The sequence below is a fragment of the Streptomyces sp. NPDC051664 genome (genome assembly GCF_044453545.1).
Classification (GTDB): domain Bacteria; phylum Actinomycetota; class Actinomycetes; order Streptomycetales; family Streptomycetaceae; genus Streptomyces.
Genome location: NZ_JBITCU010000025.1, coordinates 1 through 108,040, shown reverse-complemented (window position 1 = coordinate 108,040; position 108,040 = coordinate 1). Strand labels below are relative to the sequence as shown.

General features: G+C 70.2%; 100 protein-coding genes, 1 tRNA gene and 2 pseudogenes. 43 read left to right on the top strand and 60 right to left on the bottom strand.

Annotated features, from left to right (window positions below):
• Positions 1–89: 89 nt before the first annotated feature.
• The 8 genes from ACIA8E_RS31950 to ACIA8E_RS31915 all read left to right on the top strand — a co-directional run bounded on the left by ACIA8E_RS31950 (position 90) and on the right by ACIA8E_RS31915 (position 12,076).
• A complete protein-coding gene (locus ACIA8E_RS31950) occupies positions 90–1,073 on the top strand; it encodes an N-acetylglucosamine kinase (RefSeq protein WP_399303283.1) in 984 nt (327 codons plus the stop codon).
• A gap of 325 nt (positions 1,074–1,398) precedes the next feature.
• Entirely contained in the window at positions 1,399–2,793 is a 1,395-nt protein-coding gene (locus ACIA8E_RS31945; RefSeq protein WP_399303282.1) for a hypothetical protein, read from the top strand.
• An 11-nt stretch (positions 2,794–2,804) separates the two neighbouring features.
• Positions 2,805–3,836 (top strand): glutamate ABC transporter substrate-binding protein, encoded by a 1,032-nt coding sequence (locus tag ACIA8E_RS31940; protein ID WP_399303280.1) that lies wholly within the window; start codon positions 2,805–2,807, stop codon positions 3,834–3,836.
• 50 nt (positions 3,837–3,886) lie between these two features.
• Positions 3,887–5,212 carry a hypothetical protein gene (locus ACIA8E_RS31935; protein WP_399303278.1) on the top strand — a complete coding sequence of 442 codons (1,326 nt, stop codon included), beginning with the start codon at positions 3,887–3,889 and terminating at the stop codon, positions 5,210–5,212.
• Positions 5,213–5,279: 67 nt separating this feature from the next.
• Positions 5,280–8,030 carry a tetratricopeptide repeat protein gene (locus ACIA8E_RS31930; RefSeq protein WP_399303276.1) on the top strand — a complete coding sequence of 917 codons (2,751 nt, stop codon included), beginning with the start codon at positions 5,280–5,282 and terminating at the stop codon, positions 8,028–8,030.
• Positions 8,027–9,421, top strand: a complete 1,395-nt coding sequence (locus ACIA8E_RS31925) for a PP2C family serine/threonine-protein phosphatase (RefSeq protein WP_399303274.1) — start codon at positions 8,027–8,029, stop codon at positions 9,419–9,421. Before ACIA8E_RS31930 ends, ACIA8E_RS31925 begins: the two co-directional genes overlap by 4 nt.
• 82 nt (positions 9,422–9,503) lie before the next feature.
• The gene (locus ACIA8E_RS31920) at positions 9,504–10,865 is read left to right on the top strand and encodes a VWA domain-containing protein (RefSeq protein WP_399303272.1); all 1,362 of its coding nucleotides are present in this window, start codon (positions 9,504–9,506) and stop codon (positions 10,863–10,865) included.
• 98 nt (positions 10,866–10,963) lie between these two features.
• Entirely contained in the window at positions 10,964–12,076 is a 1,113-nt protein-coding gene (locus tag ACIA8E_RS31915; protein ID WP_399303270.1) for an FHA domain-containing protein, read from the top strand.
• Positions 12,077–12,085: 9 nt separating this feature from the next.
• Here ACIA8E_RS31915 and ACIA8E_RS31910 read toward each other — a convergent pair whose 3' ends face one another.
• A complete protein-coding gene (locus ACIA8E_RS31910) occupies positions 12,086–13,081 on the bottom strand; it encodes a methyltransferase domain-containing protein (RefSeq protein ID WP_399303269.1) in 996 nt (331 codons plus the stop codon).
• 111 nt (positions 13,082–13,192) lie between these two features.
• Between ACIA8E_RS31910 and ACIA8E_RS31905 the strand changes: the two genes are divergently transcribed.
• The 4 genes from ACIA8E_RS31905 (at position 13,193) to ACIA8E_RS31890 (ending at position 20,921) form a co-directional block, all read left to right on the top strand.
• Positions 13,193–13,597 (top strand): globin, encoded by a 405-nt coding sequence (locus tag ACIA8E_RS31905; RefSeq protein WP_399303267.1) that lies wholly within the window; start codon positions 13,193–13,195, stop codon positions 13,595–13,597.
• A 211-nt stretch (positions 13,598–13,808) separates the two neighbouring features.
• Positions 13,809–17,129: an FtsX-like permease family protein gene (locus tag ACIA8E_RS31900; RefSeq protein WP_399303265.1), complete on the top strand. Its 3,321-nt coding sequence runs from the start codon at positions 13,809–13,811 to the stop codon at positions 17,127–17,129.
• Between the two features lies 1 nt (position 17,130).
• A complete protein-coding gene (locus ACIA8E_RS31895; RefSeq protein ID WP_399303263.1) occupies positions 17,131–19,956 on the top strand; it encodes an FtsX-like permease family protein in 2,826 nt (941 codons plus the stop codon).
• Positions 19,953–20,921: an ABC transporter ATP-binding protein gene (locus tag ACIA8E_RS31890; protein WP_399303261.1), complete on the top strand. Its 969-nt coding sequence runs from the start codon at positions 19,953–19,955 to the stop codon at positions 20,919–20,921. Before ACIA8E_RS31895 ends, ACIA8E_RS31890 begins: the two co-directional genes overlap by 4 nt.
• A 37-nt stretch (positions 20,922–20,958) precedes the next feature.
• On the opposite strand, the gene ACIA8E_RS31885 is transcribed toward ACIA8E_RS31890, so the two are convergent.
• From ACIA8E_RS31885 to ettA, 3 genes are read right to left on the bottom strand one after another with little or no spacing between them, the layout of a single operon-like run.
• Positions 20,959–21,654: a hypothetical protein gene (locus ACIA8E_RS31885; RefSeq protein ID WP_399303259.1), complete on the bottom strand. Its 696-nt coding sequence runs from the start codon at positions 21,652–21,654 to the stop codon at positions 20,959–20,961.
• Complete coding sequence (locus tag ACIA8E_RS31880) at positions 21,651–22,073, bottom strand: acyl-CoA thioesterase (RefSeq protein WP_399303257.1); 423 nt, start codon at positions 22,071–22,073, stop codon at positions 21,651–21,653. The genes ACIA8E_RS31885 and ACIA8E_RS31880 overlap by 4 nt, the downstream gene beginning before the upstream one ends.
• A gap of 5 nt (positions 22,074–22,078) precedes the next feature.
• Positions 22,079–23,743 carry an energy-dependent translational throttle protein EttA gene (gene ettA / locus ACIA8E_RS31875; RefSeq protein ID WP_399303255.1) on the bottom strand — a complete coding sequence of 555 codons (1,665 nt, stop codon included), beginning with the start codon at positions 23,741–23,743 and terminating at the stop codon, positions 22,079–22,081.
• Between the two features lie 295 nt (positions 23,744–24,038).
• Here ettA and ACIA8E_RS31870 point away from each other — a divergent pair, with 295 nt between their 5' ends.
• Both ACIA8E_RS31870 and ACIA8E_RS31865 read left to right on the top strand, forming a co-directional pair.
• Complete coding sequence (locus tag ACIA8E_RS31870) at positions 24,039–24,710, top strand: RNA polymerase sigma factor (protein WP_399303289.1); 672 nt, start codon at positions 24,039–24,041, stop codon at positions 24,708–24,710.
• Entirely contained in the window at positions 24,707–25,810 is a 1,104-nt protein-coding gene (locus ACIA8E_RS31865) for a CU044_5270 family protein (protein WP_399303253.1), read from the top strand. The genes ACIA8E_RS31870 and ACIA8E_RS31865 overlap by 4 nt, the downstream gene beginning before the upstream one ends.
• Before the next feature lie 191 nt (positions 25,811–26,001).
• On the opposite strand, the gene ACIA8E_RS31860 is transcribed toward ACIA8E_RS31865, so the two are convergent.
• From ACIA8E_RS31860 to ACIA8E_RS31845, 4 genes are all read right to left on the bottom strand, one after another.
• Positions 26,002–27,456 (bottom strand): LAETG motif-containing sortase-dependent surface protein, encoded by a 1,455-nt coding sequence (locus ACIA8E_RS31860; RefSeq protein WP_399303251.1) that lies wholly within the window; start codon positions 27,454–27,456, stop codon positions 26,002–26,004.
• 191 nt (positions 27,457–27,647) lie between these two features.
• Positions 27,648–28,229: a single-stranded DNA-binding protein gene (locus ACIA8E_RS31855; protein ID WP_399303249.1), complete on the bottom strand. Its 582-nt coding sequence runs from the start codon at positions 28,227–28,229 to the stop codon at positions 27,648–27,650.
• Between the two features lie 93 nt (positions 28,230–28,322).
• On the bottom strand, positions 28,323–30,344 hold the full coding sequence (locus tag ACIA8E_RS31850; protein WP_399303247.1) for a GTPase: 2,022 nt from the start codon (positions 30,342–30,344) through the stop codon (positions 28,323–28,325).
• A complete protein-coding gene (locus ACIA8E_RS31845) occupies positions 30,341–31,993 on the bottom strand; it encodes a dynamin family protein (RefSeq protein WP_399303245.1) in 1,653 nt (550 codons plus the stop codon). Before ACIA8E_RS31845 ends, ACIA8E_RS31850 begins: the two co-directional genes overlap by 4 nt.
• Positions 31,994–32,311: 318 nt before the next feature.
• Here ACIA8E_RS31845 and ACIA8E_RS31840 point away from each other — a divergent pair.
• Positions 32,312–32,384: transfer RNA gene (locus ACIA8E_RS31840), tRNA-Arg, on the top strand.
• A gap of 198 nt (positions 32,385–32,582) precedes the next feature.
• Here the strand turns inward: ACIA8E_RS31840 and ACIA8E_RS31835 are convergent.
• From ACIA8E_RS31835 to ACIA8E_RS31775, 13 genes are all read right to left on the bottom strand, one after another.
• Positions 32,583–33,974 carry a tyrosine-type recombinase/integrase gene (locus ACIA8E_RS31835; protein WP_399303243.1) on the bottom strand — a complete coding sequence of 464 codons (1,392 nt, stop codon included), beginning with the start codon at positions 33,972–33,974 and terminating at the stop codon, positions 32,583–32,585.
• Entirely contained in the window at positions 33,974–34,171 is a 198-nt protein-coding gene (locus ACIA8E_RS31830) for a helix-turn-helix domain-containing protein (protein WP_352262272.1), read from the bottom strand. Before ACIA8E_RS31830 ends, ACIA8E_RS31835 begins: the two co-directional genes overlap by 1 nt.
• A gap of 1 nt (position 34,172) precedes the next feature.
• Positions 34,173–35,549 carry a replication initiator protein RepSA gene (gene repSA, locus ACIA8E_RS31825; protein WP_399303241.1) on the bottom strand — a complete coding sequence of 459 codons (1,377 nt, stop codon included), beginning with the start codon at positions 35,547–35,549 and terminating at the stop codon, positions 34,173–34,175.
• Positions 35,546–35,740 carry a hypothetical protein gene (locus ACIA8E_RS31820; protein WP_399303239.1) on the bottom strand — a complete coding sequence of 65 codons (195 nt, stop codon included), beginning with the start codon at positions 35,738–35,740 and terminating at the stop codon, positions 35,546–35,548. Before ACIA8E_RS31820 ends, repSA begins: the two co-directional genes overlap by 4 nt.
• Positions 35,741–35,840: 100 nt before the next feature.
• Complete coding sequence (locus tag ACIA8E_RS31815; RefSeq protein ID WP_399303237.1) at positions 35,841–36,395, bottom strand: GGDEF domain-containing protein; 555 nt, start codon at positions 36,393–36,395, stop codon at positions 35,841–35,843.
• An 88-nt stretch (positions 36,396–36,483) separates the two neighbouring features.
• The gene (locus ACIA8E_RS31810; RefSeq protein WP_399303235.1) at positions 36,484–36,810 is read right to left on the bottom strand and encodes a SpdD-like protein; all 327 of its coding nucleotides are present in this window, start codon (positions 36,808–36,810) and stop codon (positions 36,484–36,486) included.
• Positions 36,811–36,833: 23 nt separating this feature from the next.
• Positions 36,834–36,989: a hypothetical protein gene (locus ACIA8E_RS31805; protein WP_326630590.1), complete on the bottom strand. Its 156-nt coding sequence runs from the start codon at positions 36,987–36,989 to the stop codon at positions 36,834–36,836.
• A gap of 12 nt (positions 36,990–37,001) precedes the next feature.
• The gene (locus ACIA8E_RS31800) at positions 37,002–37,193 is read right to left on the bottom strand and encodes a mobile element transfer protein (protein ID WP_030876212.1); all 192 of its coding nucleotides are present in this window, start codon (positions 37,191–37,193) and stop codon (positions 37,002–37,004) included.
• Between the two features lie 21 nt (positions 37,194–37,214).
• Positions 37,215–37,889 (bottom strand): DUF2637 domain-containing protein, encoded by a 675-nt coding sequence (locus ACIA8E_RS31795; protein WP_399303232.1) that lies wholly within the window; start codon positions 37,887–37,889, stop codon positions 37,215–37,217.
• A 5-nt stretch (positions 37,890–37,894) separates the two neighbouring features.
• Entirely contained in the window at positions 37,895–38,377 is a 483-nt protein-coding gene (locus ACIA8E_RS31790) for a hypothetical protein (protein WP_399303230.1), read from the bottom strand.
• 82 nt (positions 38,378–38,459) lie between these two features.
• Positions 38,460–39,815 (bottom strand): FtsK/SpoIIIE domain-containing protein, encoded by a 1,356-nt coding sequence (locus ACIA8E_RS31785; protein WP_399303228.1) that lies wholly within the window; start codon positions 39,813–39,815, stop codon positions 38,460–38,462.
• A 2-nt stretch (positions 39,816–39,817) separates the two neighbouring features.
• On the bottom strand, positions 39,818–40,171 hold the full coding sequence (locus ACIA8E_RS31780) for a hypothetical protein (protein ID WP_399303226.1): 354 nt from the start codon (positions 40,169–40,171) through the stop codon (positions 39,818–39,820).
• A 139-nt stretch (positions 40,172–40,310) separates the two neighbouring features.
• A complete protein-coding gene (locus tag ACIA8E_RS31775; protein ID WP_326630600.1) occupies positions 40,311–41,090 on the bottom strand; it encodes a GntR family transcriptional regulator in 780 nt (259 codons plus the stop codon).
• Positions 41,091–41,108: 18 nt separating this feature from the next.
• Between ACIA8E_RS31775 and ACIA8E_RS31770 the strand changes: the two genes are divergently transcribed.
• Positions 41,109–41,579 (top strand): NUDIX hydrolase, encoded by a 471-nt coding sequence (locus ACIA8E_RS31770; RefSeq protein ID WP_399303224.1) that lies wholly within the window; start codon positions 41,109–41,111, stop codon positions 41,577–41,579.
• Entirely contained in the window at positions 41,576–41,959 is a 384-nt protein-coding gene (locus ACIA8E_RS31765) for a hypothetical protein (protein ID WP_385646796.1), read from the top strand. Before ACIA8E_RS31770 ends, ACIA8E_RS31765 begins: the two co-directional genes overlap by 4 nt.
• A 445-nt stretch (positions 41,960–42,404) precedes the next feature.
• Here ACIA8E_RS31765 and ACIA8E_RS31760 read toward each other — a convergent pair whose 3' ends face one another.
• Complete coding sequence (locus tag ACIA8E_RS31760; RefSeq protein WP_385643917.1) at positions 42,405–42,671, bottom strand: hypothetical protein; 267 nt, start codon at positions 42,669–42,671, stop codon at positions 42,405–42,407.
• A gap of 1,165 nt (positions 42,672–43,836) precedes the next feature.
• Between ACIA8E_RS31760 and ACIA8E_RS31755 the strand changes: the two genes are divergently transcribed.
• The 3 genes from ACIA8E_RS31755 (at position 43,837) to ACIA8E_RS31745 (ending at position 46,247) form a co-directional block, all read left to right on the top strand.
• A complete protein-coding gene (locus ACIA8E_RS31755; protein WP_326626137.1) occupies positions 43,837–44,382 on the top strand; it encodes a SigE family RNA polymerase sigma factor in 546 nt (181 codons plus the stop codon).
• Positions 44,379–45,734 (top strand): PQQ-binding-like beta-propeller repeat protein, encoded by a 1,356-nt coding sequence (locus ACIA8E_RS31750; RefSeq protein ID WP_326815246.1) that lies wholly within the window; start codon positions 44,379–44,381, stop codon positions 45,732–45,734. Before ACIA8E_RS31755 ends, ACIA8E_RS31750 begins: the two co-directional genes overlap by 4 nt.
• Before the next feature lie 174 nt (positions 45,735–45,908).
• On the top strand, positions 45,909–46,247 hold the full coding sequence (locus ACIA8E_RS31745; RefSeq protein WP_399303221.1) for a hypothetical protein: 339 nt from the start codon (positions 45,909–45,911) through the stop codon (positions 46,245–46,247).
• Between the two features lie 11 nt (positions 46,248–46,258).
• Here the strand turns inward: ACIA8E_RS31745 and ACIA8E_RS31740 are convergent, their stop codons facing one another.
• On the bottom strand, positions 46,259–46,807 hold the full coding sequence (locus tag ACIA8E_RS31740; protein WP_399303219.1) for a flavoprotein: 549 nt from the start codon (positions 46,805–46,807) through the stop codon (positions 46,259–46,261).
• 447 nt (positions 46,808–47,254) lie between these two features.
• Here ACIA8E_RS31740 and ACIA8E_RS31735 point away from each other — a divergent pair, with 447 nt between their 5' ends.
• The 3 genes from ACIA8E_RS31735 (at position 47,255) to ACIA8E_RS31725 (ending at position 49,988) form a co-directional block, all read left to right on the top strand.
• Positions 47,255–47,545 carry a hypothetical protein gene (locus ACIA8E_RS31735; protein WP_399303217.1) on the top strand — a complete coding sequence of 97 codons (291 nt, stop codon included), beginning with the start codon at positions 47,255–47,257 and terminating at the stop codon, positions 47,543–47,545.
• A gap of 586 nt (positions 47,546–48,131) precedes the next feature.
• A complete protein-coding gene (locus tag ACIA8E_RS31730; protein ID WP_399303215.1) occupies positions 48,132–48,407 on the top strand; it encodes a hypothetical protein in 276 nt (91 codons plus the stop codon).
• Between the two features lie 627 nt (positions 48,408–49,034).
• A complete protein-coding gene (locus ACIA8E_RS31725) occupies positions 49,035–49,988 on the top strand; it encodes a DUF5996 family protein (RefSeq protein ID WP_399303213.1) in 954 nt (317 codons plus the stop codon).
• Positions 49,989–50,425: 437 nt separating this feature from the next.
• On the opposite strand, the gene ACIA8E_RS31720 is transcribed toward ACIA8E_RS31725, so the two are convergent.
• The 6 genes from ACIA8E_RS31720 to ACIA8E_RS31695 all read right to left on the bottom strand — a co-directional run bounded on the left by ACIA8E_RS31720 (position 50,426) and on the right by ACIA8E_RS31695 (position 57,044).
• On the bottom strand, positions 50,426–50,866 hold the full coding sequence (locus tag ACIA8E_RS31720) for a PPOX class F420-dependent oxidoreductase (RefSeq protein ID WP_399303287.1): 441 nt from the start codon (positions 50,864–50,866) through the stop codon (positions 50,426–50,428).
• A gap of 172 nt (positions 50,867–51,038) precedes the next feature.
• The gene (locus ACIA8E_RS31715; protein WP_399303211.1) at positions 51,039–51,767 is read right to left on the bottom strand and encodes a 2OG-Fe dioxygenase family protein; all 729 of its coding nucleotides are present in this window, start codon (positions 51,765–51,767) and stop codon (positions 51,039–51,041) included.
• 119 nt (positions 51,768–51,886) lie between these two features.
• A complete protein-coding gene (locus tag ACIA8E_RS31710) occupies positions 51,887–53,173 on the bottom strand; it encodes an acetyl-CoA carboxylase biotin carboxylase subunit family protein (protein WP_399303209.1) in 1,287 nt (428 codons plus the stop codon).
• Between the two features lie 4 nt (positions 53,174–53,177).
• The gene (locus tag ACIA8E_RS31705) at positions 53,178–54,434 is read right to left on the bottom strand and encodes an ATP-grasp domain-containing protein (RefSeq protein WP_399303207.1); all 1,257 of its coding nucleotides are present in this window, start codon (positions 54,432–54,434) and stop codon (positions 53,178–53,180) included.
• Between the two features lie 48 nt (positions 54,435–54,482).
• Positions 54,483–55,679: an MFS transporter gene (locus tag ACIA8E_RS31700; RefSeq protein WP_399303205.1), complete on the bottom strand. Its 1,197-nt coding sequence runs from the start codon at positions 55,677–55,679 to the stop codon at positions 54,483–54,485.
• Between the two features lie 75 nt (positions 55,680–55,754).
• The gene (locus ACIA8E_RS31695) at positions 55,755–57,044 is read right to left on the bottom strand and encodes an acetyl-CoA carboxylase biotin carboxylase subunit family protein (RefSeq protein WP_399303203.1); all 1,290 of its coding nucleotides are present in this window, start codon (positions 57,042–57,044) and stop codon (positions 55,755–55,757) included.
• A gap of 142 nt (positions 57,045–57,186) precedes the next feature.
• Between ACIA8E_RS31695 and ACIA8E_RS31690 the strand changes: the two genes are divergently transcribed.
• Positions 57,187–58,239 (top strand): helix-turn-helix domain-containing protein, encoded by a 1,053-nt coding sequence (locus ACIA8E_RS31690; protein WP_399303201.1) that lies wholly within the window; start codon positions 57,187–57,189, stop codon positions 58,237–58,239.
• Positions 58,240–58,493: 254 nt separating this feature from the next.
• Positions 58,494–59,543: a LuxR family transcriptional regulator gene (locus ACIA8E_RS31685; protein ID WP_399303200.1), complete on the top strand. Its 1,050-nt coding sequence runs from the start codon at positions 58,494–58,496 to the stop codon at positions 59,541–59,543.
• 79 nt (positions 59,544–59,622) lie between these two features.
• Here ACIA8E_RS31685 and ACIA8E_RS31680 read toward each other — a convergent pair whose 3' ends face one another.
• The 9 genes from ACIA8E_RS31680 to ACIA8E_RS31640 all read right to left on the bottom strand — a co-directional run bounded on the left by ACIA8E_RS31680 (position 59,623) and on the right by ACIA8E_RS31640 (position 66,787).
• A complete protein-coding gene (locus tag ACIA8E_RS31680) occupies positions 59,623–61,137 on the bottom strand; it encodes a uracil-xanthine permease family protein (protein ID WP_399303198.1) in 1,515 nt (504 codons plus the stop codon).
• A 115-nt stretch (positions 61,138–61,252) separates the two neighbouring features.
• A complete protein-coding gene (locus tag ACIA8E_RS31675; RefSeq protein WP_399303196.1) occupies positions 61,253–62,488 on the bottom strand; it encodes an ATP-grasp domain-containing protein in 1,236 nt (411 codons plus the stop codon).
• Positions 62,489–62,547: 59 nt separating this feature from the next.
• A complete protein-coding gene (locus tag ACIA8E_RS31670; RefSeq protein ID WP_399303194.1) occupies positions 62,548–63,597 on the bottom strand; it encodes an isopenicillin N synthase family dioxygenase in 1,050 nt (349 codons plus the stop codon).
• A gap of 17 nt (positions 63,598–63,614) precedes the next feature.
• Positions 63,615–64,175 carry a TIGR00730 family Rossman fold protein gene (locus tag ACIA8E_RS31665; protein WP_267005113.1) on the bottom strand — a complete coding sequence of 187 codons (561 nt, stop codon included), beginning with the start codon at positions 64,173–64,175 and terminating at the stop codon, positions 63,615–63,617.
• 30 nt (positions 64,176–64,205) lie between these two features.
• Positions 64,206–64,970 (bottom strand): FAD-dependent thymidylate synthase, encoded by a 765-nt coding sequence (gene thyX, locus ACIA8E_RS31660; RefSeq protein WP_051878126.1) that lies wholly within the window; start codon positions 64,968–64,970, stop codon positions 64,206–64,208.
• A 64-nt stretch (positions 64,971–65,034) separates the two neighbouring features.
• Positions 65,035–65,232 (bottom strand): hypothetical protein, encoded by a 198-nt coding sequence (locus ACIA8E_RS31655; protein WP_399303192.1) that lies wholly within the window; start codon positions 65,230–65,232, stop codon positions 65,035–65,037.
• Positions 65,233–65,456: 224 nt separating this feature from the next.
• A complete protein-coding gene (locus tag ACIA8E_RS31650) occupies positions 65,457–65,801 on the bottom strand; it encodes a hypothetical protein (RefSeq protein ID WP_399303190.1) in 345 nt (114 codons plus the stop codon).
• Positions 65,802–65,813: 12 nt separating this feature from the next.
• Positions 65,814–65,942, bottom strand: coding sequence for a hypothetical protein (locus ACIA8E_RS31645; RefSeq protein ID WP_399303189.1), 129 nt, complete (start codon positions 65,940–65,942; stop codon positions 65,814–65,816).
• 416 nt (positions 65,943–66,358) lie between these two features.
• A complete protein-coding gene (locus ACIA8E_RS31640) occupies positions 66,359–66,787 on the bottom strand; it encodes an SDR family oxidoreductase (protein WP_399303187.1) in 429 nt (142 codons plus the stop codon).
• A 408-nt stretch (positions 66,788–67,195) separates the two neighbouring features.
• On the opposite strand from ACIA8E_RS31640, the gene ACIA8E_RS31635 reads away from it, so the two are divergent.
• From ACIA8E_RS31635 to ACIA8E_RS31625, 3 genes and pseudogenes are all read left to right on the top strand, one after another.
• Entirely contained in the window at positions 67,196–67,822 is a 627-nt protein-coding gene (locus tag ACIA8E_RS31635; protein WP_399303185.1) for a hypothetical protein, read from the top strand.
• Positions 67,819–68,201, top strand: a pseudogene (gene panD, locus ACIA8E_RS31630) (aspartate 1-decarboxylase). Before ACIA8E_RS31635 ends, panD begins: the two are co-directional and overlap by 4 nt.
• A 154-nt stretch (positions 68,202–68,355) precedes the next feature.
• A complete protein-coding gene (locus ACIA8E_RS31625; RefSeq protein ID WP_399303183.1) occupies positions 68,356–68,751 on the top strand; it encodes a molybdopterin-binding protein in 396 nt (131 codons plus the stop codon).
• Between the two features lie 228 nt (positions 68,752–68,979).
• Here the strand turns inward: ACIA8E_RS31625 and ACIA8E_RS31620 are convergent, their stop codons facing one another.
• Entirely contained in the window at positions 68,980–69,444 is a 465-nt protein-coding gene (locus ACIA8E_RS31620) for a molybdopterin-dependent oxidoreductase (RefSeq protein WP_399303181.1), read from the bottom strand.
• A gap of 152 nt (positions 69,445–69,596) precedes the next feature.
• On the opposite strand from ACIA8E_RS31620, the gene ACIA8E_RS31615 reads away from it, so the two are divergent.
• The 5 genes from ACIA8E_RS31615 (at position 69,597) to ACIA8E_RS31595 (ending at position 72,865) form a co-directional block, all read left to right on the top strand.
• Entirely contained in the window at positions 69,597–69,752 is a 156-nt protein-coding gene (locus tag ACIA8E_RS31615) for a hypothetical protein (protein WP_399303179.1), read from the top strand.
• Positions 69,752–70,582: a molybdate ABC transporter substrate-binding protein gene (modA, locus tag ACIA8E_RS31610; protein WP_399303177.1), complete on the top strand. Its 831-nt coding sequence runs from the start codon at positions 69,752–69,754 to the stop codon at positions 70,580–70,582. Before ACIA8E_RS31615 ends, modA begins: the two co-directional genes overlap by 1 nt.
• Positions 70,579–71,436: a molybdate ABC transporter permease subunit gene (gene modB, locus ACIA8E_RS31605; protein WP_399303175.1), complete on the top strand. Its 858-nt coding sequence runs from the start codon at positions 70,579–70,581 to the stop codon at positions 71,434–71,436. The genes modA and modB overlap by 4 nt, the downstream gene beginning before the upstream one ends.
• A complete protein-coding gene (locus tag ACIA8E_RS31600) occupies positions 71,433–72,524 on the top strand; it encodes an ABC transporter ATP-binding protein (protein WP_399303173.1) in 1,092 nt (363 codons plus the stop codon). The genes modB and ACIA8E_RS31600 overlap by 4 nt, the downstream gene beginning before the upstream one ends.
• Positions 72,525–72,691: 167 nt before the next feature.
• The gene (locus ACIA8E_RS31595) at positions 72,692–72,865 is read left to right on the top strand and encodes a hypothetical protein (RefSeq protein ID WP_399303171.1); all 174 of its coding nucleotides are present in this window, start codon (positions 72,692–72,694) and stop codon (positions 72,863–72,865) included.
• A gap of 134 nt (positions 72,866–72,999) precedes the next feature.
• Here ACIA8E_RS31595 and ACIA8E_RS31590 read toward each other — a convergent pair whose 3' ends face one another.
• From ACIA8E_RS31590 to iolC, 16 genes and pseudogenes are all read right to left on the bottom strand, one after another.
• Positions 73,000–76,032, bottom strand: coding sequence for a SpoIIE family protein phosphatase (locus ACIA8E_RS31590; protein WP_399303169.1), 3,033 nt, complete (start codon positions 76,030–76,032; stop codon positions 73,000–73,002).
• Between the two features lie 289 nt (positions 76,033–76,321).
• Positions 76,322–76,624 (bottom strand): annotated as a pseudogene (locus tag ACIA8E_RS31585) (histidine kinase); the annotation flags it as partial.
• Positions 76,625–76,889: 265 nt separating this feature from the next.
• Complete coding sequence (locus ACIA8E_RS31580; RefSeq protein WP_399303167.1) at positions 76,890–77,348, bottom strand: DUF1772 domain-containing protein; 459 nt, start codon at positions 77,346–77,348, stop codon at positions 76,890–76,892.
• A gap of 124 nt (positions 77,349–77,472) precedes the next feature.
• Positions 77,473–79,086, bottom strand: coding sequence for a von Willebrand factor type A domain-containing protein (locus ACIA8E_RS31575; RefSeq protein ID WP_399303165.1), 1,614 nt, complete (start codon positions 79,084–79,086; stop codon positions 77,473–77,475).
• 139 nt (positions 79,087–79,225) lie between these two features.
• Complete coding sequence (locus tag ACIA8E_RS31570) at positions 79,226–80,101, bottom strand: ABC transporter permease (protein WP_399303163.1); 876 nt, start codon at positions 80,099–80,101, stop codon at positions 79,226–79,228.
• Complete coding sequence (locus tag ACIA8E_RS31565; protein WP_399303161.1) at positions 80,098–82,872, bottom strand: alpha/beta fold hydrolase; 2,775 nt, start codon at positions 82,870–82,872, stop codon at positions 80,098–80,100. The genes ACIA8E_RS31570 and ACIA8E_RS31565 overlap by 4 nt, the downstream gene beginning before the upstream one ends.
• Positions 82,873–82,995: 123 nt before the next feature.
• Complete coding sequence (locus ACIA8E_RS31560) at positions 82,996–83,814, bottom strand: maleylpyruvate isomerase family mycothiol-dependent enzyme (protein ID WP_399303159.1); 819 nt, start codon at positions 83,812–83,814, stop codon at positions 82,996–82,998.
• Between the two features lie 130 nt (positions 83,815–83,944).
• Positions 83,945–84,076: a hypothetical protein gene (locus tag ACIA8E_RS31555; protein ID WP_399303157.1), complete on the bottom strand. Its 132-nt coding sequence runs from the start codon at positions 84,074–84,076 to the stop codon at positions 83,945–83,947.
• Between the two features lie 95 nt (positions 84,077–84,171).
• Entirely contained in the window at positions 84,172–84,624 is a 453-nt protein-coding gene (locus ACIA8E_RS31550; RefSeq protein WP_327125011.1) for an SRPBCC domain-containing protein, read from the bottom strand.
• A gap of 157 nt (positions 84,625–84,781) precedes the next feature.
• Positions 84,782–87,217: a SpoIIE family protein phosphatase gene (locus ACIA8E_RS31545; RefSeq protein WP_399303155.1), complete on the bottom strand. Its 2,436-nt coding sequence runs from the start codon at positions 87,215–87,217 to the stop codon at positions 84,782–84,784.
• Positions 87,218–87,314: 97 nt separating this feature from the next.
• A complete protein-coding gene (locus ACIA8E_RS31540) occupies positions 87,315–87,926 on the bottom strand; it encodes a DUF4291 domain-containing protein (RefSeq protein ID WP_399303153.1) in 612 nt (203 codons plus the stop codon).
• Between the two features lie 183 nt (positions 87,927–88,109).
• Positions 88,110–89,609 carry a CoA-acylating methylmalonate-semialdehyde dehydrogenase gene (mmsA, locus tag ACIA8E_RS31535; RefSeq protein WP_399303151.1) on the bottom strand — a complete coding sequence of 500 codons (1,500 nt, stop codon included), beginning with the start codon at positions 89,607–89,609 and terminating at the stop codon, positions 88,110–88,112.
• 20 nt (positions 89,610–89,629) lie between these two features.
• Complete coding sequence (iolD, locus tag ACIA8E_RS31530) at positions 89,630–91,540, bottom strand: 3D-(3,5/4)-trihydroxycyclohexane-1,2-dione acylhydrolase (decyclizing) (protein ID WP_399303149.1); 1,911 nt, start codon at positions 91,538–91,540, stop codon at positions 89,630–89,632.
• Positions 91,537–92,481, bottom strand: coding sequence for a 5-deoxy-glucuronate isomerase (iolB, locus tag ACIA8E_RS31525; RefSeq protein ID WP_399303147.1), 945 nt, complete (start codon positions 92,479–92,481; stop codon positions 91,537–91,539). The genes iolD and iolB overlap by 4 nt, the downstream gene beginning before the upstream one ends.
• 31 nt (positions 92,482–92,512) lie before the next feature.
• The gene (locus ACIA8E_RS31520) at positions 92,513–93,400 is read right to left on the bottom strand and encodes a deoxyribose-phosphate aldolase (RefSeq protein ID WP_399303145.1); all 888 of its coding nucleotides are present in this window, start codon (positions 93,398–93,400) and stop codon (positions 92,513–92,515) included.
• A complete protein-coding gene (iolC, locus tag ACIA8E_RS31515) occupies positions 93,397–94,446 on the bottom strand; it encodes a 5-dehydro-2-deoxygluconokinase (RefSeq protein ID WP_399303143.1) in 1,050 nt (349 codons plus the stop codon). Before iolC ends, ACIA8E_RS31520 begins: the two co-directional genes overlap by 4 nt.
• 134 nt (positions 94,447–94,580) lie before the next feature.
• Here iolC and ACIA8E_RS31510 point away from each other — a divergent pair, with 134 nt between their 5' ends.
• The 3 genes from ACIA8E_RS31510 (at position 94,581) to ACIA8E_RS31500 (ending at position 96,419) form a co-directional block, all read left to right on the top strand.
• On the top strand, positions 94,581–95,531 hold the full coding sequence (locus ACIA8E_RS31510) for a sugar phosphate isomerase/epimerase family protein (RefSeq protein ID WP_399303141.1): 951 nt from the start codon (positions 94,581–94,583) through the stop codon (positions 95,529–95,531).
• Positions 95,532–95,616: 85 nt separating this feature from the next.
• Entirely contained in the window at positions 95,617–96,000 is a 384-nt protein-coding gene (locus ACIA8E_RS31505; RefSeq protein ID WP_329163689.1) for a peptidoglycan-binding protein, read from the top strand.
• A 221-nt stretch (positions 96,001–96,221) separates the two neighbouring features.
• A complete protein-coding gene (locus ACIA8E_RS31500) occupies positions 96,222–96,419 on the top strand; it encodes an AlpA family transcriptional regulator (RefSeq protein WP_030935124.1) in 198 nt (65 codons plus the stop codon).
• Positions 96,420–96,530: 111 nt separating this feature from the next.
• Here the strand turns inward: ACIA8E_RS31500 and ACIA8E_RS31495 are convergent, their stop codons facing one another.
• Positions 96,531–97,577, bottom strand: coding sequence for a zinc-dependent alcohol dehydrogenase family protein (locus ACIA8E_RS31495; protein ID WP_399303139.1), 1,047 nt, complete (start codon positions 97,575–97,577; stop codon positions 96,531–96,533).
• Positions 97,578–97,883: 306 nt separating this feature from the next.
• Between ACIA8E_RS31495 and ACIA8E_RS31490 the strand changes: the two genes are divergently transcribed.
• Together ACIA8E_RS31490 and ACIA8E_RS31485 are read left to right on the top strand one after the other, a co-directional pair.
• Complete coding sequence (locus ACIA8E_RS31490; protein ID WP_399303137.1) at positions 97,884–98,192, top strand: heavy-metal-associated domain-containing protein; 309 nt, start codon at positions 97,884–97,886, stop codon at positions 98,190–98,192.
• 144 nt (positions 98,193–98,336) lie between these two features.
• Positions 98,337–100,748, top strand: coding sequence for a heavy metal translocating P-type ATPase (locus ACIA8E_RS31485; RefSeq protein ID WP_399303135.1), 2,412 nt, complete (start codon positions 98,337–98,339; stop codon positions 100,746–100,748).
• Positions 100,749–101,260: 512 nt separating this feature from the next.
• Here ACIA8E_RS31485 and ACIA8E_RS31480 read toward each other — a convergent pair.
• The 4 genes from ACIA8E_RS31480 to ACIA8E_RS31465 form a co-directional block, all read right to left on the bottom strand.
• On the bottom strand, positions 101,261–102,550 hold the full coding sequence (locus ACIA8E_RS31480) for a citrate synthase (protein ID WP_399303133.1): 1,290 nt from the start codon (positions 102,548–102,550) through the stop codon (positions 101,261–101,263).
• Positions 102,551–102,679: 129 nt separating this feature from the next.
• Positions 102,680–104,980, bottom strand: a complete 2,301-nt coding sequence (locus ACIA8E_RS31475) for an ATP-dependent RecD-like DNA helicase (RefSeq protein ID WP_399303131.1) — start codon at positions 104,978–104,980, stop codon at positions 102,680–102,682.
• Positions 104,981–105,022: 42 nt separating this feature from the next.
• Entirely contained in the window at positions 105,023–105,325 is a 303-nt protein-coding gene (locus tag ACIA8E_RS31470) for a hypothetical protein (RefSeq protein ID WP_399303129.1), read from the bottom strand.
• Positions 105,322–105,648: a hypothetical protein gene (locus tag ACIA8E_RS31465; RefSeq protein ID WP_399303127.1), complete on the bottom strand. Its 327-nt coding sequence runs from the start codon at positions 105,646–105,648 to the stop codon at positions 105,322–105,324. The genes ACIA8E_RS31470 and ACIA8E_RS31465 overlap by 4 nt, the downstream gene beginning before the upstream one ends.
• 141 nt (positions 105,649–105,789) lie before the next feature.
• On the opposite strand from ACIA8E_RS31465, the gene ACIA8E_RS31460 reads away from it, so the two are divergent.
• From ACIA8E_RS31460 to ACIA8E_RS31440, 5 genes are all read left to right on the top strand, one after another.
• Positions 105,790–106,608, top strand: coding sequence for a Scr1 family TA system antitoxin-like transcriptional regulator (locus ACIA8E_RS31460; protein ID WP_399303285.1), 819 nt, complete (start codon positions 105,790–105,792; stop codon positions 106,606–106,608).
• Entirely contained in the window at positions 106,595–106,819 is a 225-nt protein-coding gene (locus ACIA8E_RS31455; RefSeq protein ID WP_399303125.1) for a DUF397 domain-containing protein, read from the top strand. The genes ACIA8E_RS31460 and ACIA8E_RS31455 overlap by 14 nt, the downstream gene beginning before the upstream one ends.
• Before the next feature lie 311 nt (positions 106,820–107,130).
• Positions 107,131–107,463, top strand: coding sequence for a hypothetical protein (locus ACIA8E_RS31450; protein ID WP_399303123.1), 333 nt, complete (start codon positions 107,131–107,133; stop codon positions 107,461–107,463).
• Between the two features lie 59 nt (positions 107,464–107,522).
• On the top strand, positions 107,523–107,834 hold the full coding sequence (locus ACIA8E_RS31445; RefSeq protein WP_399303121.1) for a pore-forming ESAT-6 family protein: 312 nt from the start codon (positions 107,523–107,525) through the stop codon (positions 107,832–107,834).
• A gap of 104 nt (positions 107,835–107,938) precedes the next feature.
• Positions 107,939–108,040: DUF6507 family protein (locus ACIA8E_RS31440; RefSeq protein WP_356675197.1), on the top strand; the 102-nt coding region annotated here is incomplete at its 3' end.

Here is a 108,040-nt window from a genome sequence, read left to right as displayed (position 1 = left end):
GCACTGCTCGCCCACCCGCTGATCGGCCAGTTCGAGTACGCCGAGGCGCTCACCGACAAGCTGATCGCGCACAACCGGGAGCACCTCGCGTGGGCGTGAACGCTGCGGTCCTGGCCATCGATGCGGGGAACAGCAAGACCGATGTGGCACTGATCGGACCGGACGGAACGGTGCTGAGCACAGCCCGCGGGGGCGGCTTCCAGCCGCAGGCCGCCTCCGTCGCGGCGGCAGTGGACGTCCTCGGTGCGACGCTCGACAAGGCGCTGGCGAAAGCGCGTGAGACCGCCGGCCCGGTCGACTCCGTCGGCCATGTGTCGGCCTGTCTCGCCAATGCCGATCTCCCGGTCGAGGAACGGGAGCTGGCCGAGGCACTGCGGGCCCGCGGCTGGGGCGGCACGGTCGAGGTCCGCAATGACACCTTCGCGATCCTGCGCGCGGGCGTCGACGAGCCCCGGGGCGTGGCCGTCGTCTGCGGCGCGGGGATCAACTGTGTCGGCATGGTGCCGGACGGGCGCACCGCCCGCTTCCCCGCGATCGGCCGGATCTCCGGTGACTGGGGCGGCGGTTCGGGACTCGCCGAGGAGGCCATGTGGTTCGCCTCGCGGGCCGACGACGGGCGCGGGGAGCCGACGGAGCTGGCCCGCACGCTCCCCGCCCACTTCGGCCTCGACTCGATGTACGCGCTCATCGAGGCGGTGCATCTGGGGCACATCGAGTTCGAGCGCCGGCACGAGCTGACGCCGGTGCTGTTCGCCACCGGTGCGGCCGGGGACCCGGTGGCACGTGCTCTGGTGCACCGGCTCGCGGAGGAGGTCGTCGCGATGGCGTCGGTCGCGCTGACCCGCCTCGGGCTGCTGGACGAGGAGGCACCGGTGGTGCTGGGCGGCAGCGTGCTGGCGGCCCGTCACCCGCAGCTGGACGACGCGATCGCCGAACTCCTCGCGGTACGTGCCCCGAAGGCGGTGATCCGGGTGGTGACGGAGCCGCCGGTGCTGGGCGCCGGACTGCTGGGCCTGGACCGGACGGGGGCGGCGCCGGAGGTGCACAACAGGCTCCGTGCGCAGTACGCCTGACGCATCGGGAACATCGGGAGGGCCGGGAACGCGGACGGGCGTCCTGTGGCCATTGTGCTGCGGGACGCCCCTTGCGTACGGGAACCGATCAGTTGTCCCGAACGTGTTCATGGATGGGGAGATCGGTCCGCTTCGGGGGCTGCTCCGCCGATCGTCTTGATCGACGGCGCCGTCCTTGATCGAATGCGTGTGCATCCGTGGCCCGGTGCAGGATCCAGGTGTTCCTGGTGTGGATGTCAGTCCCTGCGGCCATACTTCTGGCCGGGCACCAGTCCCCCGATCGGCCGGGGGGCGGGCCACCGTCAGCGACCGAGGGGGAGGTCACGTGACATACCCGCCGAATGTGCGCACGGCGCCGGAGCACGCGTCGGCCCAGCCGCCCGCGCCCGTACCTGCGTCGGTACCCGCGCCGCGTCGCAGCGCCCGGTCCGAGTCGACGGCGCGGCTGCGCGCCGCGGCGACGACCGAACCGGGCAGGCTCCAGATCATCGGGGCCGCGCTGGCGGTTCTCGTCATCGCGTTCGGGGCCGTGACGGCGTTCGAGATCTCCGGCCGGGCGGCCGCCACCGACGACGTGGTGAGCCGCAGCCAGCCGCTGAGCGCCGAGGCGGCGAACATCTACCGTTCGCTGGCCGATGCGGACACGGCGGCGGCAAGCGGATTCCTCGCGGGGGCGCAGGAGCCGCGCGATGTGCACGAGCGGTACGAGAAGGACATCAAGGACGCGTCCAGGCTGCTGGTGAAGGCGGCGTCCACCACGGACGCGTCGTCGCCGTCGGGCCAGGAGATAACCAAGCTCAACGAGGAACTCCCCCGGTACACCGGTCTGATCGAGCGGGCCCGCGCCAACAACCGGCAGGGGCTGCCCCTGGGCGGCGCCTATCTCCGGTACGCGAACCAGAAGATGTCCACCGAGCTGCTGCCGGCCGCCGAGCGGCTGTACACGGCGGAGACCGGCCGGCTCGACCAGGACTACGACTCCGCGAGAGCGTGGCCGTTCCTCTCGCTGGGTCTCGGTGTCGTGGCGCTGGGTGCGCTGTTCTGGGCGCAGCGACGCAACTACCGCAGGACGAACCGGGTCTTCAACCACGGACTGCTCGCCGCGACCGCCGCGTCGACGGTGCTGCTGCTGTGGCTGGGCGTGGGGCACACGGTCGCGCGGTCCGAACTGCAGGACGCCAATGTGCACGGGCAGCAGTCCCTCGATGTGCTCAATCACGCGCGGATCAACTCGCTGAAGGCGCGCGCCAATGAGAACCTCACCCTCGTCGCCCGCGGCGCCGTGCTGACCGCGGACGGCAAGAACGACAAGTACCAGACCGACTACACCACGGGCATGAAGGCCCTCCGCGAGGAGCTGGGGACGGCCAGGAAGCTCGCCGACGACTCCCAGGGGAGCGGGCCGGTGGCGGATGCCATCAGCGGTGTCTCCGAGTGGCAGGGCCGCCACCGGACCGCCCGCACGACCGACGACAACGGCGACTACGAGGGCGCCCTGAAGCAGATCATCGGGCCCAGGAACTCCACGGGGGAGTCATTCAACCGGGTGGACGAGGCGCTGGAGAAGGCACTCGCCCATGAGCAGGGCGAGTTCACCCGGGCCGCCGAGGACGGGCGCGGGGCGCTGGGCGGGCTGCCGATCGGGGCGGCCGCTCTCGCCGTACTGGCCGCGGTCGCCGCGATCGTCGGGGTCAACCGCAGACTGTCGGAGTACCGGTGAGAGGGGGAACGATGACCAGGACCAGTTCCACCCGGGGCAGGCTGCGCGGCTGGGGCGGGGTGACGGGGATGGCCGTGGCCTGTGCGGTGACGGCGTCGCTCACCCTGCTGCCGCTCTCGCACGGCGGCTCCGGGCCGTTCGGCGTCGGTGTCTCCGGGCCCGGTACGGCCACGGCGGTGCCGGCCAGCGCCGACGACTGCACGGACCCGGAGGCGAGCCTGCAGCCGTCGAGCGCCGACGGGCCGGGCATCGAGAAGATCAAGGAGCGTGGGAAGCTGATCGCCGGCGTCGACCAGAACAGCTTCCGCTGGGGATACCGCAACCCGGAGACCGGGAAGCTCGAGGGGTTCGACATCGATCTGGTGCGGGCCATCGCACAGAACATCCTGGGCGACCCGGACAAGGTGATCTTCCGGGCCATCCCCACCAACCAGCGCATCGCCGCCCTGGAGAACGACAAGGTCGACGTCGTCGTCCGGACGATGACCATCAACTGCAGCCGGCTGGACCAGGTCTCGTTCTCCACGGCCTACTTCCAGGCCGGTCAGCAGGTCCTCGCGCCGAAGGACTCGCCGATCACGGGGTACGACAAGTCCCTGGCAGGCAAGCGGGTCTGCACCGCCGAGGGTTCCACCGCGTACGAGGCACTGGAGAAGCAGTCGTTCGGCGCCAACTTCAAGGACCGGCACGACGGCACCGAGGCGGACGAGGACCAGCTCACCGTCCCAAACCAGTTGGACTGCCTGGTCCGGCTGCAGTTGGGCGAGGTCGACGCGGTGGTCACCGACAACGCGCTGGCGGCGGGCCAGGCCGCCCAGGACCCGGCCGTCGTCCTCAAGGGCGAAAAGCCCTTCACCACCGAGTACTACGGCGTGGCCACGAAGCACGGCGCGAACGACCTGGTGGCGCGGGTCAATCAGGTGCTGGTCGACTACCGCAAGGGAGGCGAGGACAGCCCCTGGATGGTGTCGTACCGGAAGTGGCTGGCGAGCGGACTGCCCGGGATATCGGCGCCGCCTGCGCCCAAGTACCGGAGCAACTAGTCCTTGATCCTGCCGGGCCCGGCCCGGCAGGGAGAGCAGAGAGGTGATCGATGGGCGTCGCGGGCCCCTTCCCCGGCTATGCGGGGAAGCCCCCCGGCCCGGTCCTGGACCGGGACGAGGCGGACCGTGCGCTGGCCCGGCTCGGTGCGGAGCACGAGGCGATCGAGACCTCCCTCCTCGCCCTGCAGGACCATGCCGGCCGCCGGCTTCTGGAGGGCGCCGATCTGACCGGTGTCACCAAGGAGCGCTGGGCCACCACCGAGCAGTCGATCACGCTGCTGTGGGGCTGTTTCGACGCCTACGCCGCGGCGATCGAGGAGGCCCGTGAGATCCGGGCCAGGCGGCGCTCCCCCAACCATGACGACCTGCTGGCGCTGACCGAACTGCTGCGCGGCCAGAGCGTCACGATGGCGTCCACCGCCACCCGGGCCGATCCGTCGATCACCGGCCCGGCCAAGCTCTCCGAGCGGTTCTCGCTGGAGGAGTTGGTCGCCCGGATGAACGATCTGTACGCGCGCTCGCTGGACATGGTCGTCGCCTCCGACTCCGTCTGGTCCGCGCTGCCCGCCCGGATAGATCTGCTCGCTGCCGAGCTGCGCCGTACGCGTTCGCTGGCGCACTCCGTCGGCGTGCGGCCCGGGGAGCACCCGGCGGGCGACGACCTGGAGTCGATCACCCATGAGCTGACCACGCTGCGGGTGCAGGTGATCTCCGATCCGCTGGCGTTCTGGCTGCCGGGACCCGGCAGCGCAGCGCCCGGCGGCGGCCGTCCGGACACGGCGCGCTACGACCGGGCGGCCCGCGCCCTGGACGACGTGCGTCGGGAGATCGAGGCGGTCCTTGCGGTCCGGCAGGACGCCGAGCAGCGCCTCGTCCAGCTGCGCGACGTGCTCTCCCGCGCGGACCGCACGCTGGCCGAGGCCCGGTCGGCGCGCGGCGAGGTGCTGGCGAAGATCGCCGCCTCCGAGGTGCCCGCGGTCAGTGGGCCGCCGACGGCCCTCCAGGAGCGGCTGGCCGCCGCTTCGGAGTACCGCAGGCACGCCCAGTGGCACCGGCTCTCACCGCTGCTGGAGTCCCTGGAGCGGGAGGCCGAGGACGAACTGCTGCGCGCCCGTGAGTCGTTGACCGCGGTCACCGCGCCGCTGGCGGTCCGGGCGGAGCTGCGCGGCCGGCTGGACGCGTACAAGGCGAAGGTCGCCCGGCACGGCCTGGCGGAGGACCCGATGCTGATCGAGCGCTACGACGCGGCGCGCCGCATGCTGTGGAGCGCGCCGTGCGATCTGCGGGTCGCCGCGCAGGCGGTGCTGCGCTACCAGGAGGCGGTGGCGGAGCTGCTGAACCCGCGCCGGCCGTTCGCACCGGAGGACCGGCGATGAGCAGGCGTACGAGTACGGGCAGGGCGGACGGGCCGCTGCTGCGGCGGGGCGAACAGGGGGACAGACCATGAGTACGCAGTGCCAGCGCCCCGCGTGCGAGGGCAATTACGAGGACATGGGCGGCGGTGAGCTGTACTGCGGCACCTGCGGTCTGGCTCCGGTCGTCTCGCCGACGGGGATGGTGAGCTCGCCGCCCACCGGCATCGCGGCCGGCGGTGCGAGCGGCAAGGGCAGCAACAGCAGTTCGGCGCGGAGCGGTTCGCGGGCGTCGTCCCGGGCCTCCTCGCGCTCCTCGGCCCGCTCGTCGACCTCGCGGCGTTCGGTGTCGGGGCGGCTGTCGCGCTCCCTGTCGGGCAGCGCCACGTCCCGCTCGGTGTCGGTGCGCTCCTCCGGTGCGTCGACGGGGGCGTCCGGGCGCAACCGGCTGGGAGCGGGTCTGGTGCAGGTGCCGGACGTGCCGCGCCCCGACCCACGCTCAGCCGTGATGGAGAACCCGGAGGTGCCGGAGCGGAAACGGTTCTGTTCGCGCTCCGACTGCGGGGCCCCGGTGGGCCGGTCCCGTGGTGAACAGCCGGGCAGGACCGAGGGGTTCTGCACCAAGTGCGGGCACCCGTACTCCTTCGTACCGAAGCTGCACGGCGGCGACATCGTGCACGGCCAGTACGAGGTGGCGGGCTGTCTGGCGCACGGCGGGCTCGGCTGGGTCTATCTCGCGGTGGACCGTGCGGTCTCGGACCGCTGGGTGGTCCTCAAGGGCCTGCTGGACACCGGTGACCAGGACGCCATGGCGGCCGCGATCTCGGAACGCCGCTTCCTCGCCGAGATCGAGCACTCCAACATCGTCCGGATCTACAACTTCGTCGAGCATCTCGACCAGCGCACCGGCTCGCTCGACGGCTACATCGTGATGGAGTACGTCGGCGGCAAAGCGCTCAAGGAGATCGCGAACGAGCGCCGTACCCCGTCCGGGAAGCGGGATCCGCTGCCGGTCGAGCAGGCCTGCGCGTACGGCATCGAGGCGCTGGAGGCGCTCGGCCATCTGCACAGCCGCAATCTGCTGTACTGCGACTTCAAGGTCGACAACGCGATCCAGACCGAGGACCAGCTCAAGCTGATCGACATGGGCGCCGTGCGCAGGATGGACGACGAGGAGTCGGCCATCTACGGCACGGTGGGCTATCAGGCGCCGGAGGTCGCGGAGGTCGGCCCGTCGGTCGCCTCCGATCTGTACACGGTCGCGCGGACGCTCGCGGTGCTCACCTTCGACTTCCAGGGGTACACGAACGTCTTCGTGGACTCGCTGCCGGACCCGGGCAACATCGAGGTGTTCCGGACGTACGAGTCGTTCTACCGGCTGCTGGTGCGGGCCACGGATCCGGATCCGGCGAGACGGTTCGCCTCGGCGTCGGAGATGGCGGATCAGCTGACGGGGGTGTTGCGGGAGGTCGTGGCGCTTCAGACGGGGCGGCCGCGACCGGCGCTCTCGACGCTGTTCGGCACGGAACTGCGGGTCACGGACACCCAGTTGTTCGCCGAGCTGACGGACGATGTGTCGCGGCTCGGGGTACGGACGGAGCCGGCCGGACGACGCAGGGGAAAGGACCGGAGTCCGGTTGCGGCGTTCGGCGGAGTTCCGGTCTCGCCGGCAGCGGTCGGGCATGTGCCCCCCGGTGCGCCGCCGTTCGTTCCCGGGCAGTCGGCTCCGGGGGCCGCACCCCTGTCGGTGTCCGCCACGCACGTACAGGGCGGCAACGGCGCCCCCGCCCCGTACGCACAGACGCAGGCGGCCATTCCGGCGCCCCGGGTCGCGCCCGCACCGGTCGTCCCCGGCCCGCTGCCGGGGGCCTCCGCTCCGGGCGTGCCCCGGCTGGCCGGGCTCGACGCGCGGGCCACCTCGCTCGCGCTGCCCGTACCGCGGGTGGACGCGAACGACCCCAATGCGGGCTTCCTCGCCGGACTGATGGCGTCCGCACCCGCCGAACTGATTGCCGCATTGCAGGCCGTACCCGCCGCCTCGCTGGAGACCAGACTTCGGGAGCTGCGCGCCCGCCTGGAGATGAACGAACTGGGCGCCGCCGGACAGACCCTGACCGGTCTGGAGGCGCAGTACCCGGACGACTGGCGGGTCGTCTGGTACCGCGGGATCGCCTCGCTGGTGACGGGTGACGACGAGACCGCCGCGCTGTCGTTCGACGCGATCTACGACGCGTTCCCCGGTGAGCCCGCTCCCAAGCTGGCGCTGGGCATCTGTGCGGAGGTCCTCGGCCAGCTGGACAACGCCGCCGAGTACTACCGCCTGGTGTGGACGACCGACCCGAGCTTCGTCAGCGCCGCGTTCGGCCTGGCCCGGGTGCAGATGGCGGCCGGGGACCGGGCCGGGGCCGTACGGACGCTGGAGTCCGTGCCCGAGGCGTCGATCCACTACACGGCCGCCCGGGTCGCCACCGTACGGGCCAGGCTGCGTGAACGCGCCCCGCACGAGCCGCTGATCGCCGATCTGACGGCCGCCGCCGACCAGGTGTCCGGGCTGCAGGGTTTCGGACTGGACGCGGTGCGCCGTGAGCAGCTGTCGACCGAGGTGCTGGGGGCGGCGCTGGACTGGGTACTCTCCGGAAGCCCCACGGACCGGCCGGACTCCCCGCAGTCCCGAGCTCCTGCCGGACCGAGGATGCTGCTCGGCAGCGAGGTGGACGAACGCGGGCTGCGTTTCGGTCTTGAGCGTTCGTACCGGATGCTCGCCCGGCTTGCGCAGCGTGGCGACGAGAGGATCGAACTGGTGGAGCGGGCCAACCGCTTCCGCCCCCGGACGTGGGTGTGAAGATGTCGCAGATGCACCAGGAGACCGCCTTGTCGAGGTGTCCCAACTGCGAGGAGCCGCTGGAATCGGGCGACCTGTTCTGCGGTGCGTGCGGGTACGACCTGTCGGTCGCACCTGCGCCGCCGGAGGACCACCCGACGATCGCGATGGCCGCGCCCGTGGAGGGCGGTGCGCCGGGGGACACGGCCGCTTCCGGGCCGGGCGCGCCCACCGCGGCGGCTTCGGGTTCGGTCGAGTGGTCGGACGCCCCCGTGGCCGGCCGGTCCGAGCCGCCCGCGCCGGGGGTCCGCTTCGATCGTCCGAACGCCTCGGGCCCGGGGCTGGGCTCCGACTCGGGCTCCGGCTCCGGCTCCGGCTCCGGCTCAGGTGACTTCGAGCTGGCGGCGCCCGTCGCTCCCGACCCCCGTACCTCCGCGGGCGCCGCCATCCCGGAGGCGGCCCTCACCCCGCCGGACGGCACCAAGCTGTGCGTCGCCTGCCGCGCCGGTCATGTCGACCCCGACGGCTACTGCGAGAACTGCGGTCACGCCCAGCCCCGCGAGCGCGACCACATGGAGCAGGAGCTCGGTTCGGTGGCCGCCGTCAGCGACAGGGGGCTGCGCCATCACCGCAACGAGGACTCGTTCGCCGTGTCGACCACCGCCCTGCCGGACGGCTCACCGGCGGTCGTCGCGATCGTCTGCGACGGCGTCTCCTCCGCGAGCCGCCCCGACGAGGCCTCCGCCGCCGCCGCGATCGCGGCCAACGAGTCACTGCTGGAGTCGCTACCGCGCGGCACCCACCCGCAGCAGGCGATGCACGAGGCGATCGTCGCCGCCGCCGAGTCGGTCAACTCGCTGGCCCACGACGACGACCGGGCCCAGGAGCACGATCCGCACCACCACCGGAACGCCCCGGCCTGCACCCTGGTCGGCGCGGTCATGGCGGGCGGCCTGCTGGTCGTCGGCTGGGTCGGCGACAGCCGCGTCTACTGGGTGCCGGACGACCGCACCACCCCGCCCGCCCGGCTCACCGAGGACGACTCCTGGGCCGCGCAGATGGTGGCGACGGGACTGATGAACGAGGCCGAGGCGTACGCGGACGAGCGCGCCCACGCCATCACCGGCTGGCTCGGTGCCGATGCGTACGAACTGGAGCCGCACACCGCTTCGTTCAAACCGGACCGGCCGGGTCTGGTGGTGGTGTGCACGGACGGGCTGTGGAACTACGCGGAGTCGGCCGCCGAAATGGCCGCCGTCGTCCCCCCGGACGCGCACGAACGACCGCTGCACGGCGCCCAGGTGCTGGTGGGTCACGCGCTCGACGGTGGGGGCCACGACAACGTAACAGTGGCTCTGCTGCCGTTCGCCGTACCTCCGCAAGGGGCAGGATCGGCCTACAGCACCGCTTGAGTCCCGTTGAGTCCGGTTCCGTCCGTCCGCGCACCCACTGCGACCTTTGCCAGCTCTGCCACCTTCGCCAGGAGCCGATCAGATGGCCAACTTCTCCAAGTCCCACGCGCCGCAGTTCTCCGTCGAGGTGTACCAGAACGAATATCTGCCGGAGGGCGGCCGCGAGGTCAACGCGATCGTCACGGTCACGTCGACCGGCGGCGGCACCACCGGTGGTGTCCCACTGACCGGTGCGACCGCCTCGCCCGCCCATGTACCGGGGCGGGGGCCGAACGCCGCCGTGGTGATCATGGTGGACTGTTCCGGTTCGATGGACTATCCGCCGACGAAGATGCGCAACGCCCGCGACGCGACGGCCGCGGCCATCGACACCCTGCGCGACGGCACGTCGTTCGCCGTGGTCGGCGGTACGCACGTCGCCAAGGAGGTCTACCCGGGCAACGGCCGCCTCGCCACCGCCGACTCACAGACCAGGGCCCAGGCGAAGGAGGCGCTTCGCCGGCTCAGTGCGGGCGGCGGTACGGCGATCGGCACCTGGCTGCGGCTGACCGACCGGCTGCTCGGCGCCGCCGATGTGGACATCCGGCACGGGATCCTTCTCACCGACGGCCGCAACGAGCACGAGTCGCCCCAGGACCTGGCGGACGCGCTCGAGGCGTGCGCGGGCCGTTTCACCTGTGACGCCCGCGGCGTCGGTACCGACTGGGAGGTGAAAGAAGTCACAGCCATAGCCTCCGCGCTGCTCGGCACCGTGGACATCGTCGCCGATCCGGCAGGGCTCGCCGCGGACTTCACGCAGATGATGGAGAACGCGATGGGCAAGGAGGTCGCGGACGTGGCGCTGCGGCTCTGGACGCCCGTCGGAGTCGAGATCAAGTTCGTGAAGCAGGTCGCCCCGACGGTCGCCGAGCTGACCGACCGCCGCACCGAGGCGGGCCCGCGCGCCGGGGACTACCCGACCGGGTCCTGGGGCGACGAGTCCCGCGACTACCACGTGTGTGTACAGGTGCCGGAGGCCGGTATCGGGCAGGAAATGCTCGCGGCCCGCGTCTCGTTGATCCTCCCCGACCCGTCGGGGACGGCGGCCCCGCAGACGCTTTCGCAGGGGTTGGTGCGGGCGGTGTGGACCGACGACATGGTGGCGTCCACCTCGATCAATCCGCAGGTCGCGCACTACACGGGCCAGGCGGAACTGGCACAGGTCATCCAACAGGGGCTCGATGCGCGCAAGTCGGGAGATTTCGACGGCGCAACGGCGAAATTGGGCCGCGCGGTGCAGCTGGCATCGGCCTCCGGGAACGCTGACACTGCGAAACTGCTTTCGAAGGTGGTGGACGTCGTGGATGCGGCGACAGGTACTGTGCGACTGAAGGCGAAGGTGGCGGAGGCCGACGAGATGACCCTCGAAACGCGCTCCACCAAGACCGTCCGCGTGAAGAAATGACCCGATGGCCGACCGGCAGCCGGCCGGCTCGGCGACCTGGCGAAGCAACAGAGACGACGGCCCCCGGGGGCCGGACGAGGAGAGGGGGAAGCGCCGACATGCCGACCTGCCCGAACGGACACCAGTCGGGTTCCGACGACTGGTGCGAGGTCTGCGGCCATCGCATGGCCGGCGCGGGCGCGCCTGCGGGTGCAGTCCCACCGCCGCCTCCCCCGCCGCCCGCACCCGGTTACGGCTACCCGCAGGGTCCCGGCCCCGATGCGACGCAGCAGGCGGAGCTCTGCCCGCAGTGCCGCACCCCGCGAGAGGCGATGGCGCCGTTCTGCGAGGAGTGCCGGTGGAACTACCTCACGAACACGGCGACGTCGTACACCCCGCTGGCCCCGCAGCACGGGGGCCCCGGTGCCGGCGGACCGGTGCCCGGTCTGAACCTGCCGCCCGGCTTCCAGGCGCAGCAGGGTCCGCCGCCCCCGCCGCAGCAGCGGCAGCGCGACCCGTTCGAATACCAGAGCTCGCGGCCCTCGCAGGTGAACCGTCCGGCCGAGCCGCTGTCCGGTCCCGGCAGCCACCCGGGTCCTCCTGGACCGGGTCCGCAGCAGCCGCCGAACCCGTTCCAGCGGCAGGGCCCGCCGCCTCCGCCGTCCTTCCAGCAGCAGACCGCGCCGCCGCAGCCACAGGTCCAGCAGCCGGGCGGTGACGACTGGATGCTGCCGCCGCCCTCACAGCCCCAGGCACCGCAGGCTCCGCAGCCCCCGAGACAGCAGCAGCCGCCGCCCTTCCAGAGCCAGGTCCCGAACCAGGCGCCCGCGAACTGGACGGCGGTCATCGCCCCGGACCGTGAGTACTTCCTGGCGATGATGCAGCGCAGCGGCCCCGAGGCGACCGGGCTCAACCTGCCCGCGTACTCCCCGGAGCAGCGCCTTCCGCTCACCGGCAACCAGGTCACCATCGGCCGTCGCCGGCACAGCACCGGCGAGTCCCCCGATGTCGATCTGTCCGTGCCGCCGGAGGACCCGGGGGTCTCGCACCAGCACGCGGTGCTGGTGCAGCAGCCCGACGGCAGCTGGGCCGTGGTCGACCAGAACTCCACGAACGGCACCACGCTGAACGGCGCCGAGGACCCGATCCAGCCCTACGTCCCCGTTCCGCTCCAGGACGGCGACCAGGTGCACCTCGGGGCGTGGACGACGATCACCATCCGGCGCGGCTGACCGGAACGCTCAGGCCGTGAGGTCGGCGGGCAGTGGCCAGGCGTACGGCCCCTCCGGGTCGTCCAGCCAGGCCCACTGCCGCCCGTCCCGGACCGTGACGCCGAACCTCGCCCGCTCGGGGCGTCCCTCCCGCTGCCAGAGGGAGAGGGCCTCGCGCGGGTCGAGAGTGGATCCGGTCAGCGTCAGCATGAACAGGAACAACTCGTCCTCGGCCACCCGCCTCGGCACTCCTGCGGTGTGCGGGTGGCGCACCGGCGGCGGCACCGCCCCGCGCAGCGGCACGAAATACGCGGGCGTGGACAGGAACCGCCCCTCGGCACACCTCCCGTGCGCCGTCTCCCGCACCCCCAGCATGATCAGACCGGTGGCGAGCGGCGCCAGGATCCGCGCCCCGGGCCTGCACTGCGCCAGCCATGCCTGCGGTACGGACGGCAGGGTGCAGGTCGCGATGATCCGGTCGTACGGGCCCCGCTCGGGGCAGCCCCGCGCCCCGTCCCCGGTGATCACCGCCGGGTGATGGCCGGCCGCCGCGAGATGTCTGCGGGCCGACTCCGTGATCTCCGGGTCGAGGTCGATGGTGGTCACCGCGTCGTCGCCGAGGCGGTGGGCGAGCAGCGCGGCGTTGTAGCCGGTGCCCGCACCGATCTCCAGGACGGTCATGCCGTCCGCCATCTCCAGTTCCTCCAGCATCCGGGCCATCAGCGACGGCTGACTGCTCGACGAGACGAGCTCGCCGTCCCGGATCCGGGTGGCCAGCGCCTCGTCCGCGTACGCCCCGTGCAGCCACCGTTCCCGCCGGGCCGGGTCGGGGTCCTCGCACCAGAGCCGCTGGGGCCCACCGGTCCCGGTCACGAAGTAGTACGGCACGAACAGGTGGCGCGGCACCTCCTCGAACGCGGCACGCCAGGCGGGGTCCTTCGACGCACCACGCGCGACCATTTCCCGCACCATCGCCGACCGGGCCTCGGCGCCGGCCTCCGAGAACTGATCCAGGTATGGGCCCATGCCTCCACTCTCCCGCTCGCGCGCCCCGGAAGCGACGAGGCGCACAGTGGCCGTCCTGGCCCGGGTCCTAGGACCCAGGTCCTCGGCCGGTGCGTCTGCGACCATGGACGGGTGACAGAGAATCCGCACGACACGCTTCAGGAGCAGACCTTCTACGAGCAGGTCGGCGGCGAGGAGACCTTCCGGCGCCTGGTCCACCGCTTCTACCAGGGGGTTGCCGAGGACCCGCTGCTGCGGCCGATGTATCCGGAGGAGGATCTGGGGCCGGCCGAGGAGCGGTTCACGCTGTTCCTGATCCAGTACTGGGGTGGCCCCCGGACGTACGGCGAGCAGCGCGGGCACCCCCGGCTGCGGATGCGGCACGTCCCGTTCCGGGTGGACCGGGCCGCGCACGATGCCTGGCTGGGCCGGATGCGGGTGGCTCTCGACGAGCTCGAACTGTCCCCGGAGCATGAGCGGCAGCTGTGGGACTACCTCACGTACGCCGCTGCCTCGATGGTGAACACCGAGGGCTGACGGTTCAGCCCCGTTCTCCCTTTTCTCCCCCTCTCACCCTTTTCTCCCCCTCCCGCACCGATGCACTGTGCGGAATGCGGTGCTCCACCGCCGCATAACGGTCACGATCCCATCAAGGTGCACGTGCAAGCGGTTTCCAGAGGTGGGTGCACTCTGAAAGCATCCTGGGAGCGTCGGGGGGCGTGCGGGGTGACAGTGTCGAGGGGGCCAGGTGACGGGGTTCGTCTTTCTGCGGGTGAGGGCGCATCGGCTCCTTCTCGCCGCAGCCGTCCTGGCCGTCCTGCTCACCACATCGGTGCTGGCGGCACTCACCGCCTTCTCCGGCTCCATCGGCGACGCGGCCCTGCGCCACACGCTCACCCACCGCTCCGCCGCGTCCGCCTCGCTCGTCATCTCCGCGCAGGTGGAGCGGGAGCAGCGGGAAGCGGCCGACGCGACCGCGCGCAAGGCCGCCCGTGAGACGTTCGACGGCCTGGCGGTGACCGTACGGACGCTGAAGGCCTCGGGGCCGTACGCCCTGCCGCGCAGCCTGCAGGCTCCGGCGGCCCGGCGCGGCGATCCGGATCTCACCCGGTTCGCCTCGCTCGACCGCAGCCGCGTCCGTCTCACCGCCGGCCGCATGCCCGGCGACGGGAGCGGGAAGAGCGGCGCCCCCGTCGAGGTGGCCCTGCCCTCCGTCGCCGCCGATGTCCTGAAGCTGAAGCCCGGCGCGCGACTCACACTCACCGACCGGCTGGCCGACGGCACCAGGCTGCCGGTCCTGATCACCGGCCTCTACGAGGCGGCCGACCAGGCCGACCCGTACTGGCAGTTGGACGAGCTCGGCGGGCGCGGCATCCGCAAGGTCGTCTTCACCACATACGGTCCGCTGCTCACCGATCCCGCCGTGCTCGACTCCGGGCGGATCAGCTCGGGCGAGATGTCGTGGCTGGCCGTCGCCGACTTCCGCACCGTCACCACGGACCGCATCCACGCGCTGCATACCTCGTCGACCAGGGGCCCGAAGGCGCTCCTCGCCTCCCCGGAGTTCAAGGACGGGGCCCTCGCGCAGACCTCGCTGCCCACCGTCCTGGACCAGATCGACCGGGCGCTGCTGGTGTCCCGCTCGACTCTGATGATCGTCGCCGTGCAGCTGGTGCTGCTCGCCGGTTACGCGCTGCTGCTCGTGGCCCGGTTGCTGAGCAGTGAGCGCGGCGGGGAGACGGAACTGCTGCGGGCCCGCGGCGGTTCGCGCGGCCGGATCACCTCGCTCGCCGCGATCGAGGCACTGCTGCTGGCGCTGCCCGCCGCCGTCATAGCCCCGCTGCTGGCCGGGCCGCTGACCCGGCTGCTGGCGGACCGCAGTGAGCTGACCCGGCTCGGGCTGCGGCTCGACGCGGGCGCGACCGGGACCGTGTGGCTGGTGGCCGCCGCCGTCGCGCTGGCCTGTGCCGTGGCCGTCGTCGCGCCCGCGCTGGCCGCCAGCGCGGGGGTGCGCAGCCGCACCCGGGCCGCCGCGCTGCCCGGGCCGGTGCGCGCGGGCGCCGACATCGGACTGCTACTGATCGCGGCGGTGGCGTACTGGCAGCTCGACCGGCAGACCGGCAGCTCCGGCAGCGGTGCGCTCAGCGGTGACCGGGAGGGCGATCTCGGCGTCGATCCGCTGCTCGTCGCCGCACCCGCGCTGCTGCTGCTCGCGGGCACCGTGCTGACGCTGCGGCTGCTGCCGCCCGCGGCCAGGCTGGCGGAACGTCGTGCGGCGGGCGGTCGGGGGCTGTCCATCGCGCTGGCCGGCTGGCAGTTCAGCCGCCGTCCGCTGCGCGGCGCCGGACCGGTGCTGCTGTTGGTCCTGGCTGCCGCGATGGGGATGCTGGCGATCGGGCAGAGCGCGTCCTGGGATCGTTCGCAGGGCGACCAGGCCGACTTCAGGACCGGCACGTCGGTGCGCATGGTCGGCGGAATCAACGGCGATCCGGCGAAAGCCGGGGCGTACGCACAGCTGCCGGGGGTGCGGGAGGCGGCGCCCGCGTTCCGTACGAAGGTGGATCTGTCCGGCGACCGCACGGCGGACGTGGTCGCTCTGGACACCGCGCACGCCGACGAGCGGATGCTGATGCGCGACGATCTCGCCGGCGAACCGGTGGACCGGCTGCTCAGCGCGCTCCAACCGCCGAAGACCGCGCGGACCGGGCTGCTGCTGCCGAAGGGCAGCAGGGAGATCCGGTTCGACCTGCGGATCACCGTGCCCTCCGCACCGCACCGGGCGTCGCCGTCCGGCATGGCCCCGCTGGTCACCGTGGAGCTGGAGGACCGTTACGGCCTGCCGTACCAGGTGCTCGTCGGACCCGTACCGGCCGACGGCCGGGCACATCCCCTGTCGCTCGCGGTGGCGGCCGCCGGTGAGCTGGCCGTGACCGGGTTCGAGCTGGACAGCAGGCAGCCCGTCGAGCATGCCGAGACGCACCTGGTCACCGTGAGCCGGCTGCGGACCGTGACCGCGGACGGCACCGAGCAGCCGGTCCCCGTCCCGGCCGGGTTCGACTGGCAGGGCGCCCTGACCACCAGTCTGCTCAACGAGACGCAGCCGGGCGCCCCCGTCCACACGGCCGCCTCCGACCGGGACCCGCTGACGCTCCGGTACGACACCGGGTCCGTTCCGGTCGAGGCCACGGGCTACGGGGTGCCGGCCCTCAACCTGCGGGCCGCTGCGCCCCACGCCGAGGCCCCGCCGCTCCGCGGGGTCGCCACCGACGCCTATCTGAAGGCGTCCGGGGCGAAGCCGGGGCAGGACGTCGATGTCACGCTGGCCGGCGAAACGGTCCGGGTGAAGATCGTGCGGACGGCCCGTCAGCTGCCCACCACCGGGCCGGGCGTCGCCACCGCCGCTGCCGCCGAGACGTCCCGGCTCCGGGACGGCGGCGCGCTGCTGCTCGACCTCAGGGCTCTCGGCCAGGTCTTCGCAGACCGCCCGGACGCGGTCCTCACCGCCACCGAATGGTGGCTGAGCACCGACCCCGGCCAGGCCGGTAAGGTCGCCGCCGCACTCCGTGCGCAGCCCGACACCGACCCGGCGCAGGTCCTCGTCCGCGACGAGGTGGCCCGGGATCTGCTGGGCGACCCGCTGGGCGCCGGGCCGCAGTCCGCGCTGCTCGCGGTGGCGGTCGTCGCCGCCGCGCTGGCAGCGGTCGGATTCGCGGTGAGCGCTGTCGGATCGCAGCGCGAAAGGTCCGCCGAACTCGCCGTGCTGCGGGCGCTGGGGGCGCCGCGCCGCGGGCCGGCCCGGATGATCGCCGCCGAGCAGGGCGTCCTGATCGCCATCGCGCTGCTGGTCGGGTTCGCGCTCGGGGCCGTACTGACCAGGGCCGTCGTGCCACTCATCGTGCTGACCGGGCAGGCCGCCCAGCCGGTGCCGCCCGTACTGGTGCAGTTGCCGGCCGGGCAGGTCGCCGCACTGCTGGCGGGCGTCGCCGCGCTGCCGCTGCTGATCGTGGCGGCGATCGCCCTGCGCCGCGCCGACCCGGTGACTTCGCTGCGCCACCAGGGGGACAACTGACATGAGCCCACGTTCCGACAGCGGTCGTTCCGCAGCCGTCGCCCGGGCCGCGGCCTGTGCCCCGTGGGTCCGCACCCGGCTGCGTACCGCGCCCGCGGCCGCCTGCGCGCTCGGGTTGCTGGTGCTGGTCACAGCATTCCTCGCCGCCGCGTTCCCACGGGCCGTCGACACGTACGAGAGCAAAGGGCTGCGCCACGACCTGGTCGTCGAGGACCCCAGGCGCAGCGTCCTGGAGCTGACCGCTCCGCCGCCCGCCCTGGGTGTCGAGGCGGAGCGTGCGGCCGCGGTGCGCGAGGCGGCCCTCGGCGCGGTCCACCGCAAGGTGCTGGCCGGACTGCCCGAACCGGTGCGCGCCGACGCCTTCCAGTCCTCGTACGGCATCCGCACGACGGAGCCGATCGCCGCCGGGGAGAAATGGCTGCCCCGGCCCTATGGCCTCGATCCCAAGCTGACGTACGCCGCCCCCTCGGCCCTGCCGGCCCACGCCACGCTGCGCGACGGCGCCTGGCCCACCGTCCACGGCGAGGTCACCACCACGGCCACGGAGGTCGAGGCCGCGGTCACCGAAGAGACCGCGAAGGCCCTGGGACTCAAGGTGGGTTCGACGATCGCGGTACCGACCCGGGGCGAGGAGCCGCTGACCGTACGGATCACCGGCATAGTCGCCCCCAAGCTTCCCGGTGCCGCCTACTGGTCGTTCGAGCGCCTGCTGCGTACCCCGGCACTGGTCCCGACGAACACCAAGGGTCCTCCCCTCTACTACTGGATAGCGGCCTTGTTGCTGCCGCCGGACGCGGCGCCCGCGCTGCTCTCCACGACCGGTGCGCCCGAGCCGTACTGGCGGATCGCACCGGACGCCTCCCGGCTCACCGCGCTCGAGGTGGACCGGCTCCGGTCCCGGGTGGCTTCTCTGGAGAGCGGCCCGGAGCTGCTGAAGCTCCGTGCGCTGGCCGGTCCGGCGGCGACACTGACGACCGATCTGGACGTGGTCCTCAACCGGTACGACGCGTTGCGTTCGGCGATCAGCCCGGTCGTCACGGTCGCCGCCGTCGGGATCGGCGCCGTCGCCGCCGTCGTACTGCTGATGACGGGCGGCCTGCTCGCCGCCCGCCGCCACAGCGAACTGGCCCTGCTGCGCTCACGCGGCGGCTCGTTGCGCGGTATCGGCGGGCGGCTGCTCGCGGAGACCGCGGTGACGGCGCTGCCCGCGGCGGCACTTGGACTGCTGCTCGCCGTTGCCGCCGTCGGCCCGGCCCGGCTGTGGCCCGCGGTCGTCGGGGCCGCCGCCGTCGCCGTACTGGTCTGTGTCGCCCTGCCGCTGGGTACGACGCTCCTTCACCGCCGGCCGCAGCTGCACGGCGCCCGCGACGACATGATGACCGCCCGCCCGTCGCGGCGGCGCACGGTTGCCGAACTCACCGTGCTGGTGCTGGCCGTCGGCGCGGTCGCCGCGCTGCGCCGCCGCGGTACGGCTGCGGGCGGCGGTACGGACTTCCTGATCAGCGCCGCGCCGGTGCTGGTCGGACTGATCGCGGCGCTGGTCCTCGCCCGCCTGTACCCGCTGCCGCTGCGGCTCGCCTCCCGTACCGTCGCACGGCTGCGCGGCGCGGTCGGCTTCCTCGCCCTGGCCCGTGCCGGGCGCGCGTCGGTGAGCGGCGCACCGGCCCTGTTGGCGCTGCTGGTCGCGCTGACGACGGCGGCGTTCGGCGGCTCGGTGCTGGCGGGCGTCGCGGACGCCCGGGACGATGCGGCGGTGCGGGCCACCGGTGCGGACGCCCGGATCAGCGGCGAGGGCGATGCGATGCCGCTGCCGGACCGGCTGGTCCGGGACGTACGGAAGGCGGGCGGTGTACGGGACGTGGCGCCGGTCCAGATCGAGTACGGCGTTCCGCTCCCGTCCAACGAGGCCGGCATCGAGGACGCGAAGGGCACCACGCTGATCGGTGTCGATCCGGGGACGTACGCGAAACTGGCGCGCGCCACCGGTTTCGGACCGTTCCCCGCAGACCGGCTGAAGGCCACCGGAGCGGCGCCCAGAAAGGGCACGCTGCCGTCGAAGGACCGGGTGCTGCCCGTCCTCGCCGCACCGGCCGTGGCCGAGCGGCTCGGCGAACGGCCGCGCGACATCAACTCGCAGGCCGGGGACTTCAAGGTGCGCGTCGTCGGAACGGTGACGCGCACACCGGCCGTCGACAGCGCCGGCTTCCTGATCGTCGACGCCGCGTCCCTCACCCACCGGCAGACCACCACCCTGCTGGTCACCGGCGGCTCCCCGGACGCGAAGGCGCTGCGCGCCGCCGCGCACCGGGCGGGCTCGACGTTCTCCGTACAGCTGCGGTCCGAGGAACGCGCGGCGTTCGTCGACACCCCCATGCAGTCGGGCGCCGAGCGGATCTACGCGGCGGCGATCGCAGCCGGCGCGGGCTACGCACTGCTCGCCGTACTGCTGTCGCTGCTGCAGACCGCACCGGAACGCACGGCGCTGCTGGCCCGGCTGCGGACCATGGGCCTCACCCTCCGGCAGGGACGACGGCTCCTCGGCCTCGAGGCGATGCCGCAGGCGCTGCTGGCCGCCGTCGGCGGACTGCTCGTCGGCTGGTCGACGATCGCCCTGCTGGCACCCGGCGTCGACCTGGTACAGCTGGCGCTGTCCAGCGGGCCCGGCTCCGACGCACTCGACACCGCTCCGCTGCGGGCCGACCCGTGGTCCCTGGCGCTGCCGGCACTCGGCGTGGTCGCCCTCGCCGCCACCGTGGCAGCCGTACAGGCCTGGTGGGCCGGGCGCCGTGGATCGATCACCGAACTCAGGGCAGGAGACACCCGATGACGTCGTCGACGACCGAGACCACTCTGGCGGAGCTCGAACAGCGGGCCGCCGCACGCCGTGACCGGCCCTCGTACGGGCACGACGCGCTGATCGCCTGTGATCGGCTGGTGCGCATCTTCAGCGCGGACGGGGTGGAGGTCCAAGCCCTCCAGGGCCTCGATCTGCTGGTCACCGAGGGCGAGTTGATGGCGCTCGTCGGGGCGTCCGGCAGTGGCAAGTCGACCCTGATGAACATTCTGGCGGGCCTCGACGTACCGACGGCCGGGTCGGCGAAGGTCGCGGGCTGCGATCTGCTGTCGATGGGCCCGAAGGAACGGCTCCGTTACCGCCGGGACGTCGTCGGGTTCGTCTGGCAGCAGACCGCCCGCAACCTGCTCCCCTACCTCACCGCCGTCCAGAACGTCACGCTGCCCATGCAGCTGCGCGGCCGCGGCCGCGGCCGGAGCCGCGAACGCGCCGCGCGCGCCGAGTCCCTGCTGCAGATGCTGGATGTCGCGGACTGCCGCGACCGGCGGCCCCCGCAGATGTCCGGCGGCCAGCAGCAGCGGGTCGCGATCGCGGTCGCGCTCGCCAACAATCCCTCGGTGCTGCTCGCCGACGAACCGACCGGCGAACTGGACTCGGCGACGGGCGAGCAGGTTTTCGCCGCGTTCCGCCGGGCCAACGAGGAGCTGGGCACGACGATCGTGATCGTCACCCACGACCAGGCGGTGGCGGGTGAGGTCCGCCGTACGGTGGCCATCCGCGACGGCCGTACGTCGTCCGAGGTGCTGCGCCGTACGGAGGTGGACGCGGCGACGGGCCAGGAGTCCCAGGTGGCCCGCGAGTACGCGATGCTCGACCGCGCGGGGCGGCTGCAACTGCCCGCCGAGTACACGGAGACGCTCGGGATGGAGCACCGCGTGATGCTGGAACTGGAGCAGGACCACATCGGGGTGTGGCCGGACGACCAGCAGCGCGGATAACGGGCGCCTCTCCCGCGGGTCCGCTCCGGACGCGGCGTCAGCGGACGCCGACCGACACCCCGAGATCGCCGAGGCCGCCGCCCGCACCGCGCAGCGCGATCGAGCCGAACGGGGTGCGCAGCCGCAGCCAGGGGCCCGACGCGAGCAGGGCGACCGGGAAGTCCGGGGCCGGGCGGAGGAAGCCGAGGGACTGGGCGGCGTGGACGGCTCGCAGCGGGAGTTCCGTGTCCCCGACCGTGCGCGACCAGATCTCGCGGCCGATCAGGTCCCGTTCCGCCCTGGTGCGGCGGTCCGCGGGCAGCGCCTCGTCGCGGGCACGGAACTCCGCCACCGCGGCGCTCAGCTCGACGCGCAGGGAGACGGGGCCGGGCAGTCCCGGCTGCTCGTGCCAGCCGCCGCGCGGCGGGAGGACCCCGGTCCACGGCGGCCCGGTGACGGGCGCGGGCAGGCCCGCACCGTGTGCCTCGCGGGTGCCGCCGTCGATGTCGAGTGATTCGAGGAGTTCACCGGCGGACACGGTGATGTCGAAGTCGTGCGTGCCGCGCAGCCGCGCCGTCCGGATGGCGAGGACCTCGAACGACGGCGGCCTGCCGAACACGGCCAGCGCGCCGCCGCCCGCCTGCAGCCGGACGGCGGCTGCCCGGTCGTAGTGGAGCAGCCGGCCGAGGAAGGCGGCAAGATCTGCCGCCTCCCTCGTGTCCGCGAACTCCAGCAACTGCACGGGAACCGTCATGCGGCGGCGGGCTCCTCGGCCAGGTACTCCTGGAGGAAGTGCTTCTCCTCCGCGGAGATCCGCCGCGGCCGCTCCTCGGCCAGGTTGTACGGGACGACGACGGTCGAGGCCCGCACGTACACCTGGTCCGGGTCCTTGATCTCGTAGCAGATCGTCAGCGACGCGGCACCTATCTTCGTGACCCACGACTCGACGGTCACCGGCGCGTGCCGGTGGACCAGCGGGCGCACGTAGTCGATCTCGTGCCGGGCCACGACGGACCCGCCCGCGAAGGACGGCGAGCCGTCCCCCGGCGCCAGCCGGAACATGAAGTCGATGCGCGCCTCCTCCAGGTAGCGGAGGAAGACCACGTTGTTGACGTGGCCGAAGGCATCCATGTCCGACCAGCGCAGCGGGCAGTTGTAGATATGACGAGCCAAGACGATCAGCCTCGCGTGAGCTTCTTGTACGTGGCGCGGTGCGGACGGGCCGCGTCCGCACCGAGACGCTCGACCTTGTTCTTCTCGTACGACTCGAAGTTGCCCTCGAACCAGTACCACTTGGACTCGCCCTCGTACGCCAGGATGTGCGTGGCGACGCGGTCCAGGAACCAGCGGTCGTGGGAGATGACCACTGCGGCGCCCGGGAACTCCAGGAGCGCGTTCTCCAACGAGGACAGGGTCTCGACGTCGAGGTCGTTGGTGGGCTCGTCGAGGAGCAGCAGGTTGCCGCCCTCCTTGAGCGTCAGCGCCAGGTTGAGGCGGTTGCGCTCACCACCGGAGAGGACACCGGCCGGCTTCTGCTGGTCCGGACCCTTGAAGCCGAACGCGGAGACGTACGCCCGCGACGGCATCTCGACGTGGCCGACGTTGATGTAGTCGAGCTCGTCCGACACGACCGCCCAGAGGGTCTTCTTGGGGTCGATGTTGGCGCGGCTCTGGTCGACATAGGAGATCTTGACGGTCTCGCCGACCTTGATGGCGCCGCTGTCCGGCGTCTCCAGGCCCTGGATCATCTTGAACAGCGTGGTCTTGCCCGCACCGTTCGGACCGATGACGCCGACGATGCCGTTGCGCGGCAGCGTGAACGACAGGTCGTCGATGAGGACCTTGTCGCCGAAGGCCTTCGAGAGGTTGTTGACCTCGACGACGATGGAACCGAGCCGCGGGCCCGGCGGAATCTGGATCTCCTCGAAGTCCAGCTTCCGCATCTTGTCCGCCTCGGCCGCCATCTCCTCGTACCGGGCGAGACGTGCCTTGGACTTGGTCTGCCGGCCCTTGGCGTTGGAGCGGACCCACTCCAGCTCTTCCTTGAGCCGCTTGGCGCGCTTCTCGTCCTTGCGGCCCTCGACCTTGAGGCGGGAGGCCTTCTTGTCGAGGTACGTGGAGTAGTTGCCCTCGTACGGAATGGCCCGGCCGCGGTCCAGCTCGAGGATCCACTCGGCGACGTTGTTGAGGAAGTACCGGTCGTGCGTGACGGCGACGACGGCGCCCGCGTACTTCGAGAGGTGCTGCTCCAGCCAGTTCACCGACTCGGCGTCGAGGTGGTTGGTGGGCTCGTCGAGGAGCAGCAGGTCCGGGGCCTCGATCAGCAGCTTGCAGAGCGCGACACGGCGCTTCTCGCCACCGGAGAGGTTGACGACGGGCCAGTCGCCGGGCGGGCAGCCCAGCGCGTCCATGGCCTGCTCCAACTGCGCGTCCAGGTCCCAGGCGTTGGCGTGGTCCAGGTCCTCCTGGAGCTTGCCCATCTCGTCCATGAGCGCGTCCGAGTAGTCGGTCGCCATGAGCTCGGCGACCTCGTTGAAGCGCGTGAGCTTGCCCATGATCTCGGCGGCGCCGGCCTGGACGTTCTCCAGCACGGTCTTCGACTCGTCGAGCAGCGGCTCCTGCATGAGGATGCCGACGCTGAACCCGGGCGACAGGAACGCGTCACCGTTGGACGGCTGCTCCAGCCCGGCCATGATCTTCAGCACCGTGGACTTACCGGCGCCGTTGGGGCCCACCACACCGATCTTGGCGCCGGGCAGGAAGCTCAGCGTGACGTCGTCAAGGATCACCTTGTCGCCGTGCGCCTTGCGCGTCTTGCGCATCGTGTAGATGTACTCAGCCAAGAGAAACCGTCCGGCAATCGATGTGTGGGCAGATACACCCCATCTTGCCTGACGTCCACCCCAGGACGGAAACTGGAACCTCGGAGCCCCTTGATCAGGGCGACACGGACGATCGAACCCGGAGGATCGGTCACTGCAGGTCGTCGTCGGTCCACGCTGTCCCCCGCCCCTGTGACGCGGGCCACGGGAACCCGGTGCGGGTCGCGGAGAGGTAACAGGCGTGGAGCACATCGAACAGCCGGCGCGACCGGCGCAACCACCGGGCGACTCGGGCGACCGGGCCGCGCCGGATGGCCTGAGGGCACCTGCTGACCCCGGCGCACGGGAACGGATCCGCGCGGGCGACCGGGAGGCCTTCGCGGACCTCTACGACCGGTACGCCAGGACCGTCTACCAGCACGCCTGCCGCCTCACCGGCGACCTCTCGGCCGCCGAGGACGTCATGTCGGAGACCTTCCTCGTCGCCTGGCGCACCCGCGAGCAGGTCGATCCGGAGGGCGGTCCGCTGGGCCCCTGGCTCCTCGGCATCGCCACCAACAGGGCGCGCAACCACCGGCGCGGGGTCGGCCGCCGCCTCGCGTTCCTGGCCCGGCAGCCGAAGCCGAAGGAGACCGAGGACTTCGCCGAGGCCTCCGCCGAACGCCTGGACCACCAGCGCGAACTGGCGGCCGTACGCGAGGTGCTCGACCGGCTCCGGCAGCCAGAGCGCGAGGTGCTCGCGCTCTGCGTGTGGGCCGGGCTGGACTACGCCCAGGCGGCGGCCGCGCTGGACGTCCCGGTCGGCACCGTACGCTCCCGGCTCTCCCGCGCCCGGGCCCGGCTGCGCTCGCTGGCGGGCGAACGGCTCGCGGAGGATCGGCTTTCGGAGGGGCGGCGGGAAACCGGGCGGGAACCCGGCGGGGGTCGCGGAGAGGTAGGAGGCAGGGCGGCATTCGTCGCCCTGCCCAACGAGGGGGGATCGCGATGACCGCGACGACGGGTACCGACGACGGCCGGGACGAGCGCGCCGAGCTGGCGCGGCTGCTGCCGCCCGCCACCGGATTCGACCTTCCGCCGGGCCGCCACGAGCACCACAGGGAACGCCTGATGAACCTGATCGACGATGACGCCAACCGCTCCGAGAGCCGAGCCCAGGACCGGGGTCGGGGCCGGGAGCGCGCGGCCCGTGCCGACCGCCCCGCCCGCCCGCGCCTCCTGCGCCCGTCCTTCCTGGCCCCGGTCACGGCGCTGGCCCTGGCCGGTGCGCTGATCGTGGGCTACACCGCGCAGGGCGGCGGCGACCCGGCGGCCGGACCGGGGGCGGCACAGGCGGACGACAGCGCCTCGGCGCGCGCCGGGAACGCCCAGCCGGTCGCCCTGGTGCTGCACCGGATCTCGGACGCGGCGGCGAAGAGCGACGCCGGACCGGTCGGCGACGACCAGTTCGTCTATGTGCGCAGCCAGGTCCAGGACAGCGACCTCACCAGCGGGAAGCTGGTGACGGAACCGCTGAAGGAACGGGAGATCTGGTACGCCCAGAAGCCCGGCCCACTCAAGAAGCTCGGCTACATCCGCGAGGACGGGGACACCCTCCCCATCAACGCCGAGTTGGGGGACACCGACGGCACCCGCGAGGGCCTGAACCGGCCCACCTACCGCTGGCTGGCCGCCCTGCCCACCGACCCGCAGAAGCTGCTCGAACACCTCACCGCCCTCACCCCGAAACACGAGGGCCAGGAGCACGCCCAGGCGGTGTTCGAGCAGATCGGGTACCTGATCGGAGAGACCGTGCTGCCGCCCGAGACCGCCGCCGCGCTGTACAAGGCCGCGGCGCTGATCCCCGGGGTGACCGAGGCCCCGAACGCGGTGGACGCGCTGGGCCGCCACGGGGTGGGCATCGCCCGTGAGGACACCCGGTACGCCACCCGCTCGGAATGGGTCTTCAACCCGAAGGGGCTCTCCTTCCTGGGCTCGCGCACCTTCCTGACGAAGGACACGGAGATCGGCGAGAAGGGCGCCCTGCTCGGCGCCGACGCCGTACTGAAGCGGTCCGTGGTGGACAAGGGCGGAGTCCAGCCGCAGGACTAGCCAGGGTGCGTTCCAAGTGGGTCCTGGCCATTAACGAGTGGCTGTGACCAGCACTTTCAAAACGCACCCTTCTGCTGCCCGCGTTGCTTCCTCGAGGGGCATTCGGTGACGCGACAGCCCCGGTACGCGTGGGCGTACCGGGGCTGTCAGCAGCACATCGTGACAATGTGCTGCTCGGTGTCACGTTCCGCTTATCCCTCGGTCGACTGCCCCGCGGACTGCGTCTTCCGCTTACGGAGGAGGAAGACCGCGCCGCCGCCGATGACGACGAGTGCGATGGCGATGCCCGCGATGATCGGCGTGGCGTTGGAGCTGCCGGTCTCGGCGAGGTCGCCACCGGTCCCGGCCGAGCTGCCGCCGGCCGTGGCCGGGGCGGGCTGGTCGGCGGTCTGGGTGTCGAGGCCGCCGGTACCGCTGCCGGTGGTCTTGCAGTCCAGGACGCCCTTGAACGTCTTGGTGAACCCGCCGGGACCGGTGATCGTGAAGTCGTACGCCTGGTCCTCGGCGACCGGGACGGTCACCGTCTCCGACTGTCCGGCCTCGACGGTGTGCTCGGCACCGGCCAGCTCGAAGGTGAACGCCTCGTCGCCCTCGTTGCTCGCGGTGACGTCCACGCCGCCCTTGGCGCAGTTCTTCTTCGCCGTGATCGCGGGGATTGCGCCCTTCTTGGCCCAGGTCGCGGTGGCGGTCGCGGAGACCGTGGACTCGCTGGAGCCGGCCAGGATCTGGGTCTGGCTCTTGGTCACCCCGGCGAAGGCCCGGCCGACCGGCACCGAGGTGGTGGCCTGCACGGTCAGCGAGGCGGTGCCGTCGGCGGCACCCGCCGGGACGTCGAAGTAGAGCTCGGCGCCGTTGACGGCGGCCGTGACGGGCTTGCCGCTCTTGTCGGTGACCTTGACGCCGCTGGCGGAGTCGGCGGGCGGAGTCACCGAGACCTGGCCTGCGTCGGTGTGGACGGTGACCGGCCCGAGCCGCTCACCGGACAGGCCGGAGACCGCCGCCGGGTCCAGGGCGAGGGACGCCTTGGGCTCGGCGACGTCCTCGGCGTGCTCTCCCAGCCAGTCGGCGAGCTTCTCGGCCTGCTGGTCGGAGGCGTCGACATCGGCGTTGTCCGAGTAGCGCCAGATGGCGACCTGGGTGCCCGCCGCCGCGGTCTGCTCGGTCAGCGGCCCGGTGCCGGCCTGTTCGGCGAGCGCCGCGAGGTCGTCGATCTGCGGGTAGGAGTGCTGCAGGATCCAGCGGATCCTGCCCGCGTTCTTGTTGGCGCCGAGCGACGTCTGGTTCCAGGGGGTCTCCAGGTACTTCGCCTGGTCCTGGGTGGGGTTGTGAATGTCGATGCAGTACGTCTTGAGCTTGCCGCCGCCGTCGACGGTCATCTCGAAGAGCCCGGCGGCCAGCTCCTGCTCCTTGCCGTCCGTGTGGAGCACGGCCCGGTCATAGGTCTTCAACCCGTCCAGGACGGCGGTCGCGCCGCCCTGGTGCTGGGGCGCCTCGTCGGCGGCCGCGCTGCCTGCACCGACGAGAGCGGCGGCTATGACGAGCCCGGATGCCACCGCCGATGCGGCCAACCGGGATATGCCCGGTCTCCGTGGGGGATTCGTCCCCGCAGTGGATGCTGAAGCGGTCGCTGAAGAAGCAGAAAACACGGATGTCCCCTCCGGGCGGGATCCTCGCGCTTGGTGCGCGTGTGGGGTTTCTCCCGCCAGCCGACTCAAGTGCCCTGTGAGTACTGGGAGATCCTAAGGAAGCGGCGATGCGTATTCCCCCGTCATACCGTCACACAACCATTCCGACTCGGAATCGTTATCGCCGATAACTACCGTGCACACAGGCCCGGTCACAGCGCAGACGCCAGCTCCGGGATCTGTTCCTGACGTACCGTCGGTCCACGCCGCGCGCCCCGCTCGCCCTGCACCCTCCGCTCCCCCTGCGCCCGCTTCGCGGACCGCGCAACGGGCTCCCCCCGCTCGACCGGCCCCCCGAACCCGTCGGTCTCCCCCTCTCCCCCTTCCCCCGCCGGACCGCCCCGCCTTCCCGGTCCGGCCGTCAGCGTCGGATCACCCCGCACCACCCGCCGGAACGCCGCCGTCCCCCGTGTCAGATCGTGTCCGACCGCCAGCGCCTCGATGTCCACGAACGTCCGGCGCTGCCCGTCCCGTTCCTCCTCGCGCACCTTCAACCGACCGTGCACGACCAGTGGTTCTCCCACAGCGACCGAACCCGCGAGATTCGAGGCCAGCGTGCGCCACGCCCACACGGTGTAGAAGCTGGTGTGCCCGTCCGTCCAGAACTGCTTCTCCCGGTCCCAGCGGCGGGCCGTCACAGCGAAGCGGAATCGCGCCATTCCGCCGGTCGCGGTCTCCCGGAACTCCACCCCGGTCGCCGCGTTGCCCACCAGTGTCACCACGGTCTCGTTCATGCCTCCGCCTCCCCTTCGTCACCCGTGACCGCTGCCGCGCGGTCACTGATCTCATGCTGAAGGGGAGGCGGGGATCCTGCTGGAGGCTGTGGACTACCGGCCGTTTGTGGAAAACTCCGTCACCGCCACGAACCGCTCCCGAACCTCGCGGTACCGCACCAGTTCGGCCGCCACCGGATCGAGTACCCGCGCCCGGCCGCAGGCCGCCGCCGCCTCGCGCAGCCGCCGCTCGGCCTCCTGCCCGTACCGACGTGCGGGCCCACGCGCGGCGGCCGCACACGACCACTCGACCAGCGGCCCGCCGACGATGCCGGCCATCATCACCGATGCGGCGGTGAGCAGCCCCGGTTCGACCACGCCGGCGATCTGGCCGATCAGCCAAAGACCACCGAAGATCTGCAGCAGCGTCATGGAGACCTGTGCCAGTACGGCGGCGGGCCACCACGCGGGCCGCGGCGGCCTGCCGGCCACCCGCCCGCTGTGTGCCCCACCGGATCCACCGGCCATCGCGGCAGCGACCGCAGCCCCGCCGTCGGCGTCGACGGGCGCCGCGCCGGGCCCCGCATCCTCGCCCGCACGCTCACCCTCCCCCACGTCCCTGCCCTGGCCCTCCGCCGCCGTGCCGCTCTTCTGCGCCAGTTCGTCCAGCGCCTCCGGCAACCCCTCCGCCCCGTTCATCGCGGCCTCGCGGACCGCCTGCGCCCAGGGGCCGGGCAGCCCGTCGGCGGCGGCGTCCGCCACCGTGCGGACCGCCTGCTCGACGCGTTGCCGGGCGGTCAGCTGCTCCTCCGGCGGCGCGGGCAGCGCTGCTGCCCAGTCCATGGTTCCCGGCTGCCTGGTGGACTCGTACCAGCGCCACAGCCGCAGCCAGGGCGTCCCGCAGGCCCGCCCCGCGTTCCTGCGCCACTCACGCTCGGCGGCCTGACCTGCCGCGGCCGCGCCGACGGCCTCGGCCAGCCGGTCGGCGAACTCCTCACGGGCACGCTCCCCGAGCCCCGGCCGCCCCTCGGCGACGTACGCCGGCCGCAGTCTGGCGGCGACGGCGTCCACATCGGCGGAGAGCCGGTGCGCCGCGGCCGTGCGCTCCTGGACGAACCGGCCGAGCAGCTCACGCAGTTCGCCCACCCCGTCGCCGGTGAGAGCCGACAGGGACAACACGGTGGCGCCCGGTTCGCCGTGCTCGCCGAGCGCCATGCCGTCCTCGTCGAGCAGCCGGCGCAGGTCGTCGAGAACCTGGTCGGCGGCGTCGCCGGGCAGCCGGTCCACCTGGTTGAGAACGACGAACGTGACCTCCGCGTGCCCGGCCAGCGGCCGCAGATAGCGCTCGTGCAGAGCCGCGTCCGCGTACTTCTCCGGATCCACGACCCAGATCACCGCGTCGACCAGCGTAAGCACCCGGTCCACCTGCTCGCGGTGCCCGGTCGCCGCCGAGTCGTGGTCGGGCAGATCGACGAGAACGAGCCCCTGAAGCGCCTCGTCCGCTTCCGTGCCGCCCTGGTACGGCCTGCGCCTGAGCCGCCCGGGAATGGCGAGCCGGTCCAGCAGCCCGGCGGCGCCGTCGGTCCAGGAGCAGGCGATGGGCGCGGCGGTGGTCGGCCGTCGCAGCCCGGTGTCGGAGATCTGCGTGCCCGCGAGGGAATTGAAGAGGGTCGACTTGCCGCTGCCCGACGCACCGGCAATGGCGACGACGGTGTGCCGGGAGGAGAGCCGCTGCCGGGCGGCAGCCTCGTCGAGTACGCGCCCCGCCTCGGCGAGGGTGGCTTGGTCGAGCCGGGCCCTGGACAGCCCGACGAGCTCACGCAGCGCGTCGAGCCGCGGCCCGAGCGGGCTGCCGGACGGTACGTACGCCTCGACCTGGGGCCGTACGTCGTCGGAGGCGGCCTCACGGCCGGGATCGGGATCGGAATTCCCGGAGGGTTCCTTGGAGGCGGCAGCGGCACGCCGGGCAATGAGCCCGTCGTCCCAGCGCCCGGCGGGCTCGGGGACGTTGCGGATCGCGACTTCCGCAGTCCGGCCCTGCCCGGGCTCGCGGTCCACGTCCCGGTCCGGGTCCGGGCCCGGGTCCCGCACCCGGCCCTGCTCCTGGCTGTGGTCCTGGTCAGTGACGACAGTCAACGCTGCCACCTCTCCTTCTGCAGTACGGACAGCGCGGCAATCAGTTCTGCCTGCGGCTCCGGGGTCACATCGAGCGCGTCGAGCGGCGCGAGCCGCCGGTCACGCTCGCCGTTCAGCACCCGGTCGAGATAGGTGGTCAGCAGCGCGCCGCCCTTGTCGCGCAGTCGCAGGGCCCCCTGGACGCCGATGCGTTCGGCGAGCTGCTCCCCGGCGCTGCGGGCACGGCGTCCGCCGAGCAGCGCGGCGGCCAGCAGTGCGGCAACCGTCTCGGCGTCGGGTGCGGCGTTGCGTTCCAGGTGGCGCACCTCTTCCTCGGCCAGTTCCTCCAGCACCCGCCGCCACCGTCGTACGGCCATGGCGATCCGGCCCCGGATGTCGTCGGCCGGCCCCCACCCCCCGGCCTGACGGACGGCGGCCTCGGACCCGAGGACACCGGCTGCCGGCTCGTGGTGCCAGGTCGTGCGGATCTGCTCGTCGGCTGCGGCGACGGCGCACTGCAGGAGTGCGGCCAGGCTCTCCACCAGTGCGTCGAGAAGTTCCTCGGAGGAGCTGTAGAGCGGGTATCCGCGCCACCGGGTGCGGGCGTCCCCGGCGAGCACACCACCGTTCTGCAGCCGCCGCTGCACCCGGGCGCCCTCCTTCCGGTACGCGTCCTCGACCACGCCGGTGAGCCGCACGGCCGCGGCGTACTGCGCGGCGACGGCCCCGGCCAGCTCCGGCATGCGTACGTCCAGCGAGTCGATGACCCCGGTCGCGGTACGCCCCACGGCCTGCTGGCGGGCCGCCGGATCGTGCACGCGGTGGCCGAGCCAGGAGCGCAGCGGTGCGACCGCGGTGGTGGGCAGCAGCCCACTGCCGCCGCCCGCCGACTCGGGCAGTTCCGGGATGGTGAAGCGGGGCACTTCGCCGAGACCCGCCCTGGTGAGCAGCGCTCCGTACTGCCGCGACACTTCGGCGATCACCTGGTGCGGAACCCGGTCGAGCACGATGACGAGGGAGGCGTCGTACTCCTTTGCCGTACGTAGCATCTGCCACGGCACCGCGTCGGCGTACCGGGAAGCGGTGGTGACCATGACCCAGATGTCGGCGGCGCAGACGAGTTCGGCTGCCAGCACCCGGTTCCGTACGACGAGCGAGTCGATGTCCGGGGCGTCGAGCAGCGCGAGTCCGCGCGGCAGACTCGCGGCGGTCTCGATCCGCAGCGCGGTCCCGTCCTCCTGCTCGCCGTCGCCGAGCCCGTCGCGGTCGTCGCGGAGGCCGGGATCCGCGGACTCCTCCGGGGGCAGCCAGATCCGGGTCAGTTGCGGCAGTACGCGTACCCCGGCGAACCAGTGATGATCATCCGGATGGCAGACAAGGACAGGGGTCCGGGTGGTCGGCCGCAGCACCCCGGCCTCGCTGACCCGTCGCCCCACGAGCGAGTTGACGAGCGTCGACTTCCCGGCCCCGGTGGATCCACCGACGACCGCGAGCAGCGGCGCTTCAGGATCCTTGAGCCGGGGAAGCAGGTAGTCGTCGAGCTGTGCGAGCAGCTCAACCCTGGTCTGACGGGCACGTGCCGCCCCAGGAAGTGGGAGTGGCAGACGCACGGCAGCGACACGGTCGCGCAGGGCGGAAAGTGCGTCGATGAGCTGAGGCCGTACGTCCATGGTTACCACATGCGAAGAATGCCCAATTTTGGCGCCATTTTGAAGCGTATAGCCGCCTCTGCGCGCCGGTTACGCCGTCGGGACAGAGGGGACGAGTGGGGCGCAGGCATAACGAGTGCACAACACCCGGGGCGCCAGGCGTCAAAAGCAGTGCAAGATCCGCACCCACCTGCGATTATCGGTTCGCTTCACCGAACCTCCACATCGTGCCACGCAGGTGAAGCAACCGGGTCCAGGCGATCGGAGCCCTATCCTTGTCCCGGCAAGGTCACGGACCGGCCCGGTCCCAGGGCTCCAGGCCGCCGAGGCCACCACCCGGCCCCCGTAGCTCAGTGGATAGAGCAGGCGCCTTCTAAGCGCTTGGCCGCAGGTTCGAGTCCTGCCGGGGGCACACTGTCCGCACCAAGCCAGGCCCTCCCTCGGGAGGGCCTTTTTGGCAGGTCACCGCACCGTAGCGAGGGCCGCGTAGCGAACGCATAAGAGCCGGACCGACCCCAGGTCACGGCGGGGAGGGTCCGGCGCTGTCCGGCTGTCACCGGGTTTCTGCGGGTGGCTCTGTCGAATACGTGTCGAAGTTTTCCCGGTGGGCTCAGCCCTCTGCCATCAGGTCGGGGAGGTCACCGCTCGACTCGATGCGCCTCTGGTGATCCTTGAGCTGTCCGGAGATGGACCGGGCGTACGTGGCTAGCAGCACCGGCACACTGTTACCCGCCCATTCGGCCACCTGCGCCGGCGGGACCCCGTTGTTGAGCCATGTCGTCAGGCAGGTGTGTCGCAGGTCGTAGACCCGCTTGCCGAGCGGCGAGGCGAACTCCTCCGGCGCGAGGACTTCCTTGCGCGCGGTCCGCCAGGCCCGCCGGAAGACCGACCCGGAGAGCAGACCACCGTTCTCCCCCGGGAAGAGCAGATCACCAGGCTTGAGTTTCTCCGTCGCAATGTGTTCACGAAGGATCTTTGTGAGTGCCGGTCGACACGGCACGACGCGGGTGTCGTCCGTGGCCCTTCCCTTCAGCCCGCGCTTTTCGTGGACCTCCCCGGTGTCGGTCCACTGCTTGCCGACCTCCGGCTGAGCCGTATGGAAGAGCAGCTCGCCCCACTGGTCGTCGTCGTGCTCTCCCGGCAACCGCGCGTCCAGGACCCGCATGGCGACGACTTCTTCGGGCCGTGGACCGGTGTAGTAGATGGTGGCGAAGAACGCGTGCAGCCGCCGGCCACCACGAGAACGACGCCATATCCACCCGAGCAGACCCGCGGCATGGGTCGGGTTGATGAGGGACCGCTTGTCCACTGCGGACGAGGTCTTGGGGGTGGTCCCCCGCCCCTTCGGCAGAGGGTTGGAGCGGAGTACGCGGTTCTTCACCGCGTACTCCATGGCGACGTTCAGAATCCTGCGGTGTCGCTTCGACGAGGAGGCTGCAGCGGCTGTGCCATCCAGTCTGGAGTCCAAGGCATGCAGCACCTCTTCCACCTGTTGCGGATCCTCCCAGGCCGCCATCGTCAACGTGTTGCGCTCCACCCACCTCAGGATTGCCGTCACCTCCTGCGGAGCCTCATTCCGACGCCGGGTATTGAAGGCAAACTCCCGCAAGGCGGTCCGGACATCGATCGCCGCGAACCGGCTCGGTAACGGTGCGCGCAACAGTGCGATCGTCGTCGTCATGAGCGCCTTGGCCACGTTCTTACGGTTGTTGCCGGACGTCCGTCGCCATTGAGCGTCTGTGAACTGAATCGCGAAGTCGTACCAGCTGACGGCGCCGGCACCGGACTGGTGGGAGATGGGACGGCCAGTAGTCAGGCTGAAGGCCTCGCCACGGCGGGCCGCAGACACCAGCTCGGAGCGGAAGGAGTCCGCCAGGGCCGAGGTCCCGAAGGGCTCTCGGAACGCTTTGCCCGCCACCATCCAGCGCACGGTGTAAGAGGTCTTACGGCTCCCTCTATAGGTGAGGATCTTGTAGATCCTGACGTCATAACTGGTCTCCATCAGGCACCGTCCTCGCGGTCGTCGAGCCAGTTGTCCAGATCGCCCCGACGGACCCGCAAGTCACCGTTTGGGAGCTTGATACAGCGCGGCGCACGGTGCTTCTGTCGCCAGTCGTAGAAGGTCGAGCGCGAGATCTGAAGTTCCTCGCAGACTTCAGCGAGGGTCAGCATTCCTCGCGTGCGAAGGGTCGCCGTCACCTCACATCCCCTCCTCTGTCAGCAGTGCTTCGCGGGCGGTCTCTCGGTTGAGTTGCAGGTCTCTGGCGATCGAGGCGGCGAGCACGGACTCGCCGGGACTGTGGCCCTGTCCGGCGTACTGCCAGTCGGCGAGGACGAGGACGGTCGGGTCTTGGTCCGGGTCGGGCAGGCCGAGTTCTTCGCGTTGCTGGGCGGCGCGGTAGTCGGCGCGGATCTGGCGGAGTGCGCCGAGGGTGGTGGAGTAGCGGCGGGACTTGGAGGAGAAGTGGCCGCGGAAGCCGAGCATGTGAGCCCAGGCCCTCAGCCGCCGGTCGGGGTAGAGCGGATCGAGGTCGAAGCAGGCTTCGATGAGGCGGCGCGGGTGGTCGGGCACGTCGAGGAGGACTAGGGCCTCGCGGTTGCCGACGCGGCGGTCGACGGTGCCTGTCGTCTCGGCGGCCTTGGTCGCGTACTTGGCGACGTAGGAGGCGACGGCCTGTTCGGTGATGTCGGTACCGGCATCGAAGGCGCGGATGGGGCGGATGTCGAGCTGGGTGCCCCAGCGGAGCGGACGGGCGGGTTGGCCGGCGGCAGCCGGGACGGTGATGGTCGTGTACGAGTGCCCAGCGGCCGCGCGGATGGAGTCGCTGAGCAGCTGCACGGAGGCCCACGAGGGCGGCGGGCTGTCGGCCCCGTCCGGACCGTCGAGGCGTACGACGGCATGGAAGTGGACGGCCCCGCGCTTCTGGAACTCGGCGACCTTGCCGTACGAAACCCGTGCCGTTTCTTTGAGTTCGCGTTGGGTGAGGCCGGCGCGGGCGGCCATCTCGCGGCGGAGGCGGTTGGTGAAGCGCTGCCACAGGTTCCCGGCGTGGTTGTTGAAGAGGACCGCGCCCGCGTAGTCGTACGAGTCGGGATCGAGCGGGGTGCCGAGGGCATCGTCGTCGGGGCCGTGTGCGGTGCCGCAGCGGCAGCGGCCGGAGTCGGGACGGTTGTGGACCGGGCCGAAGGACGGGGCGGTGAGCGTGGCGAAGACGCGGGGATGGTCGCGGACGGTGGCGGGGACGTCCTTGTCCTGGTCGCCCGCGAGTCCGGCACGGATCAGGTGGTAGGTGTCGGCGGAGTAGGTCCAGGCGCAGGTCGGGCAACGGGAGGCGCGACGGTTGCCGCAGGCGACGCGGAGCCGTCCGCCGGGCTCGGTGCTGGTGGAGTAGCGGTGCAGGGTCTCGCCGGTGGTCTTGTCCTTGGTGAGGGTCCAGCCGGACAGGTGGATGGGGTTGGAGCAGCCACCGGTGCGGCGTATCTGGTCTTGCCAGCGGTCGAAGCCGGTGGACCCGGCCACCCGCAGCAGATCGCCGAGGGTGGCCGGGTCCAGGCCCGCGAGGATCGAGTCCGTCACGCGTGCTCCCGCTGGGCGACCGGGGCCGGAGCCGCGGTGCGGGTCGAGCCGGTGCCCCGGCAGCGGCGGCAGGTGACCAGGAGGGTGGCGCGGGTGCCGTCTTCGAGGAGCGTCCCGGTGTCGATGGCGACGGCAGGGAAGCCGTCGCAGTCCGGGCAGATGCGCATCGGGGCAGGGCTGTGCTGGGTCATGATGGTGGTCCTTTCGATTGCGGTTGGAAGGGGCCGGACCGTCCGGGCGGCGGCGATGCTTGGCGGCTTGTGCGCCGTCCGGAGGCCGGTCAGTGCTGGATCAGCGGGAGTGCGGACGGGTGCCGCGTCGACCGGCCTTTCCTTTGTCCGTGTACATCGCGGAGTCGGCGGTGGCGAGCGCGTCGGAGAGACTGCGGACCGGCAGGTCTTTTACGTGGCAGGAGCCGACGGATACGGAGACCGGGAGTCGACGTCCGGCGTAGGCCACGGGCTGGCGCAGGGCGCGGTGGAGGCTGTCGAGGTCGTCCGGGGCCTGGCGGGCGATGGCGACGAACTCGTCTCCCCCGAGGCGACCGGCGATGCCGTGACGGCCGCACCAAGTGGCGAGGCGTTCGGCGGTGACGGCCAGGGCGACGTCCCCGGCGGCGTGGCCCTGGGTGTCGTTGAGGTTCTTGAAGTCGTCGAGGTCGAGCAGGAGGACGACGGCGTCCCGGTGCCGGCGGATGATGCGTTCGGCGAGGGCGGTCCATCCGGCGCGGGTGCGCAGGCCGGTGAGCGGGTCCCGGCGGGCGGTGGCGAGCCGGTGGGTGAGCAGGGCGGTGTGCGAGGCCCAGCCGATGAGCGGTAACGCGAGGGCGAGCGCTTGGGTGTCCACGGTTCTCCTTCGATGCGGTTGGAAGGGTTGCGTGGGCCGTCCGGGCGGCGGCGATGCTTGGCGGCTTGTGGCACCGCCCGGAGGCCGGTCAGCGGTGCTGGCCTTCGGAGGCGATGAGCGAGCGGATGACCAGGGCGCAGATGGCGACGGATGCGCCGGTGATGGCGACCGCGAGGAGCATCGAGACCAGGACCGCGCCGACGACCAGGACGACGGCCGCCCCACCACCCACGAGTGCGATAACGGCGCCGGGCGTGAACTGCACGGTGGGCCTGGCCGCAGCGGTCGGCGCGACCAGAGGCATGGAGCTCTGCGGGGCGTGCTCCTGCTGGACCATGGCGGTCGGCTCGACGACGGTCGGCGGGGTTATGCGGCCGGTGGGCTGGGGCATGGTGGGGACCTTGGGCTTGAGCATGGTGGATCTCCTTTCGAGGGTGGTTACTTGATGGCGGTGTCGATGGCGGGGGCGAGCAGGCTGTCGGCGAGGAGGTAGCCGCCGAGCAGGAGGACCGCGACGAGCCAGAGGGGCGGACGGATGAGCTTGACGCCGAGCCAGCCGACGATGATCAGGGCGAACCAGAGCGGGACATCCATGGGGCCGCTCTCCTATCGGGCGGTGCAGCGGTGGGTGCGGGCGGCGAGCTGGGCGGCGCTCTGGCTGGAGTAGTCGGCGGACCAGCCGCAGCGGTCAGCGCTGCAGACGGCGGCGTGTTTGGTGTGGCCGTGGCGGTCGCGGTGTGTGCCGATCTGCACTGGACCGATCCGCATCACGGAGTGGAAGTGGTCACGAGCGGGCATGGCGGCGGTTCTCCTTTCTCTTCAGGCGAGTTGGGCGGCGATGGTCTCGGCGAGCTGCGGTGGGACGCCGAGTCGGGCGCGCAGGGTGTCGGTGTCGATCCGGGCTCCGGTGCGGGCGTGGTGGTCGTCGGCGAGCTTGCGGGCGTGGTCGACCAGCGCGGCCGGGACCGGCGTACCGGCCGGGACGGCGGGGGCGGGGGCGAGTGCCGGGGTGTCCTCGGCAGCCGCGGCAATGGGCTCGGGCTCCGGTCGCGGATCGGGGGCGACTTCCTGCTCGACTTCTGGAGTGGGCTCCGGCGCAGCGGGTGCCGGCGCAACTGGCTCCGGCGTCTGGACGGAGTGCGAGTGGGCAAGGAGGGTGCCACCGAGGAAGGCGAGGGCGGGCCATCCCGCGATGCCGAACCGCAGCCAGGCCGGCGGGTGGGCAAGGTCGAGGAATCCGGCGGTAGCGACGTTGGCCCCGAGCGAGGCGAATAAGGCGATCAGGAACCAGCACCAGGCCAGCCGGGACGGGCCCTCACTGCGCAGGCGTCGCCAGGCAGCAACCAGGAGCAGGTCCACCGAGATGGGGTAGGCCCACGCCTTCCAGCCGTCCTGCCCAGCGGCGGCAGCAAGGTCGTGCAGGTGGGCGAAGGACAGGGCACCGGCGATGACGGCCTGGACCAGGACGGCATCGATCCGAAGTCGCGAGGCCATGGCGGTCACCGCACCACGGGGCGGCCATTGGCCACCGCTATGGCCTGCAGGACCAGGGCGAGGTTGGTTGTGTCGAGGCCGCTGACGGCGTCGCCGAGCGGGATGCGGGCGGCGGTGTCGGCCAGGGACGCGGCGATGAACAGGATGCGCAGCTCCCCGCTGGAGGCGGGCAGGTCCTTGGCGTCCAGGGCCTCGACGACCTTGGGCCAGTCGATGCCGTAAGCCTCAGGTGCGGGGCCGGAGTAGTCGATGAGGAGCAGGCCGGCCCGCTCGGCGAGCCGCTTGATCCACAGGCCGTGGTCGTTGAGAAGGCCAATCGCGGCGCGCAGGGCGGGAGAGCCGTCCGTCGTGGCCCACAGAGTGTGGGCCAGCTCGGCGGCGTCGATGGTGACGGGGCCGCCGTCGGTGTCGGACCAGGGGCAGTCTCGCTCGTCGTGGTCGACGCCGGTTTCGGTGCCGTCGGTGTCGCCACAGTGCTCGCAGAACACGGGCGTTCCTTCCTGTCGTGAGGCATGGAGCGGGTAGGGACTTGGCGCGATGCGGTCGCGCCAACCGGGGTGTGGGACGGAGTCAGGCGGTGGCGGGGGCGGTGTTGGCAAGCGGCTCGGAGGCCGGGGCCAGGGAGCCGACGACTGGCCGGAAGGCTGCAAGGACGGGCAGGTCCGGGGTGCGGTCGGCGTACCGGTTGCAGATGTTCACGGCCTGGCGCAGCGAGGTGTGTGGGGCGCGGATGCGGGCCCAGCCGCCGGAGGAGTCGCCGGTGACGGCGATGCCGGGAGTCTCGGTAGGGATCTGGATGGCGGCCAGGACGGCGTCCGGGGCGATGTCGCCGAAGGCCATGTTGGCGGAGGATTCGTCGTTGACGCGGTGTGCGGTGCGGCCGGTGAGCTGGGCGCGGAGCATGGTGATGCCCTTGCCGAGTTCGGAGCCGAAGCGCTGTCCGCAGATCTCCAGGTAGATCCCGGCAGCACGGCCGAGTTGGGCGAGCCGGACCAGAGCGGTGATGATCCGGTCGCGGCGCTTCTCCTCGTCCTTGGACGCGAAGAGGGCAAGTTCGGCGACCTCGTCCACCAGGACCACGACCGGGACTGGTCGCAGGTGGTCGGGCAGGTCCCAGATGTCAGCGGCGATCTCCGCGTCCGGCACGTTCACCGTGATCCGCTGCTCAGCCCGGATCAGTTGATAGACGTCCTCCATATGCGTCACGAGAGCGTCGAGCAGGTCAAGGGCCGTGTCGGGGTTGTCGGCGAGTGCGGAGAAGCGGCGGGCCAGCGGGAAGAGCTCGACGCCCTGCTTGCAGTCGATACCGACCAGCGCGACGTTCATGGGCGCGAGGCCGGCCACCAGGTTGCGCTGATAGACAGACTTGCCCGACTCGGTGGCACCGAGGGTGAGCCCGTGCGGAACGCTGCGGTAGTCGCGGTAGTGGACTGCCCCGTCCTCGCGCAGGGCGACGGGGACCCGCATCGGTGCAGGGTCGGTCTTGGCAGGCATCTGCACCCGCTTGAGCACGTCGTAGCCGGTCATCCGCACTTCGACCACACCGGAACGCAGTTCGCGGGAGGCCACGCCGTACATACCGAAGGAGTGACGCAGCCGGTCTGTGGCGGCGGAGACGTCGAAGGCGTCCTGTCCGGGGCGGAGCTTGAGGCGGAGCACGAGGCCGGTGCGTGTGGGGCAGATGCGCAGGATGCGCGGGGCGCGGGACTCCGGCGCGGGCCTGTTGGCGATCCGGGCGAGGGTCAGGCGCCAGCGGGAGGGCGGGACAGTCAGTCCGCACGCGTCCATCACGGAGACGTAGCGGACCGACACCCGCAGAGCGGCTAAGGCCGCGCCGAAGGCCAGCCAGTACCAGGCGGGGCGCCGCCACCGCAGGATCACTGCGGCAGCGACAACCAGCACCAGGACGACCGTGAAACCGGTCATGATCAGGCCGCCTTCGGATTCGACGCAGCGGCGGCGAGTGAGGTGACCGCGACCGCGCGGAACGCGATCCCGTGCCGCTTCTGCCCGTTGAACTCGTTCTCCCACGCCGAGGCGACAAGGCCCGTCAGCGCAACCGGTGTTCCCATCGCCAGGTCCTCGGAGACGCCCGGCTGGGGAACGGTGAGCTTGAGGATCTCCACCTCGTCCGGCGTGGAGAACATGACCTCCACCGTCATCAGGGTCACGCCGTCCTTGTCGAGCGCGATCTCACCGGTACGGCGGTCCTTGACCTTCGGCTGGGGGGCCTTGGCGACCATCACGGTCGCGTTGGTGGTGTCGACGGGAATCTGACGCACAGCAGATCACTCCTCTGTAGGTGCCGAACTCTGTCACTCATGTATATGAGTGACATGAAGAAGAGTGCAGCACTCCTGTACATGAGTCAACCCGCCGCGAAGAGGAAATCGCAGCGGGTTGAGGGGAGTTGAGTGGGCGTCAGTCGGTGGCGGGGATCCTGTAGCTGAAGACGAACTGGTCAGCGGCCATGAGGGTGTCGCAGACCTCGACCACACGCCCCTCTTCGGTCACGGCGTCTCGGATGAGGTGAACGACCGGGGCGCCGGGGCTCAGCGCGAGTTCGGAGGACTCCGCCTTCGAGGCCGGCCGCGCCTGGAGGGTCTCGACGAACTCCGCGAAGACATGGCCGTCGTCTTCAAGTCGGGCGTAGATCCCACCAGGGCCGGGGTTCTCGGAGAACAGTTCCGGGATGTCCTTCACGACGTCCCACGGCAGGTACGACGTAGCGGTCTCGACCGGAGTGCCGTTGCGGAAGTAGAGGCGGCGGCGGGCCAGCACCTTGGCTCCGGGATCCACACCGAGGCGTTCCGCGATGTCGTCGGGTGCGTCGGCCGGGCCGATGAACAGCACGCTCACCTTGGCGGTCGCGCCGGCCTGCTCCGACTCTGCGAGGTACGCGGCCTTGCCACCCTTGCGATGCGAGCGCCGGAACCGGTCAGAAGACCGATGACGCACCGGGGGCCGGGCCTTCACCAAAGACCCCTTGCCGTGCCGGGTCTCTACCAGGCCGCTCGCACGGACCTCCACCATGGCCTTGCGGATCGTGCCGCCGGACACTCCGTAGCGGTCGACCAACTCGGACTCACTCGGCACCATGTCGCCAGGCTTCAGGACGCCCGACCGGATCTGCTGAACGATCTCGTCGGCGATCTGAACGTACCGAGGTACGGCCCTGCCACCTCCTACCGCGGTTCCCATAGACCTACCCACTCTCCTATGCTCCTGTACATGAGTAACAGCGCCCAGGAAGCCCCGTCAACGCCGAAGCACAGTGTGTCCGTGGCAGGGGCTGTCGTGCGCGAGGACGGTCGACTCCTGGCGATCCGCCGCGCGGACAACGGCACATGGGAGCTGCCGGGCGGAGTGCTGGAGCTGGACGAGTCCCCGGAGCAGGGGGTCAGCCGCGAGGTCTGGGAAGAGACTGGCATTCATGTCGAGGTCGACCAGCTCACGGGCGTCTACAAGAACACGGCCAGGGGCATCGTCGCCATGGTCTTCCGGTGCAAGCCTTCCGGGGGCGCCGAGCGCACGTCAGCCGAATCCACCGCGGTCGACTGGCTCACCCCGGAGCAGATCACCGAGCGCATGTCCGAGGTCTACGCAATCCGCCTGCTCGATGCCCTGGACGGGGCCGGCCCTCACGTCAGGAGCCACGATGGCCACCGCTTGCTAGAGGCATCAGCATGACCAGCAGTGCAGAACTCCCCAAGCCCAGACCCCTGCATGAGCTCTTCAACGTGCACGACTTCCTCGACGACGTGCGCCTACGGCCAAGCATGTACGTGCGAGGCCGTTCCGTCTTGCACCTCCAGTCGATCCTGTTCGGGTACATGGTCGCCTGTGAGATCCACGGAGCTCCGGCGATGACAGACTTCGATCACCGCGGGCCGTTCAGCGAGTGGCTGTGGCCTCGACTCGACATGCAGTACTCAAGCCCGCTCGGCTGGGCTGTTGAGATCGAGCGGGCAGCTGAACGAGCAGACGTCGCGCCCCTGGACATGTTCTTCGACCTCTTGGACGAGTTCCGCATGACGCGGCACGAGGGGGCCCAGCAGGCCACGCGGTAAGAGTTTCTCTACTTCATCAAGGCTCCTCGCTCCGCTCGTCGCGCGCTCCCCGGCTCACCGCCGGGGCCCTGCGCTCCTGTCTCCGCCCCGCTCTGGGCCCCGGCTACGCCGGTCGCGCAACTAGAGCGAGAGAACCTGGACGAAGGGAAACAGAAGGCACAAGACATGCCTCCGGCGGGGGCGCTCAAACTCCGGGATGGACGAGGCGCCGTTCGCGAGTGCCGGCCAGATCGTGGTGAGCGTTGTGGGCTCCCATCCCGACCACCTTCGACCCAGGCAGAGCCGAGCAGTCGCGGCCCAGGGCGTCAAGGTCGTTCGTACAGTGGCGCGCTCCACCTTGACGCCCTGAACCACGCCCGCTCCACGACGTGTGGGCCGAAGGCGGACGGGATGGGAGCTGGGGATGTGGTGGGTTTGGGTCGCTTGATGCGCTCTGGACTGAGTATCAGCGCGCCGTGCCTTTGTGAGACTTGCGGTTGCGGGTAACGGCGGTGTCTACGTCGTGGAGGGCATCGTCGCTGACGGGCTCGGCGAATCCAAGGAGGTGTTCAAGCAGTCTCCTGCTGAGTCCGCCGTTGTCGAGCTGCTCTGTCTCGACGTAGGTGACATTGTCTTTGGTAAACACCCCGGTCACCCGGAGGTCGTAGTCGTGCTGCGGGGCGTCCGGGAAGCGCACGGCCCAGATGGAGCCGATCCGTGGATGTGCGGTCATGCTGCCCAGTCTGTCAACTGCTTCTCCATGGTGAGGGCGTGGTCGCGAAGCTCATCGACAAGGCTGGATAAGGCGCTCCACCGACAGCAGCTCTGTCAAGCAGGTCGGTGATGCCTGACATCAGCAGCTGACACCAACAGAGGCGGACAGTGCCGGACCAGGCTGAATCTCAGCGAGCCAAGAACAAAGTCGTCTCAGGGTGAATCGCTGGTGCCAGACTCTCTGTGATCGACCTGATAAAGATGAGGCCACACGTTCAAGTCCTGCGCTCCTCGCCAATGGGCCGCGCCTGAAGTGGACGCGCATCTGGTGGAGGACGCAAGCGCCTGTCAGGATCAAGCCGTGAATGAGCCTTCGATTACCGCGAGATTGAACAGGGCCCTCGACTGGGCAGGGCTGCCTCTGTCCGCCCTCATTCTTGCGGATGGCATCAGGGACTACCGCGACGGAGGGTCCGTGGGCTGGCCAATCGGCGGAGCGGCGCTTGTTCTGGTCAGCCTTTGGGTGACCTACCGCGGGATGCGTCGCCGGCGCTGACCGATCCGGCTTGAGCTACGGATCAGAAGTTCCCCGTGCCACAACCGCGCCAGATTGGGCGGAGACTCACGGGGAACAGCAGCTGCTGGCGGAGACCACAGCCAGCAGACGCCGAAGTCGGCATCCCGCAGGTCAGACCCCAACTCGCCCCACCACGCTCCTAAAGCGGTGCTCACGACGAGTCTCACCAAAGCGCCACCGCCCTCCCGGGCGGTCCTGGGGCCGTGGAAGGGCGCTCGGCGATGGCCAACGTCGACAACTCAGCAGCAGGTCAGGGCGTTGATCGATAAGGCGGCCACAGGTCACGGCCGCCGATGGTCAGTCGTGGCTGATCAGACGGGGATCCAGTCAGGCCACTGTGGCGGGACGTCACTCACGGGGCAGAGGCCAGAGTCGCCGGGATAGCCGTACAGCGTCCCTTGGGTCGCGAAGAACCACCCTGCCGGCCACACCGTCGCAACGACCACCAGTAGCGTCGGCAGTGAAACGCGGACCGCCGTTGGAGCGTGAAGCACCAGGCGTCGAGAGCGTGTGCCCATCAGCTTGGTGTGAACGCACAATCTCGCCTGTTGAGGGATAGCTGCGAGCGGCTCATCGCGTCGTGATGGTTGCCAAGAAGGGAGGGCCGATGGAGGCCTCGAGTCACGACGAGTTCCGGGAATTCGTAGCGATGCGTTCCACCGCGTTGCTGCGGCTCGCGGTGCTGCTCACCGGCGGGGACCGGCATGCGGCGGAGGATCTGCTGCAGATTGCGCTGATGAAGGCCTACGGGCGCTGGGCGCACATCGAGCAGCCCGAGGCGTATATCCGCCAGGTCATGTACCGCCAGCAGGTCAACCTCTGGCGGCTGCGCAGGCACCGCGCCGAGACGACGGTGCCTGTACTGCCTGAGTCCGGCAGGGATGCCGACGCGGACTCCGACCTGCGGATCGCGCTGTTGGCGGCGCTCGGTCAGCTGACGAAGCGGCAGCGAGCCGTGGTCGTGCTGCGCTACTTCGAGGACCTGCCAGAGGCCGAGGTCGCGGCGCTGCTGAGGTGCCCGGTCGGCACGGTGCGCAGTACGGCGCACCGGTCGCTCGCCAAGCTCCGGGCGCTCGTACCAGAGCTCGGGCCCGAAGGGCCTGCGGTACAGGTACAGCCGCTCAGCTATTCGCCGAAGGGGATCCAGGCATGACGACGGAGCAGGTAGAGGAGAAGGTCCGGGAGACGCTGCATGCGATCACGCTGGACGAGGTGCGGGCGCCCGGAGACCTAGTGGAGAAGGTGCTGCGGCGGCGCAGTCAGCGCCGTTTCTCGCAGGCCGCGGGGGCGGCGATGGCCGTTGCCGCGATCACCGTGGGGGCGGTGTTGGGCTTGGGGGGCGGCGGTGCGGCCGAGCAGGACCGGTCTGTGCGGCAGGCGGCGTCGCCGGAGGGCTGGAAGCCGTGGCAGAGCGGCGCCCCGGGCGCCAGCGAGCGGGGCTGCCTGGTGGACGGTTCCGCGCTGTACTGCAGCGGGTCCAAGTACGACGCCGCAAAGTTCGACGCCAACACCGGCCAGCAGCTGTGGGCTGTCAAGGTCAATCGCGAAGGCGACAACGGGATTCCATTCGCCGTACGCGATGGCGTGGTCTACGCCTACCGCAATCACACCGCGGAGAACCAGCCGAACGGGGACTACATGGGCGGTACCGATCTGATGGCGGTGGACGCCGATACCGGCGATGTGCTGTGGACGGTCGAGTTGCCGCAGGACGACCGCACTGACCAGGCCGCCATGCTCATCGACGGCGCGGTGCTGGCGAACACCCCGTCGCTTCGCACCGTGTCGGCTCTCGATCCACTGACCGGTAAGAAGAAGTGGGCCCTCACCTGGGACAAGGGCGTCGTGTGTCAAAGGGCGGTGCTGAGCGGTGTGCCCTATCTCCTGTGTATGCGGGACGCCGAGGAGTCGGACCACACCGACGTCCTCCGTCTCGATCCAGCCACCGGAAGGGCCAAGAACGTCACGACCATCCCCGGCGTGCAGCAGCTCATCGGGACCTCTGGGGACCGGATGGTTCTGATCGGAGGGAAGGATGCGGCCGGCAAGGACACGCAGCTGACTACCATCAGCAGCTCCGGGGAGCAGACCTCACACTCCTATCGGACCGAAGGGGAGCTGGCCAACCGGGAGATCGTCGGGGATCGTTTGATCTCCGTGTCCCGGCAGGGCAAGGTCTCGGCCTACTCGCTGACCACGGGAAAGACCCTGTGGACCAGCCCAGCGGGCGTCAAGATGCCCGTTAAGGACACGATGATGCGCACCGCGTCTTCGGTGGTGTCGGCGAGGCAGGGAGTCGTGTACTTCTTCAGTCCGACCGGAGATCTGTCCGGCCTCGATCTGCGCACAGGTGAGCAGGTCTGGCGCGGTCACGTCGACCCCGGGAAGTCGGGGCAGCGGGGGCCCAGCATCGGGCACTCGCCCCAACTCCTGTGCTACGAGGACGTGCTGGTCGTCCGGAACGGCAGCGAGATCGTCTCCCTCCTGCCGCGGATCGGCCACTGACCCGACGGGCCCCAGGCCGGGGCGGCACCCCCGCCCCGGCCGATGGCCCCTGCAAGGGAGACGAGGCAGGGCCGTTGCCAGTCGACTGCGCCAAGCATTCCGCTGTCGTTGGCAGGCCGACCGCTACCAAGGCCGCCCTGCCGGAAACCCCCAAGTGCACCGATACTCCCAACCATGGACATCCGCCTAAAGACCTTCGTTGCCGAGGCATCGACGAGGATGAACTTCCTGCGTGACGAGCTCGGTTGCATTGGTCCCGAGGCTCACCGTCCCAGCGACAGCTACCCGCTGTTGATCAGCGTCCAATATCGTCGCCGCGATCTGGCCGTGGAAGTCTTCCTGCTACTCGCCTACGCCGGTGAGGAGTACGTAGCCACAAGGCTGTCACTCGGCGGCGGATCAAATCCCCGGGAACAGGAAGTCGGCTCACACACTGCGCACACGGCCTACGCGATGCGCCGGGCGCTCGATCGCCAAGCCGAGGCGTTACGTGATGCCCTTCGCGATGTGTAGCGGCGTGCCCGCTACGAGCCCGACCCAGCAGGCAGCCGCGGTGAATGGACAGACTGCAAAATCGCGGTCCAGGGAAGTTCTCGATCTACGGGCCCCTCGCGGGGTTCGTACAGCGGCCAGACATCAGGTCCATAGACCAGCTTCACGTTTGCCTTCCGCAGAGTCGCGATGTGACGCTCCCACGCCGGGTGCCGGACATGCGCGGCGTTGACCCGAGGGAACACCACCACGGACACGCCGGTCGTGCCGAGCGCCTCGCTCACCTGCGTCAGGGCTTGGTTGTCGGCGATGCCCGTCGCGAGCTTGGCGATGTAGTTCGCACTCGCGGGGGCGACGACGTAGCAGTCGGCGACCGGATGGGGGCGGGGCTCAGTTGGCAGACGAGGTGTGTCCCGCACCGGAAAGCCGGTCAGTGCCTCTAGCCGGTCCAGCTCGCCGTTCGAGCTCAGCCATCGGCCGGCATTCGGCGTCAGAGTCACGGCCACCTGCCAGCCGAGGGCGATGGCTGGCTCGACCAGTCCGGTGCGCAGCGTCTCGATTCCATCGGCTGCCGTACCCACGACTGCCAGCACTCCGCGACTGCCTATGCTCACCGTTCCACCGCCCCGTATCGGTCAGTCCTCAGGGCCAGCAGTACAGCAGAGAAGTACAGCAACCACACCGACTACCAACGACCGTGGCTGATCCCTACAGCGCGTGTGGCCGGGCCGACAGACCTTAGTGACCGCCGTGCCGATAGCTCGAATCGAGGGGGGCAGCCAGGCGGCGGTCGGCCGTATCGCGCGTCCCTGCGTGGTGCCGCGCGTGCCAGATCCGTGCCAGATCGAGCGGTCAGTCACGGTCAATCGGGGTGCGAGGCGGTGCAGAGACCCACTGACAGGCTGGGCGCTGTTGTACGGCTGCTGACCAGCCAAGATCGTCCTGTGATCGGCGCCACCCTTACAAAGCAGTGGTCTCGCCCCCCTGGGGGCGTAAGCGGCGTCGAGCGAACCGGCATGATTTGCAGCATGGTCTTCGAACGCAGTAGCGCGCCGTCCGCAAGCACCCAGGTCACAACCACGACCGATGGTGTCGCGCAAGTCTTCACCTGGAACGAGGAGGCCCGTATCGAAGTACGGAACCTTGGTGGCGAAGTCGTCATCGAGGCAAGCGCCGCAGGGCTCAGAACGCTGGCTGGCCATCTACTCACGCTTGCCCAGGACGGTGTTCCGGACGGGAGCCACCTGCACCTGGAGGACGGCAACGGCCTGGAGAGCGGGTCCGTCGGCTTGGTCTTGGAACGCAGCGACGACAAGTGACGTGCGCGGGGGCAGGCATCCGCATCCTCGGGAACCAGGGGAAACGCCAGTCGTCGATCCTGTCGAATACATGTCGAAGCGCAACCAACTAGCCACGGCAGCAACGGCATTCCCGCAGGTCATGGGAGTACAGGATCACCTGCACCAAGGCGCCTTCTAAGCGCTTGGCCGCAGGTTCGAGTCCTGCCGGGGGCACACAGTCCGCACCAAGCCAGGCCCTCCCTCGGGAGGGCCTTTTTGGCAGGCCACAGCACCGTAGCGAGGGCCGCGTAGCGAACGCATAAGCGCCGGACCGACTCCAGGTCACAGTGGGGAAGGTCCGGCGCTGTCCGGCGGTCCCTGGGTTTCTGCGGGTGGCTCTGTCGATACGTGTCGAAGTTTTCCTGGAGGGCTCAAGGGAGTGTCCCGCCACCGGACCGGAGTGCGCGCGGCGGTGGACTGTTCTAGCGTCGAACGGAGAAGGGGCGGCCCTGCCGAGCCGATGGGAGCGGGGGCCCGGGACCACACTTGTACACCGGCCGCGTCCGCTGCTCGGCGCCTTGGAATCCGCGGGTCCCCGACCAACCCCTGAGAGCAGGTGGCTCCCATGCGCACGTCGGCACATACAGCCGGAGTCCTCACCGGTCTGACCCTCGCACTGGGCGGCATGGCCTTCGCCGCCCCCGCCGCCCACGCGGACATCCCGGCCTGCACGAACATGGTCCAGCAGGCGGGCGGTGAAGTCTCGGACACCGTCAGAACGGCGTGCACCCAAGGTGTGCACGCTGATCTGCAAGGCTGCGTGAGTGCCCTGACCGCGGCCGGCGTGCCGGGCGGCGCCGCGAACGGTGCCTGCCGGATGGCGGCCAGCCCTCCGTCGTGACCACCTCCCTGCCGGCGTACGTCACCGCGGCCGTCGCAGGGGAGGTGGATCTTCGTGGTCAGTCAGCCCGCGGGGCCGGCCGATCGCCTCACCGGGGCTGGTCCCCCTTTGAAGTTTCGCGGATGGCTCCGAAATCGGAACACACCCCTGGATCGGTCGGACCCATACACCACCTCCAAGGACGCAAGCGGACGTTGCGGCCCCGTCGGCGAAGCCGAACAGGCGCCGAAGGCAACTTCCGTGAGCTCCTCCGCTACCGCCGAGTGTCCGACTGCGCCACAACGGCGTGTGCATCGACGAACAACCACGGACGTTCAGGGTCGTCATCCGAGGTCAGCAGGCTTCCGGCCGCAGGCCGAGCGACTGCTCGAATTACTTCAGGACGAAGAGGTCAACCCAGGAAAGGGCGGTAAGTGGCCGGGGTTTTCGGTCACCCACCGCAAATTGGCTCCTGGCCCAGCACGTCGTACGCCCGGCGCCACCGAGCGGGCAGGACCCCGACCTGCGTGTAAAAATTGAGTACTGGATCGCAGTTCGGTGTCAGGGGCTCGCCCCCCGCTGCATGAGGGTCGGCGCGCACCTGACGTCCCCTCCCGCTGATCCGATCGACACGCTGGGAGGCTCCCTGTGAGCGAACGTCTCAATGCGTGGCCTGCGCTGGCCTATGAGGACCTGGCACCCATGGTTGACTACGTGAACCGGGTGGTACAGGTCGCAGGCAAGTACACCCTCGACGAGCCCTTCGAAGTCGGCTGGGGAAACACCGTCCTCGATGTCACCCCCCGGGGGCTCAGCACGCCAACCCTTCGGCAGCGAGGCGTGACCTTCACGGTGCACTACAACCTGCTGGACGGTGGCGTGGTCATCGAGGCCGACAATGGCTCGCGGACGGTGCCACTGTCCAAGGGATCACTCGCCACGTTCTTTGCGTCCTTCTGCGATGCGGCTCACGAGCTCGGCATACACCGACCGCGCAGCTCGCTGATCTGCGAGATTCCGGATGCCCCGCCGCGCTTCGAGGACGATCACGTCGAACGCACCTGGGACGGCCACGCGGCCCGGCTGATCTGGACAGCGTTCAATCTCGCCGCTGACGGGCTCGAGGCGTGGCAGGCCCCCTTCCTGGGACACCGCCCCCGGGTCGGTGTGATGTGGGGCGGATTCGACCTGTCCGCCACGCGTTACCGAGCGCAGCCCACCGTGCCGCCGCCCCACGGGCCGCCGTTCATGCAGAACGCCCAGCTCGACGCGTACGTGTCGGTGGGATTCTCCTTCGGGGATGCCAAGGCACCGAACGTCGGCATGTACGCATACATCTGGCCCCAGCCGGAGAGTCTCGGGGGCCGGTCCTGGGGTGTTGAGGGCGCCGCCTGGCACCCCGACGCCGGTCTGGTTCGTCTGCCGTGGGCCAAGCTCAGGGAGACAGCGGACCCGCACCGGGCCATTGTGGCGTTCGGTGACGCCGTCTACGATGCCGCCGTCGAGACGGCGGGCTGGCCGTCCGACCTCGTCGGCCCCCGCGTCGAGGGTTGGTACATGAGCAGGACACCGGCCGCGCTCGTCCAGCACCAGTACGGCTGACTCAGGTCGAAATTCCTGACTCCGAAGACCAGGTGTCGCTCAGCAACCGTTGCATGGAAGCAAGGTCTTCGTCGACCAAGTCGTGTCGTCCGCGCCGACATTCGTGGTGCTGCGACATCCATGACGCAGCGTTACGAGCAGAACGTAGCGTTGCGAGCGCAGGCGCAGGGCCGACTCGACCCGCCCCTACAGCCGGCCTGCCTTGTCCTTCCGCTGCGCAGGGGCGTTCTGCGGCGTGAGGTGTTCGACCCAGAGGGCGCGGGCGCTCTCCGGCGGTCACCGGGGATCTGCGGGTGGGCAACGTTCCTCGGTGGGTGCAGCTGCCGTCGAGGAACGTGGCCCACCCCTCATCCGACAGGTCGTGCCTCCCCACGCCGGCTGGAACGACACGCACGCAGGCCCGTCACTCGGCCCATGGGACGGGACCTGGTCTGGACCTAGTCCGCGATGCCGGTGAAGGCGGTCACCCGGTCGATCGTGGCGCGGATCAGGTACTCCCCCGGGACCGAGTTTCGCTGTCCGTACCGGTCGGCCCGGTCGGTGCCCATGTAGCGGGCGCCGATCCTGGTCGCCCAGTGGCGGAGGTCGGCCGGGTCCTCGGTGAAGGCGGCGGTGCACTCGAGCATGACGTACGCGTAGGGCGGTTCCTGGTCGTCGATGCAGAGTGCGAACCGGGGGTTCCTGCGCAGGGACTTCGCCTTGAGGGATTCGTGCCACGTGGTGAAGAGAACCTGCGGCCGGCCTGACTCGGCGCCCTCGCGCTCGTCGAGGAGGAACCACACCGGTGTGACATGGGGGCGGCCGTCCTTGCGGTGAGTCGCCAGCTTCGCCGTTCGGGTACCGGAGAGGGCGAACGCACGCCACTCGGCCTCGGACATGGACTGCATGGATGGAACGCTCCTCTGCTCTCAACTCTGTTCGGGACGGTTCTGGAGCTTGCCCCGGTCGGTGTCCGCGCGCCACCGCACACGTGCCGAAGCTCCGCCGGGAGCAGAGGACCTGGGGAGGAGTCCATTGCCTCGGCGGAGCATTCGGTCGGGGGTGTCCCGGTCAGTCGGCGAGCGGGAAGAAGTCGATCAGCATCATGTCGCGGATGCCCTCGGTGGTTCCGGGGGCCGGGGTGACGCCGGAGACGCCGTGGAAGACCCGGCGGTCGTCGATGACGATCGACTCGAGCGGCTCGAGCAGCGTGGTCCGGAAGATCGGGGTGCGGTCACGGTCGTACAGCTGCGACTCGCCACCGGTGACGCCCTCGCGATTGATCAGCACCTGGGCGACGAAGTGGTGGCCGTCCTCGTGGATGCCCTCCGGGGCGGGCAGCGAGGCCTCGTCGCGGCTTGCGATGATCCGGATCTGGTGGACGCCTATGGCGGTGTTGGACCGGTCGATCTTCCCTGGCAGGTTGTCCAGGAAGGTGAACACGACCGTCTCGAGCAACGCGGAGGCCGCCACGTCCTCACGGAGCGGCTCGAAGTGCCGCTGGACGCCACCGAACAGCGAGTTCACCTCCTTGGACTGCTCGAACACGATCTGGCCGCTGGGCACCAGGCGGTCGTCGGCCAGGTGGAACTGGCTGTACCTTCGGCGGCGGAACGTCGCCCCGTCCTTGAGATATGCATCGACCGGCAGGTCCTCCCAGGACGAGGTGAACTCCTTGCGCTCCCAATCCGCGTGCCGGGCCAGGGCTCGGCGGAGCAGGGTCGCGGAGAAGTGGCGGAACGGAGTCGTCCCGGTGGCGGTCGCGACGGGGGCGGTGGCGATGGTGGCTACTGCGGACATGGTGAGCTCTCCTCTGCGTGACTGTTCCGGCTGAACAGGCCTCTGGTGCGGCGATGACTGGTGGAGGTGTTCCGGATGCTGCGGCTTCGGCAACCGGATGGGGGGAGCGGCGAGCCCGGTCAGCCCCTGCTCACGCCGGCCAGCTGACCCAGGGGTGCGCCGGCCTGGTCCGTGGGGGTGGCCGGGACGCCGGACACCCGGAACGCTGCGGCGGTTGCGACGAGGGCCTGCTCCACGTCGCGGCTCGTCGCACCCCGGAAGCGGAAGCGGCCGCCGACGTGCTCGTAGTACGCGTCGGCCAGCGGCAGGATGTCGCCGACCTCCAGGAGCGCCTCGGCGTACGGTCCCGGGGTGCTGCCGACCATCGAGGTGACCTCGGTGATGCGGCACGGCCGTGCCCCTGGGGCCGGGATCAGCAGATAGCCGCCGATCTCCTCGGGGCGGGTCATCTGTCCTCGGGGAACAGGGCGTTGGAGCTGGAGCTGGAATGCGGCGTCCATCAGGTCGTAACCGTGGAGCTCACGCCAGACGAAGGGGATCTCGGCGCCGCCGACCCGTGCGCCCACCTCCAGGAAGCTGCAGCGGGGGCCGTCCGGGGTGTCGTTGACGAAGAGTTCCAGGTGGAAGACGAGCGGGTCGCCGGAGAGCGCCCGGAGGTAGTCGGCCGTGCTCTCACGGATAGCAGTGTTGACCGCCTCGTCGTCCTCCTCGACGGAGCCGAGGAAGTCGCCCGAGCGGAATCCCAGGCAGGTGTTCACATAGCGCGAGGCGCGCCAGTGCTGGATCTCGCGGCCGGTGAAGACGCCGTCCACGTGGTAGATCCGGCCTGGGTTGAAGGTCTGCACCATCATGGGCGTGTCCGCGAGGTCGACGGCGAGGACGTCCTCGGGGCCGTCGAGCTTGACGACACCTTCGCTCGAACTGCCCATCACCGGCTTCAGGATGAGCGGCCAGCCGTGCTTCGCGCCGAATTCCAGGATGGATGTCCCGTCGCCGGCGAGGGTGAAGTCCGGCAGGTCGAGGCCGGCCTCCGCGACGGCGGTGGCCATGAGGTACTTGTCCCTGAAGCGGGCCAGGTGGCCCACCCGTTGGCCGGGGCAGTTCCACTCCTCGCGCAGCTCGGCGGCGATCAGGAGATCGTCCTCCTTGAGAGCGACGATCGCCTCGGGCCGTCCGTGCCGCACGGCGAGCACCCTGAGTGCGGCGCGCACGGCCTCCAGGTCGTCGGTCCGCTCCACCACCAGGATGTCGCCCGCCGCCTCGGGTACGGACGGCAGCCCCACCTCCGTGGTGATGTAGGAGACCTGGTGGGTGGCGTGGTCGAGGTATTCGGCATAGCGGGCGTACTGCTCGCGCCAGCGGTTGATGACGACGATGTGCGGCAGGGCGGCGTTGTTCACGTTCATGGGGTCAGGACTCCTCGGAGAGTGCGTACATTCCGTCGCCGTCCAGGTAGTGGATGGTGTTGATGTCGCGCATGACGACTTCCTCGAGCTCGTGGAAGAGCCGCACGAAACCGACGTAGGTGCTGTCGTTGACCGTGGGGACGACCGTGCCGCCGAGCGGGACGAACTGCGACAGGTCGTGGAAGCTTTCGAGCTCCTCGATCTCCTTGAGGTGTCGCAGCGACTCCAGCTGCCCCTCCTTGGCGCAGACCAGGCCCACCGAGGCGAAGTACCGCTGGATCTCGTAGTCGTCGTCGTGGCGCTCGTGGAAGCGGTCCGGCCGCACGAAGGCGTCGACGGTCCAGTCGAAGGGGGACTCGCCGGTCGCCAGCTGCACGTAGTGCGGCAGGTCTCCGCCACAGATGCGGGCGCCCATCTCGATGAGCACGGGCCCTGAGGGGGTGAGCTTCAGCTCGATGTGCGAGGGGCCGTGCCGCACGCCCAGGGCGTCAAGCACTTCGAACGCGTACGGGACGAGCTGGTCCTGCGCCTCACCGTGGCGGGGGAGCAGATAGCAGGAGTTGCTGATGTCGTGAACGCCGTTCACGGAAATGCGCGTGGTGGCGATGATGTCGGTGACATGGTGCTTGCCGTCGCGGCTGACGGTGTTGACCATGTACTCGCCGCCGAAGAGATGTTCCTGGGCGACGACGCCCTCGTTGCGCTGGCTGAACAGATTCTCCGCGCCGGTGAGTTCGAGGAAGGCGGCCGCGCTCTCCTCAGGGGTGGCGCAGAACCTGACGCCGTCATTGCCCGCGCTCTTGAGCGGCTTGACCACGACACGGGTACCCAACTCCTGGTGCCACCGGGCAAGTTCGTCGGCACTTGTGGCAAGCAGCTGCCTGGCTCCGCGCACACCGGCGGCCTTGATCGTCTCGATCATCGTGAACTTGTCGCGGCGGGCGGCGCTGAGCTCCGTGCCGTTGGTCGGCAGGCCCATGGCCTCGCTGAGCCGGTCGGCGAACTCGACTCCGAACTCGCTGCCGGCGAAGACCGCCACCGGTTCGTACGCACCGGCTGCCCGTACGGTCTCTTCGAGGTCCCCGGTGTGGACGATGTTGTCGGCGTAGAGCGTCAGGTCGAGGGAGCCGGCGAAGGCCGGCGGGATCTCAGGGGTGCTCTGCACTCGCACGCATGCGTAGCCCGCTTCGTGGAACTCCGGCGGGAAGAACCGGGCCGGGGCGAATGCGTCCACGATGACGACGTAACCCTTGGTGTCCATTCAGGTCTCCAACTGCTGTGCATGAAGGGTGATATGAGATGTCTGCCGTCAGGCGGCGGCGTCGGCGAGGACCGGCGTGCTCTGCGGCTCGGCGGCCGGCCTGCGAGCCAGCCAGGCCGCCCAGCCGAGGGCGACACCGGAGAGGGCGGCGCTGGTGAGGCCGATGACCACGAAGGCCCAGAGTGGGCTCCTGGCGTCCTGGATCGCCCCGGACAGGGGGGCACCGATGCTGTTGCCGAGGGTGAGGGAGGCGCTGTAGACACCCATCACGACTCCCCGCGCCCCGGCCGGGGCCAGCCCGCTCGCGGCGCCGCCCGTCGCCGCGAAGGAGGGCGAGCAGAGGGCGGCCGGCAGCACCATGGCCAGGCACAGCAGGCGCCAGTCGCCGGTGGCGAAGCCACCGACCACGGTCGTGAGGCCCACCAGTGCCGAGATGACGGCGAAGTGCGGCGGCCGTTTCAGCGTGCCGTACAGGAGCGCGCCGATGAAGGAGCAGAGCCCGCAGACCGTGAGGACGAGGCCGGCCCATTCGACCTGGCCCGAGTCGCGCAGCCCGCCCACGATCGCCGTCTCGTAGCCGGCGGTCGCCAGAGTGGTGGCGGTAGTGGCCACGAGGACCGGGACGAGCGCGGGCTTGAACCACTCGCGGAACGTCATACGGGGGGCGGGCTCGCTGCCGGTCTCCTTGGCGGAGTCGCGGACCTGGGGGTTGAGCAGGGCCAGGCCCGCCCCGGCGAGTGCCACGATCACGCCGAGGCCCCGCATCGAGACATCGCTGGAGACGGCGGTCGCCACGGTCACACCGAGCGCCGGGCCCACCATGTACGAGATGTTGGACGTCATGGCGTCGAGCGCGAAGGCGGTGTGCCGCTGCTCCTCCGGGATGGCGACCGCGAGCCTCAGCCGCACGACGGCGAACCCCGGCAGGTTGAAGAGTCCGCAGCCGACGGCGGCCACCGACAGCACTTCGTAGGACATGCTGGGGCCGATCCCCCAGAAGAGCGCCTGGCCGGTCAGCGAGACGATGAGGACGGGCCGTACGCCGTACTTGTCCATCATGCGGCCCTGCACCGGACCGCCGACCGCCACGCCCACCGTCCACAGCGCGATCACCAGGCCGGCGGCGCCGAAGCCTCGGTCGAGGCCGAGCACGACGCCGAGGTTCATCACCACGGGGATCGCCACCACCGCGATCTTCGAGAAGAACCCGAGGAGCATGAGCAGGCCGATACCTGGCTGGCTCACGACTTTGCGATAGCCGTCAATCCGCATGGCTGCCTGCCGTTTCCTTCATCTCTTTCTCCCACACTTCGGTTTTCGTCATGCCGTTGCCACAGCGGTCTCCGCCGCTTCCGCGTCGGCCACTCCTACGGCCGCTGCGATCTGCCGCAGGAATGACCGGTCGGTGAATTCGTGGCGCTGCCAGAGCGATTCGAGCTTCGCCGGGAGATCCGCCCGGTCGTCGAGCTCGCAGGTGATGATCACATTGGGGTGGTCGACGCCGTCGATATTGAGCGACTGCGTCCGTACGACGTCCAGCTCGCGGGTCACGTCGTGCACAAATTCGGGGGAGAGTTCGCGCACCGGGAACTGCAGGCACACCCGCTGGAGGCCGTGCCCGTGGTCCACCTCGTCCGGCCAGGTCCCGTCCAGGATGGAGAGCAGGCAGTCGTACGTGTTGAAGCCGGTGGAGGCTATGCAGGGGGTGGTCGTTCCAGTGACCCTGGGGTTGATTTCGAGAATCCGGTAGATTCCGTCCTCGTAAATCATGTCCAGACCGACCGCTCCGTGCAGATCGAGGGCCCGAGCGATCTTCTTGAGTTTCTCGGCCACCGGGGCGAATGCCAGATCCGCCTCCCGGCGCGGTGCCACATAGCGCAGCCGGCCGAAGTTGAAGACCGGGCCGATCTCCGCCGGACCCTGCCACACCACCGGGTGGACCACGTACTGTCCGCGGGCGCCGACCACTTCCACCGAGCAGATCTCACCGGACACACAGCGTTCCAGGATGAAATTTCCGCTGTGCGGTTCAGCCAAGTGCCGTTCCAGTTCCGCTTCGTCGGCCAGCGGCACCATGCCGGCGCCCATGCAGTCCCAGAGCGGCTTGCTGAGCACGGGATATCCCATGTCGGCGGTCTGGATCAGGATCGAGTCGACGTAGGCGGGAATTCGCAGGCCGCGACCGGCGAGTACATCGCTGTCCACGAGCACTCCGGGCGGAATGTCGAATCCGTGCTCCTCCAGCAGCCGCTTCGTCTCCCACTTGTTGGCGGTGAGACTCGTGGCGGCCAGGCTGTGCGCCACCATGGGAATTCCCACAGTCTCCAGGCGGCGCCGCACCACCGAGTCACGCAGGGCGTTCTCGTCTGCGATGGAAAGGGAGATCACTCCATGGGCGCCCCAATCGATGACCTTCTTGGCGAGTTCGTCGGCGGATATGTCACCGGCTATCTTCTCCGATTCGCCGGGGAAGTCATCGGGTCCGCACTCGCCGTCCGTGAAGAAGAGTTTTGCTTCGGTGTCCTCCCGTTGGAGACGTGCTTCAAGGGCTGTGAGAAAAGGCTTTGTCTGCTGAATCTCAATGGATCGCAGGAATGCGATTCGGCGCATTGCTTCACCCTTCCGGGGAACCTCGGTCGTTCAGATCGACCGTGCTGTACAGCGCGATATGAAGACTTTGCCAGCAACAGCAGCTCAGTTGGAGAGATACTCGGTGTCCTAAGCTGGCCAGACCGGAAGAGGATCTCGACAAATGGCGCGTTCAGGGACACAACGCGGCGCCTCGGCGCTCATTCTCGAGCCAGTCTCGCTGTCCGTCTATGAATGGGCGCTGCGGAACGGCGGGCTCCGCGACGCCGACGTCGCTGCGGCCGAATTGGGCTTGCCCATAGGCGAGTTGACTCTTGCGCGCGACAACCTACTGGAACTCGGGTTGCTTGTGTCCAGTACTGACGGCGGCGAACTGCTGCCGGCGGACCCGGCGATCGCCGAGATGCTCGCCCGGGCACCGTTGGAGCAGGAGATCCGGCAGCGGCAGCAGGAGCTGACCCGTATGCACGCCCAACTTCGCCCTCTGGCACCGCTGTTCGCGGAGCACAGCCGCGCCGGGCGCACCTCTGACGGGCTGCGCTCCTTCGACGATCCCGCCGAGGTGCGCCGCGAGTTGTCGATGATGACCCGGCTGTGCACCGAGGAGATGGTCTCCATCCAGCCGGGCGGCGGCCGCGCCCCCGACACGCTGAGCTCGATCGTGGCGGAGAGTCTGTCGATGCTGGAGAGAGGGGTGCGACTGCGCACCCTGTACCAGCACACCGCCCGGGCGAGCCTGTCGACGCAGGCCTATGTGCGGTCGGTCTCCGCCGCCGGGGCCCGGATCCGCACCACCGCCGAGGCGTTCGACCGGATCATCGTCTTCGACCGGGAGACGGCGTTCGTCCCGCAGCCCCGGGCCGCGGGCCGGCCGCAGGGGGCCTCGGTGGTCACCGACCCGACGGTGGTGGGCTTCCTGTACCGGATGTTCGAGAGCCTCTGGGAGTCGGGTCGGCCCTTTGACGCCCATCAGGCCGAATTCCAGCCATCCACAGAGGAGTTGAAAGCCTCGATCCTGCGCCTGATGGCGACCGGCCTGAAGGACGAAGTGATTGCCAAGCGACTGGGGATGGCGACCCGGACCTTCCGCCGGCACGTGAAGGACATCACCGACGAGCTGGGGGTCGAGAGCCGATTCCAAGCCGGTTTCCGTGCTTGGCAATTGGGGATTGCCCTGGGAGAAAGCGACGATCCCGGCACATCCGGGACGGATTGACACGCCTGGCGGTTCCGGGCAGGCCGGCGGGCCACGGCTTCGCCCCTGGCCGGCATCCGACGGCTATTTGACATCTATGTGAAATAGGCGCGTTCTGTTCACCGCACTGCGGACGAACAGGCACAATGTCCATGCAGCAGGCACACAACCTTGTTCTGTCGGCGGCGGATTCGGCCTACTATCGGCACTTGGCCCATGGACGCTACACTCCGCCTCCTTCTGCGTGATCACCAATACTCTCAACGGAGTTGGCTATGTATCCGGCAAAGCCAGTGGTGCCCATACCCAGCACGAAGGCGCGCGCCACGTACGTCGAACTCCTCCGGAAAGTCTCGGGTGCGCAGTCCGAGCGGGAGCAGTCGGACGGCCCGTCGGAGTGCCCTGCGGACGGTATCCGCGAGGATCGCGAGATCATGGATGAGCTCCTGTCCATGGGAATGGTCCGCGAGGACACCTCCTCCCCCTCGCGTTTCGTCGCGGTGGAACCCGGCATCGTGGAGGCCCGGATCGGAGCGCTGCTGCGCTCTTCCGCGCTGAACATGCTGGAGGAGGCCCGGAACCTCACGGACCTGCTGCGACCCCTCATCATCGACTCCCGGCACACCGCGGGACCGCAGGGCGGCGAGTCCATCGTCCGCATCCAGGGCAAGGCCGCGATCAGCGCCATCGTCAACGAGAGTGTGCAGCAGAGCACCTCGGAGCTGTTCACCGCCCAGCCGGGGGGCGGCCGGCCCAAGGCCACGCTCGAGCAGATCCGTCAGCAGACCGCCGAGCTGCTCGACCGCGGGGTGGAGGTGCGGACGCTCTACCAGCACACCGCCTGGCACGACGGGCCCACCCGTGAATACGTGACCGAAATGACCTCGCTGGGCGCCCAGGTCCGTACCCTCGACGAGTTCTTCGACCGGCTGATCATCGTCGACCGGAGCATGGCATTCGTCCCTGCCGACACCGAGCGGGACCAGGCCGTCATTATCAGGGAACCGGCCGTGGTGCGTTTCCTCACCGAGGTGTTCGAGCGCAACTGGCAGCGCGCCAAGCCCTTTCAGGGGTCCCGGACTCCGAATGAATCGAGCCATATCAGCGCCGTATTACGCGAGACCATTATCAGGTGCCTCATCCATGGGGACAGCGACAATGCCATCGCCAAGCGGATCGGGCTCAGCACCCGCGCGTACGCCACCCACCTGGCCAAACTCAAGGCCGACCTCAAGGCCGAGAGCCGCTTCCAACTCGGATACCGGCTCGGTCAGTTGGCCAGTGGCGGCCCGGCTCCCGAGGCAGGCGAAACAGCCGGGGTGTGAAGTGACCCTGGGATCACTTCACACCCCGGCTGCGGGTGCGCCGTAGCGACGGCTGGTTGATGCGCTTCGCTGTCCTGGTCTAGGAGACCGTGACCGCCGGAGCCGGGCTGGGCTCGAGGAGGGCGGGCGCGCGCTCCTGGACCGGGGCCGGCGGCACGAGCCGGGCGGCGGGAGCCGGCGCCGTGGGTGCGGCCTCGCGCGTCTGCGCGACGGGTGCCGGACGGGACTCCGGAGCCGACTCGGCGGCGGGACGCCGCAGGGCCGCCAGGACGTGGTAGCCGAGGAGGGTGACGAGAGTGCCCAGGGCTATGCCGCTGACCGAGAAGGTGTCCGTCACCTTGAGCGAGACCCCGCCGATGCCCAGCACTGCGCCGGCTGCGATCGGGACCAGGTTCACCGGGTCCGCGAAGTCCACCGACGACTTGATCCAGATCTTGGCGCCGAGCAGCCCGATCATCCCGTACAGGACGACGGTGATGCCGCCGAGGACACCGCCCGGCGTGGCCGCGACGAGCGCGCCGAACTTGGGGCACAGGCCGAACAGCAGGGCCGAGGCGGCCGCCATCCAGTACGCGGCGGTCGAGTAGACCCGGGTCGCTGCCATCACCCCGATGTTCTCCGCGAAGGTCGTGGTCGGCGCGCCGCCGACCGCCGAGGAGACCGCCGTGGCCAGTCCGTCGCCGAGGATGGCCCGTCCGAGCACCGGGTCGAGGTCGGACCCCGTCATCTCGGCCACCGCCTTGATGTGCCCGGTGTTCTCCGCCACCAGGGCGATCACGCCCGGAAGCACGAGGAGCGCGGCGGACGCGGTGAACGTCGGTGCGTGCATGGCCGGCAGGCCGAACCATGGGGCCGAGGCGGCCTCCGAGAGCTGCACCCGCAGATGGCGGGTGACCTCGCCGGTGGCCCCGGGCGCGGTGATCGGGCCCGCCGTCCTGTCCAGCACCCACGAAAGAACGTATCCGAAGACCAGACCGACGAAGACCGCGAGCCTGCTCCAGAATCCGCGCAGCAGCACGCCCGTGACGACGACCACGCACATGGTCGCGAGTGCCACCCACTGGTCCTGGGGCCAGTAGATGTCGGCCACCACCGGCGCCAGGTTGAGCCCGATCAGCAGGACCACCGCGCCCGCCACAACGGGCGGGAATGCCTTGTTGATCAGTCCGGGCCCGGCGAAGTGGACGATCAGGCCCACCGCGGCGAGCACCAGACCCGCGACGAGGATCGCGCCGGTGACGGTGGACGTGGTGCCGCCGGCCGCCCGGATGGCCGCCACCGCGCCGACGAACGAGGCGCTCGTGCCGAGGTAACTGGGGATCCGGCCCTGAACCACCAGCAGAAACAGAACGGTCGAGACTCCGGACATCATGATGGCCAGGTTCGGGTCGAGCCCCATGACCACCGGAAAGACGAATGTCGCACCGAACATCGCCACTACGTGCTGGGCTCCGAGGCCCACCGTGCGCGGCCAGGAGAGCCGCTCGTCCGGCATCACCGCGGCGCCCGGTCGCGGTGCCCGGCCGTCGCCGTGCAGTCGCCATCCGACACCGAGGATCCGGCGCGCCGGACTCGGACTCTGTGTTCCCTTCATGGTTCTCGTTCCTCCGGTCATGGGCAGGCCGCCGCACCGCCGTGGCGGCGGCACGGCGGTGCCGTTCAAGGGGTGGGTGCGGAGAGGGGGGACAGCCGGTCTCTCCGTGAGGGGCTCAGCTTTCGATGCAGCTGGAGATGCCCGCGATGGCCTCGTCGGCGCGGGCGTCGGCCTGGTCCGGTCCCGACGCCAGGACGATGACGTGGCCGAGACGGGTGTACTTGGAGTGGGTGCTGCCCACCAGGTCGCCCGGCTCCGCGTAGGAGCGGACGGCGATGACATGCGGGCTGGCGGCGAGGCCGCTCAGGCCGCGGAAGACACCGTGCCGCGGGGTGTTGATGAACCGGAGCGCCACCGCACCGCTGCGGGTCGGCCGGGTGTCGGGCAGCTCGCCGAGGACGGCCTGGAGATAGGCTGCGGCCTCGCTGACGCCGGTGGCGTGCTCGATCATCTCCATGACGGGTCCGTCGGGCGGGCCCGCGCCCACCTCGATGAGCCGGGGGCCCTCTGCCGTCATCTTCAGATGACTGTGCGCGATACCGTCCCGCAGCCCGAGGGCCGCGAGCCCGCGTTCCACGGTGGCCAGGATCGTGATCCGGGTCAGCTCGTCCAGGTCGGCGGGCAGAGTACGGCCGAGTTCCTCGCTGTTCCGGCCGCCGGTGGAGATCCGGCGGACGATCGCCAGGTGCGTGCAGCCGCCGCGGTGCAGCACGGTCTCCACGCTGTACTCGGCGCCTTTCAGGTGCTCCTGGATCACCGCGACGGCATCGAAGCGGATTCCGTACGTGAAGTCCTCGCGCCATTTCAAGGCGCGCCGGACCGCGCCGGGCAGCTCGTCCGGCGTCTCGACGAGGGTCAGCCCGACAGTGCCCGAGCCCTCGGCCGGTCTGACGACAACCGGGTAGTGAAGGCCGGCCGACCGCAGCCGCTCCTCGGCGGCCTCGGGGGAGACGACCGCCACCGTGCGCGGCCCGGGTACGCCGCGTGTCCGCAGGGTCTGCGCCATCTGCCACTTGCCGCGGGCGGACTGTGCCATGGCTGGATCATGGCCAGGCAGTCCCAGCCGGTCGGTCAGCGCTGCGGCGACCGGGGACAGCGTCTCCTGGCCCACCGCCACTCCACCGATGCCTTCCTGGGCGCAGTACTCGGCGAGTTGATCGACGGCGTACGCCGTGCTGCGGAAGTCGGTGAAGACGGTGCCGGCGAGCTGCTTACGCAGTTCGTCGGGACAGCTCCGGTACAACTCCCGGTGGGTCGCGATGTGCAGGTGGATCTCGAGGGTCTGAGCCGCGCCCACCAGCTGCTCGGCCACGGCGCCTTCGGCACCCAGCAGCAGAACTGCTCTGGCCATGGTGTTCTCACCTCGCTTTCGACGGCATCTCGTAGTTCACGGAACTGTTCGCCCCGGACTTACGCGCCATACGCTCTACTGAACTTACCGATGATGTAGTCGCCCGAGCGCACCGGTCGGTGCCTCGGCGGATTGAGCGGTCCGGTGCAGGTGGGGATGCACTCGATGAGGGCGTCGTACGCCGGCTGGTGGAAGAACGGGACCGAGTAGCGTTCCTTTCCAGCCAGTTCACGCGGCGGATTGACCACCCGGTGGACGGTGCTCACCCATCGATTATTGGTCCAAATGGCCATCAGGTCACCGATGTTGACAACAAAGGAACCCTCGATGACAGGCACGTCGAGCCACTGGCCGGCCTTGTCGAGGACCTGCAGGCCGCCCGGGCCGTCGTCCTGGTAGAGGATGGTCAGGCTGCCCCAGTCGCTGTGCATTCCCTTGCGGAGCTGCCCGGGTGCGGGGGGCTCCGGCTGCTGCGGGTAGAAGTTGGCGGTGAGGTTGGTCATGTGCTGCTCGATCTTGTCCTCGAACCAGTCCTCGGGCAGATCGAGCGCAAGGGCGAACAGCCGCATGATGTCCGCGGCCAGCACCTCCATGGCCGCGTAGTAGGACCGGTACGCCTCGGTGAAGCCGGGCAGTTCGGGCCAGCGGTTCGGGGTCCGCAGCGCCGGGTCGGCGTCGGCGGGCAGCGCCCGTTCGGCATCCGGCTCACCCAGGCGGTTGACCGTGAAGGTCTCCGAGATGTCCGGCAGTGCCCGCTCCTGCTCGACCTCGGCCTCCGCGTTGGAGGCCGCGAGGCTGCCCTGGCGGCCGAATCCCCGCATCAGCGGGTCGGCCGGGACGGCGAGCAGTTCCACCTTGGTCTCGGCCGACAGCGCGAAGAACTCCCGGGTGGCCCGGTACATCTCCGCTATCGTGCGCTCGGGCACGCCGTGGCCGACGATCACCAGGAAGCCGCTGGTACGGCAGACCTCGTCGATCACCGCGGCCAGTTGCCGTTCCGCCGCCCCGCCCGACCGTGCGGAACTCAGGTCGATCACCGGGACATAGCCGTCCACCACGGTGACCTGCGCGGCCTCGGGGGCCGCACTCTCCACATTCAGTACCGACATCGCTGCTACTCCCGATCTCAGCCCCATCGCGGCGGCGGGGGCTCCCACTGGCTTACAAGGTCGAGGAATTCGTTCGCGTCCCCGACGGACGCGAGGGTGCCCAGCTCCTGTTCGCGCAGGAATCCGCTGGCGGACATGCGGCAGATCATCCGCAGGAGCCGGTCCCAGTAGCCGTCCACGTTCAGCATCGCCATCGGCTTTCCGTGCCGGCCGAGGATGAGCCAGGCCCAGGCTTCGAGGATCTCCTCGACGGTGCCCACTCCGCCCGGCAGCGCCACGAAGGCGTCCGCCAGGTCGGCCATGATCTGCTTGCGTTGGTGCATGGTGTCGACAATGTGCAGTTCGGTCAGGCCCTGGTGGGCGACCTCGGCATCGACCAGGTGTTTCGGGATCACTCCGGTGACCCGGCCGCCGGCCGCGAGGGCGGAGTCGGCGACGACCCCCATGAGGCCGGCCGCTCCCCCGCCGTAGACGATCTCGTGGCCCTCGGCGACGAGTTGCTTGGCGAAGGCCGCGGCGGCTTCTTGGTAGATGGCCTGGTTCCCCAGGGCCGAGCCCGCGTAGACCGTGATTCTCATGGCAGGAACCTCCGTCGGATCGCGATCCGGTCAGGGACTGACGCGTCCGAACTTCTCGAAGGCCTCGTGGGTCAGCGGCATCAGCCGCGCGAACTCGTCCTCCATCTGCTCGGCCACCACCTCGATCTCCCGCTGCGGGTGCGACACATAAGCGGCGTCGGCGCGGTTGGTACGCAGGCCGAGGAAGTGCATCAGCGAGCGGGCGTTGCAGGTGGCGTACACGGTGGAGAAGGTGGCCACGGGGAGCACCATGCGGGCCAGCTCGCGGGCGATTCCGGCATCGAGCATCTTCTGGTATTCGCGGAAGGCGGACCGGTAGGCCTCGCTGGTGGCGGTGGAGAGCAGCTCGTAGTCCTCCTCGCTGCCCGGCACGTACTGGTAGTGACCGGGCTTCCCCTCCTGTTTCAGCGCCCGGTCGCGGTCGGGCACGTAAAAGACGTTCTTGAGGTCCTTGTAGCGGGCGCTCTCCTCATTGAAGGACCACATTCGGTGACGCATCATGTGGCGGATCGCGAAGATCGGCGCGTGCACCAGGAAGGTCATCGAATTGTGCTCGAAAGGGCTGCCGTGACGGCTGCGCATCAAATACCGGATGAGACCTCCGATATACGCGTCACCGCGCTCCTCGCGGTGCGCCGCCTCGCCGGCGGTGGAGACCCGCGCCGCACGTACGACTCCCAGGTCGGAGGCGGTGTGGTCGACGAGCTCGACGGTGATCTGGCTGCGCAGTTCGATTTCGGGACCGAAGACGGGTGCGTCGGGGGCGTGGACCTCAAGGGCCGGGCTGATCGTCATCGTACGTTCCTCCGATGGATTCTGTTCAGCGGTGCTCGATATTGTGCTGCTGGAATATGCCTCTTCAGTCCCAGCCGTGATCGTCGGGCGAGGCGCTCGTGGAGGGGGTGGTCGTCGTAGTGGACGTGTCGGCCGCGGCAGAACCGGCGGTCGCGACGCCCACCGCAGTGGCGACGAGTACCGCCGAAGCGGCGGCGACCAGGGCGGACTGAATCCCACGGCGAGTGGTGGAAAGCTTCATCTGGAACGTGTTGCTACGCATAATTCGATTCCTCTTCTCGTTGTTTGTGGGCGGCTCCCCCGCTCACATCTCTATTCTTCGAAAACTGGAGGCCCCCAATAAGGTCAGACTTGTGCAGTGCGTAAGTACGAAACCAAGTGCACGAACATGCGCCCCACGCCGAAGCCCCGCTGCCGCAGTGCGGCAGCGGGGCTTCGAGGGGACGACGGGACAAGGCTCCTGACCTGGGCGGAACGGTCGCCCCGCTACCGGTCGAGGCCGCAGCAGACCCGGCCCGGACCACGCGCGGACCCGGCCGGCGGCTTCCCGGGGGCGGCCAGGGACACCGGCTCGGACGTCTCCCGGGCCTGGGCGTGGATCTCCCGTACGGCACAGGTCGCGGTCACCACCGCCGCGCGGGCCAGCCCGAGCGCCTCCCGCGCCGAGTCGATGTCACGGTCGGGCAGACGTACGACAACGTCCGTGGCGCACTCGATGAGGTGCAGCGCGGCGCGTGCCAGCCGGTCGTCGCAGGGATAGCCCTGCGAGACGGCCTTGTGGGCGGTCTCCAGGAGCGCGGCTGCGCTCAGGGTGTGCTCGTTGGTTTCCAACTCTCTTCTCCTTCAACGGTGTGAGCCGGTCAGTTCGTCGGTCGGTCGGTCGGTCAGGAATCGGATGTCCTTGTCGATCTCCTCGCACCGGGTGACCGCGGCCTCCCGGTCCACGCCGGACGCGATCACCTGTCCGGACATGCAGTCGGCGACGGTGAGCAGCTCCGGGACGGTGTCGCCCGAGCTCTCGGCGATGACCGCGGCGGCCGACAGCTGCCTGAACTCGTCGCGGTACGGCAGGAGAGCAGCGGTGTCTCCCCTTTCGGGACCCGCGTCACCTCGGCACCCACCTGAGTGGCCACCTCGACCGCGCGGACCTGTCCCGGCTGCGGGGTGGGGAACCCGGTGTGCGAGGCGGCCGGTTCGTCGTCGGTGAAGCCGTGCAGTCAGCCACCGTCGATCACCGTCAGCGGGGCGAGCTGGACGGTCGACTCGACGAGTGCCTCGGGGCTCGGCACCGGGGCGTCCTGTCCGGCGGAGAACTCCGCCGCGCGCCGGTCGTTCTGCTCCGCCGACCAGGGCCGCAGCGCCTCCGCGGGCCACTGCTCCGGCAGTCTTCAGAGGGCGCGGTATCCGCCGCCGGTCTCGTAGTTGACGAACGCGGCCGTCGATGTCACGTTGACGACGGTGCCCGCCGCCTCAGCAGCGGGAGCAGGGCCTGTGACATGGAGCGTGCCCAGCACGTCGACCGCGTACATGTGCTGCCAGTGGCCGGGGTCGACGCCCGTCACCGGCTCGGCGCCGAGCGCGCCGCCCGCGTTGTTCACCAGGGATGTCAGAGGAGTCGAGGCGCTCGGCCGGAGCCCGTACGGCATCGGCGTCGGTGAGGTCGACCGTCTCTGCCCGCCCGTCTCCTCGGCGACCCGTTGGATCAACTCGCCCCGGCGGGCCACCAGTACGGTGTCGAATCCGTCCTTGGCGAGGCGTCGGGCGACGGCCGCGCCGATCCCGCTGCTCGCCCCTGTCACCACGGCTGTTCTGATCATGCCGGCCTTCCCCACAGTCGTCCGTCCGCGGTCGCTTTCCGTCGGGCTGCGCTGCCCAGAACGACTGTGCGCCGGGCGGTCGGGCCCCGAAAGGGTCACAAGCTTGCAGCTGCAGGGATCTGAACCGGTCGCTGCCTTCATGACTGTGCGGCGTCATATTTCTGATGGTTCCGATCCTCCGGGACCGACGGAAGAGTCACCTCCGACCGAGGCGGACCCTTCACGAACCGGGAGGAATCATGGCGGAGCAGAGGGTGACGCACGGCCGAAAGCGGGGCACGCGTCTCGTTCGTGCTGCAGCCGCCGGCCGGGTGCTCAGTTCCGGCCGCGACGCCGACGTGGCGGTCGCCCGGTGCGGCCGGGTCGCCGACGGCATCCGCACAGAGACCGAAGAGAGAGGTGCCTGACATGACCCACAACCTGATGCCGTACCGGACCGCCCCGCAGCGGACCGCCCCACGCGATCCGGCAACCGTCCCGACAGGCCATCCGGTCGAGGACACCGCCTGCACGAGCCTTACGCGGCAGCGCCGCGCGCCCGGCACCACCACCCACCACGCGGCCGTCGACACCCGTCCGCACATCCTTGTCGTGCACCGCTGGCGCGACGAGCACGCCCTGTACGAGAACTACATCGACCACACCACCCACCGGGTCACCTACGTGACCACGGAGCTCGGCTGGTCCTCACTCCCGCCTGCTGCCGCCGGCGTCGTCGAGGTCACCGCCACCGACGACTTCGCCCAGGTCAGCGCTGCGGCCGCAACACTGACCGCACTCTTCGGCGCCCCGGACCGGGTGGTCGCCCTCAACGAGGGCGACCTCGACACCGCCGCCGGTCTCCGGGCCCGTCCGGGCCTGCCCGGCCAGTCCCCGCAGGACCTGGCGAGGTTCCGGGACAACTTGGTGATGTGCGAGACGGTCAGCGCCGCCGGTGTCCGCACGCCCGCCTTCGCCGACGCCCCGGACGCCGCCGCCGTGCGCGCCTTCGCGGACACCCACGGCCGGCCCGTCATCGTCAAGCCGTTGCTTTGATCACCGACCTGCACTACGTCGGCTCCGTCACCATCGACCTCGACCTGCTCGAAGCGGCGGACCTGCTGCCCGGAGAGAAGGTGGCGATCGTCGACGTGACCAACGGCGCCCGCCTGGAGACCTGCGCCATCCCGGGCGAACGGGGCTCAGGTGTGATCGGTGTCAACGGCGCCGCCGCCCACCTGGTCTCCCCCGGCGACCTGGTGATCACCATCGCGTACGGCCTTACGCCCGTGAGGAGGCCCTGGCGTTGCGCCCCGGCGTGGTCCGCGTGGACGGGCACAACCACGTGGTCCACCTCGGAACCGACCCCACGGAGGCCCTCGTCCCGGGCCTGACCACCAGCCCGTCGGTCGCCCGCACGGCGCCGGGGGCCTGATGAACACGGCGCGGCCCCCACGGAGGGAGCCGGATTCCGGGGCCGTTGACTGGGCGGACCACTGCTCGGCGACAACGTCACAGATCCGGCGCGCGATCGGCGCGCCCCGGGGCCTGTTTGGGTCCCGCGGGTGCGTGCACCTATGTTGGCGCACATGCAGTCCTACACGATCGGCCAGGCCGCCCGGCTGCTGGGCGTGAGTCCCGACACCGCACGGCGGTGGGCGGATGCCGGCCGGATGGCGACCCACCGGGACGAGGGCGGGCGGCGGCTCATCGACGGCAAGGATCTGGCCGCCTTCTCCGTGGAGCTCGCCAAGACCGGAAGTGGCGAGGAGGACGCCTCGTACACCTCGGTCCGCAACGCCTTCCCCGGCATCGTCACCGCCGTGAAGCTCGGCGACATCGCGGCTCAGGTGGAGATCCAGGCCGGTCCGCACCGACTGGTCTCGCTGCTGACCCGGGAGGCCGTGGAGGAGCTGGGCCTGGAGGTCGGCATGGAGGCCACCGCCCGTGTGAAGTCGACGAACGTGCACATCGACCGGGCCTGACGCGGGGTTCACGGGCGGCCCCGTGGACCACGCCGTTACGAAGCAGAAGGGCGCCCCGCAGAGGTAGCGGGTGGCCGCCGCCCTGGCGAAGTGCCGCTCACGGGGCGAGCGCGACCAGGTGCTCCGGCCGACGCAGCAGCATGCGCCGCCTGCCCCGCCTGCGGTACGTGCTCCGCGACCAGGACGCCCACCGGATCGGCCGGGCTCGCCGAGCTCCGCTCGCCCGTGTCACGTCCACGGGGTGTAACCACCGTCCACGCGTATCGCGTTGATGCCGCTGATGTGCCGTGCCCCGCAGCGGTCCTGGGGCAGCACGAGCTGAGGTCCGGCACGGTCGAGCGGGGTGTCGTCGATGCTGACCGCGAGCAGGACGGCGGCACGGCCGAAGTCCGGGTCGATCTCCGCCCAGGAGAGGAGGGCTTGGTGGCCGTCCACGCCCGTCACGGCGATCAGGAAACGGAGGCGGTCCTTGCGCCGGGCCGGGTCGAAGACAGGGCCGGCGGCGGACAGGACGTCGTGCAGCAGCGGTCCCGTGAAGCCGTGATGCTGGATGCAGCTGGTGGCGCACTCGAAGCTGACCCGCACGCGATGCTGGGGCCAGGCGAGCAGGTCGGACACAGTCAGCCGGGCCGGGCGCGCAATATCCCCGGTCAGCGCGAGCTCCGCCACCGGATCGGCAATCCGTTCCGTCAAGGGCCGGCTCACTGGCCACCACCTCCCCCGGATGACGGTACCCGGACCGCAGCCCCGTACAAACGCACATGCCCACCCTGTCCACAAACGGTCCAGCTCATGCAATGCAACAGGAGACTTCCCCCTTGCATCTGCGGCAGTATCATCCCCATGTGCATGCCCACCGGATCGGGGAGGCGGCTGCCTTGACGGGCGTCGGTGACGACGCGCTCGGGCACCGGGTCGGCGACGGCAGGCTGCACGCCGAGCCGGACCGCCGGATCATCCTCGGACCGGACAGAGAAGAATCAGAGGGAGTGGACCCGTGATGACCCGTTCCGCACGCCGGACCCGCCGGACCCTGCAGGTGGCCGTTGCAGGTACTGCTGCGCTGCTGGCACTGAGCGCCTGCTCCTCGTCCGACGACTCGTCGCCCAAGTCGGACTCGTCCGCCTCGGCGCCCACGGACTCGTCGAAGAAGCTGTCCGGCACGGTGACGGTGTTCGCCGCCGCCTCGCTCAAGGAAAGCTTCACGACCCTGGGCAAGGAGTTCGAGAAGGAACACCCCGGTACGAAGGTCACCTTCAACTTCGGCGGCAGCGACACCCTCGCCGCCGGCATCACGGGTGGCGCCCCGGCCGACGTCTTCGCCGCCGCCAGCCCCAAGACCATGGCGATCGTCACCGACGCGAAGGACGCGTCCGGCACCCCGTCCACCTTCGTGCGCAACCAGCTGGAGATCGCCACCCTGCCGGGCAACCCCGACAAGGTCTCCTCCCTCAAGGACCTCACCAAGGCCGGTCTCAAGGTCGTCCTGTGCGACAAGACCGTGCCGTGCGGCGCCGCCGCGCAGAAGGCCCTCGACGCCAGCAGTCTGAAGCTCACCCCCGTCTCGTACGAGCAGGACGTCAAGAGCGCCCTGACCAAGGTCGAGCTGAAGGAGGCCGACGCCGCGGTCGTCTACAAGACGGACGTGAAGGCGGCAGGTGACAAGGTGGAGGGCGTGGAGTTCCCCGAGTCGGCCGACGCCGTCAACGACTACCCGATCGCCCTGCTCAAGGACGCGCCCAACGCGGACGCGGCAAAGGCATTCATCGAACTGGTGCAGTCCGCCGAGGGCCAGAAGGTCCTGACCGAGGCCGGGTTCCTCAAGCCGTGACCTCGCTCGACAAGTCCGACGCCGCGGTCGAGCCCCTCCCGGGCGGGCCGCGGCGCGGGCGTGTCCGGCGCCGCCGCGCGGGGGTTCCGCTCCCGCTGCTGGTGCCCGCGCTGATCGGCCTGGTGTTCCTGCTGCTGCCCCTGGTCGCGCTGCTCGTACGGGCGCCGTGGCGCAGCCTGCCCGACCAGCTGACCGGTACGGAGGTCTGGCAGTCGCTGCAGCTGTCCCTGGTCTGCGCCACCGCGGCCACGGCGGTGAGCCTGGTCATCGGTGTGCCGCTGGCCTGGCTGCTGGCCCGTACGGACTTCCCCGGACGCGGCCTCGTACGCGCCCTGGTGACCCTGCCGCTCGTCCTGCCCCCGGTGGTGGGAGGTGTGGCACTGCTGATGGCTCTCGGCCGCAACGGCGTCGTGGGACAGTGGCTGGACTCCTGGTTCGGCATCACTCTGCCGTTCACCACGGCCGGGGTCGTGGTCGCGGAGGCGTTCGTCGCGATGCCGTTCCTCGTCATCAGCGTGGAGGGCACACTGCGGGCGGCCGACCCTCGCTACGAGGAGGCCGCCGCGACCCTGGGCGCCTCCCGCTTCACCGCGTTCCGCCGGGTCACCCTGCCGCTGATCGCCCCCGGCATCGCGGCCGGCTCCGTGCTGGCGTGGGCACGCGCGCTGGGCGAGTTCGGCGCGACGATCACCTTCGCGGGCAACTTTCCGGGCCGTACGCAGACGATGCCGCTGGCCGTCTACCTGGCGTTGCAGAGCGACCCGGCTGCGGCGATCGCGCTCAGTCTGGTGCTGCTGGCCGTGTCGGTCGCGGTACTGGCCGGGCTGCGGGACCGTTGGATGACGGCGCCATGACCCACATCGACAGCGCCACCGCCGGCCCCGTCTCCGACGCCGTACGCGGCGATGGCCTCGACGCCCGTCTCGTCGTGGAGCGCAGTTCCTTCCGACTCGACGTGGCGTTGACCGCCGCGCCCGGTGACGTCGTCGCGCTGCTCGGGCCCAACGGTGCCGGAAAGACCACCGCGCTGCGCGCGCTGGCCGGACTCACCGCGCTCACCGGCGGTCATCTGCGCCTCGACGGCGCCTCGTTGGACCGTACGCCGCCCGAGTCCCGTCCGGTCGGCGTGGTCTTCCAGGACTATCTGCTCTTCCCGCACCTTTCCGCCCTGGACAACGTCGCCTTCGGCCCCCGCTGCCAGGGCGCGTCCAAGGCCGAGGCCCGCGCGCAGGCCGCGCAGTGGCTGGACCGCATGGGCCTCGCCGACCACGCCGGCGCCAGACCCCGCCGCCTCTCCGGCGGCCAGGCCCAGCGCGTCGCCCTGGCCCGCGCCCTGGCCACCCACCCCCGGCTGCTGCTGCTCGACGAACCGCTCGCCGCACTGGACGCCCGCACCCGTCTGGATGTACGCGCTCAACTGCGTCGCCACCTCACCGAGTTCGAGGCAGTCGCCGTGCTGGTCACCCACGACCCGCTGGACGCCATGGTCCTCGCCGACCGGCTCGTCGTCATCGAGCACGGGCACATCGTCCAGGAGGGCGCCCCCTCCGACATCGCCCGTCATCCGCGTACGGACTACATCGCCCAGCTGGTCGGCCTGAACCTCTACACGGGGCGGGCCGAAGGGCACACCGTACGACTCGACGCGGGACCCGCGATCACCACCACCGAGGACCTCACCGGCCCCGCCTTCGTCGCCTTCCCGCCGGGCGCCGTGACCCTGTACCGCGACCACCCCACCGGCTCCAGCGCGCGCAACCTGTGGCGATGCGAGGTGGCCGGCCTGGAGACCCACGGTGATCAGATCCGCGCGGACCTCACCGGCGAACTCCCCCTCGCCGCCGACCTGACCACGGTCGCCGCGGCCGAGCTCGACCTCCACCCGGGCGCCACGGTCTGGGCAACGGTCAAAGCGAGCCAGACGCACGCCTATCCGGCCTGACCACAGCGCAGGCCCCGATGGGGCCGCACGACGACGTCCGGTGGTGTTCCGGACCGGCCCGGTGGCACAGCGCACAACAATGCCCGAAATGCGACGTTCGTACTCACATGCGAATCTGATAGTGGCCCATTTTCCGAGAACGACAGCCGCTAACAGGAGGCACGATCGTGAGCAAGAAACAGAGCCGGCAGAACCGTGGTGCCCGCACTGGCGGCCATGAACGCAGCGCCCCTGCGGAGACGAAGGAGCAGCAGCCGCAGACGACGGACACGCCCGACACGGTGCGCTCGATATTGGAGCCGGTGTCCCACAGGAAGCAGCGAAAGTTCGGCCACAACTGATCTCCAGCGGTCGACCGCCACACGGAGACCGCAGTGTCGGCGCACCCCTGAGGGGCCACCGCATGGCCCCCTCAGGGGCGTTTCTTGGCGTTCGAACGACGGACCGCTGTCGGCCGCGCCCGGCTGAAGGGCGTTCAGGGCACCGGCTGTTCGGTCCAGATGCACTTGCCGGTGGCCGTGTAGCGGGCGCCCCAGCGCTGCGCGAGGGCGGCGACCAGTTGCAGTCCGCGGCCACCCTCATCGGTCTCGGTAGCGTGCCGGATGCGGGGCGTGGTCAGGCTGCCGTCGGAGACCTCGCAGATCAGGCCCTCCGCGCGCAGCAGCCGGAGTCCGATGGGGCTTCGGCCGTACCGGACGGCGTTCCCGACCAGCTCGCTGACCAGGAGTTCCGCGGTCATGGCGAGCTCGTCGAGCTGCCAGTCGGCCAGCTGGTCCCGGACGTGGTTGCGGGCCTCCTGTGCGGCGATCGGGCCGTCGGAGAGGACCCAGCCGGCGATCGACTCGGCGGGTATCGCTCGGGTGCGGGCGACGAGCAGCGCGGCGTCGTCGGTGAGCTGCTGGCCCGGCAGCAGCTCGGCCAGGATGTCGTCGCAGAGCCGCTCCAGTGATGCCCCCTCGTCCTGGCCCTGTACGGCGGCAGCGGCGGTGGCCAGCGCCTTCGTCAGGTGGGACATGCCCCGGTCGATGTCCCGGGTTGCGGATTCGATCAGCCCGTCCGTGTAGAGCACGAGCAGGCTGCCCTCCTCCAGGACCGCTTCGGTGGTCTCGAACGGTGGCAGAGCCGCGCCCAGCGGGGGGTCCGGTGGGCGGTTGAGGAACTCGGTGGTGCCGTCCGGGTGCACGACCGCCGGCGGGGGGTGCCCGGCGGAGCCGAACGTGCACGTGCGGGTGACGGGGTCGTACACGGCGTACAGGCAGGTCGCGTAGAAGTCGTCGCCGAGGTCGTTGACCACGTCGTTGAGGCGGTTGAGGAGCTCGTCGGGCGCGAAGTCGAGATCGGCGAGCGTATGTACGGCGGTGCGCAGCCGGCCCATGGTGGCCGCCTGGGACAGGCCGTGTCCCATCACATCGCCGATGACCAGCGCCACCCGGGCGCCGGACAGCGGGATCACGTCGTACCAGTCGCCGCCGACCTCGACGCCCTCGTTGGCGGGCAGATAGCGGGCGGCGGAGGCTACGGCCGGCAGCGTGGGCAGAACCACCGGCAGCAGACCGCGCTGGAGCTCCTGGGCCCTGGTGTGCTCGGCGTCGAACAGCCGGGCGCGCTCGATGGCCTGCGCCATCAGCCCGCTGAGCGTGATGAGCAGCGCCCGCTCCTCCCCGCTGAGGTGGCGCGGTTCGGTGAAGGACATGACGCAGCACCCGATGAAACGTCCGGAGACGATCAGCGGCAGGAAGGCCCAGGCGGCCTTGTTGATCGCCGCGGGGGAGTCGCCCCTGTCGGGATAGCGCTCGACGTACTCCTCCGCCGAGTCGATGAAGGTCGGCGTCCTGGTGCGGTGCACCTCATCGACCGGGGTGATGTCGCTGACCGGCACCCCGTCGACCAGGTTGAGAAACGATTGCGGGTATCCGACCGCCCCGGCGACCCGTACCGTCTCGTCCTCGATGAGATGGAAGACGAGGCCGGAGGCGCCGAACGGTGCCATGACCCGCTCGGCGGTGGCGTTCACGACGTCCTGCATGGTCAGGGCCTCGGCGAGCGCGCTGGTCAGCTCGGTGATACGGGCGGTGCGGTCGGCCGTGACGCGTTCCGCCGTAGCGGTCTCCGCCTCCCGCGACCGGATCTCGGTGACATCGGTGGCGTACACCGTCAGGCCGTCCGGCACCGGGACCAGCCGCATGTGGTACCAGCGCCGGTTGGTCGGCCACCGCACCTCGAAGCCGCCCGGTGTACCGCTTTCGGCGGCCCGCCGGTAGGCCGCCTCCAGGCCGAGTTCCATGGCGTCGACGCCGATCTCGGCCAGGGCGTCCCACAGGATCCGGCCGAGAAGGTCGTGCGAGGCGCCGAGGAACCGCTCCGCCTCCACATTGACGAAGGTGATCCGCCACCCGCTGTCGACCGCGAAGAACGCCTCACTCATGTGCAGCAGCGCGCGGCTCACCGAGTCCCGGGCGATTCGGCTCTCGGTGGTGTCCCACACCGTGCCGACCATGCGGGCGGCCCGGCCGTCCTCCCCCGGCAGGACCCGGCCCCGCGCGCTGACCCAGCCCGTGGTCCCGTCCGAGCGGCAGATCCGGTACTCCGTAGCGGACACCCGGCGGTTGCGGATCGCCTGCTCGATCTCGACGAGCAGCCAGGGGAGGTCGTCGGCGTGGACCAGTTGGGTCCACGTCTCGAAAGTCTGTTTCGAGGGCTCCCCCTCCATGCCGAGGATGGCGAGGGTCGACTCGTCCCACACCTGCTCCCCGGTGGCCAGGTCCCACTCCCAGGAACCCATCTTGAGAGCTTCCAGCGCCTGCCGCAGCAGGGTGGCGGACGGCTCCTTCGGCAGCCGCGAGCCGGGCGGCTTCTCGCGCAGCCGACCGGCTTCGGTCCGGTCCGACCCCGTCCACTGGTCCCGCAGCCGCAGGGCGGCCCAGGCGGCCAGCACCTCGACGGCCCCGCGCTGCCACGGCGTGGGCTGCCCTTTGCCGACAGTGAGCACGGACAGTGCGCCGGCCGCCCCACCCGGGGTGAGCAGCGGAACGGCCAGCAGCCCACTGCCGTCGGGCAGCGCGGAGGTGGGGGACCAGGGGGCGGAACCGTGGGGGTGGTGGCCGACGGTGTCCCCGGGGGCCGATTCGTGTGTGCTGTCCGGTGAGTCGCCCTTCGTGCCGGGCTCGGCCGCGGAGGCTTCCGAGGCATGGCCCCGGTCGTCATCGGCTGCGGGCATCCATACCGATGCGCCGCCGGTCACCGCCCGGGCGGGCGCGGTCTCGCCGTGCTCCTCGATCTCTTCCCAGTCCTGGGCGACGGTGCGGACCAACCCACTGCTCGCCATCAGCAGCAGCCCCCGGCCTCCGGGGCCCCGCACATGGACCATTCCGCCCAGGCCACCCGCCTCCGTCACCGCGTGTTCCAGCGCAAAATTCAGCAGATCGGCACCCCTGAGTTCCGCACCTGCTTCAATGATCATCCGAAGTCGCGCCGCGCCGGCCTCGTCCATGAGGAGCTGTTCAGCCATCGCTCACTTCCCTCCGCGAACCCGCGTAGGGCAGGACACCCGGATTGAGTGGTATTTCCTTTTTCAGTGTACTGACGAGTCGCCCATGCGTACCGCTGAGAGATCGCCCCGCCGAAGACGCCCAGGGGCGGCACCGCCTGCTGCCAGGCCGTGCCGCCCCTCACCGGGACGACCTCCGCGAGGGTTACCCGGCATCGATCACTGTCGTGCGGCCGGGCTTGACGACGGCCTGGTAGCAGGTCCGGGCCGTCGCGTCGCAGCAGGTCTGCCCGGCACCCGCGAACGCCGCGCGGCCCCGCTCGAGGTCGGCATGGAAGGCGTCTCGATGTGGGGCGGGCGGGGCGTCGAGGCGGGCGAGTCCGAGGGTCATGGCGAGTGCGACGATGCGCTGCTGAGCCCCGTCGTGCAGGTCGCGTTCGATGCGGCGCCGTTCCGCCTCGAAGGCGTCGACCAACCGGACGCAGGAGCTGGTGAGTTCGGTGACCCTGTCCCCCAACTCGCTTCTGCGGTCGCCGATCAGAAGCCGGGTCAGTTCGGCCTGCGCCCCGACCGGCAGGCCGAGGACGCAGCAGCCGAGCGTGAGGAGTACGAGGATGCCTGCGAGGGCTCCGCTCAGCAGGTATCCGGCCGACCGCCAGAGCCAGGACGACAGCAGATAGCGGGGGCTCGCCAGAGCCTGCCACACATTCCGGGGGCGCATGGCCTCACCGTAGAAGAACCCGATCCGCCCGGACCATCCGTGCTGCCGGAGTCCCGGAAGTAGGGCCGGCCCTACCTCCGCCGCGGGGGAAGCCGATGACTTGGGGAGATGCCGGACGCCGCGGCCCGGAACCGCGGGACAGCCCTCGCAGCCTGCCCTAAACGGCCGCGGCGACCAGCAGAGCGAACGCACCCGTCGACAGCACGGTGCGGATCCGGTGGAGGGTGTTCCAGCGGGACTCGAAGGCCCGGCGGGCCGCCCTGTCGTCGCCGCCCTCGGATGCCGCGAGTGCCGAGTTGAGCGGGATGTTGCCGCTCACGGTGACGAGATGGCTGAGCACCGCGCAGGCCAGAGCGCCCGCGACGAGACCGCCCTCGGCGGAGGTCCGGCCGTCGACCGGTACGACGAGGGCGGCGACCGGGAAGGCGATCACCCCGAGGAAGAGAACGAGGAACCCCGGCCCCGGCACCTTCTCGTTGAAGCTGCGCATCGCGGCGGCGAACTGGTCGTCGGGCAGCGGCTTGAGGCCGGGCATGATCCCGATCAGGAAGCACACCATGAAGCCGGCGTAGAGGCCGGTGGTGAAGGCGGCGAGCGCGAGCAACAGGGAGGCCATGACCCACATCATGGCGTGGCGGGGCGGGCTGTGCGGTGCCATTTCCGTAAGGCCGCCGCTCAGAACCGCCCCCTCGTCCACCACCTGCCCGCCCCGGCTCGCCGCCTTCCGGGCCCTCTCGCGGTCAGTCCATCTCGCCCTCCTGCTGTCCCCCTCCGTCCGATCCGCTGCCGCCCTTGAGCCCGTCCGCCCGGGCGATCGCGGTTGCCAGCTTCCGGACCGAGCTGTCCTCCGTGTCGGTCGCCAACTTCGCTGCCCGATCGGCGAGTTCACCGAGTCCCGGCTGACCCGGCAGCTTGCCGCCACGCAGATCCTCCGCGAAGTACGCAGCCACCGCGGCCACCTGGAGCCGCCTGCCGCTGTCGCCGCCCCACAGCCTGCCGTCGATCGCGCCGGTCTCGACCGACCCGGACCGCTCGTGCGGCGCCCGCGTCTTCGGGTCCAGCCAGCGCACCGTCGCGGTCGCCACATGTCCGGCGGCGCCGTCGCGGAGCCGTACGGCGTAGAGCGCCGTCACCGTGTGGCCGGGGCCGATCTCGCCGCCGTCCACGCTGTCGTCTCGGAAGTCGTCGTCGGCGACCTTCCGGTCCTCGTAGCCGATCAGCTTGAACTGCTGGACGGTCTTCGGGTCGAAGGCGACCTGGGCCTTGGCGTCGCGCGCCCGCAGTTCGATGTGGGCGGGGAGCTGGTCGACGAAGACCTTTCGCGCCTGGGTCTCGTCGGCGATGTACGTGGTGTGGCCGTCGCCCCTGTTGGTGAGGCGTTCCATCAGCTCGTCGCCGTAGTCGCTGCCGACGCCGACGCCGAAGAGGGTGATGCCGTAGTCGCGGCGGGCGGCGTCGATCCGTTCGAGGATGGCGTCGGCGTCGGTCTCGCCCGTGTTGGCGAGGGCATCGGAGAGCAGGACGACCCGGTTGTTGGCGCCCTCGCGGTGACCGTCTACCGCCTCCTCGTAGCCGCGCCGGATGCCTGCTTCCACGTTGGTGGAGTCCGTCGGTTCCATGGAGTCGACAGCGTCATGGATCCTTCCGCGGTGGTCCCGCAGCCGGGTCATCGGCAGCAGGGTCTTCGCCTCGTCACTGAAGGTGACCAGGGAGACGGAGTCGTCGTCGCGGAGTTCGTCGGTGAGGAGGGAGAGGGACTTCTTCACCAGGTCGAGGCGGCCTGGTTCGGCCATCGATCCGGAGATGTCGACCACGAAGGTGAGCGCGGCGGCCGGGCGTTCGCCGTGCTCGTCCGCGACCCGGGTGGCCAGACCGACCCGTACGAGCGACCAGTCGCCGGCCCGCGCGCCATCTCCCCCGCCGGTGCCCGTCCGGGCTCCGTCGACCGTCACCGAGAAGCCGTTGCCGGCCGGCCGCCGGTAGCCCTGGCGGAAGCTGTTGACGAACTCCTCGGGCCGCACGGTCTCCGCTCCCGGCAGTTCACCGTCGTCGAGCTTGCGGCGCGCGTACCCGTAACTGGCGGTGTCCACGTCCAGCGCGAACGTGGACAGATAGTCCGGCGCCACGGGCTTCTGCCGCCCCTCCTCCGCGTTCTGCGCACCGTCGTCCGACGCACCGGGGGCCGGCGCGGGGGCGACCTGGCCGCCCCCGCTCGTCCCTCGCTTACCGCTCGCGCGGTCGACCGCCGAGTCGTTCGTGCTTCCCCCGCCCCCGCAGCCGGTGAGCAGCACCCCGCCCACCAGAAGCAGACCCAGCGTCCTTGCGTATGTCCCTCTGTACGTCCGGCGTCCCATTCCCTGCCCCCAACGTCGTGTCAGCACTTGTGAATGTGACGTTCGGGACGGCGTCAAGGAGCAGACGAAGACGTTGCGGATGAATCTCGATGCGGCAACGGCAGGCACGAAGGCCGCGAATCACCTCGGAACATCAAGGTCAGGACACGATGTCCTTACGGCTGAACCCTCGGAAGGCGAACGCGAACAGGATCAGGGCGTACGTCACCGAGATCGCCGCGCCCTTTGCCATGCCGCCCCACTCCAGGTCGGGCTGGAGGGCGTCCGCCCAGGCGAACTGCCAGTGCGCGGGCAGGAATTCGCGCCAGGAACCGAGTGCGGTGACGGCGTCGAGCACATTGCCGACGATGGTCAGTCCGACCGCGCCGCCGACCGCGCCCAGCGGGGCGTCGGTCTTCGTCGACAGCCAGAACGCCAGCCCGGCGGTGACCAGTTGGGACACAAAGATGAACGCGACGACGAGCGCGAGCCGGGGCACGGTGTCGCCGGCCGCCAGCGCACCCCCGGTGGGGAGCTGGAGCGGCCCCCAGCCGTACGCGGCGGCTCCCGCGGCCAGAGCGACGACTGGCAGCAGCACCATCGCGGCCAGGCTGAAGCCGAGTGCCACGACGAGTTTGCTCCACAGCAGCCTGGCCCGGGGGACGGGTGCCGCCAGCAGATAGCGCAGCGACGACCAACTCGCCTCCGAGGCGACGGTGTCCCCGCAGAACAGCGCCACCGGCACGACGAGCAGGAACCCGGCGGAGACGAACAGGCAGGTCGCGGCAAAGTTCGCAGCGGACGCGGTCGCCGTGTCCATCAGCGTGAGCCGGTCGCCGCCGCCCCGGGAGTCGGGGGTGCCGCCGATCGCGAACGCGATGATCAGGATGAACGGGAGGGCCGCCAGCACCCCGCCCATCAGCAGGGTGCGGCGCCTGCGCAGCTGCCGTACGGCCTCGACGCGCAGCGGCAGGGTGTGCCGCGCCCGGTATCCGCGGGCTTCGGCGGCGTCGGTGACATCGACTGCGGCACTCATGCGGAGCCTCCGGAGATCAGGGTGAGGAACGCGTCCTCCAGGCGGCGGTGCGGTCCGACACCGGTCAACGGCACGTCGAGCCGGACGAGTTCGGCGATCAGGGTGGAGGACGAGGTGTCGCCGTCGAGCCGTACGAGCAGCCCGCGCCCGTCGTCGGTACGGACCGCGGAGCCGATGCCCGGCAGCGCGGCGACCTTGTCCACCAGCGGTTCGGTGACCTCTGCCGCGGTGCTGATCAGCAGCGTGTCGCCGGAGCCGGTGATCGCGGCGACCGGGCCCGCCTGGACGAGCCGGCCACGGTCCATGACCACCAGGTGGGTGCAGGACTGTTCGACCTCGGAGAGGAGATGGCTGGAGACGATGACGGTCCGGCCCCCGGCCGCGTACCGGATCATCACGTCCCGCATCTCGCGGATCTGGGGCGGGTCGAGGCCGTTGGTCGGCTCGTCGAGGATGAGGAGGTCCGGCATGCCCAGCATGGCCTGGGCGATGGCGAGCCGCTGCCGCATTCCTTGCGAATACGTCCGCACCGCGCGGGCCAGCGCGTCGCCGAGTCCGGCGATCTCCAGGGCCTCCTCGATGTGCGAGTCCTCGGCGGGGCGTCCGGTGGCCTGCCAGTACAGCTCCAGGTTGGCCCGCCCGGACAGATGCGGCAGGAAGCCCGCCCCTTCGACGAACGCCCCGACGCGGGACAGCACGGGCGCGCCCGGCCGGATGGCATGCCCGAAGACGCGGATCTCGCCGCCGTCGGGGCCGATGAGCCCCATCAGCATCCGCAGGGTGGTGGTCTTCCCCGCCCCGTTCGGTCCGAGGAGCCCGAGGACCTGGCCCTTCTCGACCCGGAAGGACAGGTCCTTGACCGCGTACCGGTCGGCCGACCTGGCGTACTTCTTCGACAGGTCGGTGATCTGGAGCGGGACGTCGGCGAGCGCCGGCTCCGGAGCCGGGGTCGCGGTGCGGCGGCGTGCGGTGAGCAGCAGCGCGAGAGCGATGACGGCGGCTGCGGCGGGAAGTCCCCAGGTCCACCACGGCAGTCCGGCCGGCGCGGTCTTCACCGCGGGTGCGGTGGGGACGTTCAGCGGGCCGTCGAGGGAGACGGTGTACGTGGTCGGCTCGGCCGGTGAGGCGTAGCCGAGGTCGGTGGCGGAGAGGACCAGACGGAGCCGGTGTCCGGCGTCGAGCGCGTGGTCGACGGCGGGCAGGGTCAGCTCGACGGTCTTGTTCTGCTGCGCGGGCGTGATCCGGTAGGGGGCGACGAGCTGGGAGGGCAACACCTGCTGCCGCCCGTCCGGCGCCACGTCGTACACCTTGCCGAACAGCACCGCATCGCCCTGCGCGGCCGTCACCTTGACGCGGACGGTGGGTGATCCGGTGATACGCATCGATGTGCCGAGGGCCGCGGAGTCGAAGCGGGCGTACTGGCCGGGGAAGTCGAGCGAGAGTCCGACGCCGAGGGTGGAGAGCTGGGCGAGTCCGCCGCCGACGCCCGGGACGGCGGAGATGGCGGGCGGGTTGGCGCCGGCCGGGTTCCGGAAGGTCTGCGTCCGCAGACCGGCGGAGGCGCCGTCCTGTGCACCGCCGTTCGCGTCGTCCTGTGTGCCGCCCCGACCACTGCTCCCGCCCAGGCCACTGCTCCCGCCCAGGCCCGTGATCTCCTGCCGGCCTCCCGTGCCCGTGAGCGCGATCTGCCGGCCGCCGCTCGACAGCCCCGGGTAGTGGTCGCTGCTCGCACCGCGCTGGAGGGCGGCCCCATCGGTGGAGTCGATACCTCCGGTACGGGTGACGCGGAAGCCGGGCCCGGTGTCGACGCCCTTGTCCTCCTTCAGGTACCGGTCGAACCATGCCCCGATCCGGTTCTCGACCCGACCGCTCTCCAGGTCCCCGCCGTCGTGCCCGCCCGCGATCCAGTCGACGGAGACGGGTGCGCCGTTCCCGCTGATGGTGCGTGCCATGGCATCGGCCTGGCCGAGCGGGAAGAGGGAGTCGGTCTGTCCCTGCACGATGAGCGCGGGCACCTTGATGCGGTCGCCGACGGCGGCCGGTGAGCGGTCGGTCAGCAGGGCACGGGCGGCGGCGTCCGGCTTCCCGGAGACGGCGACCCGTTCGTACATGTCGCACAGCTGCTTCTCGAACTTGTCGCAGCCGCCGCCCGAGGTGATGAAGATCCCCGCCCAGAGCTTCTTGAAGACCCCGTCGGGGAACAGCGCGTCGGCAAGGTTCCAGTATGTGATCACCGGTGCGATGGCGTCGACGCGCTTGTCGTGCCCGGCGGCGAGGAGCGAGACCGCGCCACCGTACGAGGCGCCGGTGACGCCGACGCGCGGGTCACCCTTGCCGTCCAGCTGCACCTCGGGCCTGCGGGCCAGCCAGTCGATCAGCCCGGACACGTCCTTGACCTCGCGGCCGGGTGCGTTGAGCGAGATCTCCCCGCCGGACTTCCCGAACCCGCGGGCCGACCAGGTCAGGACGGCGTAACCGGCACCGGCCAACTTCTCGGCCTGCGCCCGCACATCGTCCTTGGAGCCGCCGAAGCCGTGCCCGATCAGCACGGCGGGCCGGCGCTCCGAACCCCCGGACGTGAAGTACGAGGTGTCGATCGACACCCCGTCCACCCGCATCATCCGGTCCTCGCGGTGCACCGCGGGCGCGCTGTCGTCGGCCGCCGCGGTCCAGGTGCCGGCGCCCGCCAGCACGACGAGCGCGGCCAGGGCCGCCGCCCACCGGCCGCGTCCGCGGGTCCATCGGCGCCATCGGGAGTCAGGGGTCTGCATGTATCGACCCTAAGCGCCCGCCCCGCGCTCCCGGGCTGCCGAAAGGGGGAACTGCCGAGCCTCCTTGAGACGTACGCTCCTCCCCCGCCGTACTCCGTACGCGGTATGCCGGACGCGTGTTTCTCAGGGCGCCGTGAACAAGGCCGGGAAGCGAGGGGCCAGCCAGGGCTTGCGGCCCCAGGTGAGCACCCGGCCGCGGGCCATGGCGCCCCACGGGTCGCAGCGGCCGAGTGCGATCAGCAGGAAGGTGACCGGTTCGATGAGGATGGTGCAGTCCGGGCGGCTCAAGGGCCCCGGGCTGACGGTCAGCGCTCCGTCGGTGAAGGTCGCACCGAAGCGCTGTCCACCCCGCAGACGGATCGCGAAGCGGGCGGTCAGCCCGGCAGCGGCGGTGGCGACCACCCGCGGCATGCTGGTGATCATGAAGGGCATGGACAGCTCGACCCGGGCGCCGTCGAGCATGTGCGGACGCCCCACCGCGCGGGCGAGATCGTAGCCGTGACCGAGCATGTGCGTGAGCAGATACGAGCCGAGGGTGGCCACATCCATCGAGCCCAGAGGGGTGACCACGGTCTCGTCCAGCGGGCGCTGCTCCGCCGCCGCGAGGAAGGCGTCGGCCTGCGTCACGATCATCTCGGCGAGCGGATCGGCTCCACGCTCGCCGAACCCGGCGAGGGAGCGCTCGTTGGCCGCCGCCAGGCTCTGCGGCGTACCGTCCCCGTACGGGCGGTCATGGCCGCCCGCGATATCGGCCATCAGCTCATTGGCCTGTGCCAGGTGGGCCGCCGCCTCGCCGAGGGTCCAGGTGGATCCGGGGACCGGGATGCCCGTGTCCGTCCGGCCGCGCAGCAACGCCGCTATCTCCTCGGCGGTGTCGTGTATCGCCTCGGCAAGTCCCTCGGGAAGCGCGTCTCGCCGCTCCCGGGCAGGCGTTGGTTCCACGGCTGTCTCCCTCTGTCCCGCTGCCATGAGCCGGCCTCCACGGTCGAAGGTCCGGCGGATCCGTGCAGAATGCCAGGCCGCGGCGGTGGGAGCAGCCACCGGGGCGGGGATCCGGGGAGTTCGTGGTGGTTCAGCCGGTCGTTGGCGTGACGTCCGTGAGGTAGGGCGACTCGGCCGGGGGCGGCGGCGCCGCCTCGTCGAGCCGGCCGGCCCGCACCTGGGCGTGGATCTCCCGGGCGAGCGGGGTGACGTCGCAGGACAAGATCGAACTGCACAGGCAGTCGGGGCCGGGGGGCAGAACCGGGCTGTTCCGGCCTGCCCCCGTGATCCACGGGCGGTCGGTGGTTCCGAGCGGGGTCAGTTCCTCGCCTCATCGGCCAGGAAGGCGCTCAGGCTGTCGAGGAGCATGGTGCTGCCCTGCTCGCTCATGTCGCGTTCCTCGGCGGTGTCGCAGGTCTGGTGGAGCACGATCTGCGTGTGGTGGTCGTTCTGCTCGTCGAGTTCCACGGTCATGGCTGCGGGCGCGGGCTTGCCGGGTACGTCCATGCCGACCACCAGGAGGCGGTTCTCGGCGACCTCGAGATAGGAGCCGGTCAGCGGGAACTGTCCGCCGTCGGGCGTGGCCATCGTGGCCTTCCACGCTCCGCCCGGCCGTACGTCCATCTCGACGGAGCCGGCAACGGCGTAAGCCCAGCGGGCGTACTGCTCGGGAGTCGTCCACGCCTGCCACACCTTCGCCGCGGAGGCGTCGAGCTTTCGGGTCAGCTCGTAGGAGAAGCCGTCGGCCGGGGTGGTCTGCTCGGTGCTCATTCTTCGTCTCCTCGTTTTTTCGTGCCTGGTCGGGACTGTCGCACCTGTAGACGCCCGTGGACGCGGAGACTCATCGGTCCTGCTGAGACTTCCCGGCCTGATCCGCCGCGATCCGCCGCGACAGCACCTGCTGGAACAGAAACGCCCTCGTCGCGGGTCATGCGTGCGGGAGAGGCTGCTCCGTCCAAACCGTCTTGCCGTCGTGGCTGTAGCGGGTGCCCCACCGCTCCGTGAGCTGCGCGACCAGGAAGAGCCCGCGGCCGCCCTCGTCCGTACTGAGGGCCCGTCGCAGGTGAGGCGAGGTGTGGCTGGTGTCCGACACCTCACAGATCAGGCAATGCGTACGGATGAGGCGCAGGGTGACCGGGCCGGCCGCGTACCGGTAGGTGTTGGTGACGAGCTCGCTGGCGACCAGCTCGGTGGTGCAGGCCAGTTCCGTCAGCCCCCATTCGGTCAGTTTCGCCGTGGTCAGCTGCCTGGCACGGGCAGCGGCGGTCGCTTCCAAGGGCAGCTGCCATGTGGCGACATTCTCTGGGAGCAGCACCCGGGTACGGGCGATGAGCAGCGCGATGTCGTCGGTGGGTGGGTGCTCCTTGGGCAGCAGTGCTTCGACCACGGCATGGCAGGTGCTGTCCAGGGGCGCGGTGGAGTCGGTGAGACATTCGTGCAGGTGCTCCAGCGCGACGTCGATGTCGCCGTCGCGCGCCTCCAGAAGACCGTTGGTGTAGAGCGTGAGCAGGCTCCCCTCGGGGACGTCGAGGTCACACGTCTCGAACGGCAGCCCGCCCAGTCCGAGCGGTGGGCCTGCGGGCAGGTCGACCACGGTCACCTGGCCGTCCGGCGTGGTCATCACCGGTGCCGGGTGGCCGGCGCGTGCCAGGGAGCAGTGCCGGGAGACCGGATCGTAGACCGCGTAGACGCAGGTGGCCCCGATCATCTGCTCGATCGCCGACCCGTTGCCGTCGGTGTTCGCCTCCAGCTCGGTGGCCAGCAGACTGACCAGATCGTCCAGCCGCGCCACCACCTCGTCCGGTTCCAGGTCGAGGCTGGCCAGGGTGCGCACGGCGGCGCGCAGGCGGCCCATCGAGGCCGCGGCGTGGATCCCGTGGCCGACCACGTCTCCCACGACGAGGGCGACCCGGGCCCCTGACAACGGGATCACGTCGAACCAGTCACCGCCGATGCCCGGTTCACCGCTCGCCGGGAGATATCGGCAGGCCACCTCGACGGACGGCAGGTCGGATGCCGCGCGCGGCAGCAGACTGCGCTGCAGAGTCAGGGCGGCGCTCTGCTGCTGGGTGAAGCGGCGCGCATTGTCGATGCAAACGGCCGCACGCGAGGAAAGCTCCTGGGCCACGGCGGCATCGTCGTCCTCGAAAGGCTCCGAATTACGCGATCGCCACAGGCTCACTACGCCCAGTACCAGACCGCGCGCGACCAGGGGCGCCGCGATCAGCGAATGAACTCCGAGACCCAGGGCGATCTCGATCCGCCGCCGGTCCATGGCGTACCACTCGGGGCGGAGAGGCAGCAGTCCTTCGAGAATCGGGCGACGCTCGTACAGGCACCGCGCCTGCGGAGATTCCGGAAACAGCGTGACCACATCGCCTTCCTTGAACGGGACGCGATGCTCCGGTGGGGAGAGGGCGACTCGGACCAGCGGACCTGACGCTCCGGGAACCGGTTCGTCACCCAGTGTCACCGGATTGAGGAGGTCCACCGAGCAGTAGTCGGCCAGGCCGTGGACGGCCACCTCGGCCAGTTCCCGAGCGGTCTGTGTCACGTCCAGTGACGTTCCGATCCGGACGCTTGCCTCGTTCAGCAGGGCGAGCCTGCGTTGGGCCCGGTGGCGGTCGGTCACGTCCTCGATCGTCTCGGCCACGCCGAGTACCCGGCCCGAGGGGTCTTCCATACGGAACGCCGAGACGGACACGATCCGTTCCCGACCTGGATCGTGGCGTGCCCGGGCGGACTGCTCCGTGAAGATCAACGGCTCGCCGGTCTCCAGGACGTGCCGTACCCGCTCATCGGTCGGACCCGCGTCCTCGTCGACCATGAATTCGTGGGGGCGATGGCCCACCGGTGCCTCGGCCGGGACGCCGCTTGCCTTTTCGACCGCGCGGTTGATCCGAATCACTCTCCTGTCCGGGCCGTAGGTGACCAGCCCGATCGGGGACCGGCGGTACAGGCCGTCCAGCAGCGCACGGTCCCGCTGCCAGGCATCGACCTCCGCGGCCGGGGCTCCGACCAGGACCCACTCCCGGCTGTCCCCGTCCCGGGTGATCGCGCGGGCCCGGAAACCCATCTCCACACGCCGTCCGTCGCGGTGGCGGACGGGCAGGACCCCGAACCAGCCCCCCGCCCTCATGGCGTCCACGACGACGGACCGCGCGGCAGGCAGGTCAAGGGCGTCGACCAGGAGGTCCTGCCACGCCCGTCCGATCACTTCCTTGGCCGGATAGCCCAGCAACTCCTGTGCACGTGCGCTCCAGCCGACCACGGTGCCTTGATCGTCGAGCACAGCCGAGGCGCCACGCCCGAGGGCGAACGGATCCTCGGCACTCTCGCTGAAACGCATCGACGGAGTCCCCATAGCCACCACCTTGCCTACGTGATTCCGATATTCCTCCCCGCGGTCTCCGTTCGCGACCTCCCGTCCTCTCGGCCCGGCCGTTCGGTGCACCTGTCAGTCACAGGTGCAGGGCGGCCAGTGGTTCGTCCCCGACGGGGTAGGGGTGTTCCTGGGGCAGCAGTCCCGCGGCGGCGTCCAGCTCGCTGCGGCTCACCAGGTCGTGGATCTCTCGGGCGAGCGGAGTCACATCGCTGATTGCCACCGTCCACTCGTCCGCGTAGCGTCCTACGGCCTCGCCGGAGAGACCGAGTTGGAGTGAGCGGTGCGTCAGGGGGCGCAGGTGCAGATCACGCTCGGGGTCCCACTGGACGCGGGTCGGTGCGCGCTTGAGCTGACGTTGCCAGGTGCTGCGGTCGGGGTGCAGCCCCCGCACGTAGCTCGACAGGCACGCGTGGCGCAATGCCCACTCGAAGCCGTCGCGGGTGATCTCGATGGCCAGGACGGTCTCCTGCCCGGATTTCGTCGCCCACCCGCAGCGGTACATCATCCACAGGAAGCTCGGCTTGATCCACGTCATGCGGTCGCGCTTCCAGGCAGCGGGAAAGCGGCCGTCACGGGCGGCAGGCAGCCCGATGAGCGGTGTGTACGCCTGGTAGACGGTGACCGTGGAGGCGGTGTGCCGGGCGCGGATCTCGTATCGGGGTGCGGTAGGGAGGGCCGGTGCGGTCATGGGGTCCAGGATGGGCGAGGCGCACCGCATCCTGCCACCGGGTTTCGGCAGGTCCGGCACGGTACCGGCCGGCGCGGCGGACTGTTCCGGAACGCCGCGCCCCGCCGGGCGGCTCGCCGTCGAAGAACGGCCGGACCCCCGGTCGCTGGTGCGGCCGGGGGCCCGGTACGGGTGGGGTGGGGATCAGTGGTTACGGGGGAAGCCGAGATCCACGCCGACGGGGGCGTCGGCCGGGTCCGGCCAGCGGGTGGTGACGACCTTGCCGCGGGTGTAGAAGTGCACGCCGTCGTTGCCGTAGATGTGGTGGTCGCCGAAGAGCGAGTCCTTCCAGCCACCGAAGGAGTGGTAGCCCACCGGCACCGGGATCGGCACGTTGACGCCGACCATGCCGGCCTCGATCTCCAGCTGGAAGCGGCGGGCCGCGCCGCCGTCGCGGGTGAAGATCGCGGTGCCGTTGCCGAACGGCGAGGCGTTCATGAGGGCGACGCCCTCCTCGTACGTCTCGGCGCGCAGGACGCACAGCACCGGGCCGAAGATCTCGTCCTTGTACGCGTCCGAGTCGGTGGACACGCGGTCGAGGAGGGAGAGGCCGATCCAGTGGCCGTCCTCGAACCCTTCGACGGTGTAGCCGGTGCCGTCGAGGACGACGTCGGCGCCCTGGGCCGCCGCGCCCGTGACGTACGAGGCGACCTTGTCGCGGTGGGCCGCGGTGATCAGCGGGCCCATCTCGGACGTCGGGTCGTTGCCGGGGCCGATCTTGATCTTCTCGGCGCGCTCCCTGATCCTCGCGACGAGCTCGTCACCGATCGCGCCCACCGCGACGACCGCGGAGATGGCCATGCAGCGCTCACCGGCGGAGCCGTACGCGGCGGAGACCGCGGCGTCGGCGGCGGCGTCGAGGTCCGCGTCCGGCAGGACCAGCATGTGGTTCTTCGCACCGCCGAGCGCCTGGACGCGCTTGCCGTTGGCGGAGGCAGTGGTGTGGATGTAGCGGGCGATCGGGGTGGAACCGACGAATGAGACCGCGGCGACGTCCGGGTGGTTCAGCAGTCCGTCGACGGCGACCTTGTCGCCGTGCAGCACGTTCAGCACGCCGTCCGGCAGTCCGGCCTCGGCGGCCAGCTCGGCCAGCAGGTTGGCGGCCGACGGGTCCTTCTCGCTCGGCTTCAGCACGAACGTGTTGCCGCAGGCGATGGCCAGCGGGAACATCCACATCGGCACCATCGCCGGGAAGTTGAACGGCGTGATGCCCGCGACGACACCGAGCGACTGGCGGATCGAGGAGACGTCGACCCGGCTGGAGACCTGGGTGGACAGCTCGCCCTTGAGCTGGGTGGTGATGCCGCAGGCCAGCTCGACGATCTCCAGACCGCGGGCGACCTCACCGAGCGCGTCGGAGTGCACCTTGCCGTGCTCGGCGGTGATCAGCGCGGCGATGTCGTCGCGGTGGGCGTCGAGCAGTGCGCGGTAGCGGAACAGGACGGCGGTGCGGGCGGCCAGCGAGGACGTGCCCCACGTCGCGTACGCGTCCTTGGCGGCGGCGACCGCGGCGTCGACCTCTTCGAGGGAGGCGAGTGCGACCTGGGTGGTGACGGCGCCGGTGGCCGGGTCGGTGACCGGGCCGTAGTTGCCCGACGTGCCCTCGACGGTCTTGCCACCGATCCAGTGGTTGACGGTCTTCATTACGAAACTCCTTCAGGCCTTCAGAGGTGGCGGCGTCGGGCTGCGACTTGGCGGTCGTAGTCTTCCCGGGCTTTGACCGCCGACGGGCGGGTGGCCGTTTCGGCTACAGGAACATCCCACCACGCCTGCGCCGGAGGGGGGCCCGACACTGTGTCTGCCGTTTCGGTCTCGACGTAGACACAAGTGGGGCGGTCCGAGGTCCGCGCGACGGCGAGGGCTTCGCGCAGGTCACGCACGGTCTTGGCACGCAGTACCCGCATCCCGAGAGAGCCCGCGTTGGCCGCGAGATCGACGGGCAGCGGGGGGCCGGTGAAACTGCCGTCGGCGGCGCGCTGCCGGTAGGCGGTGCCGAAGCGTTCGGCGCCGACCGACTCGGAGAGTCCGCCGATCGAGGCGTAGCCGTGGTTCTGCAGGACGACGACCTTGACCGGCAGGTTCTCCTGCACGGCGGTGACGATCTCGGTGGGGTTCATGAGGTAGGTGCCGTCGCCGACGAGCGCCCAGACGGGCCGGCCGGGGGCGGCCAGCTGCACGCCGATCGCGGCCGGGATCTCGTATCCCATGCAGGAGTAGCCGTACTCGACGTGGTACTGGCTGCGGGAGCGGGTCCGCCACAGCTGGTGCAGGTCGCCGGGGAGCGAGCCGGCCGCGTTGATCAGGATGTCGTCGTCGTCGACCAGGGTGTCGAGCAGACCGAGGACCTGGGCCTGGGTGGGCCGCGCAGCCGGGTCGTCCGCGGCGAACGCCGTGTCGACGCGCTGCTCCCAGCGCTCCTTGGCGTCGGTGTACTCGGTCTCGTAGGCCGGGTCGACGCGGTAGTTGCGCTCGTTCAGGGCCTCGGTCAGCGCTTCGAGGGCGGTGCGGGCATCGGCGACGAGCGGGAGCGCGGCGAGCTTGTGGGCGTCGAAGCCGGTGATGTTGAGGTTGAGGAAGCGGACCGCCGGGTTCGAGAAGAGGGTGGCGGAGGCGGTGGTGAAGTCGGAGTAGCGGGTGCCGATGCCGATGATCAGGTCGGCGGTACGGGCCAGTTCGTCGGCGGTCGCGGTGCCGGTGTGTCCGATGCCGCCGACGTCGGCGGGGTGGTCGTGACGCAGCGAACCCTTGCCGGACTGGGTGGAGGCGACGGGGATCCGGGTGGCGGCGGCCAGTGCGGCCAGGGTCTCCTCGGCCGCGCTGTGATGGACCCCGCCGCCTGCGACGATCAGCGGCCGGCGGGCGGTGCGCACGGCCCGTACCGCCCGTTCCAGTTCGTGGGCGTCGGGTGCGGGGCGGCGTACGTGCCAGACGCGCTCGGCGAAGAACTCCTCCGGCCAGTCGTACGCCTCCGCCTGCACGTCCTGTGGGAGCGCGAGTGTGACGGCGCCGGTCTCCGCCGGGTCGGCGAGGGTCCGCATGGCCTGGAGGGCGGCCGGAACGAGCGCTTCGGGGCGGGTGATGCGGTCGAAGTAGCGGGAGACGGGGCGCAGGCAGTCGTTGACGGAGAGGTCGCCCGCGGACGGGACCTCGAGCTGCTGCAGCACGGGGTCGGCGGGGCGGGTCGCGAAGATGTCGCCGGGGAGGAGGAGGACGGGGAGGTGGTTGATGGTGGCGAGGGCGGCGCCGGTGACCAGGTTGGTGGCGCCGGGGCCGATAGAGGTGGTGACGGCGTGCGCGGAGAGGCGGCCGGACTGGCGGGCGTAGCCGACGGCGGCGTGCACCATGGACTGCTCGTTGCGGCCCTGGAGATAGGGCATGGCCGGCCGGGCGGATACGGACCCGGGCGCGGCGGCCCCCGTCTCCAGGAGCGCCTGGCCGATTCCGGCGACGTTGCCGTGGCCGAAGATGCCCCAGGTGGCGCTGATCAGACGCTGCCGCCGGCCGTCGCGCTCGGTGTACTGGCGGGCGAGGAAGGACACCAGGGCCTGGGCGGTGGTGAGCCTGCGGGTGCTCATCGAGGTGCCTCCTGACCGGAGAGTCCGGACGTTCCGGAGAGTCCGTGGAGCGGCAGCCGGGGGTCGACCGGCTGGGCGTGCCAGGTGTCGCGGATCCAGCCGTGCTCGGGGTGGTCGCTGATCAGCCACTCCCGCTGCTCGCCCGGGCCCGCCATCACATTGAGGTAGTACAGCGTGTGGCCGGGAGCGGCGATGGACGGGCCGTGCCAGCCGTCGGGGATCAGCACGGCGTCGCCGCTGCGGACTTCGGCGAGAACGTCCGTGCCGCCGGGCCGGGACGGGGACACCCGGTGGTAGCCGAGGCCGGGCCGGCCCCGGTTCTCCTCGATCTCGAAGTAGTAGATCTCTTCGAGGACGGACTCGGCGCCGGGGCGGTGCTCGTCGTGCTTGTGCGGCGGGTACGAGGACCAGTTGCCGCCGGGGGTGAGGACCTCGACGGCGATCAGCCGGTCGCAGTCGAATGTGTCGGCAGCGGCGAAGTTGTTGACCTGGCGCGAGCAGTTCCCGGCGCCGCGCAGCTCGACGGGTACCTCCGGCGCGGGGCCGTAGCGAGCGGGGAGTCGTCGCTCGCACTTCGCTCCTGCCAGGGCGAAGCGGCCTCCGGCGCCGGAGGAGATCTGGGCATGGGCGTCGCGCGGTACGTAGGCGAAGTCGGTTACCCCGCTGAACACGCTTTCCCGGCCCAGCAGTTCAAAGATCTCACCTGAGGTGTGCACCGTACAGCCACCGGTCAACGGCAGGATGATCCATTCACTCTCCCCGGTGGCCAGTGTGTGAACACCACCTGGCGGAAGCTCCACCACGCGCAGGCTCGACCGGTCCCAACCGGCCCGCTTCGGGTCGATGTCCAGGGCATACGGTCCGTCGGCCGCACTGCCGGCGGGCAGATGCCGCTCGTGCGACGGCCGGTCGCGTACGCCTTCGTCGTTGTCCGTAGTCATGCCCTCTCCCATACCCGTCCCCGCTCTCTCGCTACAGCAGCGCCACGGCTGTGTCGACAGCTCCGGCCACATCGCCGTCGACCGGATAGAGCAACGACCGCCCGACCACCAGCCCTTGGACGGTGGGGAGTCGGAGCGCCCTGCGCCATTTCTCGTACGCACCCTCCTGGTCGCCGCCCACCTCGCCGCCCAGCAGCACGGCAGGCAGGGTCGATGTCTCCATCACGCGCGCCATGTCGTCGGGGTTCTCGGTGACGGGGACCTTGAGCCAGGTGTACGCGGAGGTGCCGGCCAGCCCCGAGGCGATGGCGATCGACGTGGTCACCGCCGCCGCACCGAGATCGTTGCGGACCTTGCCGTCGACACGGCGGCAGAGGAACGGCTCGACGAAGACCGGCAGCCGGTGCGCGGCCATGGCGTCGATCGCGCGGGCGGTGGCATGCATCGTGTCGAGGGAACCGGGGTCGTCGTAGTCGATACGGAGCAGCAGCTTGCCCGCGTCGAAGCCGAGCCGGGCGAGGTCGTCGGGGCGGTGGCCGGTGAAGCGGTCGTCGAGTTCGAAGGAGGCACCCGCGAGTCCGCCGCGGTTCATCGAGCCGACGACGACCTTGTTCTCCAGCGCGCCGAGAAGCAGCAGGTCGTCGAGGATGTCGGCGGTGGCGAGGACGCCGTCGACGCCGGGGCGGGAGAGGGCGAGGCAGAGCCGCTCCAGGAGCTCGAACCGGTTGGCCATGGCCAGTTCTTGCTCGCCGACGGCGAAGGAGCCGCGGGCCGGGTGGTCCGCGGCGATGATCATCAGGCGGCCGCTGTCGCCGACGAGGGGCCGCCTTCGGCGCCGGGCGGCGGCCTCGATGACGGCCTCGGGGTGACGCACGCGCAGCCGGACGAGGTCGGAGACGGAGGAGGCCGCGGGCGTCATGAGCCCGCCCCGGGTTCACCGGCGGTGACGGCGCCCCGGACGAGCGCCTCTTCCACCTCGTACGGGAACGGCATGGCCGGCGAACAGGCGAGCCGGGACGCGACGATGGCGCCGGCGGCATTGGCGTACCGCATGACGCGCTCGGTCTCCCAGCCGGCGAGCAGCCCGTGACAGAGCGCACCGCCGAACGCGTCTCCGGCGCCGAGACCGTTGACGACCTCGACGGGCAGGGGCGGGACGTCGGCGACGGTGCCGTCGCGGTGGACGGCGAGGACGCCCTTGGGGCCCTGCTTGACGACGGCGAGCTCGACCCCGGCGGCGAGCAGGGCGCGGGCGGCCGCGTACGGCTCCCGCTCCCCGGTGGCGATCTCGCATTCGTCGAGATTGCCGACGGCAACGGTGGCGTGCGCAAGAGCGTCGCGGTAACGGGCGGAGGCGTTGGGGTGGACGGGGTGGTCCGTGCCGGGGTGGCCGGGGTCGTCGGTCCAGAACATCGGGCGCCAGTCCAGGTCGAAGACCGTGACGGGCCCGGGGCCCGGGCCCTGCTCGCCGCGGGACCGCCGGGCCTCGCTCCGGGCGCGCAGCGCCATCAGCGTGGCCGTGCGGCTGGGTTCCGCGCACAGGCCGGTGCCCGTCATCCAGAAGACCCGGGCCTCGCGGATCGCGTCGAGGTCGAGTTCCGCTTCGTGGATCTCCAGGTCGGGTGCCTTGGGCTGCCGGTAGAAGTAGAGCGGGAAGTCGTCCGGCGGGAAGATCTCGCAGAAGGTCACCGGGGTCGGATACGCGTCGACGGACGTCACCCATCGGTCGTCCACCCCGAACTCCCGCAGCTGCTGGTGGAGATAGTCCCCGAACGCGTCCCGGCCGGTGCGCGTCACCACCGCCGTCCGCCTGCCGAGCCGGGCCGCCGCGACGGCCACATTGGTCGGTGAGCCACCGAGAAACTTTCCGAATGTGTCGACCTGAGCCAGCGGCAGACCGGTCTGAAGCGGGTAGAGGTCAACCCCGATCCGCCCCATGGTGATCACGTCGTACATCTCAGGCATACGCGTCCCTTCGACCGGCGACCGGAGCGGCTGCCCCCAGGTCTAGCCCTCTCTCGGGAACCCTGTCAACATTTTGTCCGGACATAAGGACGAAGCCTTGACACCCGTCTCCCGAGGCCGGGAGTGTGAGCGATATGACCTCTTCAGCATCCGCTCCGGCCCGCATCCGTATCGGCTCGGCACCCGACTCCTGGGGGGTCTGGTTCCCCGACGATCCGCAGCAGGTGCCGTGGCAGCGCTTCCTCGACGAGGTCTCCGAGGCCGGTTACGAGTGGATCGAGCTGGGCCCCTACGGCTACCTCCCGACCGACCCGGCCCGCCTGACGGACGAGACCCGACGCCGCGGTCTCACCGTCTCCGCGGGCACCGTTTTTACCGGATTGCACCATGGACCGGACGTCTGGGACCGGACCTGGGCGCATGTCGCCGACATCGCGGCGCTCACCCGGGCCATGGGCGCCGAGCATCTGGTGGTCATCCCGTCGTTCTGGCGCGACGACAAGACCGGTGAGGTTCTGGAGGACCGCACGCTCACCGCGGAGCAGTGGCGCGACCTCACCACCCAGACGGAGCGGCTGGGCCGCGAGGTACGGGACCGGTACGGGCTGCGCATCGTCGTCCATCCTCATGCGGACACCCATGTCGACAGCGAGGAGAACGTCAGCCGGTTCCTCGACGCCACGGACCCCGACCTGGTCTCGCTCTGTCTCGACACCGGTCACTACGCCTACTGCGGCGGTGACAGCGTCAAGCTGATCGAGACCTTCGGCGAGCGGATCGGCTATCTGCACCTCAAGCAGGTCGACCCGGAGATCCTGGCCCAAGTCGTGGCGGACGAGGTGCCGTTCGGACCCGCCGTGGCGCGCGGGGTGATGTGCGAACCGCCGAACGGCGTACCCGCCCTGGAGCCCGTGCTCGACGCCGCCCGCCGGCTGGACGTCGATCTGTTCGCGATCGTCGAGCAGGACATGTACCCGTGCCCGCCCGACAAGCCCCTCCCGATCGCCCGCCGCACCCGTGACTTCCTCCGCTCCTGCGGCACCCCGGTGCGGGCACCCGACACGCCGAACCGCCCGGGGAAGTGACGTGGGGGCGGATTGCGGTGTTGTTCTCGGCGAGAGGAGGGTGCGGCCCCACCGCACCCCTCGACCGGACAAGGAGCAACTCACCGTGATCCGAAAAGCGTTCCGCACCCCCAGGACTGCCGGGGCCTCGGCCCTGGCCGCACTCGCCCTCGCCGCCGCCCTCGTCGCAGCCCCGGCCGCCTCGGCCGCCGGGCGGGAGCCGGCACCGCCGCTCGCACCGCCCGGCGCCGGCGCGGTCTGCGCGTTCTACTTCGGCAACGAGCCGACCTTCTACGGCGATCAGGGCGACCGGGCCTCGGAGGTGCAGTGCCTGCTGGCCAACCGCCGCTATCTGCCGTGGAGTGAGGTCGACGGCACCTTCGGGCCGACGACCCTCGCCGCTGTCCAACGCTTCCAGGCGGACCACCCGCCGCTCATTCCGAGCGGCCTGGTCGGACCGCGAACCTGGTCGGCGCTCTGGAACGCTTAGTCGAATTCGACCCCAATGCACGCCTTCTGTCACAAAGATCACCTCCTCGTCACACATGTCTCCGTTACGCGGGTCTTCCGTCACAGGCGCTCGACAGCCCCTCTCCGCCGCTCACTCCGCGTCGTTCACCGAACACAGGCCGAGTGATCGTCGGCGTCGTGCGCACCGCGGCTCCCCCGACGGCCCCCCGACTGCCGCTGCGGTGCAGAGAGGTGTCATTCATGACGGACAGAAGGCTCTGGTCCTACAAGGACATTGCAGCGCACATCCGGGTGCAGCCGGACACGGTCCGCTCGTACCGCAAACACGGGCTGCTTCCCGCACCGGACCATGTGGAGGGCGGTAAGCCCTACTGGTACGCGGACACCGTCCGCGCCTGGGTCGCGTCACGCCCGGGCAACCGGGGCCGCAGGGACTGACACCTCCTCCTTGTCGCCCCGTTTCCGTTCCGGCCCCGTCCGGCGATCGGCCTCCGTGATCCGCCGACGCCGTACGGGGCCTCCGTCTTCGCCGGGTCCGGGCGGGCGCGGCTACTGCGCCGGTTCGATGATCGTCACTCCTGCCCCGAGGGCCGTTCCCATCGCGGCGAGCGCCGCCGGGGCAGCGTCCAGCGCGATGGTGGAGGTCACCAGCAGGTCCGGGCGCAGGGTGCCGGCCCGCACCATGTCCATCATCGGCGGGTAGTCGTGCGCGGCCATTCCATGGCTGCCGAGGATCTCCAGTTCCAGGCCTGTCACCCGCGACATGGGGACGACGGGGTCACCGGCCGCCGTGGGCAGCAGACCCACCTGCACATGGCGGCCCTGCCACCGCAGGCTCCGGACCGAGGCGGCGCAGGTGACCGGGGAGCCCAGCGCGTCGAGCGACAGATGGGCACCGCCACCCGTCAGTTCGCGCACCGCTTCGCCCGCGCCGCCCGGATGGGCGGACGCGTCCACACACTCCACCGCTCCGAACGTCCGCGCCAGTTGGAGCGCGCGAGCCGAGACGTCGACGGCGACCACCCGCGCCCCACAGGCCACCGCGATCATGACGGCCGACAGCCCGACCCCGCCGCAGCCGTGCACCGCGACCCACTCGCCCGGACCCACCCTCCCCTGACCGACGACGGCCCGGAACGCCGTCGCGAACCGGCAGCCGAGACCTGCCGCCGTCGCGAACGACAGCTCTTCGGGCACGGCGACCAGATTGACGTCGGCCTGTTCCAGCGCCACGTACCGGGCGAACGACCCCCAGTGGGTGAAACCGGGCTGGGTCTGCCGCTCGCAGACCTGCTGGGCCCCGGCCGCGCAGGCGGGGCAGCGGCCGCAGGCGCAGACGAAGGGAACGGTGACGCGGTCGCCCGGTCGCCAGTTGACGACTGCGCTCCCGACCGCCTCGACCACACCGGCGAGTTCATGACCGGGCACATGCGGCAGGGTGATGTCCGGGTCGTGACCCATCCAGCCGTGCCAGTCGCTGCGGCACAGCCCGGTCGCCTCGACGCGGACCACGACGCCCTGGTCGGAGGGGGCGGGATCCGGCACGTCCCGCACCCCGGCGATCTTCCCGAACTCCTCGAACACCACAGCCCGCATCGGCCCCGCCTCTCGTCCCGCCCACCCGCCGTCGCCCGGCCTTCCATCGGACCGCCCACCGGGCCGGCCATCAGGTCGCCGAATCTACGCCCCGGCGGTGATCTTGTGGCGCGCCCGTCGCATCGAAGCCGGTCGGCGGTGCCGCCCGCCGCATTCCGCCGGATGGCCGACACCGCTCGTCCGAAAGCGTGCCCCGCCTCGCATTCATACCCCCTAGGGGTATAAAGTATGAGTGTTGGGGTGCACCAGCATTCCCGGGAGCCCCTGGCGTCACACCGAGACGTACGCGTCGAAGAGGAGAACACCATGACCGCCGAGATCCAGCTCACCCAGGCCACCGGCTCCTGCTGCTCGCCGAGCGGCTCCTGCCACGACGGTACGGGCACCGAGGCCACGACGGGCGGGGTCACCACCGTGTACCAGGTGACCGGCATGACCTGCGGGCACTGCGAAGGCGCCGTCTCCGAGGAGATCTCCGGCATCGAGGGCGTCACCTCGGTGAAGGCCGTGGCCGCCACCGGCCAGGTGACCGTGGTCTCCGAGACGCCGCTGACCGAGGGCACCGTGCGCGCCGCGGTCGACGAGGCGGGTTACGAACTCGTCGGCCAGGCCTGAATACCGTCCCGGCCCCTCAACACGCCTGCCAGACCCACGCAGCCCCGCATCATTCGCACCACCCGCACCGCCCTTTACCGCCGGGCCGGACCGACCAGCAGATACTGGCAGGCACGGCCCGGTCGGCATTTCAGGAGTTCGGACATGTACAGCGCAACAGAGGCCGAGGCCCCGGCAGCCGGGAGTTCGGAGGCCGAGCTCGCGATCGGCGGGATGACCTGCGCCTCGTGCGCGGCCCGCATCGAGAAGAAGCTCAACCGGATGGACGGCGTCACCGCCACCGTCAACTACGCGACCGAGAAGGCCCGCGTCGAGTTCGGTGCCGGAACCCGGCTCGACGACGTGATCGCCGCTGTCGAGAAGACCGGCTACACGGCGCAGCCGCTGCAGCGGCCCGCACCGACGCCGCCCGCCTCGCCTGTACCGCCACCCGCGACCGAGCGGACGCCACCGGCCGACGACACGAGCCCCACCGAACAGGCAGTGACCGAATCCGCAGACACCGAGGACACTGTGGACGCCACACCCCCCGCACACCCCGCAGACACTGCGGACGCCGCGGACGCCGCGGACACCTACGCCGCCGACGCCCTCGCAGCCCTGCGTCAGCGCCTCATCGTCTCGGCCGTCCTCGCCACCCCCGTCGTCCTCCTGGCCATGGTTCCCGCCTTCCAGTTCGACAACTGGCAGTGGCTCTCCCTCACCCTCGCCGCCCCCGTGGTCGTCTGGGGCGGCCTGCCCTTCCACCGCGCCAGCTGGGCCAATCTCCGGCACGGCGCGGCCACCATGGACACCCTGGTCTCGATAGGCACCCTTGCCGCCTTCGGGTGGTCGCTCTGGGCGCTGTTCTTCGGCGACGCCGGCATGACCGGCATGCGGCACGGCTTCGACTTCACCGTCTCGCGCGCCGAGGGCTCCTCCACGATCTATCTGGAGGTCGCCGCCGGGGTCATCACCTTCATCCTGCTGGGCCGCTATCTGGAGGCGAAGTCCAAGCGGAAGGCCGGTTCCGCGCTCCGCGCGCTGATGCATCTCGGCGCCAAGGACGTCGCCGTCCTCCAGGGCGGCACGGAGGTGCGCATCCCTGTCGACCGGCTGACCGTCGGCGACCGTTTCGTCGTCCGTCCGGGCGAGAAGATCGCGACCGACGGCACCGTCACCGAGGGCGCCTCGGCGGTGGACGCGTCCATGCTCACCGGCGAGTCCGTCCCGGTCGATGTGAACGTCGGGGACGACGTCACCGGCGCCACCGTCAATGTCTCGGGCCGTCTCGTCGTGCGCGCCACCCGGGTCGGCGCCGACACCCAGCTGGCACGGATGGCCAGGCTCGTCGAGGACGCCCAGAACGGGAAGGCCGAGGTGCAGCGCCTCGCCGACCGGATCTCGGCGGTGTTCGTCCCGGTCGTCCTGCTGATCGCGCTGGCCACTCTCGTCGCCTGGCTGCTTCTCACCGACGACGTGACGGCCTCGTTCACCGCCGCCGTCGCCGTACTGATCATCGCCTGCCCCTGCGCCCTCGGCCTCGCCACACCCACCGCCCTCATGGTCGGCACAGGGCGCGGCGCACAGCTCGGCATCCTGATCAAGGGACCCGAGATCCTGGAGACCACACGCCGTATCGACACGATCGTCCTCGACAAGACCGGTACCGTCACCACCGGCCGGATGACCCTCCAGGACACCCACACGGCGGCAGGCACCGACGCATCGCAGGTGCTGCGGCTGGCAGGCGCCCTGGAGCACGCCTCCGAACACCCCATCGCCCAAGCGGTCGCCACCGGCGCCCGCGAACGGACCCGGGCGGCACTGCCGGTCGTCCAGGACTTCGCCAACGTCCCGGGGCTCGGGGTGCGCGGCACCGTCGACGGACATCAGGTCCTCGTCGGGCGCCCGAAGCTGCTCACCGACGCCGGAATCGGCATCCCCGAGGCACTGTCCGCCGCCCTCGCGGACGCGGCGGCCCGGGGTCGCACGGCCATCGCCGTCGCCTGGGACGGCGAGGCGCGCGGTGTCCTCGGGGTCGCCGACACGATCAAGGACTCCAGCGCGGCAGCAGTGGCCGAGCTGCGCGCTCTCGGCCTGCGGCCGGTGCTGCTGACCGGTGACAACCGGGCCGTGGCGGACAGCGTGGCCCGTACCGTCTCCATCGACGAGGTCTACGCCGAGGTGCTGCCCGAGGACAAGGTGAACGTCATCAAGCAGCTGCAGGCCGAGGGACGCACGGTCGCGATGGTCGGCGACGGCATCAACGACGCCGCCGCGCTCGCCACGGCGGATCTCGGGCTGGCGATGGGTACCGGCACGGACGCCGCGATCGAGGCGAGCGACCTCACCCTCGTTCGTGGAGATCTGAAGGTGGCTGCCGATGCCATCCGGCTCTCGCGGCGGACACTGGCCACCATCAGGGGCAACCTCTTCTGGGCCTTCGGCTACAACGTCGTCGCTCTACCCCTTGCGGCATATGGCCTGCTCAACCCTATGATTGCCGGAGCGGCGATGGCGTTCTCATCGGTCTTCGTCGTGACGAACAGCCTGCGACTGCGATCCTTCACATGATTTCCACAATGAGATTTAGATCACATTGGTTTTGGGGTAACCATTCAGCAGGTTCGAGAGTCTTAGAGTGCGATGCCAAGGATGTCTTGGGGGACGTCCAGCGAAGCGTCTTGGGGGACGCTTCAGGCAAGCGTTGGCCGGGGCACGTGCCCGGGGAGCTTTGAGCGGCCCTCCCGTGCGTACGTACCCCGGCGGACCGCCATGAGGAACAGCGGTACAGCGCAGTGGTACGAGGAATGCCCAGGAGCTTCGGCTCCCACAGACGCCCGGCCGGATCCCGTGGGGGGAATCCGCTCCGGGATATGGGAAGCGCCTCGCTGTCGACCCGTGGGGGGATCGATGGCGGGGCGCTTCTCGCCTTCTGTACGGATGCCTGCCGGACCGGGCAGGCTCGCGGGCCCGGTCCCGGGCAAGCAAATCGCCCCGGACACCGCGCTCTGTGCGAAGCGCGGTACGCGGGGCGAAGGCAGCCGGCCACCGAGGCCGGGGTGGTGCTGGGGACGCTACGAAGCTCAGCGACCCTCGACCGGGACGAAGTCGCGCAGGACCTCACCGGTGTAGATCTGGCGCGGGCGGCCGATGCGGGAACCCGGCTCCTTGATCATCTCGTGCCACTGGGCGATCCAGCCGGGGAGCCGGCCGAGCGCGAAGAGCACGGTGAACATCTCGGTCGGGAAGCCCATGGCCCGGTAGATCAGACCGGTGTAGAAGTCCACGTTGGGGTAGAGGTTGCGCGAGACGAAGTACTCGTCGGAGAGCGCGTGCTCCTCCAGCTTGAGCGCGATGTCGAGCAGCTCGTCGGACTTGCCGAGCGCCGACAGCACGTCGTGGGCCGCGGCCTTGATGATCTTGGCGCGCGGGTCGAAGGACTTGTAGACGCGGTGGCCGAAGCCCATCAGCCGGACGCCGTCCTCCTTGTTCTTCACCTTGCGGATGAAGGAGTCGACATCGCCGCCGTTGGCCTGGATGCCCTCGAGCATCTCCAGCACCGACTGGTTGGCGCCACCGTGCAGCGGGCCCCACAGCGCCGAGATACCGGCGGAGATCGAGGCGAACATGTTCGCCTGCGAGGAGCCGACCAGGCGCACGGTGGAGGTCGAACAGTTCTGCTCGTGGTCCGCGTGCAGGATGAGCAGCTTGTCGAGCGCGGAGACGACGACCGGGTCCAGCTCGTACTCCTGGGCGGGGACCGAGAAGGTCATGCGCAGGAAGTTCTCGACGTACCCGAGGTCGTTGCGCGGGTAGACGAAGGGGTGCCCGATCGACTTCTTGTACGCGTACGCGGCGATCGTCGGCAGCTTGGCCAGCAGACGGATCGTCGAGAGGTGACGCTGCTCCTCGTCGAACGGGTTGTGGCTGTCCTGGTAGAACGTGGACAGCGCGCTGACGACCGAGGACAGCATGGCCATCGGGTGGGCGTCACGCGGGAAGCCGTCGAAGAACCGCTTGACGTCCTCGTGCAGCAGCGTGTGCTGGGTGATCTCGTTCCTGAAGGTCGACAGCTCGTCGACCTTGGGAAGCTCACCGTTGATGAGCGTGTACGCGACCTCGAGGAACGACGAGTGCTCAGCGAGCTGCTCGATGGGATAGCCGCGGTACCGCAGGATGCCCTGCTCACCGTCGAGATAGGTGATGGCGGATTTATATGCGGCGGTGTTGCCGTATCCGCTGTCCAGCGTCACCAGGCCGGTATTTGCACGGAGCTTCCCGATGTCGAAGCCCTTGTCGCCGACGGTGCTGTCGATCACCGGGTAGGTGTACTCGTCATCGCCGTACCGCAGTACTACAGAGTTGTCGCTCACGTCATCCCTCACCGACGTAGTGCCTCTTCTTCGAGGTTCCCTGACTGTCTCCACCCTCCCCCATTTGGCTCAGGAGAGTGCACTCGGGGTCGTCCATTGGACCTACCCACGGCACTCAGTGCCGCGAACTTACTCATCCTGCCCCCTTGACTCCGGTTCCGGAAGGCCTCCGTGATGTTTCCCACCGATTTGATCGATCATTTTTTCGGGGGATCCTCCGCCGGACCCTCCGCGCAGCCGGTAATCCAGCGCCGTACAGCGTCTGCCTGCGGAAACTGTCCGGACCGCCTGGCCGATCGCCTGCCGTGAGCCGACCAGCACGACGAGCTTCTTGGCCCTCGTCACGGCCGTGTACAGGAGGTTTCGCTGGAGCATCATCCAGGCGCTCTTGGTGACGGGGACGACGACGGCCGGGTACTCGCTGCCCTGGGAGCGGTGAATCGTCATGGCGTACGCGTGGGCCAGCTCGTCCAACTCGTCGAAGTCGTACGGAATCTCCTCGTCCTCGTCCGTGAGGACCATCAGTTTCTGCTCGTCCAGGTCGAGCGAGGTGACGACGCCGACCGTGCCGTTGAAGACGCCGTTCTCCCCTTTGTCGTAGTTGTTTCTGATTTGGGTTACCTTGTCGCCGACACGGAAGACCCGGCCACCGAACCGCTTCTCGGGCAGGTCGGGGCGGCCCGGGGTGATGACCTGTTGCAGCAGGCCGTTGAGGTGGCCGGCACCGGCCGGGCCGCGGTGCATGGGTGCGAGGACCTGCACGTCACGCCTGGGGTCGAGGCCGAATCTGGCCGGGATACGGCGGGCCGCGACGTCCACCGCGAGCACGCCCGCGTCCTCCGTCTCGTCCTCGACGAAGAGGAAGAAGTCGTCGAGGCCCTGGGTGAGGGGCGGCACTCCGGAGTTGATCCGGTGCGCGTTGGTGACGACGCCGGACTTCTGGGCCTGGCGGAAGATCGTCGTCAGCCGGACCGCCGGGACAGGACCGCCCTCGGCGAGCAGATCGCGCAGCACCTCCCCCGCGCCTACCGACGGCAGCTGGTCGACGTCTCCGACAAGCAGCAGATGGGCACCGGGTGCCACGGCCTTCAGGAGCTTGTTGGCCAGCAGCAGATCGAGCATCGACGCCTCGTCGACGACGACCAGATCGGCCTCCAGCGGACGGTCCCGGTCATAAGCCGCGTCCCCGCCCGGCTTGAGCTCCAGCAGTCGGTGCACGGTGGACGCCTCGGCCCCGGTCAGCTCCGACAGCCGCTTCGCCGCCCGCCCGGTGGGCGCGGCCAGAACGACCTTTGCGCGTTTGGCACGGGCCAGCTCGACGATGGAGCGGACGGTGAACGACTTCCCGCAGCCGGGTCCGCCGGTCAGCACGGCCACCTTCCGGCTGAGCGCGAGCCGGACGGCGGCCTCCTGCTCAGGGGCGAGCGTCGCCCCTGTACGGCCGGCCAGCCACGTCAGGGCCTTGCCCCAGTCCACGTCCTGGAAGGCGGGCATCCGGTCCTCGGGCGTCCGCAGCAGCCGCTGCACCTGGGCGGCGAGGGCGACCTCGGCACGGTGAAACGGTACGAGGTAGATGGCGGTGATCGGCTCGCCCCCCTCGGGCGACGGCACCTTCTCCCGTACAACACCCTCCGGATCCTCGGCCAGTTCGGCGAGGCACTCGATGACCAGCCCCGTATCGACCTGGAGCAGCTTGACCGCGTCGGCGATCAGCCGCTCCTCCGGGAGGAAGCAGTGGCCCTGGTCGGTGGATTGCGACAGCGCGTACTGCAGACCGGCCTTGACCCGCTCCGGGCTGTCGTGCGGGATACCGACCGCCTGCGCGATCTTGTCGGCGGTGAGGAAGCCGATGCCCCAGACGTCGGCGGCCAGCCGGTAGGGCTGGTTCTTGACGACGGAGATCGACGCGTCCTCGTACTTCTTGTAGATACGGACAGCGATGGACGTCGAGACACCGACACCCTGAAGGAAGACCATGACCTCCTTGATCGCCTTCTGTTCCTCCCAGGCGGCGGCGATCATCTTCGTCCGCTTCGGCCCGAGCCCGGGGACCTCGACGAGCCGCTTCGGCTGCTGCTCGATGATGTCGAGCGTCTCGACGCCGAAGTGGGTGGTGATCCGGTCGGCCATCACCGGGCCGATGCCCTTGATCAGCCCGGAGCCGAGATAGCGGCGGATGCCCTGGATCGTGGCGGGCAGCACGGTCGTGTAGTTCTCCACCGTGAACTGCTTGCCGTACTGGGAGTGCGAACCCCAGCGCCCCTCCATCCGCAGCGACTCCCCGACCTGCGCGCCGAGCAGCGAGCCGACCACCGTGAGGAGATCACCGCCGCCCCGACCCGTGTCGACGCGGGCGACCGTGTACCCGTTCTCCTCGTTGGCGTACGTGATGCGCTCAAGCACGCCTTCGAGGACGGCCATGTTGGACATACCCCGACGGTATCGGGCGGCACCGACAGTCCGAAGGGGGAGTCACGGACCTGGCGCCTCCAGCCGCGCGCCCCTGCTCTCCGCGATCCGTACGACGTCTCGCAGGGACTCGCTCAGCCGACCGGCCAGAAAGCGGAGCTCGACGGCACCGACCCGGCGGTCGCCCAGCAGGTGGGTGGCATGGCCCAGCAGATCCTCAGCCATGGAGAGCTGGATGCTCTCGACGCTGTCCGCGACCCGGGACACATGGCCGGTGCCATCCGTCAGTACGTAAGAGGGCTTGCCTTCCGCCCCGGTCCATGGCAGAAGCCTGAACACACCGGGCTCGTGCTCCCCGTCACTCATGCGGCGGCCACCTCCTCCGCGCGGCCGCGCATGAGGCGCGGGTCGACGTCCACCCCGTACACGGCGATCCTCAGCCCGCCCCCGCGCATCCGTCGGCGCCGCTCCTCGACGACTTGGCGCTCGTGCGCCTCGAAGTAGGGGCGTACCAACGGGCTGTCCTCCCCGCGCGGCGGCCGCTCGCCGGTGCGGTGGACGGTGGGTCCTGCGACGTACTCGCAGGAGTACGGGTAGACGCAGGCGGGTTGCGACTTCGGCCGGCCCCGCCTTCGGAGCCGTACCAACCGCATCAGCGGCGCGGTGAGTCGGTGGACAAGATCCCTCATGTCGGCGTGCTCCCTCTGCTTACCCACGAACGAATGCGGTCTGTGGCGAACTCATCACAGACTGGGGTCGCGGCTGGCTACGCCGCCAGGGGTTCGGGCTTGACAGCGCGCTGGTCAGGTAAGGGAGTTGATCTCGTGGGGATGAGCCGTAAACCGCGTACGCCGAGGGAGAAGTACGGCGAGGAGTTGAGACTGCGGCGGACAGGGGCGGGGCTGACCCAGGAAGCGCTGGGCGATCAGGTCGTGTGCTCGCCGACGCTCATCAGCCACTTCGAGGCGGGGCGGCGGCTACCCAACCCGGATGACGCGCAGCGGGTCGACCGGGCGCTGGGGACGGACGGGTTCTTTACCCGCTGGCTGGAAGACCTGGAGTCGAAGTACGCCGATCATTTCGCGGTGGTGGCGGAGCTGGAGCGACAGGCGGCGCTGATCCAGCAGTTCGCGCTCTCGCTGGTTCCCGGTCTGCTCCAGACTGAGGGATATGCGCGGGCGCTGTTCCGTGCGTACCGGCCAAATCACAGGAAAGAGGAACTTGACAGGGACGTCGTCATCCGGACCGAGCGCGCCCGCGTCCTCGACGGCCCGTTGAATCCTGTCCTGTGGACCATGCTGGACGAAGCTGTGCTCAGGCGCCGGGTGGGAGGACCGCAGGTGATGGCGGAGCAGCTGCGCAAAATCGCGGACATGGCCGATGCCGGTCGGTTACGGCTGCATGTGCTGCCGTTCGGGGTGGGCGCCCATGCGCTCCAGGAGGGCTTGGCCACCATCCTGGGCTTTGAGGACGCCGCGTCGGTTGCCTATGTCGAAGGATTTCTGACAGGACACTTGATCGATGATCCGGCCCTGGTGACCTCCAGTCGGACGGCCTACGATCTGGCCTTGAGCGATGCGATGTCGCACCAGGAATCAGTGGCCCTTGTGCGGGCGGCAGCAGAGGAACACGAACATGGTCAGCAGTAAGCACACCGTCTCCGACTCGGCCATGCTCACGGGGTGGTTCACGTCCAGCTTCAGCGGCGGCGGTCAGGGCGACTGCGTTGAGGTCGCCCGCGGCCACGCCACCGTGCCCGTCCGGGACAGCAAGTGCGCCAACGGCCCCGCGCTCCTCTTCTCCACGGGCGGCTGGTCGGCCTTCGTCGCCGCAGTCAAGCAGGGCGATCTCTCCAGCTGAGGTGTGCTCAGCAGCGCAGCGGCCCGTTACGGTCTTGGACCTGACGGGGCCGCTGTCAGGTCCTGCGAGTGACGGGTTCCGAGCTCATGCTGCGAAGATCGGCCGGAAATCTACGGGGGCCGGCCCACAGAGCAACGAGCCACTCCTTGCAGCAGGTCAAGTACGTCACATTTTCCCCCATTTCGCGCCACCAGGTCTAGTGCCGCCCTCCCGTGCGTTCTCCACGACGTGATGCATTCAATTGCATTGGCAACGCGGAGTTGATAGGGATGGCGGAACGTATGTTCGTCTGACTTTGCAGGGGGAAGCATATGAAGTTCGATATGGGGGCGCAGGTTCTGTCGAGTCTGACGTCGAAGTCGCGTGGTTCGAGTGATGACTTGGGCACGTTGATCCGTCAGCTGGTGCAGGCGGCGGCGCCGTTGGAGGGGAAGTTCAACGGTGCGGGTCGGGTGGCGTTCGATTCGTTCAAGAACCGGTCGGACGAGATCACGGCGGCGTTGAACGGTTCGCTGTCGGCGCTGCTGGGTGGTCAGTCGGGCATGGAGTCGGCGTTCGGCTCGGGTGACCAGGAGCAGGGTGACAACGCGCGTCAGCAGATGGGCGCGGCGAACTTCGACGCGGCCCGCTTCGGCGGACGCTGACCGCCTCTCGGTTTCTTGGGTTCCACAGATTTCACGGATTTCACGGGGAGTGTTTGTTGATGGCTGGTGGCAGTGATCGTCGTGCGTATGACACGGGTGCGTCGGCGGATGCGCAGGGCAACATCCAGATTGTGATCGCGCGTCTGGAGGAAGTGATCGCGGCGCGTGACGGGCAGGTGAAGGCTGCGATGGCGGACTTCACGGCGGACGGTGTGGCGGATGAGTACCACGGCAAGGAAATGCGGTGGAACCGGGCCTCGCAGGAGGTCAAGAGCATCATCCAGCTGCTGAAGACGACGCTGGAGAAGAACGACGGGACCGCGCAGCACACGATCACGCGCGCGAAGGCAGCCGTCGACAACATCGGCTGAGACGTCACCGCACCGGATTTCCGGGGGTGTCGGCCCTCGGGACGGTGGTGCGCGCGGAAACGTTTTGTTCGACTGTTCGTGGTGGGTAGTTGGGGCACGGGGGTGTGCTGGTGACCGGGTGGGATCTGAAGCCGCAGGGTATTCAGGGTGTGCTGAAGACGACGGGTGAGACGGCGGGGAAGATCGAGTCGTACGCGAAGTCGTAC

Bases quoted from the DNA above. Each gene is read 5' to 3' on its own strand.
- ACIA8E_RS31800 (WP_030876212.1), bottom strand. From the start codon at position 37,193: ATGCCCGCTCGTGACCACTTCCACTCCGTGATGCGGATCGGTCCAGTG.
- ACIA8E_RS31720 (WP_399303287.1), bottom strand. From the start codon at position 50,866: ATGTCCGAGGCCGAGTGGCGTGCGTTCGCCCTCTCCGGTACCCGAACG.
- ACIA8E_RS31885 (WP_399303259.1), bottom strand. From the start codon at position 21,654: ATGACGGTTCCCGTGCAGTTGCTGGAGTTCGCGGACACGAGGGAGGCG.
- ACIA8E_RS31635 (WP_399303185.1), top strand. From the start codon at position 67,196: ATGACCCACAACCTGATGCCGTACCGGACCGCCCCGCAGCGGACCGCC.
- ACIA8E_RS31465 (WP_399303127.1), bottom strand. From the start codon at position 105,648: ATGAGGGATCTTGTCCACCGACTCACCGCGCCGCTGATGCGGTTGGTA.
- ACIA8E_RS31805 (WP_326630590.1), bottom strand. From the start codon at position 36,989: ATGGATGTCCCGCTCTGGTTCGCCCTGATCATCGTCGGCTGGCTCGGC.
- ACIA8E_RS31450 (WP_399303123.1), top strand. From the start codon at position 107,131: ATGAAGTTCGATATGGGGGCGCAGGTTCTGTCGAGTCTGACGTCGAAG.
- ACIA8E_RS31670 (WP_399303194.1), bottom strand. From the start codon at position 63,597: ATGTCGGTACTGAATGTGGAGAGTGCGGCCCCCGAGGCCGCGCAGGTC.
- ACIA8E_RS31770 (WP_399303224.1), top strand. From the start codon at position 41,109: ATGCTCCTGTACATGAGTAACAGCGCCCAGGAAGCCCCGTCAACGCCG.
- ACIA8E_RS31540 (WP_399303153.1), bottom strand. From the start codon at position 87,926: ATGACCGCACCGGCCCTCCCTACCGCACCCCGATACGAGATCCGCGCC.
- ACIA8E_RS31640 (WP_399303187.1), bottom strand. From the start codon at position 66,787: ATGATCAGAACAGCCGTGGTGACAGGGGCGAGCAGCGGGATCGGCGCG.
- ACIA8E_RS31665 (WP_267005113.1), bottom strand. From the start codon at position 64,175: ATGAGAATCACGGTCTACGCGGGCTCGGCCCTGGGGAACCAGGCCATC.
- ACIA8E_RS31910 (WP_399303269.1), bottom strand. From the start codon at position 13,081: ATGGGCCCATACCTGGATCAGTTCTCGGAGGCCGGCGCCGAGGCCCGG.
- ACIA8E_RS31675 (WP_399303196.1), bottom strand. From the start codon at position 62,488: ATGGCCAGAGCAGTTCTGCTGCTGGGTGCCGAAGGCGCCGTGGCCGAG.
- ACIA8E_RS31510 (WP_399303141.1), top strand. From the start codon at position 94,581: ATGACCTCTTCAGCATCCGCTCCGGCCCGCATCCGTATCGGCTCGGCA.
- thyX (WP_051878126.1), bottom strand. From the start codon at position 64,970: ATGACGATCAGCCCGGCCCTTGAGGTCCACGCCCCCGACGCACCCGTC.
- ACIA8E_RS31520 (WP_399303145.1), bottom strand. From the start codon at position 93,400: ATGACGCCCGCGGCCTCCTCCGTCTCCGACCTCGTCCGGCTGCGCGTG.
- ACIA8E_RS31795 (WP_399303232.1), bottom strand. From the start codon at position 37,889: ATGGCCTCGCGACTTCGGATCGATGCCGTCCTGGTCCAGGCCGTCATC.
- ACIA8E_RS31855 (WP_399303249.1), bottom strand. From the start codon at position 28,229: ATGAACGAGACCGTGGTGACACTGGTGGGCAACGCGGCGACCGGGGTG.
- ACIA8E_RS31785 (WP_399303228.1), bottom strand. From the start codon at position 39,815: ATGACCGGTTTCACGGTCGTCCTGGTGCTGGTTGTCGCTGCCGCAGTG.
- iolC (WP_399303143.1), bottom strand. From the start codon at position 94,446: ATGCCTGAGATGTACGACGTGATCACCATGGGGCGGATCGGGGTTGAC.
- ACIA8E_RS31550 (WP_327125011.1), bottom strand. From the start codon at position 84,624: ATGAGCACCGAGCAGACCACCCCGGCCGACGGCTTCTCCTACGAGCTG.
- ACIA8E_RS31750 (WP_326815246.1), top strand. From the start codon at position 44,379: ATGACGACGGAGCAGGTAGAGGAGAAGGTCCGGGAGACGCTGCATGCG.
- ACIA8E_RS31625 (WP_399303183.1), top strand. From the start codon at position 68,356: ATGCAGTCCTACACGATCGGCCAGGCCGCCCGGCTGCTGGGCGTGAGT.
- ACIA8E_RS31590 (WP_399303169.1), bottom strand. From the start codon at position 76,032: ATGGCTGAACAGCTCCTCATGGACGAGGCCGGCGCGGCGCGACTTCGG.
- ACIA8E_RS31570 (WP_399303163.1), bottom strand. From the start codon at position 80,101: ATGAGTGCCGCAGTCGATGTCACCGACGCCGCCGAAGCCCGCGGATAC.
- modA (WP_399303177.1), top strand. From the start codon at position 69,752: ATGACCCGTTCCGCACGCCGGACCCGCCGGACCCTGCAGGTGGCCGTT.
- ACIA8E_RS31485 (WP_399303135.1), top strand. From the start codon at position 98,337: ATGTACAGCGCAACAGAGGCCGAGGCCCCGGCAGCCGGGAGTTCGGAG.
- ACIA8E_RS31680 (WP_399303198.1), bottom strand. From the start codon at position 61,137: ATGAAGGGAACACAGAGTCCGAGTCCGGCGCGCCGGATCCTCGGTGTC.
- ACIA8E_RS31775 (WP_326630600.1), bottom strand. From the start codon at position 41,090: ATGGGAACCGCGGTAGGAGGTGGCAGGGCCGTACCTCGGTACGTTCAG.
- ACIA8E_RS31710 (WP_399303209.1), bottom strand. From the start codon at position 53,173: ATGAACGTGAACAACGCCGCCCTGCCGCACATCGTCGTCATCAACCGC.
- ACIA8E_RS31705 (WP_399303207.1), bottom strand. From the start codon at position 54,434: ATGGACACCAAGGGTTACGTCGTCATCGTGGACGCATTCGCCCCGGCC.
- ACIA8E_RS31760 (WP_385643917.1), bottom strand. From the start codon at position 42,671: ATGACCGCACATCCACGGATCGGCTCCATCTGGGCCGTGCGCTTCCCG.
- ACIA8E_RS31500 (WP_030935124.1), top strand. From the start codon at position 96,222: ATGACGGACAGAAGGCTCTGGTCCTACAAGGACATTGCAGCGCACATC.
- ACIA8E_RS31545 (WP_399303155.1), bottom strand. From the start codon at position 87,217: ATGGGGACTCCGTCGATGCGTTTCAGCGAGAGTGCCGAGGATCCGTTC.
- ACIA8E_RS31600 (WP_399303173.1), top strand. From the start codon at position 71,433: ATGACCCACATCGACAGCGCCACCGCCGGCCCCGTCTCCGACGCCGTA.
- iolB (WP_399303147.1), bottom strand. From the start codon at position 92,481: ATGACTACGGACAACGACGAAGGCGTACGCGACCGGCCGTCGCACGAG.
- iolD (WP_399303149.1), bottom strand. From the start codon at position 91,540: ATGAGCACCCGCAGGCTCACCACCGCCCAGGCCCTGGTGTCCTTCCTC.
- ACIA8E_RS31580 (WP_399303167.1), bottom strand. From the start codon at position 77,348: ATGGCCTCCCTGTTGCTCGCGCTCGCCGCCTTCACCACCGGCCTCTAC.
- ACIA8E_RS31575 (WP_399303165.1), bottom strand. From the start codon at position 79,086: ATGGGACGCCGGACGTACAGAGGGACATACGCAAGGACGCTGGGTCTG.
- ACIA8E_RS31930 (WP_399303276.1), top strand. From the start codon at position 5,280: ATGAGTACGCAGTGCCAGCGCCCCGCGTGCGAGGGCAATTACGAGGAC.
- ACIA8E_RS31920 (WP_399303272.1), top strand. From the start codon at position 9,504: ATGGCCAACTTCTCCAAGTCCCACGCGCCGCAGTTCTCCGTCGAGGTG.
- ACIA8E_RS31835 (WP_399303243.1), bottom strand. From the start codon at position 33,974: ATGGAGACCAGTTATGACGTCAGGATCTACAAGATCCTCACCTATAGA.
- ACIA8E_RS31810 (WP_399303235.1), bottom strand. From the start codon at position 36,810: ATGCTCAAGCCCAAGGTCCCCACCATGCCCCAGCCCACCGGCCGCATA.
- ACIA8E_RS31715 (WP_399303211.1), bottom strand. From the start codon at position 51,767: ATGTCCGCAGTAGCCACCATCGCCACCGCCCCCGTCGCGACCGCCACC.
- ACIA8E_RS31820 (WP_399303239.1), bottom strand. From the start codon at position 35,740: ATGACCCAGCACAGCCCTGCCCCGATGCGCATCTGCCCGGACTGCGAC.
- ACIA8E_RS31915 (WP_399303270.1), top strand. From the start codon at position 10,964: ATGCCGACCTGCCCGAACGGACACCAGTCGGGTTCCGACGACTGGTGC.
- ACIA8E_RS31475 (WP_399303131.1), bottom strand. From the start codon at position 104,980: ATGTCCAACATGGCCGTCCTCGAAGGCGTGCTTGAGCGCATCACGTAC.
- ACIA8E_RS31490 (WP_399303137.1), top strand. From the start codon at position 97,884: ATGACCGCCGAGATCCAGCTCACCCAGGCCACCGGCTCCTGCTGCTCG.
- ACIA8E_RS31685 (WP_399303200.1), top strand. From the start codon at position 58,494: ATGTATCCGGCAAAGCCAGTGGTGCCCATACCCAGCACGAAGGCGCGC.
- ACIA8E_RS31645 (WP_399303189.1), bottom strand. From the start codon at position 65,942: ATGTCCGGACAGGTGATCGCGTCCGGCGTGGACCGGGAGGCCGCGGTC.
- mmsA (WP_399303151.1), bottom strand. From the start codon at position 89,609: ATGAAGACCGTCAACCACTGGATCGGTGGCAAGACCGTCGAGGGCACG.
- ACIA8E_RS31895 (WP_399303263.1), top strand. From the start codon at position 17,131: ATGAGCCCACGTTCCGACAGCGGTCGTTCCGCAGCCGTCGCCCGGGCC.
- ACIA8E_RS31735 (WP_399303217.1), top strand. From the start codon at position 47,255: ATGGTCTTCGAACGCAGTAGCGCGCCGTCCGCAAGCACCCAGGTCACA.
- ACIA8E_RS31890 (WP_399303261.1), top strand. From the start codon at position 19,953: ATGACGTCGTCGACGACCGAGACCACTCTGGCGGAGCTCGAACAGCGG.
- ACIA8E_RS31695 (WP_399303203.1), bottom strand. From the start codon at position 57,044: ATGCGCCGAATCGCATTCCTGCGATCCATTGAGATTCAGCAGACAAAG.
- ACIA8E_RS31865 (WP_399303253.1), top strand. From the start codon at position 24,707: ATGACCGCGACGACGGGTACCGACGACGGCCGGGACGAGCGCGCCGAG.
- ACIA8E_RS31940 (WP_399303280.1), top strand. From the start codon at position 2,805: ATGACCAGGACCAGTTCCACCCGGGGCAGGCTGCGCGGCTGGGGCGGG.
- ACIA8E_RS31565 (WP_399303161.1), bottom strand. From the start codon at position 82,872: ATGCAGACCCCTGACTCCCGATGGCGCCGATGGACCCGCGGACGCGGC.
- ACIA8E_RS31470 (WP_399303129.1), bottom strand. From the start codon at position 105,325: ATGAGTGACGGGGAGCACGAGCCCGGTGTGTTCAGGCTTCTGCCATGG.
- ACIA8E_RS31765 (WP_385646796.1), top strand. From the start codon at position 41,576: ATGACCAGCAGTGCAGAACTCCCCAAGCCCAGACCCCTGCATGAGCTC.
- ACIA8E_RS31445 (WP_399303121.1), top strand. From the start codon at position 107,523: ATGGCTGGTGGCAGTGATCGTCGTGCGTATGACACGGGTGCGTCGGCG.
- ACIA8E_RS31495 (WP_399303139.1), bottom strand. From the start codon at position 97,577: ATGCGGGCTGTGGTGTTCGAGGAGTTCGGGAAGATCGCCGGGGTGCGG.
- ACIA8E_RS31455 (WP_399303125.1), top strand. From the start codon at position 106,595: ATGGTCAGCAGTAAGCACACCGTCTCCGACTCGGCCATGCTCACGGGG.
- ACIA8E_RS31460 (WP_399303285.1), top strand. From the start codon at position 105,790: ATGAGCCGTAAACCGCGTACGCCGAGGGAGAAGTACGGCGAGGAGTTG.
- ACIA8E_RS31845 (WP_399303245.1), bottom strand. From the start codon at position 31,993: ATGGACGTACGGCCTCAGCTCATCGACGCACTTTCCGCCCTGCGCGAC.
- ACIA8E_RS31755 (WP_326626137.1), top strand. From the start codon at position 43,837: ATGGAGGCCTCGAGTCACGACGAGTTCCGGGAATTCGTAGCGATGCGT.
- ACIA8E_RS31935 (WP_399303278.1), top strand. From the start codon at position 3,887: ATGGGCGTCGCGGGCCCCTTCCCCGGCTATGCGGGGAAGCCCCCCGGC.
- ACIA8E_RS31655 (WP_399303192.1), bottom strand. From the start codon at position 65,232: ATGCGTAGCAACACGTTCCAGATGAAGCTTTCCACCACTCGCCGTGGG.
- ACIA8E_RS31745 (WP_399303221.1), top strand. From the start codon at position 45,909: ATGGACATCCGCCTAAAGACCTTCGTTGCCGAGGCATCGACGAGGATG.
- ACIA8E_RS31690 (WP_399303201.1), top strand. From the start codon at position 57,187: ATGGCGCGTTCAGGGACACAACGCGGCGCCTCGGCGCTCATTCTCGAG.
- ACIA8E_RS31730 (WP_399303215.1), top strand. From the start codon at position 48,132: ATGCGCACGTCGGCACATACAGCCGGAGTCCTCACCGGTCTGACCCTC.